Origin of the sequence: Nonomuraea sp. NPDC052634 (assembly GCF_040678535.1) — a bacterium.
GTDB classification, from domain to species: domain Bacteria; phylum Actinomycetota; class Actinomycetes; order Streptosporangiales; family Streptosporangiaceae; genus Nonomuraea; species Nonomuraea fastidiosa.
The window spans coordinates 526666-635597 of sequence record NZ_JBFATY010000004.1; the positions used below are offsets into that span (position 1 = coordinate 526666).

General features: G+C 71.1%; 123 protein-coding genes, 1 tRNA gene, 2 pseudogenes and 1 riboswitch (2 of these 127 only partly in view). Of the genes and pseudogenes, 67 read left to right on the top strand and 59 right to left on the bottom strand.

Annotated features, from left to right (window positions below; translation table 11 throughout):
* Positions 1–178 carry the 5' portion of a hypothetical protein gene (locus tag AB0K67_RS21750; protein ID WP_364062830.1) on the bottom strand. 32 nt of this gene lie to the left of the window's left edge, so the window shows 178 of its 210 coding nt (coding positions 1–178); it begins with the start codon at positions 176–178; its stop codon lies off the left edge, out of view.
* 1106 nt (positions 179–1284) lie between these two features.
* Here AB0K67_RS21750 and AB0K67_RS21755 point away from each other — a divergent pair.
* A complete protein-coding gene (locus tag AB0K67_RS21755) occupies positions 1285–1665 on the top strand; it encodes a VOC family protein (protein ID WP_364062833.1) in 381 nt (126 codons plus the stop codon).
* Positions 1666–1874: 209 nt separating this feature from the next.
* On the opposite strand, the gene AB0K67_RS21760 is transcribed toward AB0K67_RS21755, so the two are convergent.
* Both AB0K67_RS21760 and AB0K67_RS21765 read right to left on the bottom strand, forming a co-directional pair.
* Positions 1875–2393 (bottom strand): GNAT family N-acetyltransferase, encoded by a 519-nt coding sequence (locus AB0K67_RS21760; RefSeq protein WP_364062836.1) that lies wholly within the window; start codon positions 2391–2393, stop codon positions 1875–1877.
* 146 nt (positions 2394–2539) lie between these two features.
* Positions 2540–2905, bottom strand: a complete 366-nt coding sequence (locus tag AB0K67_RS21765; protein ID WP_364062839.1) for a hypothetical protein — start codon at positions 2903–2905, stop codon at positions 2540–2542.
* Positions 2906–2912: 7 nt separating this feature from the next.
* On the opposite strand from AB0K67_RS21765, the gene AB0K67_RS21770 reads away from it, so the two are divergent.
* Complete coding sequence (locus AB0K67_RS21770; RefSeq protein WP_364062842.1) at positions 2913–3041, top strand: hypothetical protein; 129 nt, start codon at positions 2913–2915, stop codon at positions 3039–3041.
* Here the strand turns inward: AB0K67_RS21770 and AB0K67_RS21775 are convergent.
* Positions 3010–4377, bottom strand: a complete 1368-nt coding sequence (locus tag AB0K67_RS21775; RefSeq protein WP_364062845.1) for an MFS transporter — start codon at positions 4375–4377, stop codon at positions 3010–3012. The two genes, AB0K67_RS21770 and AB0K67_RS21775, sit on opposite strands and share 32 nt — an antisense overlap.
* Before the next feature lie 159 nt (positions 4378–4536).
* Here AB0K67_RS21775 and AB0K67_RS21780 point away from each other — a divergent pair, with 159 nt between their 5' ends.
* On the top strand, positions 4537–5340 hold the full coding sequence (locus AB0K67_RS21780) for an inositol monophosphatase (protein WP_364062848.1): 804 nt from the start codon (positions 4537–4539) through the stop codon (positions 5338–5340).
* 311 nt (positions 5341–5651) lie between these two features.
* On the opposite strand, the gene AB0K67_RS21785 is transcribed toward AB0K67_RS21780, so the two are convergent.
* Positions 5652–6158, bottom strand: coding sequence for an FBP domain-containing protein (locus AB0K67_RS21785; RefSeq protein ID WP_364062851.1), 507 nt, complete (start codon positions 6156–6158; stop codon positions 5652–5654).
* Between the two features lie 76 nt (positions 6159–6234).
* Between AB0K67_RS21785 and AB0K67_RS21790 the strand changes: the two genes are divergently transcribed.
* The gene (locus AB0K67_RS21790; protein WP_364062854.1) at positions 6235–6825 is read left to right on the top strand and encodes a WHG domain-containing protein; all 591 of its coding nucleotides are present in this window, start codon (positions 6235–6237) and stop codon (positions 6823–6825) included.
* A 66-nt stretch (positions 6826–6891) separates the two neighbouring features.
* On the opposite strand, the gene AB0K67_RS21795 is transcribed toward AB0K67_RS21790, so the two are convergent.
* Both AB0K67_RS21795 and AB0K67_RS21800 read right to left on the bottom strand, forming a co-directional pair.
* Complete coding sequence (locus AB0K67_RS21795) at positions 6892–7497, bottom strand: hypothetical protein (RefSeq protein ID WP_364062857.1); 606 nt, start codon at positions 7495–7497, stop codon at positions 6892–6894.
* A 29-nt stretch (positions 7498–7526) separates the two neighbouring features.
* Positions 7527–7994 (bottom strand): Clp protease N-terminal domain-containing protein, encoded by a 468-nt coding sequence (locus AB0K67_RS21800; protein ID WP_364062860.1) that lies wholly within the window; start codon positions 7992–7994, stop codon positions 7527–7529.
* Between the two features lie 148 nt (positions 7995–8142).
* Between AB0K67_RS21800 and AB0K67_RS21805 the strand changes: the two genes are divergently transcribed.
* Positions 8143–8832 (top strand): hypothetical protein, encoded by a 690-nt coding sequence (locus tag AB0K67_RS21805; RefSeq protein ID WP_364062863.1) that lies wholly within the window; start codon positions 8143–8145, stop codon positions 8830–8832.
* A gap of 9 nt (positions 8833–8841) precedes the next feature.
* On the opposite strand, the gene AB0K67_RS21810 is transcribed toward AB0K67_RS21805, so the two are convergent.
* Both AB0K67_RS21810 and AB0K67_RS21815 read right to left on the bottom strand, forming a co-directional pair.
* Positions 8842–9573, bottom strand: a complete 732-nt coding sequence (locus AB0K67_RS21810; protein WP_364062866.1) for a Clp protease N-terminal domain-containing protein — start codon at positions 9571–9573, stop codon at positions 8842–8844.
* A gap of 94 nt (positions 9574–9667) precedes the next feature.
* A complete protein-coding gene (locus AB0K67_RS21815; protein ID WP_364062869.1) occupies positions 9668–11686 on the bottom strand; it encodes a GxGYxYP domain-containing protein in 2019 nt (672 codons plus the stop codon).
* 238 nt (positions 11687–11924) lie between these two features.
* Here AB0K67_RS21815 and AB0K67_RS21820 point away from each other — a divergent pair, with 238 nt between their 5' ends.
* On the top strand, positions 11925–12287 hold the full coding sequence (locus AB0K67_RS21820) for a hypothetical protein (RefSeq protein WP_364062872.1): 363 nt from the start codon (positions 11925–11927) through the stop codon (positions 12285–12287).
* Entirely contained in the window at positions 12284–14398 is a 2115-nt protein-coding gene (locus AB0K67_RS21825; protein ID WP_364062875.1) for a carbon starvation CstA family protein, read from the top strand. The genes AB0K67_RS21820 and AB0K67_RS21825 overlap by 4 nt, the downstream gene beginning before the upstream one ends.
* A gap of 3 nt (positions 14399–14401) precedes the next feature.
* Here the strand turns inward: AB0K67_RS21825 and tenA are convergent, their stop codons facing one another.
* Together tenA and thiD are read right to left on the bottom strand one after the other, a co-directional pair.
* Entirely contained in the window at positions 14402–15076 is a 675-nt protein-coding gene (tenA, locus tag AB0K67_RS21830; protein WP_364062878.1) for a thiaminase II, read from the bottom strand.
* A 37-nt stretch (positions 15077–15113) separates the two neighbouring features.
* Positions 15114–15923 (bottom strand): bifunctional hydroxymethylpyrimidine kinase/phosphomethylpyrimidine kinase, encoded by an 810-nt coding sequence (gene thiD / locus AB0K67_RS21835; RefSeq protein ID WP_364062881.1) that lies wholly within the window; start codon positions 15921–15923, stop codon positions 15114–15116.
* Positions 15911–16006, bottom strand: a riboswitch (TPP riboswitch). Its footprint overlaps the gene before it by 13 nt.
* 57 nt (positions 16007–16063) lie before the next feature.
* Between thiD and AB0K67_RS21840 the strand changes: the two genes are divergently transcribed.
* Positions 16064–17005: an ATP-dependent DNA ligase gene (locus AB0K67_RS21840; RefSeq protein WP_364062884.1), complete on the top strand. Its 942-nt coding sequence runs from the start codon at positions 16064–16066 to the stop codon at positions 17003–17005.
* A gap of 68 nt (positions 17006–17073) precedes the next feature.
* On the opposite strand, the gene AB0K67_RS21845 is transcribed toward AB0K67_RS21840, so the two are convergent.
* The gene (locus AB0K67_RS21845) at positions 17074–17679 is read right to left on the bottom strand and encodes a hypothetical protein (protein ID WP_364062887.1); all 606 of its coding nucleotides are present in this window, start codon (positions 17677–17679) and stop codon (positions 17074–17076) included.
* Positions 17680–17865: 186 nt separating this feature from the next.
* On the opposite strand from AB0K67_RS21845, the gene AB0K67_RS21850 reads away from it, so the two are divergent.
* Both AB0K67_RS21850 and AB0K67_RS21855 read left to right on the top strand, forming a co-directional pair.
* On the top strand, positions 17866–18456 hold the full coding sequence (locus AB0K67_RS21850; protein WP_364062889.1) for a hypothetical protein: 591 nt from the start codon (positions 17866–17868) through the stop codon (positions 18454–18456).
* Positions 18426–18890: a hypothetical protein gene (locus tag AB0K67_RS21855; RefSeq protein ID WP_364062892.1), complete on the top strand. Its 465-nt coding sequence runs from the start codon at positions 18426–18428 to the stop codon at positions 18888–18890. The genes AB0K67_RS21850 and AB0K67_RS21855 overlap by 31 nt, the downstream gene beginning before the upstream one ends.
* A 9-nt stretch (positions 18891–18899) precedes the next feature.
* On the opposite strand, the gene AB0K67_RS21860 is transcribed toward AB0K67_RS21855, so the two are convergent.
* The 3 genes from AB0K67_RS21860 to AB0K67_RS21870 form a co-directional block, all read right to left on the bottom strand.
* Positions 18900–19664, bottom strand: coding sequence for a hypothetical protein (locus AB0K67_RS21860; protein WP_364062895.1), 765 nt, complete (start codon positions 19662–19664; stop codon positions 18900–18902).
* A 198-nt stretch (positions 19665–19862) separates the two neighbouring features.
* Entirely contained in the window at positions 19863–20249 is a 387-nt protein-coding gene (locus AB0K67_RS21865) for a hypothetical protein (RefSeq protein WP_364062898.1), read from the bottom strand.
* Positions 20250–20331: 82 nt separating this feature from the next.
* Positions 20332–20574, bottom strand: a complete 243-nt coding sequence (locus AB0K67_RS21870; RefSeq protein WP_364062901.1) for an FHA domain-containing protein — start codon at positions 20572–20574, stop codon at positions 20332–20334.
* 655 nt (positions 20575–21229) lie between these two features.
* Between AB0K67_RS21870 and AB0K67_RS21875 the strand changes: the two genes are divergently transcribed.
* Positions 21230–21757 carry a sigma-70 family RNA polymerase sigma factor gene (locus AB0K67_RS21875; RefSeq protein ID WP_364062904.1) on the top strand — a complete coding sequence of 176 codons (528 nt, stop codon included), beginning with the start codon at positions 21230–21232 and terminating at the stop codon, positions 21755–21757.
* Between the two features lie 34 nt (positions 21758–21791).
* Positions 21792–22490 carry a zf-HC2 domain-containing protein gene (locus tag AB0K67_RS21880; RefSeq protein ID WP_364062907.1) on the top strand — a complete coding sequence of 233 codons (699 nt, stop codon included), beginning with the start codon at positions 21792–21794 and terminating at the stop codon, positions 22488–22490.
* On the opposite strand, the gene AB0K67_RS21885 is transcribed toward AB0K67_RS21880, so the two are convergent.
* The 7 genes from AB0K67_RS21885 to AB0K67_RS21915 all read right to left on the bottom strand — a co-directional run bounded on the left by AB0K67_RS21885 (position 22474) and on the right by AB0K67_RS21915 (position 30480).
* Positions 22474–22857, bottom strand: a complete 384-nt coding sequence (locus AB0K67_RS21885) for a DUF5360 family protein (RefSeq protein WP_364063262.1) — start codon at positions 22855–22857, stop codon at positions 22474–22476. The two genes, AB0K67_RS21880 and AB0K67_RS21885, sit on opposite strands and share 17 nt — an antisense overlap.
* A gap of 3 nt (positions 22858–22860) precedes the next feature.
* Positions 22861–23412 carry a TetR/AcrR family transcriptional regulator gene (locus AB0K67_RS21890; protein WP_364062910.1) on the bottom strand — a complete coding sequence of 184 codons (552 nt, stop codon included), beginning with the start codon at positions 23410–23412 and terminating at the stop codon, positions 22861–22863.
* Positions 23413–23630: 218 nt separating this feature from the next.
* On the bottom strand, positions 23631–26105 hold the full coding sequence (locus AB0K67_RS21895; RefSeq protein ID WP_364062913.1) for an NB-ARC domain-containing protein: 2475 nt from the start codon (positions 26103–26105) through the stop codon (positions 23631–23633).
* Positions 26102–27823 (bottom strand): ABC transporter permease subunit, encoded by a 1722-nt coding sequence (locus AB0K67_RS21900; protein WP_364062916.1) that lies wholly within the window; start codon positions 27821–27823, stop codon positions 26102–26104. The genes AB0K67_RS21895 and AB0K67_RS21900 overlap by 4 nt, the downstream gene beginning before the upstream one ends.
* Positions 27824–27890: 67 nt before the next feature.
* Positions 27891–29123, bottom strand: coding sequence for a hypothetical protein (locus tag AB0K67_RS21905; protein WP_364062919.1), 1233 nt, complete (start codon positions 29121–29123; stop codon positions 27891–27893).
* Positions 29107–29748, bottom strand: coding sequence for an ATP-binding cassette domain-containing protein (locus AB0K67_RS21910; RefSeq protein ID WP_364062922.1), 642 nt, complete (start codon positions 29746–29748; stop codon positions 29107–29109). Before AB0K67_RS21910 ends, AB0K67_RS21905 begins: the two co-directional genes overlap by 17 nt.
* A gap of 120 nt (positions 29749–29868) precedes the next feature.
* Entirely contained in the window at positions 29869–30480 is a 612-nt protein-coding gene (locus AB0K67_RS21915; RefSeq protein WP_364062925.1) for a dienelactone hydrolase family protein, read from the bottom strand.
* Positions 30481–30588: 108 nt separating this feature from the next.
* Here AB0K67_RS21915 and AB0K67_RS21920 point away from each other — a divergent pair, with 108 nt between their 5' ends.
* Positions 30589–31254 (top strand): hypothetical protein, encoded by a 666-nt coding sequence (locus tag AB0K67_RS21920; RefSeq protein WP_364062928.1) that lies wholly within the window; start codon positions 30589–30591, stop codon positions 31252–31254.
* A 1-nt stretch (position 31255) separates the two neighbouring features.
* On the opposite strand, the gene AB0K67_RS21925 is transcribed toward AB0K67_RS21920, so the two are convergent.
* From AB0K67_RS21925 to AB0K67_RS21935, 3 genes and pseudogenes are all read right to left on the bottom strand, one after another.
* Positions 31256–31624 (bottom strand): hypothetical protein, encoded by a 369-nt coding sequence (locus AB0K67_RS21925; RefSeq protein ID WP_364062931.1) that lies wholly within the window; start codon positions 31622–31624, stop codon positions 31256–31258.
* A 412-nt stretch (positions 31625–32036) separates the two neighbouring features.
* Positions 32037–34778: a tetratricopeptide repeat protein gene (locus AB0K67_RS21930; RefSeq protein WP_364062934.1), complete on the bottom strand. Its 2742-nt coding sequence runs from the start codon at positions 34776–34778 to the stop codon at positions 32037–32039.
* 169 nt (positions 34779–34947) lie between these two features.
* Positions 34948–35184, bottom strand: a pseudogene (locus tag AB0K67_RS21935) (helix-turn-helix domain-containing protein); the annotation flags it as partial.
* Here AB0K67_RS21935 and AB0K67_RS21940 point away from each other — a divergent pair.
* Entirely contained in the window at positions 35074–35532 is a 459-nt protein-coding gene (locus AB0K67_RS21940; protein ID WP_364062937.1) for a hypothetical protein, read from the top strand. The pseudogene AB0K67_RS21935 and the gene AB0K67_RS21940 overlap by 111 nt on opposite strands.
* Before the next feature lie 80 nt (positions 35533–35612).
* Here AB0K67_RS21940 and AB0K67_RS21945 read toward each other — a convergent pair whose 3' ends face one another.
* Positions 35613–36320, bottom strand: coding sequence for a response regulator transcription factor (locus AB0K67_RS21945; RefSeq protein WP_364062940.1), 708 nt, complete (start codon positions 36318–36320; stop codon positions 35613–35615).
* Positions 36321–36495: 175 nt separating this feature from the next.
* Between AB0K67_RS21945 and AB0K67_RS21950 the strand changes: the two genes are divergently transcribed.
* The 10 genes from AB0K67_RS21950 (at position 36496) to AB0K67_RS21995 (ending at position 42701) form a co-directional block, all read left to right on the top strand.
* Positions 36496–36747: a MoaD/ThiS family protein gene (locus AB0K67_RS21950; protein ID WP_364062943.1), complete on the top strand. Its 252-nt coding sequence runs from the start codon at positions 36496–36498 to the stop codon at positions 36745–36747.
* 84 nt (positions 36748–36831) lie between these two features.
* A complete protein-coding gene (locus AB0K67_RS21955) occupies positions 36832–37497 on the top strand; it encodes a DUF2993 domain-containing protein (protein ID WP_364062946.1) in 666 nt (221 codons plus the stop codon).
* Positions 37498–37534: 37 nt separating this feature from the next.
* Positions 37535–38047, top strand: coding sequence for a sigma-70 family RNA polymerase sigma factor (locus AB0K67_RS21960; protein WP_364062949.1), 513 nt, complete (start codon positions 37535–37537; stop codon positions 38045–38047).
* Complete coding sequence (locus AB0K67_RS21965) at positions 38047–38964, top strand: zf-HC2 domain-containing protein (protein WP_364063265.1); 918 nt, start codon at positions 38047–38049, stop codon at positions 38962–38964. The genes AB0K67_RS21960 and AB0K67_RS21965 overlap by 1 nt, the downstream gene beginning before the upstream one ends.
* A 187-nt stretch (positions 38965–39151) precedes the next feature.
* On the top strand, positions 39152–39469 hold the full coding sequence (locus AB0K67_RS21970; RefSeq protein ID WP_364063268.1) for a thioredoxin family protein: 318 nt from the start codon (positions 39152–39154) through the stop codon (positions 39467–39469).
* 72 nt (positions 39470–39541) lie between these two features.
* Positions 39542–39625, top strand: a complete 84-nt coding sequence (locus tag AB0K67_RS21975; protein WP_350668905.1) for a putative leader peptide — start codon at positions 39542–39544, stop codon at positions 39623–39625.
* Between the two features lie 60 nt (positions 39626–39685).
* Entirely contained in the window at positions 39686–40102 is a 417-nt protein-coding gene (locus AB0K67_RS21980; RefSeq protein WP_364062952.1) for a DUF4395 family protein, read from the top strand.
* Entirely contained in the window at positions 40099–40938 is an 840-nt protein-coding gene (locus AB0K67_RS21985; protein WP_364062955.1) for a sulfurtransferase, read from the top strand. The genes AB0K67_RS21980 and AB0K67_RS21985 overlap by 4 nt, the downstream gene beginning before the upstream one ends.
* Positions 40938–41237: a DUF1416 domain-containing protein gene (locus tag AB0K67_RS21990; protein WP_364062958.1), complete on the top strand. Its 300-nt coding sequence runs from the start codon at positions 40938–40940 to the stop codon at positions 41235–41237. The genes AB0K67_RS21985 and AB0K67_RS21990 overlap by 1 nt, the downstream gene beginning before the upstream one ends.
* A 162-nt stretch (positions 41238–41399) precedes the next feature.
* Positions 41400–42701, top strand: a complete 1302-nt coding sequence (locus AB0K67_RS21995) for a hypothetical protein (RefSeq protein ID WP_364062961.1) — start codon at positions 41400–41402, stop codon at positions 42699–42701.
* A gap of 95 nt (positions 42702–42796) precedes the next feature.
* Here the strand turns inward: AB0K67_RS21995 and AB0K67_RS22000 are convergent, their stop codons facing one another.
* Complete coding sequence (locus AB0K67_RS22000; protein ID WP_364062964.1) at positions 42797–43342, bottom strand: hypothetical protein; 546 nt, start codon at positions 43340–43342, stop codon at positions 42797–42799.
* Positions 43343–43870: 528 nt separating this feature from the next.
* Here AB0K67_RS22000 and AB0K67_RS22005 point away from each other — a divergent pair.
* On the top strand, positions 43871–44419 hold the full coding sequence (locus AB0K67_RS22005; RefSeq protein WP_364062967.1) for a hypothetical protein: 549 nt from the start codon (positions 43871–43873) through the stop codon (positions 44417–44419).
* A gap of 2128 nt (positions 44420–46547) precedes the next feature.
* Here the strand turns inward: AB0K67_RS22005 and AB0K67_RS22010 are convergent.
* Together AB0K67_RS22010 and AB0K67_RS22015 are read right to left on the bottom strand one after the other, a co-directional pair.
* On the bottom strand, positions 46548–47198 hold the full coding sequence (locus tag AB0K67_RS22010) for a hypothetical protein (protein WP_364062970.1): 651 nt from the start codon (positions 47196–47198) through the stop codon (positions 46548–46550).
* Positions 47195–47860 carry a hypothetical protein gene (locus AB0K67_RS22015; protein WP_364062973.1) on the bottom strand — a complete coding sequence of 222 codons (666 nt, stop codon included), beginning with the start codon at positions 47858–47860 and terminating at the stop codon, positions 47195–47197. The genes AB0K67_RS22010 and AB0K67_RS22015 overlap by 4 nt, the downstream gene beginning before the upstream one ends.
* Before the next feature lie 170 nt (positions 47861–48030).
* Between AB0K67_RS22015 and AB0K67_RS22020 the strand changes: the two genes are divergently transcribed.
* On the top strand, positions 48031–49977 hold the full coding sequence (locus AB0K67_RS22020) for a hypothetical protein (RefSeq protein ID WP_364062976.1): 1947 nt from the start codon (positions 48031–48033) through the stop codon (positions 49975–49977).
* Between the two features lie 112 nt (positions 49978–50089).
* On the opposite strand, the gene AB0K67_RS22025 is transcribed toward AB0K67_RS22020, so the two are convergent.
* Positions 50090–50284 (bottom strand): hypothetical protein, encoded by a 195-nt coding sequence (locus AB0K67_RS22025; protein WP_364062979.1) that lies wholly within the window; start codon positions 50282–50284, stop codon positions 50090–50092.
* A 61-nt stretch (positions 50285–50345) separates the two neighbouring features.
* On the opposite strand from AB0K67_RS22025, the gene AB0K67_RS22030 reads away from it, so the two are divergent.
* The 4 genes from AB0K67_RS22030 to AB0K67_RS22045 all read left to right on the top strand — a co-directional run bounded on the left by AB0K67_RS22030 (position 50346) and on the right by AB0K67_RS22045 (position 56307).
* A complete protein-coding gene (locus AB0K67_RS22030; RefSeq protein ID WP_364062982.1) occupies positions 50346–53069 on the top strand; it encodes an ATP-binding protein in 2724 nt (907 codons plus the stop codon).
* A 176-nt stretch (positions 53070–53245) separates the two neighbouring features.
* The gene (locus AB0K67_RS22035) at positions 53246–54475 is read left to right on the top strand and encodes a MurT ligase domain-containing protein (protein WP_364062985.1); all 1230 of its coding nucleotides are present in this window, start codon (positions 53246–53248) and stop codon (positions 54473–54475) included.
* Positions 54465–55184 carry a glutamine amidotransferase gene (locus AB0K67_RS22040; RefSeq protein ID WP_364062988.1) on the top strand — a complete coding sequence of 240 codons (720 nt, stop codon included), beginning with the start codon at positions 54465–54467 and terminating at the stop codon, positions 55182–55184. The genes AB0K67_RS22035 and AB0K67_RS22040 overlap by 11 nt, the downstream gene beginning before the upstream one ends.
* 331 nt (positions 55185–55515) lie before the next feature.
* Complete coding sequence (locus AB0K67_RS22045; RefSeq protein WP_364062991.1) at positions 55516–56307, top strand: metalloregulator ArsR/SmtB family transcription factor; 792 nt, start codon at positions 55516–55518, stop codon at positions 56305–56307.
* Positions 56308–56365: 58 nt separating this feature from the next.
* On the opposite strand, the gene AB0K67_RS22050 is transcribed toward AB0K67_RS22045, so the two are convergent.
* The gene (locus tag AB0K67_RS22050; protein WP_364062994.1) at positions 56366–56728 is read right to left on the bottom strand and encodes a DsrE family protein; all 363 of its coding nucleotides are present in this window, start codon (positions 56726–56728) and stop codon (positions 56366–56368) included.
* A 50-nt stretch (positions 56729–56778) separates the two neighbouring features.
* Between AB0K67_RS22050 and AB0K67_RS22055 the strand changes: the two genes are divergently transcribed.
* The 4 genes from AB0K67_RS22055 to AB0K67_RS22070 all read left to right on the top strand — a co-directional run bounded on the left by AB0K67_RS22055 (position 56779) and on the right by AB0K67_RS22070 (position 59395).
* On the top strand, positions 56779–57267 hold the full coding sequence (locus tag AB0K67_RS22055; protein ID WP_364062997.1) for an FABP family protein: 489 nt from the start codon (positions 56779–56781) through the stop codon (positions 57265–57267).
* 1 nt (position 57268) lies between these two features.
* Positions 57269–57565, top strand: a complete 297-nt coding sequence (locus tag AB0K67_RS22060; protein ID WP_364063000.1) for a DUF2470 domain-containing protein — start codon at positions 57269–57271, stop codon at positions 57563–57565.
* Between the two features lie 351 nt (positions 57566–57916).
* A complete protein-coding gene (locus tag AB0K67_RS22065; protein WP_364063003.1) occupies positions 57917–58330 on the top strand; it encodes a Fur family transcriptional regulator in 414 nt (137 codons plus the stop codon).
* Positions 58331–58456: 126 nt separating this feature from the next.
* A complete protein-coding gene (locus AB0K67_RS22070) occupies positions 58457–59395 on the top strand; it encodes a folate-binding protein (RefSeq protein WP_364063006.1) in 939 nt (312 codons plus the stop codon).
* Positions 59396–59417: 22 nt separating this feature from the next.
* Here the strand turns inward: AB0K67_RS22070 and dtd are convergent, their stop codons facing one another.
* A complete protein-coding gene (gene dtd / locus AB0K67_RS22075) occupies positions 59418–59843 on the bottom strand; it encodes a D-aminoacyl-tRNA deacylase (protein WP_364063009.1) in 426 nt (141 codons plus the stop codon).
* Between the two features lie 62 nt (positions 59844–59905).
* Between dtd and AB0K67_RS22080 the strand changes: the two genes are divergently transcribed.
* Entirely contained in the window at positions 59906–60814 is a 909-nt protein-coding gene (locus AB0K67_RS22080) for an asparaginase (protein WP_364063012.1), read from the top strand.
* Here the strand turns inward: AB0K67_RS22080 and AB0K67_RS22085 are convergent.
* The 4 genes from AB0K67_RS22085 to AB0K67_RS22100 are packed head-to-tail and all read right to left on the bottom strand — an operon-like array spanning position 60811 to position 65984.
* Positions 60811–62316: a DUF2207 domain-containing protein gene (locus AB0K67_RS22085; protein WP_364063015.1), complete on the bottom strand. Its 1506-nt coding sequence runs from the start codon at positions 62314–62316 to the stop codon at positions 60811–60813. The genes AB0K67_RS22080 and AB0K67_RS22085 overlap by 4 nt on opposite strands.
* Before the next feature lies 1 nt (position 62317).
* On the bottom strand, positions 62318–64465 hold the full coding sequence (locus AB0K67_RS22090; protein ID WP_364063018.1) for a tetratricopeptide repeat protein: 2148 nt from the start codon (positions 64463–64465) through the stop codon (positions 62318–62320).
* A 2-nt stretch (positions 64466–64467) separates the two neighbouring features.
* The gene (locus AB0K67_RS22095; protein WP_364063021.1) at positions 64468–64863 is read right to left on the bottom strand and encodes a CU044_2847 family protein; all 396 of its coding nucleotides are present in this window, start codon (positions 64861–64863) and stop codon (positions 64468–64470) included.
* 44 nt (positions 64864–64907) lie between these two features.
* Entirely contained in the window at positions 64908–65984 is a 1077-nt protein-coding gene (locus tag AB0K67_RS22100; protein ID WP_364063024.1) for an FAD-dependent monooxygenase, read from the bottom strand.
* Between the two features lie 107 nt (positions 65985–66091).
* Here AB0K67_RS22100 and AB0K67_RS22105 point away from each other — a divergent pair, with 107 nt between their 5' ends.
* Positions 66092–67021, top strand: coding sequence for a TetR/AcrR family transcriptional regulator C-terminal domain-containing protein (locus tag AB0K67_RS22105; RefSeq protein WP_364063027.1), 930 nt, complete (start codon positions 66092–66094; stop codon positions 67019–67021).
* A 4-nt stretch (positions 67022–67025) separates the two neighbouring features.
* Here AB0K67_RS22105 and AB0K67_RS22110 read toward each other — a convergent pair whose 3' ends face one another.
* Positions 67026–67760: an alanyl-tRNA editing protein gene (locus AB0K67_RS22110; protein WP_364063030.1), complete on the bottom strand. Its 735-nt coding sequence runs from the start codon at positions 67758–67760 to the stop codon at positions 67026–67028.
* A gap of 28 nt (positions 67761–67788) precedes the next feature.
* Here AB0K67_RS22110 and AB0K67_RS22115 point away from each other — a divergent pair, with 28 nt between their 5' ends.
* Complete coding sequence (locus AB0K67_RS22115) at positions 67789–68454, top strand: SGNH/GDSL hydrolase family protein (RefSeq protein ID WP_364063033.1); 666 nt, start codon at positions 67789–67791, stop codon at positions 68452–68454.
* Here AB0K67_RS22115 and AB0K67_RS22120 read toward each other — a convergent pair.
* From AB0K67_RS22120 to AB0K67_RS22140, 5 genes are all read right to left on the bottom strand, one after another.
* Positions 68439–68804: a DUF2516 family protein gene (locus AB0K67_RS22120; RefSeq protein WP_364063036.1), complete on the bottom strand. Its 366-nt coding sequence runs from the start codon at positions 68802–68804 to the stop codon at positions 68439–68441. The genes AB0K67_RS22115 and AB0K67_RS22120 overlap by 16 nt on opposite strands.
* Before the next feature lie 125 nt (positions 68805–68929).
* The gene (locus tag AB0K67_RS22125) at positions 68930–69367 is read right to left on the bottom strand and encodes a hypothetical protein (protein ID WP_364063039.1); all 438 of its coding nucleotides are present in this window, start codon (positions 69365–69367) and stop codon (positions 68930–68932) included.
* A 3-nt stretch (positions 69368–69370) separates the two neighbouring features.
* Positions 69371–69862, bottom strand: a complete 492-nt coding sequence (locus AB0K67_RS22130) for a helix-turn-helix transcriptional regulator (protein WP_364063042.1) — start codon at positions 69860–69862, stop codon at positions 69371–69373.
* A 60-nt stretch (positions 69863–69922) separates the two neighbouring features.
* Positions 69923–70828: a M56 family metallopeptidase gene (locus tag AB0K67_RS22135; RefSeq protein WP_364063045.1), complete on the bottom strand. Its 906-nt coding sequence runs from the start codon at positions 70826–70828 to the stop codon at positions 69923–69925.
* The gene (locus AB0K67_RS22140) at positions 70825–71181 is read right to left on the bottom strand and encodes a BlaI/MecI/CopY family transcriptional regulator (protein WP_364063048.1); all 357 of its coding nucleotides are present in this window, start codon (positions 71179–71181) and stop codon (positions 70825–70827) included. Before AB0K67_RS22140 ends, AB0K67_RS22135 begins: the two co-directional genes overlap by 4 nt.
* 107 nt (positions 71182–71288) lie before the next feature.
* Here AB0K67_RS22140 and AB0K67_RS22145 point away from each other — a divergent pair, with 107 nt between their 5' ends.
* The 3 genes from AB0K67_RS22145 (at position 71289) to AB0K67_RS22155 (ending at position 73527) form a co-directional block, all read left to right on the top strand.
* Positions 71289–71939: a hypothetical protein gene (locus tag AB0K67_RS22145; protein ID WP_364063051.1), complete on the top strand. Its 651-nt coding sequence runs from the start codon at positions 71289–71291 to the stop codon at positions 71937–71939.
* On the top strand, positions 71932–72945 hold the full coding sequence (locus AB0K67_RS22150) for a methyltransferase (protein WP_364063054.1): 1014 nt from the start codon (positions 71932–71934) through the stop codon (positions 72943–72945). The genes AB0K67_RS22145 and AB0K67_RS22150 overlap by 8 nt, the downstream gene beginning before the upstream one ends.
* 78 nt (positions 72946–73023) lie before the next feature.
* Entirely contained in the window at positions 73024–73527 is a 504-nt protein-coding gene (locus AB0K67_RS22155) for an O-acetyl-ADP-ribose deacetylase (protein WP_364063057.1), read from the top strand.
* Between the two features lie 36 nt (positions 73528–73563).
* Here AB0K67_RS22155 and AB0K67_RS22160 read toward each other — a convergent pair whose 3' ends face one another.
* A complete protein-coding gene (locus AB0K67_RS22160; protein WP_364063060.1) occupies positions 73564–74364 on the bottom strand; it encodes a class I SAM-dependent methyltransferase in 801 nt (266 codons plus the stop codon).
* Positions 74357–75100 (bottom strand): SDR family NAD(P)-dependent oxidoreductase, encoded by a 744-nt coding sequence (locus AB0K67_RS22165; RefSeq protein ID WP_364063063.1) that lies wholly within the window; start codon positions 75098–75100, stop codon positions 74357–74359. The genes AB0K67_RS22160 and AB0K67_RS22165 overlap by 8 nt, the downstream gene beginning before the upstream one ends.
* A gap of 114 nt (positions 75101–75214) precedes the next feature.
* On the opposite strand from AB0K67_RS22165, the gene mshA reads away from it, so the two are divergent.
* The 3 genes from mshA to AB0K67_RS22180 are packed head-to-tail and all read left to right on the top strand — an operon-like array spanning position 75215 to position 77795.
* Positions 75215–76495: a D-inositol-3-phosphate glycosyltransferase gene (gene mshA / locus AB0K67_RS22170; RefSeq protein WP_364063066.1), complete on the top strand. Its 1281-nt coding sequence runs from the start codon at positions 75215–75217 to the stop codon at positions 76493–76495.
* 48 nt (positions 76496–76543) lie between these two features.
* The gene (locus AB0K67_RS22175; protein WP_364063069.1) at positions 76544–77041 is read left to right on the top strand and encodes a YbjN domain-containing protein; all 498 of its coding nucleotides are present in this window, start codon (positions 76544–76546) and stop codon (positions 77039–77041) included.
* Between the two features lie 10 nt (positions 77042–77051).
* On the top strand, positions 77052–77795 hold the full coding sequence (locus tag AB0K67_RS22180) for a phosphoglyceromutase (protein ID WP_364063072.1): 744 nt from the start codon (positions 77052–77054) through the stop codon (positions 77793–77795).
* A 63-nt stretch (positions 77796–77858) separates the two neighbouring features.
* Here AB0K67_RS22180 and phoU read toward each other — a convergent pair whose 3' ends face one another.
* Complete coding sequence (gene phoU / locus AB0K67_RS22185) at positions 77859–78503, bottom strand: phosphate signaling complex protein PhoU (protein WP_364063075.1); 645 nt, start codon at positions 78501–78503, stop codon at positions 77859–77861.
* A gap of 124 nt (positions 78504–78627) precedes the next feature.
* Between phoU and AB0K67_RS22190 the strand changes: the two genes are divergently transcribed.
* On the top strand, positions 78628–79806 hold the full coding sequence (locus AB0K67_RS22190) for an ATP-binding protein (protein WP_364063078.1): 1179 nt from the start codon (positions 78628–78630) through the stop codon (positions 79804–79806).
* 64 nt (positions 79807–79870) lie between these two features.
* Complete coding sequence (locus AB0K67_RS22195; protein ID WP_364063081.1) at positions 79871–80563, top strand: response regulator transcription factor; 693 nt, start codon at positions 79871–79873, stop codon at positions 80561–80563.
* A gap of 105 nt (positions 80564–80668) precedes the next feature.
* Here the strand turns inward: AB0K67_RS22195 and AB0K67_RS22200 are convergent, their stop codons facing one another.
* The gene (locus AB0K67_RS22200; protein WP_364063084.1) at positions 80669–81256 is read right to left on the bottom strand and encodes a copper chaperone PCu(A)C; all 588 of its coding nucleotides are present in this window, start codon (positions 81254–81256) and stop codon (positions 80669–80671) included.
* A gap of 251 nt (positions 81257–81507) precedes the next feature.
* On the opposite strand from AB0K67_RS22200, the gene AB0K67_RS22205 reads away from it, so the two are divergent.
* From AB0K67_RS22205 to AB0K67_RS22220, 4 genes are all read left to right on the top strand, one after another.
* On the top strand, positions 81508–81990 hold the full coding sequence (locus AB0K67_RS22205) for a CarD family transcriptional regulator (protein ID WP_020544658.1): 483 nt from the start codon (positions 81508–81510) through the stop codon (positions 81988–81990).
* A 17-nt stretch (positions 81991–82007) separates the two neighbouring features.
* Positions 82008–82481, top strand: a complete 474-nt coding sequence (ispF, locus tag AB0K67_RS22210) for a 2-C-methyl-D-erythritol 2,4-cyclodiphosphate synthase (protein WP_364063087.1) — start codon at positions 82008–82010, stop codon at positions 82479–82481.
* Between the two features lie 476 nt (positions 82482–82957).
* Positions 82958–83245 (top strand): GlsB/YeaQ/YmgE family stress response membrane protein, encoded by a 288-nt coding sequence (locus AB0K67_RS22215; protein WP_364063090.1) that lies wholly within the window; start codon positions 82958–82960, stop codon positions 83243–83245.
* 97 nt (positions 83246–83342) lie between these two features.
* On the top strand, positions 83343–83618 hold the full coding sequence (locus AB0K67_RS22220; protein WP_364063093.1) for a GlsB/YeaQ/YmgE family stress response membrane protein: 276 nt from the start codon (positions 83343–83345) through the stop codon (positions 83616–83618).
* A gap of 144 nt (positions 83619–83762) precedes the next feature.
* On the opposite strand, the gene AB0K67_RS22225 is transcribed toward AB0K67_RS22220, so the two are convergent.
* Positions 83763–85184: a hypothetical protein gene (locus tag AB0K67_RS22225; protein WP_364063096.1), complete on the bottom strand. Its 1422-nt coding sequence runs from the start codon at positions 85182–85184 to the stop codon at positions 83763–83765.
* 63 nt (positions 85185–85247) lie between these two features.
* Here AB0K67_RS22225 and AB0K67_RS22230 point away from each other — a divergent pair, with 63 nt between their 5' ends.
* The 4 genes from AB0K67_RS22230 (at position 85248) to AB0K67_RS22245 (ending at position 88294) form a co-directional block, all read left to right on the top strand.
* Positions 85248–85625, top strand: a complete 378-nt coding sequence (locus AB0K67_RS22230; RefSeq protein ID WP_364063271.1) for a PPOX class F420-dependent oxidoreductase — start codon at positions 85248–85250, stop codon at positions 85623–85625.
* Between the two features lie 43 nt (positions 85626–85668).
* Complete coding sequence (cysS, locus tag AB0K67_RS22235) at positions 85669–87060, top strand: cysteine--tRNA ligase (RefSeq protein WP_364063099.1); 1392 nt, start codon at positions 85669–85671, stop codon at positions 87058–87060.
* 175 nt (positions 87061–87235) lie between these two features.
* Positions 87236–88201 (top strand): 23S rRNA (guanosine(2251)-2'-O)-methyltransferase RlmB, encoded by a 966-nt coding sequence (gene rlmB / locus AB0K67_RS22240; RefSeq protein WP_364063102.1) that lies wholly within the window; start codon positions 87236–87238, stop codon positions 88199–88201.
* Between the two features lie 20 nt (positions 88202–88221).
* Positions 88222–88294 (top strand) — tRNA-Thr (locus AB0K67_RS22245).
* 61 nt (positions 88295–88355) lie between these two features.
* Here AB0K67_RS22245 and AB0K67_RS22250 read toward each other — a convergent pair.
* The 4 genes and pseudogenes from AB0K67_RS22250 to AB0K67_RS22265 form a co-directional block, all read right to left on the bottom strand.
* Positions 88356–88619, bottom strand: a pseudogene (locus tag AB0K67_RS22250) (tyrosine-type recombinase/integrase); the annotation flags it as partial.
* A 260-nt stretch (positions 88620–88879) separates the two neighbouring features.
* Positions 88880–89023, bottom strand: a complete 144-nt coding sequence (locus AB0K67_RS22255; RefSeq protein WP_364063105.1) for an integrase — start codon at positions 89021–89023, stop codon at positions 88880–88882.
* Between the two features lie 503 nt (positions 89024–89526).
* Entirely contained in the window at positions 89527–89904 is a 378-nt protein-coding gene (locus AB0K67_RS22260) for a hypothetical protein (RefSeq protein WP_364063108.1), read from the bottom strand.
* Between the two features lie 133 nt (positions 89905–90037).
* Entirely contained in the window at positions 90038–90307 is a 270-nt protein-coding gene (locus AB0K67_RS22265) for a hypothetical protein (RefSeq protein ID WP_364063111.1), read from the bottom strand.
* A gap of 19 nt (positions 90308–90326) precedes the next feature.
* Here AB0K67_RS22265 and AB0K67_RS22270 point away from each other — a divergent pair, with 19 nt between their 5' ends.
* The 8 genes from AB0K67_RS22270 to AB0K67_RS22305 all read left to right on the top strand — a co-directional run bounded on the left by AB0K67_RS22270 (position 90327) and on the right by AB0K67_RS22305 (position 97273).
* Complete coding sequence (locus tag AB0K67_RS22270; protein WP_364063114.1) at positions 90327–90530, top strand: hypothetical protein; 204 nt, start codon at positions 90327–90329, stop codon at positions 90528–90530.
* A gap of 229 nt (positions 90531–90759) precedes the next feature.
* Positions 90760–91236, top strand: coding sequence for an NUDIX domain-containing protein (locus AB0K67_RS22275; protein ID WP_364063117.1), 477 nt, complete (start codon positions 90760–90762; stop codon positions 91234–91236).
* 483 nt (positions 91237–91719) lie between these two features.
* Positions 91720–91959, top strand: a complete 240-nt coding sequence (locus tag AB0K67_RS22280; protein WP_364063120.1) for a hypothetical protein — start codon at positions 91720–91722, stop codon at positions 91957–91959.
* A 233-nt stretch (positions 91960–92192) separates the two neighbouring features.
* Positions 92193–92870 (top strand): response regulator transcription factor, encoded by a 678-nt coding sequence (locus AB0K67_RS22285; protein WP_364063122.1) that lies wholly within the window; start codon positions 92193–92195, stop codon positions 92868–92870.
* A gap of 47 nt (positions 92871–92917) precedes the next feature.
* Positions 92918–94534: a HAMP domain-containing sensor histidine kinase gene (locus AB0K67_RS22290; protein WP_364063125.1), complete on the top strand. Its 1617-nt coding sequence runs from the start codon at positions 92918–92920 to the stop codon at positions 94532–94534.
* Positions 94535–94615: 81 nt separating this feature from the next.
* A complete protein-coding gene (locus AB0K67_RS22295; protein ID WP_364063128.1) occupies positions 94616–95638 on the top strand; it encodes a serine hydrolase domain-containing protein in 1023 nt (340 codons plus the stop codon).
* An 86-nt stretch (positions 95639–95724) separates the two neighbouring features.
* Entirely contained in the window at positions 95725–96306 is a 582-nt protein-coding gene (locus AB0K67_RS22300; protein WP_364063131.1) for an RNA polymerase sigma factor, read from the top strand.
* Positions 96299–97273: a CU044_5270 family protein gene (locus AB0K67_RS22305; RefSeq protein ID WP_364063134.1), complete on the top strand. Its 975-nt coding sequence runs from the start codon at positions 96299–96301 to the stop codon at positions 97271–97273. Before AB0K67_RS22300 ends, AB0K67_RS22305 begins: the two co-directional genes overlap by 8 nt.
* 187 nt (positions 97274–97460) lie before the next feature.
* On the opposite strand, the gene AB0K67_RS22310 is transcribed toward AB0K67_RS22305, so the two are convergent.
* Entirely contained in the window at positions 97461–98054 is a 594-nt protein-coding gene (locus AB0K67_RS22310) for a TetR/AcrR family transcriptional regulator (RefSeq protein ID WP_364063137.1), read from the bottom strand.
* A 139-nt stretch (positions 98055–98193) separates the two neighbouring features.
* Here AB0K67_RS22310 and AB0K67_RS22315 point away from each other — a divergent pair, with 139 nt between their 5' ends.
* On the top strand, positions 98194–99000 hold the full coding sequence (locus AB0K67_RS22315) for an SDR family NAD(P)-dependent oxidoreductase (RefSeq protein WP_364063274.1): 807 nt from the start codon (positions 98194–98196) through the stop codon (positions 98998–99000).
* 44 nt (positions 99001–99044) lie between these two features.
* Here AB0K67_RS22315 and AB0K67_RS22320 read toward each other — a convergent pair whose 3' ends face one another.
* Positions 99045–99314, bottom strand: coding sequence for a hypothetical protein (locus tag AB0K67_RS22320; RefSeq protein ID WP_364063140.1), 270 nt, complete (start codon positions 99312–99314; stop codon positions 99045–99047).
* A 158-nt stretch (positions 99315–99472) separates the two neighbouring features.
* On the bottom strand, positions 99473–100156 hold the full coding sequence (locus AB0K67_RS22325) for a helix-turn-helix domain-containing protein (RefSeq protein ID WP_364063143.1): 684 nt from the start codon (positions 100154–100156) through the stop codon (positions 99473–99475).
* Between the two features lie 91 nt (positions 100157–100247).
* Between AB0K67_RS22325 and AB0K67_RS22330 the strand changes: the two genes are divergently transcribed.
* The gene (locus AB0K67_RS22330) at positions 100248–100775 is read left to right on the top strand and encodes a nitroreductase/quinone reductase family protein (protein ID WP_364063146.1); all 528 of its coding nucleotides are present in this window, start codon (positions 100248–100250) and stop codon (positions 100773–100775) included.
* Between the two features lie 244 nt (positions 100776–101019).
* Here the strand turns inward: AB0K67_RS22330 and AB0K67_RS22335 are convergent, their stop codons facing one another.
* A complete protein-coding gene (locus AB0K67_RS22335) occupies positions 101020–101574 on the bottom strand; it encodes a histidine phosphatase family protein (protein ID WP_364063149.1) in 555 nt (184 codons plus the stop codon).
* 549 nt (positions 101575–102123) lie between these two features.
* Complete coding sequence (locus AB0K67_RS22340; RefSeq protein ID WP_364063152.1) at positions 102124–102948, bottom strand: phosphotransferase; 825 nt, start codon at positions 102946–102948, stop codon at positions 102124–102126.
* Positions 102949–103073: 125 nt separating this feature from the next.
* Here AB0K67_RS22340 and AB0K67_RS22345 point away from each other — a divergent pair, with 125 nt between their 5' ends.
* Together AB0K67_RS22345 and AB0K67_RS22350 are read left to right on the top strand one after the other, a co-directional pair.
* On the top strand, positions 103074–104591 hold the full coding sequence (locus AB0K67_RS22345; protein WP_364063155.1) for an OmpA family protein: 1518 nt from the start codon (positions 103074–103076) through the stop codon (positions 104589–104591).
* A 52-nt stretch (positions 104592–104643) separates the two neighbouring features.
* Positions 104644–105564, top strand: a complete 921-nt coding sequence (locus tag AB0K67_RS22350) for a DUF2218 domain-containing protein (protein ID WP_364063158.1) — start codon at positions 104644–104646, stop codon at positions 105562–105564.
* A gap of 95 nt (positions 105565–105659) precedes the next feature.
* On the opposite strand, the gene AB0K67_RS22355 is transcribed toward AB0K67_RS22350, so the two are convergent.
* Positions 105660–106415: a class I SAM-dependent methyltransferase gene (locus AB0K67_RS22355; RefSeq protein ID WP_364063161.1), complete on the bottom strand. Its 756-nt coding sequence runs from the start codon at positions 106413–106415 to the stop codon at positions 105660–105662.
* A 99-nt stretch (positions 106416–106514) separates the two neighbouring features.
* Between AB0K67_RS22355 and AB0K67_RS22360 the strand changes: the two genes are divergently transcribed.
* On the top strand, positions 106515–107054 hold the full coding sequence (locus AB0K67_RS22360; RefSeq protein ID WP_364063164.1) for a CGNR zinc finger domain-containing protein: 540 nt from the start codon (positions 106515–106517) through the stop codon (positions 107052–107054).
* A 1-nt stretch (position 107055) separates the two neighbouring features.
* Complete coding sequence (locus AB0K67_RS22365) at positions 107056–107574, top strand: GNAT family N-acetyltransferase (RefSeq protein WP_364063167.1); 519 nt, start codon at positions 107056–107058, stop codon at positions 107572–107574.
* Here the strand turns inward: AB0K67_RS22365 and AB0K67_RS22370 are convergent.
* Positions 107567–108511 (bottom strand): D-2-hydroxyacid dehydrogenase family protein, encoded by a 945-nt coding sequence (locus AB0K67_RS22370; RefSeq protein ID WP_364063170.1) that lies wholly within the window; start codon positions 108509–108511, stop codon positions 107567–107569. The genes AB0K67_RS22365 and AB0K67_RS22370 overlap by 8 nt on opposite strands.
* A gap of 312 nt (positions 108512–108823) precedes the next feature.
* Positions 108824–108932 carry the 3' portion of a hypothetical protein gene (locus tag AB0K67_RS22375; RefSeq protein WP_364063173.1) on the bottom strand. It continues 251 nt past the right edge of the window, so 109 of the gene's 360 nt are visible here — the last part of the coding sequence; the start codon falls outside the window, past its right edge; the stop codon is at positions 108824–108826.

Below are 108932 nucleotides of genomic sequence, written 5' to 3' on the forward strand. Positions count from 1 at the left end.
CGTTCTCGCCGCCGTCCCGTGCCCGTTCGTGGCCCTTTAGGCGCTTGTCGATCGCCTCGGTGATCAGCTTGTCGGCTCCCCGTACGGCGTGCTGATAGATCATCGCGGCCCGGACGTTGTCGTGCCCCATCCGTGCCATGAGGTCCTTGAGGCCCGCGCCCGAGTCCGCCGCGATCATGTTCCCTGTGTGGCGAAGATCATGAGATGGAGACCGGGCAAGCCCATCTCCTTGACCACGTCCACCCAGCGCGTACGGGTGTTGAAGCCGCTGCGCCGCAGCGGGCCGCCCTTGGCGCCAGGAACAGGAGTGCCCCCGGATCGTCCTGCACGTGAGTAGCAAGGTGCTCGCGCAGCGTGGGGACGATCGTTTGCGGGAGGCCCACGGTCCGCCGCCGGTCCTGGACTGGGGCGGCCCGAGAAACAACCCCCCGGTGGAGCGTTCGACGTAAGCCGCCCGAACACGCACGGTCCCGGCGTCCAGGTCGAGGTCACTACGGCGAAGGGCGGTCACCTCACCCAACCGCAGATTGGCGACGGTCGCCGGCAGCATCAGCGATCGGAACCGCCGGTCATGCGAGATACGGCGTGATGTGCTTCTCGGGCAGCCGGCGGCAGAGATCGATCGGCCCGCGTCTCTTCGGGCGGGACGATGGCGGACTGATCGTCCTGCTATCAGAGGCTGGTGATCACTGGCGGGGACGAGCACGCCAGGCGGGTCGTTCTCGTAGCCGTACCATGCCTGTTCGCGCGCGACGAGGCGCTCGTCGATCGCCTCGGTGATCAACTTGTCGGCTTTCCGTACGGCATGGCTGACGGGAACTCGCGGTGGCGGCGGGGAACGCGAATGAGTGGAAGCTCTCTGAGCGGGAGCAGGTAACGGCAGGCAGCGCATCGAGGCGGAGTCGGATACGGCCTGCTGGAACGCTGAGGTTGCCATCGCAGGTCACCCGTCAAGGGCCTGCGGAAAAGCCGGGAGGTTCTCCCCTCGGGAGCGGTGCGTAGGCCGCCAGCGGTGCCGGGTCGTGGTCCTGCCGTGCCCGGTGGTTGTTCCGTGCCACTTTCCGGCGCCTCGCCGCAGCGTTCACCAGCAGCGGGTGTCCCAGAAAGCGCCGCCGTGGCCGTTGTCCTGGATTTCGACGATGTGTGTCATGCGGTCGCCGTCGTCGTCCCAGGAGGATGATGACTGCGGCTGTGTCCACACTCGTATTTCGGTAGGTTCAAGGGTGTGCGGGGGCCGGGCCGGGTACGCCTTGCTTCCCGTACGGTCCGGTGCAGGGAGAGAGCGTGGACGACGAATCACCGCGGATGGCATTGTCGGCGACGGTGCTGGGTGCGCCGGACGCCCGCGCGCTGGCGGCCTTCTACCAGCGGCTGCTCGGCTGGACGGTGACGCACGACGAGCCCGACTGGGTGATGCTGCGCCCGCCCGGTGGAGGGGCCGGGCTGTCGTTCCAGACCGAACCGCATCATGTCAGGCCGGCCTGGCCCGCCGGGCCCGGGGATCAGCAGATGATGATGCACCTGGACATCGAGGTGGACGATCTGGACGCCGCCGGAGCGCATGCGGTCGCGGCAGGGGCGACGCTCGCGGGCCACCAGCCCCAGGAACATGTGCGGGTTTACTTCGATCCCGCCGGACACCCGTTCTGCCTTTTCATGCGCTGAGCCGGGGTTTTTCTCGCCGGTTCATGCGGGCGTGTCATCGGAGCCTTTCTGCCGGCGGCGATTCGACGAGCTCCATTCGCCCGTTTACGACGACAAGTGGGGCGCCGCCATCGACCCTGCCCACCGCGCCTGCGTGGAAGAGCGTTTGAGCACCAGAACGGGTGAGGTTCTCGACGCGGCCTGCGGAACGGGGAAATACTGGTCGCTCATCATTCGAGCTTGACGCGGGCGTGCAGGTGCAGGTCGTGCCGGCCGTCGTCGTGGACGGCGGCGCTCCGCTTCGTTCCCTCCAGAAGGTAGCCGCACTTCGTGGCGACCCTGCAGGATGCCGTGTTGCGCGTCGAGTGCTCCAGCTCCAGCCGGTGGAAGCCGATCTCGCCGAGAGCCCACGCGGTCAGCGCTGTGAGAGCGCGGGTGGCAACGCCGGCGTCCCGGGCTGAAGGAAGCACCCAGTACGAGACCTCCGCCACGCCGTCGTCGAAGTCGATGTCGCGCAGCGCGATCCGGCCGAGCACCTCGCCGCCGTCGCCGGTGATCGCCCAGGAGCCGCCCTGCTCTCGCAGCCACTCCTGGCGGTAGGTGTCGAACCACTCCAGGACCTGGTCGAGGGTCGATGGACGGCGTGTGTGCCAGCGCCTGATCTCCTCGTCCTGGTACGCGGCCAGGAACGCCGCCGCGTCCGTCCGTTCCCAGGGGCGCAGCAGCAGGCCCCCGGATGCGGCCAGCACGGGCTGCGGGGAGCGGGACAGAGTGCCGGGAGGAATGACGGGCGGTGTCGAGAGGACGCGAGGCACGTGCCATGATCGCCCAACGGCGCCCGCGCGCGTCAAGCGCTGGGTTTTATTCGATGGGCGGACGGTACCCGTCCGTGGTCTCATGCGATCTCGTGACGCAGCTGTTGCGCTACGCGCTCCGCCACAGCGGGTCCACGCCGTTCCTGCTGCTCGCGGTGGCCGCGCAGGTCGCGGCCGGTCTGGCGCTCACGCTGCTGATCGGTGAGCTGGTCGGCGCGGTCGCCCCGACGGTGGAGCAGGGGTCGTCCGGCGGGTTCCTCGTCCTGTGCGGGGCGCTCATCGCCGTCTTCGCCCTCGACCGGGCCATGCCGCTGGTCACGGAGCTGACGACGCGGCGGATCGTCTACGATCTCGAACCGCTGACGCATGGGCGTATCGCCGATGCTCTCCTCCGCCCGGTGCGGATCACCCACCTGGAGTCGGCCGCGTTCGCATCGCTTCTCCACCGTACGGATGGCGGATCTGATCGTGGTGATGTCCTCCGGCGGCATCGTCGAGGCCGGCACCCACGAAGAGCTGCTGGCCACGGGCGGTCTCTACCACGAGCTGTTCACCCTGCAGGCCAGGGCGTATCTCGCGTGACGGTTCGTACGCCGGTGAGACAGAGCAGGCCGGTGAGTACGAAGGCCGCCGCCGCACCGGTGAACAGCGCGGTCGCGTTCGCGATGAAGCCGGGCGCGGCCGCGGGCCCGGCGACGGCGGCGAACACCGCGATGCCGAGCGCCCCGCCGGTCTGCCGGGCGGTGTTGCTCGCGCCGGAGGCGAGGCCGGGCGCATCGGGGGTGGCTCGCAGCGCCGCCGCGACGACCGCCGGGGTGAGAACGCCGATGCCGGTGCCCCAGAGCAGGAGGGCCACGACGATGGGGCCGGCGGTGGTGAGGGTGGCGGCGATCCCGGCCATTCCCGCGGCGGCGATGAGCAGGCCGACGGCGGCCGTACGCCACACGCCGATGCGCGTCGCGAGCCGCCCCGCCGGCGCTCCGAGAAGCGGAAGCGGCAGCATCGCGGGCAGCGTCAGCATGCCCGCGGCCAGCGGATCCAGCCGGTGCACGGTCTGGAAGACCTGCGTCAGCACGAACAATCCGCCGAGCGCGCACAGGTTCATGAGCCCGGCCACCAGGCACGCCAGCCCCAGCGGGCGCCGGGCCTCGCGCGGCACCGGCAGCAGCGGCCGCGGCACCCGGCGTTCGACCACGAGGAAGCCGAGCAGCGCACAGACCGCGATCGCCCCGAACAGCACCGCCTCCCACGGCACGGCGGGAGCCTCGATGATCGCGGTGACGAAGCAGCCCAGCGCGGCCACGAGCAGCGCCGCGCCTACCCAGTTCACGTCGCGCGCGGATCGCTGCCGTGCCAGGGCTTGAGGCAGCCGTACGACCGGGACGAGCGCGAGCGCGACGACCGGAACGCTCAGCCAGAACACCGCCCGCCACCCGGCGACCTGAACCAGCAGCCCGCCGATGACGGGACCCGCCGGGAGCGCCGCCCCGCCGATCGCCGCCCACGCCCCGACGAGCCTGTTGCGGGCGGCATCGTCCGGGGTGCTGTCCACGAGAAGCGCGAGCGTGCCCGGCAGCACGAGAGCCGCCGCAACGCCCTGCACCGCACGGCCCGCCACGAGCACCCCGATGCCCGGCGCCGAAGCACACAGCACGGACGCCCCACCGAACCCGGCGAGACCGAACAGAACGACCCTGCGATGCCCGACGAGGTCACCGATCGCCCCGGAGGCCAGCAGCAGCGCCGCCATGGGCACCGCGTACGCGTCCACCGTCCACGCCAGCCCGCCGCTTCCCGCATGCAGCTCCACGCCGATCTGGGGGAGTGGGACGTTGACGACGGTCACGTCGAGCAGGACGAGGAAGTAGCCGCTGCACAGCGCCAGAGTCAGCGGCAGCCTGGAGGGACTCTGAGCCATGTCCCCGATCTTCGACCCGGGACGTTTCAGCCCAGGTCGAAGCGTGACCTGGGAACCGCCACCCCGGACCGGGCGCGCGATGCCGCTTCGCCTACCGTGGCCGTCGAAGGAGAACACCGCACGTTCTCCACCATTGACCACAAAGCGGAGTGAGCCTGTATGACGATCGATGCCCAGACCCTTCTCCCCATCGCTGAGCGCGCCGTGTCGATCGCCGGTGAGATCGTCCGTACGAAGGCGCCCGGCGCCGTCACGGCCAAGGGCGACCGGGACATGGCGACGGAGGTCGACTACGCCGTCGAGCATGCCGTACGGGAGTTCCTGACCCGCGAGACGCCCGAGATCGGCTTTCTCGGTGAGGAGGAGGGCGGCACGCGCCTGGGCGACGGCCCGATGTGGGTGCTGGACCCTGTGGACGGGACGGCCAACTTCCTGCACGGCATCCCGCTCTGCGGCGTCTCCCTGGGCCTGGTCGAGCGGAACGTGCCCACGCTCGGCGTGATCGACTTCCCGTTCCTCGACCTCCGGTACGCGGCGGCGGAAGGGGGCGGCGCGGTCGCCAACGGGTCCGCGATCCGGGTGAGCGAGGCCGGCGGGCTGCAGGATGCGATCGTGGCGTTCGGCGACTACGCCGTGGGGGAGGACGCCGAGGAGCGCAACCGGCCGCGGCTCGCCCTGACCCGAGAGCTCGCCGCTCGTGTCCAGCGGGTACGGATGTTCGGCTCGGCCGCGATCGACCTCACCTGGGTGGCGCACGGCAGGGTCGATGCCATGATCATGCTGAGCAACAACCCGTGGGACACCGCGGCGGGCGTCATCATCGCCCGGGAGGCAGGGGCGACGGTGATCGACCTCGACGGCAGCCCGCACACCATGACCGCCCAGGCCACCATCGCCGCGGGCCCCAAGCTCATCCCCGACCTCATGGAGCTGATCGCCGCGGCCCACGCCCCGGAGGCGTAGGACCGTTCCCCGTGACCGAGCAGGCTGGAGGCCCTTATGAGCGACGCGATCACGCGGCTGGTCGAAGACCTTGACTCCGACCGCGAACGGGCTCGTCGCCCGCCGGACGAGGCCAGTCGGACGAGGGCCACGCCGTCGTGAGGGCGTCAAGATCTGGGCCGGTGTCTGTCGGCGGCGTCGGGCAGGTGTCCGGCACCCCGGATGAAGGGGGTGCGCGACCGGGCACCAGGGCGCTCGCCACGACAGTCCTGCACACCGAGGAGGCCGCGCCTGGCGAAAGCGTCGCCGGACTCCTGGGCGCGTGCCGCTGATCAGGCGGTCACCTTCGCCAGGAACGCCTCCAGGTTGGCCCGCACGCGGGCGATCTTCTCGTCCACGGTCAGCGACTCGTCCATGAGCGCGCCGTCGCCAGGCGCCTGCTTCCTGCCCCGGGTGTAGAGGGAGCAGGCGAGGTCCGTGCAGACGTACTGGCCGACGGTGTTGCCCTGGCGGCCGGCCTCGCCGGTGCGGCGGGCGGTCATCAGCGCGACGCCGCCGCTCGTGTGCGTGGTGAGGCAGAACGAGCACATGCTCCGGGAGGTGAACGTACGCGACGCCGACGCCCCCGACGTCACGCGCAGGGCGACGCCGGTGGGCGCGCCGTCGCGATCGACGACGAGGTACGCGCGGTCGGGCGCGCCCGGGTCGCGCCAGCCGAGGAAGTCGAGGTCGTCCCACGGAAGGTCGGCGAGATCCTTGGGGATGCCGAGCCGCTTGGCCTCACCCTTGGAGCAGTTGATGAAAGATGTACGGATGTCGTGTTCGGTGAGCGGTCGCATGGGCGGGGACGCTAGTCCTTCTTAAAGGTTGTAAGCAACTGATTAAATAGCGTAGCAAGAGGATGAAAGGCAGCGCATGGCACGTGCGGGAGTGACCGCGGAACGCCTCACCCAGGCGGCGGCGGAGCTGGCCGACGAGATCGGCTTTCAGAACGTCACCATCTCGGCGCTCGCGCGCGCGTTCGGCGTGAAGCCGGCGGCCCTGTACTCACACGTCAAGGACATCCAGGATCTTCGGATCAGGGTGGCCAAGCTGGCCCTGGCCGAGCTCGCAGAACGGGCCGCCACCGCCCTCGCCGGGCGGTCGGGCAAGGACGCGCTGGTGGCGTTCGCCAACGCGTACCGTGCCTACGCCAAGAAGCATCCGGGCCGGTACGCCGCCGCGCAGCTCGAACTCGACTACGAGACGGCCGTGGACAGCGCGGCCGCGCGGCACTCGGAGATGACGCGGGCGATCCTGCGCGGCTACGACCTGCCCGACCCGGCCCAGACCGACGCCGTACGGATGCTGCACAGCACCTTCCACGGGTACGTCAGCCTGGAGATGTCGGGCGGGTTCCGGCACACGCCGCGCTCGGTCGAGGAGTCATGGGAGCGGACGCTCGACGCGCTCGACGCCGTACTCCGCAACTGGCCCCACCAGTCCGGTGGCGCGTCCGACGGGTAGCTCTGCCGCAGAGGTTCGGCGGTTACGGCCCCGAGGCTGGGCGAGAGGTATCGGGCTCGCAGGCGTTCAGGTGGCCGCGGGGAGTTCGCCGATCGCGGCGACCCGGTGCGTGCCGGCGGCCGAGCAGAGCCAGACCGGTGTCTCGCCCAGGATCGCGGCTCGCAGCCCGCGGTCGTGCTCGGTGCAGACCGGCCAGGCCCGCCAGATCATCTCCACGATGACCTCCTGGGCGGCATCGGCGACGGCGGCGAGCGCACGGCCGGGGTCGCGGCCGGTCGAGGGAGGCATGCCGTTGCCCTGGAAGGCGCCGCGGAACTCCACCCACGCCTGCCCGCTCTCGTCCCACTCGGGGACGGCGAGCCGCAGCGGGCCGGTGACGCCGGTGGCGCGGGCGTCGCGTTCCACGATGGCGAGCGCGTCTTCCAGAGCCCGCCACCAGCCGGGTTCGAGCTCGAACGTCGGCTCGAACGACGTCTCGCGCAGGACCGCCTCCGCCACCCGGGTCAGGTCGGCGGGGTCGGACGTCAGGAGCTCCCGGACCGCGGGGGTGCTCACGCCGTGGTCGTCCAGGACGATCGCGAGGTCGAGCAGCGTCTCGTAGTCGAGGTCACCGCTGCGCAGACCCGCATAGACGCGGCTGCTCGCCTCGACGATCGCCCTGCTGAACAACACGGGCCCCTCCGTCATGGGCCAGGGCGGGGTCAGCCGCCGTTGCGGATCGCGTCGATCCTGCTCACAATGTACTGTTCGGCCGCCGCCCTCGTGACGCCGAGGCCGGAGAGCACGCCCACCGTGACGACGTCGTCCAGGGACAGGACGCCGAGCAGGAGGTGCTCGGCGCCGATCCAGTCGTGGCCGAGGCGCTGCGCCGTCTGGGCGGCCAGGTCGAGGGCCTTCGCGGTCTGAGGCGCGTACGCAAGGAATTGCTCGCTGCTGCCCGGACCCGTGCCGAGCGCCGCCGTGATGACGCGCCTGACCGTCTCGGCCGGCGCGCCGAGCGCGGCCATGGTGGTGGCGCCGAGCAGGTCGGGCTGGTGCAGCAGGCCCAGCACCAGGTGGCCGGGCTCGATCTGGCCGTGCCCCGTGGCACGAGCCTCCTCCTGCGACTTGACGACGACGATGCGGGCGCCTTTGGTGTAACGGGCGAACGTCCCCAGGTCCTGGGCCATCGGTCTGGTCTCGCTGCCTTCCTCGGATATGCGAACCGTTGTTCGGTGCCGCCCATGCTACGCCCGATCTTGACCCGCGACGTCCAAGGGAGATCGTGAGAGGGTGGGGCGGGCAGCGTCATAAAGGGGGCGGTCGTGAGGGGGCGTCGTGGGAGTTGCCGAGCTGGCGCACGTCCGGTGGATCGCGGGCGGGACCGGGGCCGGGAAGAGCACGGTCGCCCGGATCCTGGCCGAGCGCCACGGGCTGACCGTCTACGACGGCGACCGCGCCGAGGCCGGGTACGCGGCACGCTGCACGCCCGAGCGGCACCCGTACATGTGCGCCCTGCTGCGGACACCCGTCGAGGAGCGGTACGCCGGCCGCGCGCCGGAAGAGGTGTTCCGCGCGATGCCGAGCCTGCACGGCGAGACGTTCGGGTTCGTGGCCGAGGACCTGCTGGCGCTGCCGGCCGACCGGCCGGTGCTGGTGGACGACTTCCGCCCGCTGCCCCGCGAGCTGGCGCCGCTGCTGGTGCGGCCGGAGCAGGCGGTGTTCCTGCTGCCGGCGCCCGGGTTCCGGCGCAGGGTGCTCGAGGCCCGCTACGCCGACCCTGGCCGGGCCCGCGCCACCTGGGGGGACGTGGACCCGGCTGCGGCGCTGGCCGTGCGGGTGGCGCGGGACGAGCTGTGGGACGCCGAGGTTCGCCGCCAGGCCCGCGAGACCGGCCTGCCCGTCGTGGACGTGGACGGCTCGCGGGAGGCCGAGGCGCTGGCCGCCGGCCTCGCGGCGGCCTTCGGCCTCATGCAGCGCAGCGGCCACCCGGTACGCGACGCCAGAGGCGGCTGCTCGCCCTGCTGATCGAATCGGTCAGGACTGGCTGCGGATCGCGTCGATCGTCCGCAGGATGTGCTGCTCGGCCGGGTCCTTGGTGACGCCGAGGCCGGAGAGCACGCCCACCACCGGAGCGTCGTCCAGGGACAGGATGCCGAGCAGGAGGTGCTCGGTGCCGATCCAGTCGTGGCCGAGGCGCAGCGACTCGCGGGCGGCCAGGTCGAGGGCCTTCGTGCTCTGCGCCGCGAACGGCAGGACCGGCTCGCCGCTGCCGGGGCCGGTGCCGAGTGCCGCCGTCATCGCGTTCCTGACCGTCTCCACGGGCGCGCCGAGCGCGGCCATCGTGGTCGGGGCCAGGGTGTCGGGCTGGTGCAGGAGGCCCAGCACCAGGTGGCCGGGTTCGATCTGCGCGTGCCCCGTGGCACGGGCCTCTTCCTGCGACTTGACCACGACGACGCGGGCGCGGTCGGTGTAGCGGGCGAACGTCCGCAGGTCCTGGGCCATCGACCTGGGGCTGCTGCCTTCCTTGGGGACGAACCGCTTCTGCGCGGCCTGTTTGGTGACGCCCATGCTGCGCCCGATCTCCGTCCACGACGCCCCGGAGCGTCGGGCCTGGTCGACGAAGTGGCCTATGAGGTGGTCTGCGACCTCGCCGATGTGCTCGGCGAGCGCGACGGCGTCGGAGAGCTGGCCCAGAGGGTCGCCGTCGGGGTGACGATTCTTGATCGTGGTGATGAGGTCGTCCAGGCGGACGGGGCTCGTGCTCATGCGTCAACCATAGGTTGACACCTCTTCCTGGTCAACCGCCGGTTGACGAAAAGGCCGCCCCGAGTGCCGGGGCGGCCAAGGCGGGAGCGGATCCTCACTGCTCCTTCGTCAGGTGCTCGTTGAGCAGGTGGAAGAACACGTCACCCCGGACGATCTCGAACGGCTCGTCCAGCAGCTCGCCCAGCTCGGCGATGTCGGACGGCGTCCAGTTCCACGCGTTCACGGCGCCGGCGATGAACAGCGGCGTCGAGCCGTCCCACCCCTCGATGTGCCTGAGCAGCCCGTCGCGGTACTCCTGCGCCTTGCCCTGCGGGTAGAGGTTGCCGATGAGCGGCAGCCCGCCCACATGGGCCTGGAGGTCGCCGGTCTCCCACGACTGGATGATGCCGCGCACCGAGGTGTGTCTCCGGTACGAGGAGGCGATCCGCTCGTCGTAGGCGACCCAGCCATTGTCCTCGGCGTTGCGGTGGTTGTAGGCGTAGACCAGGTCCATGCCGGTGCGGCGCATGTAGCGGCCGGTGAGCTTGGTGTACGCGTCCAGGGCGTCCTCCGGCCAGGAGCCCGGGTAGGTGTATCCGGCGCCGGACGGGCCGGCGATGAGCAGGTCGTTGTCGGTGGCGGTGCGCTGGTAGTAGGACAGCAGCGCGGGCCCGATGTCGGCGAGCAGCGGGCTGACCGTCCAGTTGGTGGGGACGCGGCCGCGCGCCGGGTCGTCCCAGATCTGCCGCATGCGGCGCTGGCAGTACTGGATGTTGTCGCCCTCGCCGACGGTGAGCGTGAGGTAGACGCGGTTGCGGAGGGTGGCGCGGGGGCGCGGGCGTACGCGGTCGGAGACCTTGGCGGGCACGCTGGCGTGCACGGTGCCGTTCATGTAGTAGTCGGCGGGCACGACCTCCACCGCGTGCTGCGAGGCGCGGTCGACGCCGCCCCACTCGCCGGCCACGTCGTTGGAGAACCATCCCGCGTACGGCGTCGTCGGCTTGACCTTGCTGAAGATCTCGTCGAGCAGCTTGCCGGTCTCGCCGGCCGGCGGCAGCCAGAAGACCATGGCGCGGCTGGCCACGGTGTAGTCGCGGAAGTAGGGGAACGGCTCGACGCGGGTGGGGGCGGTGGTGGTGGCGGTGACCAGGTACTGGTTCCACAGGTCCACGTCGACGAGCAGCTCGCGGGTGCCGGCGGGTGGGGTGAAGCGGTAGATGAAGTAGCCGCCGCCGTCGGCGAAGCGGTTGGACTCGCCGCCGATGGCCGAGTTGACGCCGTCGAAGAGGAAGGGCGCCTCGGCGTCGGTGCCGGGGGTGAAGGAGGCGATCTGGACGCCGTCCGCCTTCACGACCACGGAGCCGACGGACGCGCCCCAGCCGTCGTCGCCGAGCGAGTCCTGGAAGCGCAGGAAGACGCCCTCCTCGCCGGACAGCTCCTGGCTGAGGTCGAACGTGCGCACCGCCCGGTTGGAGGTGTCCCTGATGCGCTCGGTCTCCCTGGCGATCTCCCGCCACTGGACGCCCTCGACGGAGACGGTCCTGGTCGGGGGCAGGCCGCTGAGCAGGGCCTTGGTGCAGCGGGGGAAGAGCTCGTCGAGCTGCCAGCGGTAGGTGGCGAGCACGTCGTCGGGGTCGAAGCGGCCGCGCAGGTCGGTGATGACCTTCAGCCGGTACTCCTCGGCCTGTTCGGCGGTGGCGGCGACGGCGTTCTCCAGGCCGGCCAGGGTGGTGGCGACGTTCACCGAGTCGGGGACGTCGGGGTCGATCAGGATGGCGCCGCGCACCTCGCCGCGGTAGCGGGCGACGAGGTCGAGGGGCCGTTCGTGGCGGGTGACGGCGGCGCCGGTGCTGGACAGCCAGCGCTCGTCGAAGCCCTCCTTGTTGTAGTTGAAGTACAGGCGCGGGCGGCGGCGGTTGACGACGCCCTGGAGCGTGGTCAGAAGCAGCTGGTCGTTGCCGTGCAGGGTGGCGATGTCGGCGTAGTCGAGACGGGTCGGGCGGCCGAAGCCGGGCAGGAGTGGGGCCGTAGCGGGCGCGGATGCGGAGGCGGGGGCGGCGGGAAAGCTGAGTCCCAGCGCGCCGGCCGCGAGCACCGTGCCGTTCGCCAGGAGGAATTCACGTCGGGACACCATCGGCGTTCACTGCTCCTCGTCGGGGGGAGACCAGGAATGACAGCGTTGTCATCGCGTCGGTAGGCAACGTAACAATGTGAAGGTTTGTTGTCTATGGTGTAAATGGGGCGAGATTTCCGGAACGGCGGCCGGCGGGCCGACCCGCCCTCGTTTTGTGCATGCACGAACGGGTTTCGCCGCTGAAACATCCGGGTAAGCCCGACGTTAATTTTGAGCTGCCTCCTTCCAGGAGCCACGGATGTCCCGTGTCACGCTCACCCCCGCCGCCCGAGACGCCCTGCGCGGCGACGAAGTGGTCTTCTTCGACTGGCACGTCACCGGCCTGTGCTGCGCCGACGCGGGCGAGTTCTCGGTCAGGCCGCTGCGCCGTTCGCGGCTGCCGCGCCGCGCCCGCCGGCTCGGCCCCACCGACCTGGTGTACGCCCACCCCACCGCCTGGGTGCATCTCGCCGAGCTGCCCGTCACCATCGACGTCCGCCCGCTGTGGCGGTGGCGGCGCTTCACCACCGATCTGCTTCCTGACGCCGGCCTGCGCTGCTGTCTGGGGCGCCCGGTTCACGACCAGTCCCCTCGCCAGAGACACATGGGAGGTAACCGGTGAAGCTGCGTTCCATCATCATCTGGACGGCGGTGGCCATCGTCGGTGCCGTGGGATGGGCGGTGCTCGCCCTGTCGAGGGGTGAGAACGTCAACGCGGTCTGGCTCCTGTGCGCCGCGCTCGGCTCGTACGCGATCGCCTACCGCTTCTACGCCCGCTTCATCGTCCGCAAGGTGCTGCGTGCCGACGACCGCAGGGCCACACCGGCGGAGCGGCTGGACAACGGCATCGACTACCACCCGACCGACCGGCGCATCCTGTTCGGCCACCACTTCGCCGCGATCGCCGGGGCCGGGCCGCTGGTCGGGCCGGTGCTGGCCGCGCAGATGGGCTATCTGCCCGGCACGATCTGGATCATCGCCGGCGTGATCTTCGCCGGGGCCGTGCAGGACATGGTGGTGCTCTTCTTCTCCATGCGGCGCAACGGCAGGAGCCTCGGGCAGATGGCCCGCGAGGAGATCGGCCCGATCGGCGGGGCGGCGGCGCTCATCGCGGTCTTCGCCATCATGATCATCTTGCTCGCGGTGCTGGCGCTGGTCGTGGTGAACGCGCTCGCGCAGTCGCCGTGGGGCGTCTTCTCCATCGCGATGACCATCCCGATCGCCCTGTTCATGGGCTTCTACCTGCGGGTGGTCCGGCCGGGCCGGGTCGTCGAGACCACCGCCATCGGGGTCGCGCTGCTGATCCTCGCCATCGTGGCCGGCGGCTGGGTGCAGGAGTCGAGCTGGGCGCCGTACTTCACGCTGAGCCCGTCGGCGCTGGCGCTGTGGCTCATCGCGTACGGGTTCATCGCGGCCGTGCTGCCCGTCTGGATGCTGCTCGCGCCGCGCGACTACCTGTCGACGTTCATGAAGATCGGCACCATCGTGCTGATCGCGGTGGGCATCGCGGTCACCATGCCGCCGCTGCGGACGACCGCGTTCACCGACTTCGCCTTCAACGGCGAGGGCCCGGTCTTCGCCGGGTCGCTGTTCCCGTTCGTGTTCATCATCATCGCCTGCGGCGCGCTGTCCGGCTTCCACGCGCTGATCTCGTCCGGCACCACGCCCAAGATGATCCAGAAGGAGACGCAGGTCAGGATGATCGGCTACGGCTCCATGCTCATGGAGTCGTTCGTGGCGGTCATGGCGATCACGGCGGCCTGCGTGCTCAGCCCCGGGCTCTACTTCGCGATGAACTCACCGGCCGGCGTCGTCGGCGCCACCGTGCAGAGCGCCGCAGAGGCCGTCTCGACCATGGGCTTCGTCATCACGCCCGAGCAGCTGCAGGCGGCGGCGGAGGCCGTGCAGGAGGAGACGCTGATCGCCAGGACGGGCGGCGCGCCCACCCTGGCCGTGGGCATCTCGCAGATCTTCTCCGGCTTCCTCGGCGGCGAGGGGTTCCAGGCGTTCTGGTACCACTTCGCGATCATGTTCGAGGCGCTGTTCATCCTCACCACCGTGGACGCCGGCACGCGTGTCGGGCGGTTCATGCTCCAGGACACGCTCGGCAACCTGTGGCAGCCGATCTCCCGGGTGAGCTGGTGGCCCGGCCTGGTCGCGACCAGCGCCGTCGTCGTCGCGGCCTGGGGCTACTTCCTTTACCAGGGCGTCAACGACCCGCTCGGCGGCATCAACCAGCTCTTCCCGCTGTTCGGCATCGCCAACCAGCTCCTCGCCGCCGTCGCGCTCACCGTCGCCACCACGCTGCTGATCAAGAGCGGGCGGCTCAAGTGGGCCTGGGTGACGGCCGTCCCGCTGGCCTGGGACGCGGCCGTCACGCTCACCGCGAGCTGGCAGAAGGTGTTCTCGTCCGACCCCACGCTCGGTTTCTTCGCCCAGCGCGACCGCTACCAGCAGGCCCTCGACCAGGGCCAGCTCCTCGCGCCCGCCAAGTCGATGGACGCGATGCGGCAGATCGTCGTCAACTCGACCGTGGACGGCGTGCTGGCCGCGCTCTTCGCCGTGCTGATCATCGTGGTCATCCTGGACGCCGCGCGCATCTGGATCACCGCGATCCGCTCGCCCGAGCCGCTGCCCACCACGGAGGCGCCGTTCGAGGAGTCGAAGATCGTCGCGCCGTCGGGGCTCATCGCCACCCGCGAGGAGAAGGAGCTGATGGCGAAATCAGGCTAGGTGTCAGGGTGCCAGCCACTCGGCGGTGGGCCAGCCCTCGCGCCGCCACGCGCTGTCCCAGAACATCCACTCGTAGGCCGCCGCCCGCCCGTACGCCTGCGCCATCGCCTCGCGGGTGTCCGGGGACGCGGCGGCGGCCAGCCGGTCGGTGATCGCCTTGGCCCGCTCGACGGAGGCGGCGAACTCCGGGTCGGAGTAGGTGGAGATCCACTTCGCGTACGGGTGCGCGGGGTCGTCGCCGGCCTTGGCGAGCAGCGCCGTACCGACGTCCTGGTAGATCCAGAAGCACGGCAGCACCGCCGCCGCGATCACCGGATACGGCTCCGACAGCGCCGTGGCCTGCAGGAACGACGAGTACGCCAGGCACGTCGGCGACGTCGCGATGCCCTTGGCGGCATCGCCCAGCTCGTCGATGTAGCCGGAGTGCAGCTCGCGCTCGGCGACCAGCGCGGTGTGCGCGCTCTGCGCCCAGAAGGCCGCATCGGCGGAGTCGCCGGCGCGCACGGAGGCGGCGGCCAGCGCCTTCGCGAACGCCTCCAGGTAGCGGGCGTCCTGCACCATGTAGAAGACGAAGGTGTCGCGGTCGAGTGAGCCGTCGCCGAGTGCCGTGACGAAGGGGTGCTCGTGGATGGCGCGCATCAGGTCGGACGTGCGCTGCCAGATGTCATCGCAGAACATCGCGTCTCTTTCGGAGGGGTCTGCCCGGCGGGGGCCGTTACCAGATGTTGTGGAAGTGGTGCACGGGGCCGTGGCCGTGGCCGACGCCCAGCGAGTCGGCGGCGCGCAGCGCCTCCGTGAGGTAGTCCTTCGCCGCTCGCACCGCGCTCGGCCAGTCGTCGTGCCGGGGCCGCAGCGCGGCGATCGCCGAGGAGAGCGTGCAGCCCGTGCCGTGGGTGTTCTTGGTGTGCACGCGCGGGGCGGACAGCTCGATCGTGCCCTCGGGGGTGGCCAGCACGTCGACGCAGGTGTCGCCGTCGAGGTGGCCGCCCTTGAGCAGCACCTGGCGGGCGCCGAGCGCGCGCAGCCTGGCCGCCTGCTCGTGCATCTCGGCCAGGCCGCTCGCCTGCGGCTCCTCCAGCAGGTCGGCCGCCTCGGGCAGGTTGGGGGTGATGAGGTCGGCGCGCGGCAGCAGCGTGCGGCGCAGCTCGCTCACCGCGTCGGCGGGCAGCAGCCGGTCGCCGCTCTTGGCGACCATGACGGGGTCGAGCACGACGTACTTGGGGCGGTAGGTGTCGAGCGCCGCCGCCACCGCCTTGATCAGGTCGGCGTCGCCCAGCATGCCGATCTTCACGGCGTCGGCGGGCACGTCGGTGAGCAGCGTGTCGAGCTGCTGGGTCACGAACTCGGCGGGCACCTCGTGGATGCCGGTCACGCCCGTGGTCGTCTGCGCCACCAGCGCGGTGATGACCGTCATGCCGTACGCGCCGAGCGCGGAGAAGGCCTTGAGGTCGGCTTGGATGCCGGCGCCGCCGCTCGGATCGGTGCCCGCGATGGTCAGAACTTTGGGTACGGCGTCAGCGGCCATGACGTCCCTTCGCTAGTGCGAACTAGATCAGGTTCGACGGGTGTGATCTCAGCCCGGCATTTCGGGCACCCCGCGTCAAACGTTCACTCTAACAGGCCGGGTCGTTGACCACACGTTCGAGTATCGGCATCGTGGGACGGGTGGCCGCTGACGAGACGCGCGACGGCGTCTCCCTGACGAACCTCGACCAGCCGCTCTTCGACGGCGCGGGCGCAACCAAGCGCGACCTGGTCGACTACCTCGACGCCGTCTCCGGCCGCATCATCCCGGTGCTGCGCGGCCGCCCGCTCTCCGTCATGCGGGTACGCCCGGGGCAGCAGCCGTTCATGCAGAAGAACCTGCCCAAGTACGCCCCGGACTGGGTGCGCTCGGTGCGGGTGTGGGCGGACTCCTCGCAGCGGCAGGTCACGTACGCGCTGTGCGACGACCGCAGGACGCTGCTGTGGTTCGCCAACCAGCGGGCCGTCGAATACCACCCGGCTCTGTACGCCGGCGATCATCCCACGCACATGGTGCTCGACCTCGACCCGCCCGAGGACTCCTTCGCCCTGGCGGTGCGGGGCGCGCACCTGGCCAGGCAGGCGCTGGCCGACTCCGGGCTGGCCGGGGCTGTGAAGACGAGCGGGGCCAAGGGCGTGCACGTCTTCGTGCCCGTCGCGCCGGGCACCGCGATGGACGACCTGGCCGCCGCCACCCGCGCGCTGGCCGCCCGCGCCGAGCGGCTGGACCCGGCGCTCGCCACCACCGCGTTCATCAGGGAGGACCGCGCGGGCAAGGTGTTCATCGACTCCACGCGGGCGGGCGGCGCCACGGTGGCCGCCGCCTACAGCCCGCGCATCCGCCCCGGCGTGCCCGTCTCGTACCCGGTGGCGTGGGACGACCTCGACGGCGTACGTCCCGGCGACTTCACCGTCCACAGCGCGATCGAACGGCTGGGCGGGGCCGACCCATGGGCCGAGCACATGCCGCCGCCGCAGCCGCTGCCCGCCGACCTCGTCGAGGAGGGGCACACGATCCCGGTGGCGCGGGTCCAGGCGATGCACGAGGGCAAGCGGCGCGCTCGCGCCCGCCGCGGGGAGTGACGCGCGAGGGCAAGCGGTGCGCTCACGCCCTCCGCGGGGAGTAGCGCTCAGCCGGTGGGGAGTAGTGCTCAGCCGGTGGTGACGCCCTCCCTGAGCGCGGCCGCCGCGGCTTCGGGATGATGGGCGAAGAACCTGACCGAGGTGACCTCGGCGCGGCGGCCAAGCGGGCGTACCACGGTGACCGGCTCGGCCAGCTCGACCGTCACGTTCGTCTGCGAGGAGACCGCCACGGTCAACCGGCCCTCATCGACGGTGATCATGCCGCCCTGGTGGTATGTCCGCCCGGTCCGCACCGCCGTCACCAGCTCTCGGGGCACCCGCAGGTCAAGGTAGACGCCGTACCGGATACGCAGCTCGTCCGCGGTGACGACGTGCGGCCTGGTCGCGCAGGCGGCGACCACCATGAGGACGTACAGCAGGCCGTACAGGTCGGCGATCAGCACCCCGTAACGCAGCCAGCCGGGCACGTCGAGGGCGGCGAGCAGCAGGTCCACGACCACGGTCTCGACCGCCATGGCGAACGCCATCAGGCCCATCATGAACGACTGCTCCTTGCCGTACGCGAGCGTCGTCGCTCCGTCCGGCACCCCGTGCCGCCGCCGCACGATCCACGCCGCGATGGCGGCGAGGCCCTTGAGCTCGAATCCGACGATGCGCAGCGCGGCTCTGACCATGCGCGTTCCTTCCTCCCGGCGGCTTCACCGCTCATGGGACACGTTGACGTCGCGTCAAGGTCAAGACCCGATCGGTATGGGTTGAACGCGGCCCGCGACCCCGGCGTACCCCCTGTCGGACCTGCGGCACCGGGGCCGGACCACCGGCGGTGCCGCCCGCGCTGATCGGCCACTACGGGGACGGCGATGGACTTTCAGGCATGGAGCGGCGGCCTGGCTCTGCGGCCGCGCGATTACCTGGGGACGGGCGAGCCGCTGGCCGCCGTCGTCAGGACGACCGGCCCGCTCACCGGCGAACGGCTGCACCTGTTCGCCCTCGGCACCGCCGCCACGCTGGCCAGGCTGCACCTCGGCGGCATCGCGGGGCTGCGGCTCAGCCCGGCGAACGTGCTCATCTCGCCGCAAGGTCAGGCGCTCTTCGCGCCGGGACCTCGGGACTGTCTGTTCCCCGCGCATGACGTGGGCGACTGGGCGGACGTGGTGGTGTTCGCGGCGACGGGGATGATGCCGGACGCGGGCGCCGACCTCGACCGGCTGCTGCCCCAGCTGCGCGCGGTGATCGACGCGTGCCGCCGCCCCGACCTCGGCGCCCGTCCGACGGCGGTGGACCTGGTGCGCATCCTGCTCGGGCGCACCGGCCCTGGTCGCGGTGGGTCGGTGCACGAGCTGCTGATGGAGGCCGAGCGGCGGACGGCGCCGTACGAGCAGGACGGGCATGAGCCGCCATCGCCGCCCCCGCCACCGCTGTGGCGCAGGCACCCGTACGGGCCGGGCTGACGATCGGCGTGCTGGACGGCTCGCTGGCGGGGCGCGCTCTCGGAGCGGGCCCATGGCTGACCTGCCGTACGGGTTCGGCGTCCGCGTGCCCGAACTCCTGGCACGCGTTCGACGCCGGGCGCGCCGGGCGTACCGGCGACCCGGCCCGGCTGGTGGACGCCAGGATCGCGGCCGCACCCGGTCGGAACCCGAAGGAGAGTGAACTCGCCATGGCGGCAGGCACCCGTCACCTCAGCTTCCCGCAGGTGGAGAGCGGCGCGAACCGCCTCAACAAGGAGAAGGAGGACATCGAGACCCGGCTGACCCACCTCAAGGCCATGATCGACCAGCTCGTGAGCAGCGACTTCGTCACCGATCGCGCCTCAGGGGAATTCCAGCAGGATTACGACCGAACAATGGCGCCCGTCAGGTCATGCGGGGCTTGGAGGGCATGAGCGAGTTCTTTAAGACGGCCATCGCCACGCACCCCGAACTCGACGCTTCATTGAGCGGCGGAGCGAGCGTTGGAACCGCGCCGAATTTCGGTTTCGGGCAAGGGGAGGGCGGCGAAAGAAAAGCGTCATTGCCCGATCACCAATGGTCACCCCGAAAAAGTTCCAGGCCGCAAATTCTGCGGCCTGGGTGATCAGTTGGAGTTGCCGTGGCTGGGGTACATGACCTGCGGGGTCTCGGCCCTGGTCAGGCGGCGGACGGTGATCGTGCCGGCGGATTTCCGGTCCTGCTGAATCTGTGGGGCAGGGGCGTTGTTCATGGCACTCCTTACCGGGCGGATCGGGGAAACAGCGGGGGCGACGGTATGATTCCCTTCGCTTCCCCCTTGATAACAGAAAATCCCCCGACGTGACAGAATGCCGCGCAAAAATCTGCGTTTCCTGATTGTGTCGGGAAATAGCGCGTGACGGGTGCGGGAAGGCGGCGAGCCGGACGGGGCCCACTCGGCGCAACGCCCGCGCGCCGTCGAGGATCACCACGATCTCCTCGGCGAAGCGGCGCCCCCTCGCCTTGAGCCGCTCGGTGACCAGGTCCCTCAGCTCTTCGACACGTTCCGTCCTGGTCTGCGGGGTGATGCCCGCCAGGCAGGACACGGGACCGTCCACGTTCAGGTACGGCAGCCGGCGCAGCAGCGCGTCCACCGGCTCGGGCGGGCCGATCACGCCGAGCACGCCGATCTCCCGCAGGTCCGCCGTCACCGGCACGCCGCGCAGCACCGGCGGGACGAAGTCCGGCCTCGAACGCGATCGTGGCGGGCTCCTCGGCCACCCCCACGCGCAGCGTCAGCCCGTCGGGGGAGCCGGCGTTGCGCGGCCACAGCCCAGGGCCCTCGTGGGTGGCGGCGAACGTCAGCTCCACCTCGTCGGAGGCGACCTCATGACGCAGCCACTGCTTGCGTACGACGTGCCGCCTGATCAGCTCCATCGTGTGGCGTTTACGCTGGTCGAACTCGCGCTCTTTCTTTCTGCGCTGCTGCCCTCCACCCGCCGGGTGGCGAAGAACGTGATCGGCGGCAGAATTCCGAAGAGCCGAAAATACGGGCTCTGCAACAGGATGGCCATCGCGCCGGAAAACGGCAGTGGCAGTGGCAGCGGCAGCGGCAGCAGTGGCAGCAGCGAGGAATGCAGCGGCACCGCGATATTGCCCTCCGGCACCTTGTTGCTCGGCATCGTGATGCGCGCGGCCGGCACGGCGGGGCCGGGGGAGACGGCCCGGTCGAAGTCGATGCGGCCGTCCCTGGCCCGGGTGGTGCGCAGCCGGGCGGGCGGCAGCGGCACCCAGCGCAGCCGGTCGTCACCCACCTGGACCACCCCGTCGGGTCGCGACGCGATGGGGGCCGGGTACGCCTCCCTGTTGGGGTGCGACGTGGCCGGGCTGCGTACGTCACCTCGTCGGGGCGCAGCGCGATGGGGCCGGGTACGCCTCCCCGTTGGGGCGCGGCACGACCGGGCCGGGTGCGCCTGCCTCGTCCACCCGCGTGCCGTTGCGCGAGCCGAGATCGACGACGGTGGCCTCGCCGGTCCACGACACGTCGATGCGGGCGTGCCGCTTGGACACCTTGGCGTCGCACGGCAGGTTGATGTCGCTGTGCTCGCGGCCGACCAGGTGGCTGCCCGGGGTCGGCAAGACCTTCCGTTCCGCGTCGGGCCGGCGAAGACGTGGATCGCGCCCGTCGCCGGCAGGGGCCGCCACGGCTGCGTACGCTCGGGCTCGCCCACGCTGATCGCGGCCTCCGGCACGAGCGGGCTGTCGGCGACGGCGGCGTCGGGGTCGAGCTCGCCGCTGCCCACGTAGCAGGGCCGGCGGTTGATCGGAAAGGGTCCCGCCCGCAGCAGTGATCAGATGGAGGTCTCGGGCTCCGCCGTCACCTCGACCTCGACCTCGACTCGCCGTCACCTAGACCTCGACTCGACCTCGACTCGCCGTCACCTAGACCTCGACTCGACCTCGACTCGACGTCGACTCGACCATGACATCGACCTCGACGTCGGCGGCGGTGACGGCCGCCGGCTCGCGGCTCGCGGCTCGCGGCTCGCAGCTCGCGGCTCGCGGCTCGCGGCTCGCGGATCCGGCTCGCGGATCCGGCTCGCGGCTCGTCAACCGAATGATCGTCATCCCCTCCGCAGGGGACTGAAGTGCGATTTAGCGGATTAATCTAGTTAAGCAGCGAGATTTGCAATTTACCTGACCCAGGCGCCACTCCGTCGCTAGAGTGATATTTCCCAATATCAGCGTACCGAGTGCGGTATTTCGTGATATCCGCAGCGCTAGGAGCCCGCCCGTGGTGAATCACCGCGTAACGGACGAGGCCATGGTCCGAGCCCTCTACCGCGAATACGGCGCCCCCCTCATGGCGTTCGCCATCAGGCTGACGGGCGGCGATCGCCGCTGGGCCGAGGACGTCGTCCAGGAGACGCTCGTACGGGCCTGGCGCAACCTCCACGATCTGCGTACGGAATCCGGTTCGCTGATGCCCTGGCTCGCGACCGTCGCACGGCGCGTCGTCATCGACGACCGGCGCCGCAACAACGCCCGCCCCCTCGACACCGTCGAGGACATCTCCGATCGCGCCCAGCCCGTGGCCGCCGAGGACGAGCAGCTGCTGAGAGAGATCGTGATCACCGACGCGATGATGTCGCTCTCCCCGGCGCACCGGCAGGTCCTCACCGAGACGTTCCTCCTGGACCGCTCGCTCCAGGAGGCGGCGGAGACGATCGGCGTGCCCGTCGGCACGGTGAAGTCCCGCGTGTACTACGCCATGCGCGCCTTACGGGTCGCGCTGGAGGAAAGGGGGGTGACGCTGCCGTGACCAAGGTGCGTCACGATGTCAGGGGGGTGGCGCCATGACTGAGGTACATCACGAGGATGTGGCCGCGTACGCGCTGGGCCTGCTCGAAGGGGAAGAGCGGGACGCCTTCGAACGCCATCTGCTCGGCTGCCGGATCTGTTCTGCCGAGGTGGACTCGTTCGCCGCCATGGGGGAGCTCATCAAGGGGGTACATCCGGACGACCTGCTGCCGCAACCGCCGGACCCGCAGGTCGAATCGCTCCTCGTCCGCCGCGCCGCCGCCGAGCGGCGCCGCCGGAGCCTGCACCGCACGTTCATGACCGCCGCCGCCTGCGTGCTCGTCGCGGCCGGCGTCTATCTCGGCTTCAACGCCACGGTGGGCAGCGGCCCCGATCCCGACAGCATCCACAGCCCGGCCCGCGCGCTGCTCATGACCGGCAAGACGTACTCCGTCACCGACCCGGCCACCGGCGTCTCCGGGGTCGTCGGCCTGGAGGACAAGGGCTGGGGCACCCACGTCGCGCTGGAGCTGAAGGGCGTCAAAGGACCGCTGCAGTGCCGGCTCATGGCGGTGGGCGACGACGGCCGCTCAGAGGTGGTGGCGAGCTGGGGCGTTCCGGATAAGGGGTACGGCGTGCCCGGCGCGCCCGACCCGCTGCTCCTGCACGGCGCCACCAGCCTGCCGCAGGACGACATCAACCACTTCACCATCCAGACCTTCGACGGCAGGACGCTGGCTACGGTGCCGGTCTGACGCTCATGCCCCGCGTCAGGCACACGATGGCGGGCATGGGGAAGAGCATGAGGTAGAGGTTCGGTATCCACCAGGCGAGCGAGAAGTCGCCCCGCAACGTCCAGAACGCGATGGCCATGAGCCCCGAGGCCATGGTCAGCGCCAGCGAGACCAGCATCAGCGGCGGACCGCTCGCCCGGCCGAGGCGCATGAGACGCAGGCCGGCCAGCCCGGTGGCGCTGGCCGGCAGGTCGATCCAGAGGAAGGACCAGTTCCAGTCCACCATCAGCGGGTTCGTGTAGTCGGCGAACGCCCACTCCAGCGGGATCAGCCCGAGACCGGCGACGGCGAAATAGACGACGAACCGACATCCGTGACGAGCATTAATCCCTTAGTCGCGCGCAGCACGGTCGATGGCCTCCAACAGGTGGCGACGGGTCTTCTCGTGCAGGTCGGGTCCGGGTGAGCCGAGCCCGAGCAGTCTGGCCGCCCACCAGCCGTCCGCAGCCAGCCGTATGGCCGTCGCCACCGCCGGGTCGATACCGTCATCGGCGAGCCTGGCCTGCCAGGCGGCGAACCGCTCGCGCAACGGCTGAAGCTGCGCCGGGTCGACCAGCACGACGGCGAGCAGCGCGGCGGTGACGCGGTCGGCAGGGGCCGTGGCGGTGGTGTGCCGCTCGGGGATGGTCGCCTCGACGTAGGCGCGCAGAAAGTCGCCGGGCCGGTCGCCCGCCCGTGCGAGTGTGTCGTCGAAAGACTTGGTGAGCCGCTCGACCATGGCGGCGACCAGGGCCTGCTTCGTGGGGAAGTGGTAGAACAGCCCGCCCTTGGAGACCCCGGCCCGCTTGGCGACGGCTTCGAGGGTGAGCGACTCTGCCCCCTGCGACAGCAGCACGTCGGCGGCGGCGTCGAGGAGACGGTCCTTCGCGCTCGGTCGTGGCATGCCCGAAACTATACCGGTCAGCCGGTACAGTTTCAGTGGCAGGTGCGGGTACGGGGGGAGGACGGCACGGTCTGATGACCGGCTCGGGGCGGATAGGCAGAGGCTTGGTCAATCGGAGCGTGAGGTGATCACCAGGGAACCGGCTTGATCGGCAAGCGGAGGCGATCAGCCGGGGTTCGGTGCGATCGGAGGCCCGGGGCGAGCCGGCAGGCGGCCGGTCACGGGCTCTCCGCGGCCTCCCTGGCTTCGAGCAGCTCGCGCAGCACCTTGACCTGCTGGGGCTCCGCGGTCCCCTGCCAGGGCGCCAGGGCCTGCGCCCCCTTCTCGCGGTGTTCGCCGGCCTGCTCCGGCTGCAACCTGCTCAGGTGCAGGTGCGCCAGCGCCCTGCTCACCCCGGTCGGCGGCAGGTCCTTCAGCGCCTCGACGAGCAGCGCCGCCACCTCGGCCGGTTGGTGCTTCGGGTCCTCAAGCAGGAACCCGGCCCGGTGCACCTTGCAGCGCCCGAGCCCGGTCCTGTCCACCTTATGGTCCTGCTCCTCGGGGGTGGGTGCGGTCTTGTCGGGCTTCCTAGCCTCGGGCTTCCCGTAGAGCGTCTCGGCCTGCACCAGGTGCTGGTCGGCGTCGTGACGCTGGCCGAGGAAGTGGTGGGCCAGCCCGAGCAGTTCGTGGGCGTGCGCCTGCGTCGCCTTGTCGCGCGCCTGCTCCGCCAGGTCGAGCGCTTGGTACAGCACGATCCTGGCGTTGGTGTACAGGCGCCGCGCCTCGGCGGCGGCCTCCTCGCGGCTGGCCTGTCCGGTCTCGCGATCGACCGGCTCCGGGACGTCACCGTCGGCATGCGCGGCTTCGTCTCCTGCCTTCTCATCGCCCGGCATGAACAGCGCCTGGCCCTTCCGCATGAGCAGCGCCGCCACGTTGGTCAGCTGGACGGCCTGCCCCAGGACGTCGTTGCGGCCCAGAGCCTGGCCGTATTGGACGAGCTTTTGCTCGACGGTCTTGTAGTCGTCGCCTGCCGCCAGCAGCAGTGTCGCGTATGCCAGGTGCTGTTCGGCGGGCCCCTGTTCGACCCCGCCGTATAGTTGCGCCGCCTTGTTGAAGTGCTGATGCGCCTCGCGGACTTCGCTGACGGCGAGTAAGAGAGAGCACTGGCGGAGCTCTGCCGTCGCCTGCAACTGCTCGTCCTTGAGTGCCTCAGCGGCCTTGGCCAGGAGGGCCGCCGTGTTCAACCGGTCCTCGTCGCGTCCTTCGAACCGGTACCAGGTGTCCAGCGCGTCCCCGATCGCAGCCAGTGCGCGACCGGTTCTGGGGTCCGGTGCTGATTCCAGCACCTGCTGCAGCACCTGGTCCTCCATCGCGAACCAGTCTTCGGCCGCCTTCCCTTCTTCTTCGGCACCGGACAACCGCCGGGCGTGTTCGGCGGCCTGTGCCGCGAAGTGCTCCACCAGTCGACGCCATGCCGCCACTTGCCTCCGCGAGCGCCCCGCAGCCTCCGTCACGCCGCTGTCGCGAAACGTCTTCGGCACGCGTATGCGCTGGTTCCGCACCCGCTCGACAAGGCCCATGTCGATCAGTTCGTATATCGCGTCGTCGGCGGACGGCATGCCGAGCAGTGCGGCGGCGGCCTTTGAGTCCAGCTCGGCGATCGGGAGCTCGGCCAGCAAGGTGAACAACTTTCTGGCGGTCGGCTTGAGCTGGGCGAAGCTGCGTTCGAGCACGAATTGCAGAGTCTTCGCTGTGTCCGTCCCCTGCAAGTCATTCACCATGGTCTGTAGGGATATACGGGGGTTGCGGGCCAGCCAGGCGCCGACCCTGACCAGCTCGCGCGGGTTGCCCATGCAAGCGTCGGCGAGCTGTTTCAGCGCCTCCGGCTCGCTGCTGGCCCGTTCATCACCGATGTGCTGGGCCAGCAGGTCCTGCCGGGCCTGCTCGTCCAGCGATGCGAGCTCGATGTGCGCGACGCTGCCGTCGGACGGAATGCCCGTGAGCGTGCCCGCGATGATGACGTGCGCCTCCTGCACCCCGTCCGGCAGCCAGTCGACCTGGCTCCATGAGCTGACGTTGTCCAGCAGCAGCACGTAATGCTGCTCTTTGAGTGCTGCGCCCACTTTGTCGCCGGCGTCCTCGGCCCGTCGGATCTCGCTGATCTGGAGGCCCAGCGTGCGCAGCACCCGCTTGGCCACGCTCAACGCACTCTCGGGGTGGTCCTTGCTGGCACCGCGCACGTCGACGTAGAGCAACTGATCGGTGTTCTCTCCCACCAGGTCCGAGGCGACCTTGCGGGCGATGACGGACGTGCCCCTCCCAACGGGGCCACGTATGGCGAGGACACTTCTCCTCTTCAGTCTCCTTTTGATCCGCGCGATCTCCGCGTCCCTGCCCACCAGCTTCTCTGCTGGGTCCAGGTGCCGCGCCGAAATCTGGTGCTGTGCCGCCTTGGCGCGGGTACGGCGCATCACATGCTTGATCGCCCCGATGGCGACCGGCGGCACGACCACGGACACGACGATCAGCGCTATCAGCACCCAGATCGGCAGCCCGCCGAGGAGCTGTCTGAGCAACTCCTCCTGGAGGATCAGAATCGTGCCGCTCACCGTCAGCGCCCCGCCGACGCCCAGCTCGGCCCTGTGCGCGGTGGTCTGCACGCGGACCTCATCGATCCAGTTGCGAATGCGGCCCCTGCGCGAGAGCTCCGTCATCGCCGCACCCCTCCCGTCAGGCCCTGGTACAGCAGGCGCGCGGTCAACGCCACGACCAGCACCGGCACCACCATGGCCAGCACCGCCTGGGCCGCCAGCGGGCTTGCCGCGCTCATGAAGTGGCGGGCCTGCTCCAGCAGGATCAGCGGCAGGTGGTCCCCCGACGGCCAGTTGAGCAACAGTCCGACGACCGCGTCGTTCCAGACCAGGACGAACACCACGGCCCCGGCCAGCACCACGGCGGGGCGGGCCTCCCGGACGTAGTGGAACAGCTCGCGACGACCGCGCACCAGCATGGGCGCGGACACCCGGACGAACGCGTTGTGCAGCACCAGCACCGCCAGCGGCAGCACCAGCGCGGCGTGCACGATGATCAGCGCCGGGGCCGTGCCGATCGGGCTCAGCACCTGCTGAAGCGGCACGGCGAACGCCTGCGGCGGCAGCGCCGCCAGCGCCACCGCGACCAGCAGCACCATCTGCCAGGTGCGGCGGGGCAGCAGGTGCTCGTGCGCCAGCACGTACGCCGCCGGCACCGCCGCGAGCAGCACCACGGCGACCACTGTGACGGCCCGCAGGAACGTGGTGGCGAGCGCGCTGATGAAAGCACTGTCGGTCAGCGCCTCCGTGTACGAGCCGAAGGTCCACGGCTCGCCGTTCCACCACCCGGTCTGCGCGGCCGCGACCGGGTCGCGCAACGAGGTGATGAGCAGCGCCGCGAACGGCAGCAGCCACAGCACCGACACCGCCCCGCCGAGCGGCCACAGCCACCGGGCGCGGTCGGTGCGCGGCCGGGTGGACGGGGCGGAGCCGGCCCAGGTCACCCGCCCGTGCAGGCCGAGCAGGGCAGGCGCGGCGAGCGCGGCGACCAGCAGGGACATCAACACCGCCAACGCGGCGGCCCCGGCATAGCCCAGGTCGTCGTTGTGCCGCCACCAGTAGAGCCCGCCGCCTTCGACGAGCGCCTGCATCGACCCTGGTACGCCCATGAGCACCAGATCGAACACGCGAGCCGCGAAGACCAGCGCGAACAGGTACGCGAGCGCCGCCGGGCGCGCCAGCGCGGGCAGTATCACGCTCCACAGCCGTCCCCGCCGGTCCACGCCGAACGCCCTGGTCGTGCGCAGCAGGTCAGCGGGCAGCCTGGCCAGGGCCTCGTGGAAGACGAGGAAGGCGATCCCGGCGTACTGCCAGACGAAGGCCGAGCCGAGCACCAGCCAGATCCAGCCGGGCCCGAGGAAGGGGGTGTCGCGGCCGAGCAGAGCGGAGGCCATGCCGCGCTCTTGGCTGGTGTCGAACAGCAGGCGGAAAACGGCTCCCGTGGTGAGGGGCGAGACGACGGCGGGCAGCACCAGGATGATCCGCATGACCAGGCCGAGCGCGGGGCCCGCGTTCCTGACCAGCCAGGCCAGGCCGAGCCCCACCGCGCACACCACCACGACGAGCAGCCACCAGATCAGCATGTTGCCGATCGCCTGCCAGGCGCCCGCGTCGGTCAGCACCTCCTGCCACGCGCCGGGCTCTGAGAAGCTGATGATCACGGTCGCGAGGAGCGGGACCAATGTCACGCCCGCCGACAGCAGCACCGCAAGCAGCAGGTAGAACGCCGCACGCCAGCGGCTGATGCCTTGTGGCTTCACCGGTACCCCGGCGTCGGGGTGCGGGGCCACCTCGAACAGGAAGGTGTTCGGTCCGTAGTTGCCTCGGTCGCTACCACTCATCGCGCGCTCACCCCGGACGGAAAGGTGTTGCGTTCACTCATCACACGGGCACGTGGGAAACGCGGGCTCATCGGGCGGCGCCCTTCGCGAGGCTCGTCACGATCTTCTCGCGGGCGGCCAGAGCCGCGCTTCGCGGTGTGACGGTGCTCGCGGCGACGTCGCTGAACAGCTCGGTGAGCACCCGCCACAACCCGCGCCCGTCGCCGCCCTCCAGGCGGCCGATCAGCCGGTCGGACAGGTCGTAGCGCAGACCTTCGCTGCGCCGCAGCGCCAGCGCGGGCTCGCGCAGCAGCGGTTGTGTCGGGTCGCGGTACGGGGTCAGGAAGCCGCCCTCGTCCACCCATTCGGTCAGCGCGTCGTTCGTGTTACCGCGCGGCCTGGTCAGCCACTCCACGAAGTCGAGCGCGTCGCTACCGCCGCGCTTCATCGCCACCGCGACGTCGCCGCCGACCACCAGGGGCGGCGGCCCGCCCGCGTCGCCGGGGAAGCGGAAATGGCCGGCCACGTCGGCGCCGGCGTAGCGCTGGATGACGGGCAGCGCGAAGTCGGGCGCGGCCACGACGTCGGCCGTGCGGTAGCGGAAGACATCGAGTATCGAGTCGTGGAACTGCAGGGTCAGCGCGCGCCTGCCCTGCTCCGGGGTGAACGCGTCGCGCCAGAGCGAGGCCAGCCTTTCGAGCGCCTCGGACACCTCGCCCCTCGCCCACCACTCGGGGTCGCCGCGTGTCGCCGAGGCGAAGAGGCCGTCGTACGCCTCGGGGGCCATGGAGAGCAGGACGTTCTCGAACCAGTCGCTGAGCACCCACCCGTCGGCCGCGCCGATGGCCACCGATCCGGGCCGAGGCTGCCAGGCGGTCAGGCTCGCGGGGGCGTGCCGCTCGCCTTTGCGGTGCCACACGAGCGACTTGTAGGCGAGCTTGAACCAGGCGCCCAGCTCGGGCCCGCCCTCCTCGGGGGTCACCAGCCGCCGCCAGAATTCCGGCTGGACGTGCCCGCTCTCCCTGGGCTGGATGCGCTTACGTACGACGGGGTCGAAGAGCAGGCCGAGCCGGGGGATGACGGCCACGTCGGGGATGACGTTCTCGGCGGGGCCGCGCAGCAGCGCGCTGATGTTGTCGCCCGCCGAGTAGACGCTCACGGGCCGGCGGGAGTGCGCGACGTAGGCGTCCACCACGCGCAGGAAGCGCTGTAACTCCTCACCGCTCCACACCACCGCGACCCGCAGCGGCGGCTGTCCGGCGCAGCCCGCGGCGGCCACGGCCGGCACGGCCAGCAGGAACGCCCTACGACTTATCGACATCGGTGATCTCCAACAAGTCCGAGGACGAGGCGTAGTTGGCCACTGTGGTGTTGTCGTCGGTGACGATGAGCACGGTCAGTTTGTGGTCTTCGTCCATCGCCCGCTTCACCGCGCCGTCGCAGGACTCCCATCCCTTACGGTCCTCGACCACCACCGCTTTCGTCGTCACCGGCCGGCACAGAACCCGCGCGAGCGCGACCGTCAGCCGCTCTTCGTGACCGAGCTCGTGCGGCTTGTCGCCCATACGGCCCTCGATGTGCAGCCGCTTGGTGACGTGGCCGATGTAGCCGGGCGACACCGGCGCAAAGCCGTTGCTTGCGTGCGCGGCCAGCTCCAGGTTGCGCCTGACCGTCAGATGCGGTAAGAGACCGCCGCCTGCGGGCACCAGCCCGATCTCGCGCTCGGCCGTAGGCATGCCGGTGATGTCCTTGCCGTCGAGCAAGATCTGGCCGGCGACCGGCTGGGCCAGCCCGAGCAGGACGTCGGTGAACGCCTCGCCTACCGCGAAGTCGCGGGCCACCACGACCGCCACTTTGTTCTCGCCGAGCGTCAGCGGATCGGGTGACAGGCGTCGCCGGACTCCGTGGGCCTCCCAGATGAGACCGTTGATCTCCAGCAGCGGCACGTCTGTAACCGTTCGTCACGTCGGAAAGTGATCCGCACCTGACGTTCGCATAAACAACGATCTACTTCAACGAACGAACGCGGCTTCTGCGCGTGTTTGCTATTGAAGGCCGGAAATCTTTCATTTGTTGGCGGGCCGGAAAGCGCGAAAGTGCGTGCCGAACCACTCGCGAGCATGCTCGGCCACCGCATCCAGCGCGCCCGGCTCCTCGAACAGGTGGGTGGCCCCCGGCACCACCACGATCTTGCTGTCCGCGCGCAGCCGCCGCTGCGCCTCCTCGTTCAGCCCCACCACCACCGGGTCACGGCCGCCCACGATGAGCAGGGTCGGGGCGCGTACCGCGGCGAGGCGGTCGCCGGCCAGGTCAGGCCGCCCGCCGCGCGAGACGATCGCGGCGATCTCATTGTCCGGCTCGGCCGCCGCCCACAGCGCCGCCGCCGCTCCCGTGCTCGCGCCGAAGTAGCCGATCGGCAGTCCCGCCGTCTCCGGCTGCTCGCGCACCCACGCCGTACGCTCCAGCAGCCGCCCCGCCAGCAGCTCGATGTCGAACACGTTCGCCCGGTCGAACTCCTCCTCCGGAGTCAGCAGGTCGAACAGCAGCGTGCCGAGGCCGCCCTCGTTGAGCGCCCCGGCCACGTACCGGTTGCGCGGGCTGTGCCGGCTGCTACCGCTGCCGTGCACGAAGACCACCAGGCCAAGGGCGGCGCCAGGAACGACCAGATCCCCCGTCATCGCTCACACTCCCCTCACCGCGACCTGCCGCTACCCGGTGACGCCCTCCTCTATCCCACCCGGGCCGATCACCCTTCAGGCGCGCATGTGCACTGGGATACTGCTCGGATGTCCGATTTCGCGGAGTTCCGGGAGCGGGGGAGGACCGCTCTGCTGGCCGGTGAGGCCACTCATGACGTGCCCATGACGGAAGGCCACCCGCGCTGGGGCGCGGCGGCCGTGCTGCGGCCCGCCGGCGAGGTCGTCCAGCGGCTGACGGAGCTGGCGGCCACCGTGCACGCCCCCGGTCACTGGGTGCACGGCGGCCCGGCCCTGCACGTCACGCTCAGGACGCTGGAGCCGTACCGCAGCGTGATCCCGCAGGACGACCCGCTGCGCCGCGCGTACGGCGAGGCGCTGGCCGAGGCCGCAGACGGGCTGCCGTCCGCCTGGGTCTACCTCGCGGGCGTCGCGCCGCACCGGGGCGGCGTCCTGGTGGGCGCGCACCCGGTGGACGAGACGCTGGAGACGCTGCGCAAGCGCTTCGCCGGGAACCTGCAGTCGAGGGGCGTACGCGACCTGGAGTACGGCCGGGTCCGCGACCGCTGGTACGTCAGCCTGGTCCACTTCGCCGCGCCCCTGACGAACGCCGAGGAGATCGTCGCCTGGTGCGACGCCCACGCGGACGCCGACTTCGGCCTCGTCGAGCTGCCGGCGGCGGAGATCGTCCAATACGTCCACACCGGCTCGGCGATCAGGGGCGATCGCCTGGAGCTCGCTCCTCTGTCCGCCTGACTCACCCCATCACCAGCTCGGTGACGAAGTGGAGCAGGTGCCAGGCCACGTACGCGCTGAGCGAGGCGAACGCCCACTCCTTGCCCAGCCTGATGCGCGCGACCCAGCGCAGCTCCTCGGCCGGCTCCCGGCGCGCCCGCAGGCTCCTCGTGACGAAGTACGCCGAGACGAGCCACGCACCCCCCGACCCCACGACGAGCGCGGCCGACAGCGCGAGCAGCAGCGGCGACGGCGACGCTCCCGGCCCGCCGGAGAGCTGGTGCGTCCAGGCCGCGAGCAGGCCGCCGAGTATCGCGACGGTGATCCGCCGGTCCTTACGTGCCTGTCGCTTGAGCCACTGAAGGTCTCGCCGCAGATGGTTCTTGAGCATCCGGATCACCTCCGTGTGTGAATCGGCCGGTGAGTCCAGGTAACGAAAAGCTCAGAGAAAGATCTGCGACCTCGATCCTGAGATTTCCCGACTTTTGTCGGCGTTTCGGGTTAAAGCCTGAGCAATTCCCGGCCGAAGCCGGACATTCCCGCGGCTGAAGCCCACCGACTTCTGCCCGCATCCCGAGCGGCCTCGGGTGAAGCCGGAGCCGTCACAGGCGCTGGGCCCTGAGGCTGCGGGGGCGCCGGGTCTGAGGTGGCGGAGGCGCTGGCCCTGAGGTGGCGGAGGCGCTGGCCCTGAGGTGGCGAAGGTGCTGGGCCTGAGGTGGCGAAGGTGCTGGGCCTGAGATGGTGGAGGCGCAGAACCCGAGTCGCCGAACCCGAGTCGCCGGAGGCGCAGGGCACGAGGCGTGTCACGCGTACAGCCGGAGCTCCTCAGCGGCTTGCCGCGCCTCCACCAGGTCGCCCACCTCTTCGAGCGTGTGCACGGCCTCCTTCAGATGCCTGACCGCCTCCTCCCGCCGCCCCATCCGGGCGGCGATGAGGCCGAGCGCCCGCGCCGCGCAGCCCAGGTCGCGCCGCGTGCCGCACTCCTGGTGCACGTCCCTGGCCTGGCGGGCGTACGGCAGCGCCTCCTCCACCCGGTCGAGGTCGAGCAGGATCATGGCGAGCGTGGTCAGTGCCGCCGCCCAGCGGTCGCGCGTACCGCTCTCGTGCTGCAACTCGACGGCCTCCCGCGCCGGGCTGAGCGCAGCGGCGGGCCGCCCGGCCGCGTGCAGCGCCTGCGCCACCGACAGCAGCGCGCTCGCCCGGTTGTCGCGCAGCTCCTCCCTGATCGCCAGCGCCGACTTGGCCGCGCGCAGCGCGTACCGGTGCAGCCCCAGCGACAGATAGGTGTACGCGAGTGTCTCCTGCACGTCGGCCTCGGCCCGCCGGATGCCCTTGCCCTGCACGATGTCGAGGGCCTCCAGCGCGTACGTGAACGCCACCTGCGGCCTGCCCTGCCGCCGCCGCACCCGCGCGAGACGGTTGAGCATGCGCGCCTCGACCGGCTCGTCCCTGATCATCCTGCTGATGGCCAGCGCCTGGTTGAGGTAGTCGTCGGCGCGCCGGTAGTCGGCGAGCCGCCAGTGGACGAGCCCGATGTCGCCGAGCGTCTCGGCCCTGCCCTGCTCGTGGTGCAGCTCGATCTGCACGGCCAGGGCCTGCTCGTAGTAGGACAGCGCCTCGTCGTAGCGTGAGCCGTTGCGTGCGATGCGGCCGAGCGCGCACAGGGCGCGGCCGCAGCCGTACTGGTCGCCGGTCGCCGTGTAACCGGCCAGGGCGCGTTCGGCGTCGCGCCTGGCGTCGTGCGGCAGCCGCAGCAGGTCGTAGATCTCGGCCAGGCACAGCAGCGTCTCGGCTTCGGCGTGTTCGTCGCCCAAGTCGTGGCAGATCGACAGCGCCTCCAGGCCCTCAGACAGGGCGGCGTTCGGCTCGCCCAGGTTGCGCTGCACGGTCGCCAGGATGATCAGGCTCTGCGCGGTGCCGCGCCGGTCGCCCAGCTCCTCGCGTACGTCGAGGGCCTCCCCCGCGTACTGGAGCGCCGGCTCGTAGCGCTCCTGCGACAGGTGCAGCCGGGAGAGCGTGTGCAGGCACTTCGCCACCCCCGACCGGTCGCCGATCTCCTCGTACAGGGCGAGCGCTTCGGCGGCGTGGCGCAGCGCCTGCTCGCTGTTGCCGGCGATGCCGTGCACCTCGGCCAGCTCGTTGAGCGCCCGCGCCTGGCCCTCGCGGTCGCTGAGCGCGACGTGGTCGGCCAGCGCCTCCCCGATGAACCTGGCGGCCAGCGTGGACGGCCCGATGTCGCGGTGGATGGAGCCGAGGTTGCCGCGCATGAGCGCGATCGCCCGGCGGTTGCTCACCTGCATGGCCGAGGCCAGCCCGCCCTGCTGCACCTCCAGGTTGTTCTCGTAGTAGCGCAGCCGCCTGAACGGCTCGAACACCGCCGCCGCCAGCCGCCACGCCATGCCGTGCGCGCCGCTCTCCCCGGCCATCCGCACGGCCGAGACCAGCGAGCGCCGCTCGGCCTCGAACCACTCGCCGGGCGTCTCCGGGTCGGAGGCCACCGCCAGGTAGTGGTCGAGCAGCCGCGCCCTGGCCTCGCGTACGCCCGCCTCGGCGTGCCTGCCCAGCTCCCTCGCAAGCCGCTTGACCAGGTCGTGCACCCGGTAGCGCGACCCGGGCAGCGGCTCGACCAGGTACGCCCGGTGCAGCCCCGCCAGCGCGGCGACCGCCTCCTCCACCGGTACGCCGAGCGCCGCTGCCAGCACCTCGGGCGTGAAGTCGCGTCCTGGCAGCAGCCCCACGTGGCGGAAGGCGCGCCGCTGCGCCGGGCTCAGCGACTCGTACGCGAGGTCGAGCGCCGACCTGAACGCCTCCTCCGGGTCGCCCACCAGCAGCCGGTCGGGCCTGCGCAGCTCCTCGACCCGCCCGCGCACGCTCAGCCCGGGGTTCTCGGCGAGCTTGGCGGCCGAGATCCGCAGCGCGAACGGATGGTAGAAGCACACCCGCGCCAGCTCGGCCAGCGCGTCCCTGTCGGCCGCCTGGGGCGAGTCCTCGCCCAGCACCGCGACCAGCAGCGCCACCGCGTTGCCGGGGTCGAGCACCTGCAGGTCCAGCAGGTCGGCGTGGCCGGTGGCGCGCAGCGGCCCCATCCGCGTCCTGCTGGTCACCAGCACCACACAGTCCTTGCTGCCCGGCAGCAGCGCGCGCACCTGGGCGGCGTCGGCGGCGTTGTCGAGGACGAGCAGCAGCCGCCGCCCGGCGATCCTGCTGCGATACAGCAGCATCAGCTCTGCCTCGTCCGACGCCGGCATGTGCTCGCCGACGCCGAGCGAGCGCAGGATCTGCCCGAGCGCCTCGGCGACGGTCATCGGCGGCTGGCTCGGCGACTGACCGCGCAGGTCGATGAAGATCTGCCCGTCGGGGAACTGGTCGGCGTGCAGGTGCGCCCAGCGGGTCACCAGCGCGGTCTTGCCGACGCCCGGCAGGCCCTGCACGACCATCGTGTTGGGGCGCCGGGGCCGGTCGAGCCATTCGGTCAGCAGGTCGAGGCTCTGCTGGCGGCCGGTGAAGTCGGGCACGTCGGCTGGGAGCTGGCGCGGCTTGGGCATCTCGCGTACGGGGATCTGACTGCCCGGCTCCGGGACCGCCCGGCCGGGTGAGGAACGGCGTCACCCGCCCCTGCCAGGGCGCCGACAGGTGCTCCCAGCTGCCCGCGGCGGCCCGCAGCGCGACCGGGTCGGCGATGTGCAGACGCCGGTAGCCGGGCCTGACCAGCCAGCCCCGCTGCACCCACTGGGTGAGCTGGCGCTGCACCACGTCGGGCGAGCTGCCCACCAGGTCGGCGAGCGTCTCCATGGACAGCGGCGGCGCGGACTCCGATGCGAGCCCGTAGCGCTCGTCCAGGTGCAGCAGCCAGACGGCGAGCCGGGCGGCGACCGGCGCGCGGGCCAGCGCCTCGTGCCTGCGGGCGGCGAGATTCCGCGCGAACAGCTCCTCCACCAGCGCGGTCGCCACGGCAGGGGCCGCCGCGGCCTGATCGCGCAGCCGGCGCAGGTCGATGGGCCAGGCGCGGACCTCGGTGAGCGCATCCACCTTGACCCGGTCGGCGGGGCTCCAGAAGGCCAGCTCGCCGACGAGATCGCCGTCGCCGCGCAGGTCGTGGACGACCTCGCGCTCGCCGGCCGGGATGTACTCGCGGGCGTAGCCGTAATCGATCAGGTAAACGCAGTGGGCGGGCCGCAACGGCGAGCACATCGTCTCGTTACGGTGGAAGACATGCGGGCGGGCACCCTCGTCGACCAGCGCCTTGAACAGAACCACCGTGACACCACCCCGGGTGGGACGGCGGTGTCCCCGACATGACAGGCATCAACAGCCTGCGCGACGACCTGTCACATCAGTTGACGACAGCACGCTGCCGCTGTCAATCGGGTCGTCGGGGATCAGACGCTGGCGGATTCGGCCTTGTCGTTCTCGGCGCGGTCGGGCACGAAGCGGTAGCCGACGTTGCGGACCGTTCCGATGAGCGACTCGTACTCGGTGCCCAGCTTGGCACGCAGCCGCCGGACGTGGACGTCGACCGTCCTGGTGCCGCCGAAGTAGTCGTAGCCCCACACCTCCTGCAGCAGCTGGGCGCGGGTGAAGACCCTGCCGGGGTGCTGGGCGAGGTATTTCAGCAGCTCGAACTCCTTGAACGTGAGGTCGAGCACGCGCCCGCGCAGCCGCGCGGTGTAGGTGGCCTCGTCGATCGACAGGTCGCCGCTGCGGATCTCGTCGGGCACCTCCTCGGCCGCCTGCTGCGAGATGCGGCCGGTGGCCATGCGCAGCCGCGCCTCCACCTCGGCCGGGCCCGCGCTGTCGAGCAGCACGTCGTCAACGCCCCATTCGGCGGTCATCGCGGCCAGCCCGCCTTCGGTGACGACGACCAGGAGCGGGCAGTCGATGCCGGTGGTGCGGATCAGCCGGCACAGGCTCTTGGCCTGCACGAGCTCCTTGCGGGCGTCCACGAGAACGGCGTCCGCCGGCGGCGTGTCGATGAGCGCGGAGGCCTCGGCGGGCGCGACGCGAACCGAGTGGAGCAGCAACCCCAGCGCCGGAAGCACCTCGGAGGACGGCTCGAGGGCGTTGGTCAGCAGGAGCAGGTTGCTCATTACGGCCTCCTCAAACACACAAGGACCCGGGGGCTACGTCGCCCGAGTCCTGTAGGTGAGGATATCCCACGACTAAGTCGCGTCCATTGCGCGTCCAGCAGGTGAACAGCGCGTCTCCTGAAACAAGCTTGTTAAGGGCGACGCACAATAAGGCTGAAACGATTGTGAGGCAGGCATGGCCACAGGAAAGATACGTTATTGGGCGGCGGCCAAGGATGCCGCGGGCGTCGCGGAAGAGCCGTTCGACGCGGCCACTCTTGGTGAACTGATGACGAAAATCACACAGAATCGTGCCGAACTGGCGCGCGTGGTCCGCCGCTGCTCTTTCCTGGTGGACGGCTCTCCCGTGGGCAAGCGCGCCCACGATCAGGTGATACTCGCCGAGGGTGCGACCGTCGAGGTGCTGCCGCCCTTCGCCGGCGGCTGATCCGCAGGTGAACGCGTGCTCGTCCCGGGAATGAGTCAAACCGGATCGGTAGGCTCTTGACCCCCGCTCACGACAAGGAGCCCCATGCGCAAGCTGATCGTTTCACTGATCGTGCTCATCATTCTCCTTGTCGCAGCCGACAGGGTCGCGGTTGCCGGAGTCGAGCGCGACCTCGCCAACAGGATCGCCGCCTCCGCCGATCTGTCCGGCACCCCTACGGTGACCATTAAGGGCATCCCCTTTCTCACCCAGGCGTTCTCGGGCCACTATCCCGAAGTCGAGTTCGATCTCGGCACGTTCACCTACGGCGGGGTGCCGATCAGAAATCTGCACGGGGCGGCGTACGACGTGACGGCCCCGCTGGCCGAGATCCTGCAGAACCGCCCCGACATCAGGGCCGGGCGCGTCGCCGTCACCGGCACGATCAGCAGGGCGACCATCGACAAGTTCGCGCCCCAGGGCGTCAAGATCGGCGGCAACGGCGGCAGGCTCACCGCGTCGGGCGAGGTGACGGTGGGGGTCAACAAGGTGAAGTTCAACGCCGAGATGCGAGTCGAGCTGGCGGACGGAGGCATCAGGGTCCAGGCGGAGAAGATCGAGGGCGTGCCCGACGAGGTCGCCCGCATGGTCTCCTACACGATCCCGTTCAAAGGAAAGCTGCCCTTCGACGTGAAGGTGACCGAGGTCGAGAGCGTGCCGGGCGGGCTCAGGCTCTCGGCGGAAGCGACGAACGTGCCGATCCGTGGATGAGCGTGAACCGTCGCGTCCTCGCGTACGTGATGAGGACGTGACAGCAGCGGACACCGCCGACGAGGAACTCGTGAGGACCCTCTTCGACGAGCACGCTGGGCCGCTCTACGGGTACGTCCTGCGTTTGACCGGCGACTCCGGCAGGGCCGAGGACGTCGTCCAGGAGACCCTGCTACGGGCCTGGCGACATCCCGAGGCCATGTCCGGCCGGCCGATCAGGGCGTGGCTGTTCACGGTGGCCCGTAACCTCGTCGTGGACCAGCACCGCGCCAGGAAGGCCAGGCCGCCGGAGACCGGCGACGAGGCGCTTTCTGTCCTGCCGGCCGACGACGAGCTCGAGCGCGCGGTCGAGTCGTGGGCGGTGGCCGAGGCGCTCGCCGCGCTGCGGCCCGAGCACCGCGACGTGCTGCTGGAGGTCTACTACCGGGGGCGATCGGTGAAGGAGGCGTCGGCGACGCTGGGCATTCCGCCGGGCACGGTCAAGTCCCGTACGTACTACGCGTTGCGCGCCCTGAAGCTGGCGCTCGAAGAACGGGGGCTCGCACCGTGATGACCTGCGAGGAGGTCCGGATCGCGCTCGGCGCGCACGCCCTGGGCGCGCTCGATCCGGAGGAAGCGCTGGAGATCGACCACCACCTGGCCACCTGCGAGGCGTGCGGCGCCGAGCTGGAGGAGCTCGCGGGGGTGACGACGTTCCTCGGTAAGGTGTCCGAGCGCGACGTGGAGGTGGTGAGCAGCCCCCCGCGTCAAGTGCTCGACCGGCTGCTGAACGACCGCGCCAAGCGGTCGCGCCGCGGCCGGATCCTGACCGCGGTCGCGGCGTGCGCGGCGGTGCTGGTGGTGGGCGGCACGGTCTGGACGGCGATCCAGACCCGCCAGGCGGCCGAGACGACCGCCGCCCACCCGGTGGCGCAGTCCGAGCGGTCCGCCGGGCCCGATGACGCCGCGCCGCGGGTACTCGCCGACCAGGGCGCGCCCGAGTCAGGGGCCGCCGAACGCGACTCCCGCATGCCGAGTTCGGCCGAGCAGGCTCCCGTACGGCCCAGCCCTTCGCGCTCCCCCGAGCCCGCGCAGCCGTACGGGCAGGCCGCCACGCCGGCACCCGAGCGGGCCGAGGAGAGCGCGTCGTCACCGGCTGAGCAGCGCAAGGCCATGGAGGGCCGCGAGTTCAGCGGCTCCAACAGGGCCGGCGGCTACGGCGCCACGGTCCAGGCCCTGCCCGGCGACGGCGGCACCGAGCTGGGCGTGCGCGTCACCGGCATCCCGGTCGGCACCACCTGCTCCCTGGTCGCGGTCGGCGACGACGGGCGGCGCGAGGCCACCGAGAGCTGGACGATCGGCCCCGACACCTACCGCGACAAGACCGTCTTCCCGCGGCGGACGTCGATGACGATGGAGGAGATCGCCCGGTTCGAGATCGTGGACGAGGCGGGCACGGTGCTGGTCGAAGTCCCGGTGAGGAAGTGATCGCGCACGCCCGCGTCTTCGGGTGGGGAAGGAAACGCGGGCGTGCGCGGTTGCACCGGGGTGGACGACCGGATGGGCGGCGCCGGCGGGGCACCGGCGCCGGGCACGCTGAAACGAGGTGATCCACCTGCGCCGCGACGACCGCAGCCGCCACGCCGGCGCGGAGCACAGGTCTGAGCGGGAGCGGCTGTCGGCGGGGGAGCTGGGGGCGGAGAGCCTGGGCGAGCGGGCGACGCTGGTGCACTTCTCGACGGCGTTCTGCCAGCCGTGCCGGGCCACCAGGCGGGTCCTCGCCGACGTCAGCGCGCTGGTGCCGGGCGTGCGTCACATCGAGGTGGACGCCGAGTCGCGGCTCGATCTCGTACGCCGTCTTGAGATCACCGGCACCCCCACGGTGCTGGTGCTCGACCCGGAGGGAGCAGTGGTCAAAAGGGCGTCCGGCCTGCCGCGAAAGCACGAGGTGCTGGCCGCGCTCGCGCTGGCCGTACCCGACCCGGGAACGTGAGGCGTCTCACACGCTGTCTCACTAACCGGACGAGATGTGACAGATGACGAGACGCCGAGTAGTGTCTTGCTCATGAACCCATCGACAGAGCTGCTCACGAAGCGGCGCGCGGTCGACTTCTGCCGCGTCGCCACCGCGCTCTGTCGCGCTGCCTGAGGACGATCTCGCGCGGATCCACCATCCGCCCCAAATCGACCCTTCAGGGAGCATCCCGCGATGCGTGCCTATCCCAGAGCGCTGCGCCCCGGCGCGGCAACCACCCTGGTCGTCCCCCACCCGGTCACCGAGAGCCGCCGGCTGCTCGCCGTCCGGGTGCTCGACCGCATGCTGGGCGCGTTCTCGCGCAGGCCGTACGCGATGCTCGGCTCGGCGCTCGCCGCTAGTGCGCTGAAGGAGCGGAAAGACCGCAAGACGCAAGGCTCGCCCCGGCTCTCGCCGGAGATCGGGCCTGTCGTCGCGGTCACGGGCGTGGCCGGATCCGCCTCCGGAATCATGCCGATGGCCCACACGGCCACGGCTGCGGCTCTCCTCGCCGCTTTCCTCATCGCAGCCTTCGGTATCTGCCTTGGCTGCGCGATGTACCTGCTCATTCGCCGACTACTGCCCGCCGCCAACATGGAGGTATCTCAATGAGCCGCTCCGCCGCCCTGGTGGACGCCGACTGGGTCGAAGCCAACCTCGACACGCCCGGGGTCGTCATCGTCGAGGTCGACGAAGACGTCAGCGCCTACGACAAGGGCCACATCCGTGGCGCGGTCAAGGTCGACTGGCGCAACGATCTGCAGGACCCGGTGCGCCGCGACTTCGTCGACAAGACGGGGTTCGAGGCGCTGCTGTCCGACCGGGGCATCTCCAACGACGACACCGTCGTCCTCTACGGCGGCAACAACAACTGGTTCGCCGCCTACGCCTACTGGTACTTCAAGCTCTACGGCCACGAGAACGTCAAGCTGCTCGACGGCGGCCGCAAGAAGTGGGAGCTCGACTCCCGCGAGCTGGTGACCGAGGTGCCGCAGCGGCCCAAGACGCAGTACGTCGCCAAGGAGCAGGACACCAACATCCGCGCCTTCCGCGACGACGTCGTGGCGGCGATCGGCAAGCTCAACCTCGTCGACGTGCGCTCGCCCGACGAGTTCACCGGCAAGCTGCTCGCCCCGGCCCACCTGCCGCAGGAGCAGGCGCAGCGCGCCGGCCACGTGCCGACCGCCCGCAACATCCCGTGGTCCAAGGCGGCCAACGACGACGGCACCTTCAAGTCCGACGAGGAGCTGCGCGCCCTCTACCAGGAGGCCGGGGTCGACTTCGGCAAGGACACCATCGCCTACTGCCGCATCGGCGAGCGGTCGGCGCACACCTGGTTCGTGCTGCACGAGCTGCTCGAGCAGCCCAACGTCAAGAACTACGACGGTTCGTGGACCGAGTACGGCTCGCTCGTGGGCGTGCCGATCGAGTTGGGGGAGGCCCGCTGATGACCGCACAGGGTTGCGGGGCGCCGGAGCAGACCGTGACGCTGCCCGCTGGTATCGATCTGTCCAACCAGGCCGTCATCCAGGGCGTCGTGACCGGCGCCGGCACCGCGTACGCGCGGCTGCTCGACCACACCGGTGAGTTCACCGGCGAGGTCGTGGTCTCCGACGACGGCATCTTCCGCTTCTTCGCCGCGCCGGGCGACTGGACCGTCCGCATCATCGCGGGCGGTGGCGTCACCCGCGACGTCAAGGTCCAGGCCAAGCTGGGCGAGGTCGCCCAGCTCGCCGTGGCCGTCTGACAGGCGACACGTCAGGGCCCGCGTCCGGCTCTCCGGACGCGGGCCCTTTCGCATGCCCTGGGTCCCTTCGCGGCAAAGTGGCCGTTCACCTGGTGCTTGATTGCGGAGCGCTTTCGAGGGTTGCGGCTGCGTCACAAGGGACAGAACGCTACGATTCCACAGATGTCCGGTTCGACAGGTGTGACGGCGCCCCCGCAACCAGGGCCCACGCCGGCTCAGGAGATGCCGTCGCCGTACTCACTGCCCCTGCACGCCCTTCGCCTGGCGGGCAAGTGCGCGCTGCCGCTGATCCTCTGGTTCGCCGCGGGCGAGCTCCTCCGGTTCGTGCTGCTCTACGCGGCCAGCGAGGTCCCGTACGGAGACTTCAAGCAGCTGCGCTACGTCGGCGTCATGACCCTGCTCACGCTCATCGTGCTCGCCGCGATGACCGTCACGACCGGCATGCTGCACGCGCTGCGCGGCGCCCTGTGGGAGATGCGCGCCAGGGCCGACGAAGGCGTACGCGACGAACCGCTCTTCCGCACCCTCGACCGCGTCGCCCCCACCTTCGCGGTGCTCTACCTGGCCTGGGGCTTCCAGACCGAGGACGCCAGAGACGTCTACCAGATGGACATCTTCCATCACTACTTCGAGCAGACCGAGGCGTCCTGGTTCGGCGAGGAGAGCGACGTCGGGCGCGGGCTCGTCGACCTCGACTGGCGGGTCTCGCTCGGCGCCATGGCCGTCATGTTCGGGCTCAAGTGGCTCTTCGCCAAGTTCGTCGAACAGGGCCGAGGCAGGTTCTACGGCTTCCTCGCCGCCTTCTCCGAGTTCGCCTTCGTCTTCTACGGCCTGAACGCCACCGTCGCCTTCGGCGACGCCCGCTCGGAGTGGATCCAGCACCGCAGAGCCGTCGCCGGCACCGAGGAACTGCTCACCCAGGCCAAGGAGGGCGTGCCGCTGTGGGCGGACATCACCGATTGGTTCGGCGAGGTGTGGCCGCTCGTCCTCGAGGGCGTGGCCGTGCCGCTCGCCTGGCTCACCGTCGCCATGCTGGTCTTCGGCGTCTACTCCGACGAGACCCGCACCCTCCTGCGGGGCACCCGCCTGGAGCGCGGCCTCGACAAGCTGGAGAGCAGCCACGACCTCACACAGAAGTCGTTCGACCGGCTCACCGGCGGCTTCCGCGACCGCTGGGTGCCGCTCGCCAACTCCCTCCGGATGATCTTCAATGGTGGGCTGCCGCTCTTCGGCATGATGTGCCTGTGCTACTCGGTGCTCGCCGTCGGCGGCCAGTACGCCCAGCGCGGGATCATGATGCTCATCGGCACCCGTGACGAGTGGGTCGGCATCTACCAGGTCCAGCCGGTCGCGTTCGTGCGCGAGATGGTGGTGACCGTGCTCACCATGGCGCTGCTCGCGGCCACGTACGACATCGCCGCCACCCGGGCCCGCCGCGCCGGCCGCCCCCTCGACGAGATCTGACCGGCCGCCAGGCCGGCCTCGGGCTCGGCTCCCGCGCGGCCGGCGTGACTCCCGTATGAGCGGGCATGGGCTGCCGGCCGTATGGGCGGCGGCGTTCAGCGGCGCTTGAAGCGGAGCACGTCCACGTCCGGCACCAGCTTCGCGGCGCCCTCGCGGGTGAACAGGTCGTCGATCGGGGTGTCCGAGCGGTAGTTGCTCGGCCGGAACGACAGCTCCACCTCGTCCGCGACCGCCGTCGGCACGATCGCCAGGCCCTGGATCTTGTACTCCCTGCCGACCACCAGCTTGTCGGTCGGCCGGTCGCCCACCGGCTCGATCGGCACCGTCCAGATCCGGCCCGAGCGGTCCTGCACCTGGACGTCATGCGGCTCGGCCACCATCGTGGCGCTCTTCTCGTCCACGGCCTTCCTGGTGATGTCCACCTTCAGCCAGGTCACCTCGGGGCCGTGCGTGTTGCCGGCGGGCGGCTTCGTGCGCTCCATGGCGGCCCGCCACTCGATGCCGTTCACCTTGCCCGCCTGGCCCGCGGGGACGACCGTCTCCTTGGTCTCCTCCTCGGCGACCTTCTCATAGAAGAGGTGGCCGTCGTAGGTGTGCGCGGCCGTTGTCAGCAGGCACGCCAGCGCGGCCGCGGCGGCCACCAGCGCCGTACGACGCTTCGACCTGCCTCCGCCGCTGCCCGCCTCACCGGAGGGCGGCCCATCCTGGCCCCCGGACCTGCCCAGGGACTCACCCGGCCCGTCCGCGCGGAATTGCCCGTACTGTCCGGGCCCGGGCTCCTGCCCAGGGAGGCCGTACGGGCCGGGGCCGCCGTACGGCGCCGAGGGATCATGCGCGTGCGAGGCCGCGAAGCCGTGCGGGTTCGGGCCACCGGGCTGCGCCGAGAGATCGTACGCGCCTGGGCCACCGGGCTGCGCCGAGGGGCCGTGCGCGCCTGGGCCACCGGGCTGCGCCGAGGGGCCGTGCGTGCCTGGGTCACCAGGCTGTGCCGGGTCACCGGGCCGCATCGGGTCGCCGCCCTGCCCCGCGCCACTCGGCCGGTAGGGAGGCGGCGGGCCACCCGCCCTGACGGCGGGCATGGGCTGCGTGGCACCACCGACCGGCTCCTTGGGTGCGGGCGGCCACACCTGCTGATCGGTAACGACCGGCCGCGCCCGCCCCTCGGCCCCATGCCGAGCACCACGGCCCTCACCGGCACCCTGCCCAGGGCCACGGCCTCCGCCGACCTGCCCGACAGCACCGCCTTCGCCAGGCTGCCCGAGAGCACCGCCTTTGCCAGGCTGCCCGAGAGCACCGCCTTCGCCAGGCTGTCCGGAAGCCCTGCCCTCGCCAGGCTGTCCGAAACCGAGGCCTGCAGCGGGCTGTGGCCCAGCGCCGTAGCCGTCGGTACCTCGTCCGGGGCCGGCGTTTTCGTCGGCTTGTCCGGGGGTGGCGTCGACTCCCGGCCCAGGCTCGAAGCCTCCGCCGGGCTGCCCGTAACCGTGGGCGACGCCGGGCTGCGCGGGGCTGTAGCCGTCGCCGGCCCGTCCGAGGCCGGCGCGTTGGCCGCGCTGTCCGGAGGCATCGCCGGCTCCCGGCCCAGGGACGGACCCGAAGGCCGCCGTCGGAGCTTGCTCGTCGTAAGCGGGACCGCTCGAGTGCCTGCCGCCACGCGCGGCACCGAAGGCGGCCTCACCGCCCGCCAGGCTCCCACTGCCCGGCGTGGCACCGCCCGCTGACGTTGCACCACCCGAGAAGGCACCGCCGCCGGAGATGGCCTCGCCACCGAGAACATCGCCGCCGTCCGGCGCGGGACGCCCGCTGGGGACACCGCCTGTTTCTGGCACGGTGTGCCCGCCTGGGATACGGCCTGCGTCCGGCACGGTGTGCCCGTCTGGGATACGGCCTGCGTCCGGCATGGCACGCCCGTCTGGGATACGGCCTGCGTCCGGCACGGTGTGCCCGCCTGGGATACGGCCTGCGTCCGGCATGGCACGCCCGTCTGGGATACCGCCTGCATCCGGCACGGTGTGCCCGCCCGGGACACCGCCTATGTCCGGCATAGCACGCCCGCCCGGAGCACTGCCGGGCTCCGGCATGGCACCGCCACGGGACACGCCGTCGGCGCCCAGCACCCGGCTGTGCCCCTGCTCACCGCTGTGAGCGGGCTCGTCCGAGTGCCTGCCCGAGCCGGCTCCGGCCCCGAGCGGGGACCCCTCAGCCTGCGCCTGCCCGCGCCTGTCAGCCTGCGCCTGCCCGTGCCCGGCTCCGGACCACCCCTCCGGAGCCTGCCTGCGTGCCGTCCCATCCCCGAACCGTGGGTCGCCGGCTTGCCCCGGACCGTGCTCAGGTCCGAAGGCATGATCGCCGGTGGTGGCGTGAGGGCCGCTGTGGCCGCCCTCAGAGCCGTAGCGGCTCATGACGCTGTGCGGGCCGCTGTGCCCTTGCTCGGGGGCGTAGCCAGGGCCACCGGCAACCTGCGGGCCGCTGCGGTCGCGCTCGGGCGCGTAGCTGTGGCCACCGGCGGTGCGTGGGCCGCTGTGGCTTTGCTCGGGGGTGTAGCTGTGGCCGCCCGTAGCTTGCGGGCCGTTGTGCTCGCGCTCGGGGGCGTAGCTGTGGCCACCGGTAGTTTGCGGGCCGCTGCGGTCGCGCTCAGGGGTGTAGCTGTGGCCACCGGCGGCGTGTGGGCCGCTGTTGCCTTGCTCAGGGCTGCGCGGGTAGTCGTAGGTGTCGCCGGCAGGCTCGTGGGCCCTGCCCCAGGCCGGAGGCGGACCGGGTTCGCGACCGGCACCCCAGCCCTGCTGCGGGTCGGCGTCTCGGCCCGGCTGGGAGCCTGCGTCCCAACCACGCTGCTGGGTGGGGTCGGTGGTGCGGCCGAGGCTTGGGCGGTAGGTGTCGGACGAGCCGTAAGGTGCGGCGTCCGGGGCCGGGGCCGGGGCCGCGTGGCGGCGCCGAGGCAGAGGCGAGGAGCCCTGCTCAGAGTGCCCGCCTGAGACGGCCGGCCAGGCGTGCGGCGTCTCCTCGCCCGGCTGCTCGCCAGCCCAGCCCGCCTCCATGCGGTGGCCCGCTTCTGTGTGGCGGCTCGCTTCTGTGCGGTGGTCTGTGTCCGTGCGGTGGCTCGCGTCCGTGCGGTGGCTCGCGTCCGTGCGGTGGCTCGCGTCCGTGTGGTGGCTTGCCTCCGCGGGGGCGCCCAACCCTGTCGGGACGCCGGGGTGTGCCGCGCCGCTCTGCGGGGCGGGGCCGCCGAAGCGGTGGCCGAAGTCGTCGGAAGGACGGCCGTGGTCAGAGCCCCGGCCGTGGTCTGAAGCCCGGCCATAGTCCGAGGCCCGGCCGTGGTCCGAGGTCCGCCCGCCCGGGGCCGAGGCCGCGTTCGGTCCTGAGGTCCGCCCCGGGGCCGAGGCCGCGTTCGGTCCCGAGGGTCGGCCAGGGGTCGAGGGTGTGCCTGGTCCCGAGGTGCGGCCGGTGGGCGACGTCATGCCCGATCCCGGGACGCGGCCGAGGCCCGGCGTGGGAGGCGGAGCGTCCGTGGGGGTCCAGTCGTGTTCGGACGGGGACCAGTCGTACTCGGAGGTGGCGCTGTGAGCGGGCGGGCGGCCGGGCAGGCCGCCGCGCATCCCAGGCCCCGGCGGGAGACCCTTGCCGGGCACTTGCTCGTGGGCGGACTGCGGCGGCGCCTCGATCTCGGCATCGGCATCGGCATCGACGCCGAACTCGGTCCTGGCCCTGGCATTCAGGCTGGCGCCGAACTCGGTACCGGCCCCGGCGCCGCCCCGGGCACCGGAGCCGGGCTCAGGCTCGGTCTCAGGACCAGGTGTCGGGTTGACGCGTGGCGAGAACCAGTCACGCTCGTTCGTGCTCATCCTGAGATCACTTCTTAACGATCGAGTAGACGTCCTGCGGCGAGTCGGCGAGCTTGCGCGCCCCCGCCTCGTCCAGGCCGAGATCGATCTCGACCTCAGGCCGGTACGGCTCCTGCGGCCCCGCCTGCGGCGGCAGCTTGAACACCACCCGCGCCCCGGGCAGCGCGCTGGGCGGGATCTCGAAAAAGGACAGGCCGCCGACCCAGATGTCGGGCTGTACCCATTTGTTGGCCAGGGTCTGCTGGCTGTCCACCCGGTCGGTGGCGGCGAAGCGCTTGCCGTCGTCGGTCAGCAGGACGGGCTGCCCCAGGTGGTACGGCTTCATGCTGGACTTGGCCGACGCCCTGACGATGAGGAAAAGGTTGCCGGTCTCGATGGTCTCGGTGTCGGAGGTCTGGATCTTCTTGGCCGTGGTGAAGGAGTCGAGACGTACGGTGAACCGGCGGGCGTCGACGGCCTCGCCTTTGGTCCCGGTGTAACTGAGCGGGTCGCTCATCGCCCCTTCGCCGAGCGCCTTGGTCTGCAGCAGAACGGCGGCGGCGAGCATGGCGAGCCCGGCGATGACGCCGGTGACGCCGGTCCCGGCGCTTCTGCGGCGGTTGCCCCGGCGCGGCCGGCGGGCGGGGGCGATCTCGGAGCGTTGTTCGGTGACGGTCATGACGTGCCGCCCTTCTTCACCGGCAGGGTGACACGAGCCTTGATGACGGGCAGGTACGATCGCTCGCCCGCCTCTTCGGCGACCATGCCCCATTCGAGTTCGGCGTTGTTGAAGCCTTCGGTCAGTTCGAAGGAGGCCACGTCGAGGGTGACCTTGTCAGGCGGCTGCTGGCCGTCCTTGAGCCGGTAGCGGAGGATGACCTGGCTGGGCACGCCGGGGTGGAGCTGCCGGGTCTCGTCGCCCTTGCTGAGGGCGAACGCGAACGGCCCCGAGTCCCTGTCGAACGCGGGCGTGATCTTGACCAGGGACCCGGCGAAGGTGGTCGAGGTGAAGGCGTGTTCGAGCTTTTCAGGCGGCAGGCCGACGGGCAGCGTCTCGTCGCCCTTGTTGGTGACGTCGAAGACGACTTCGAGGAAGCGCTTGTCCTCGTCGAAGTCGTTCTGGGCGCGCTCGACCCGTACGCGCGACTCGACGAACTTGGTGTCGTACAGCCCCTGGTCGAGCACGGCGCCCTGGCCGAGCGGCTCGACCTCGTCGGGAGCCTCGTTGAGGCCGCCGAGCAGGGCGGTGATGCCGATGACGGTGAGGGCCGTCAGGGCGATTGCGGGCACCACTACCGGGCGTCTCGGCTTGTTACTGCGGTCGCCGGAGGGTTCCGTCATGGGTAAGGATGGTAATAGCTATCGCTTGTCCCATCTGCCGCAATGCTCCCATCGGACTGGTCAAATTGCCGAGAACCCTGCCGCTACGGTGGTTCTAGCTCATACGCTGTCACGGAGCGGGAATGGGCTGAGCCCTACACCTAATGACATATCGGCGGCCGGAGGGTCACGTGGCGGACGTGCATCCCGAGCATGCCCAGCTCCAGGCGGACCGCATCTACCTGGGCTGGCAGTACATCCTGCTCCATCCCGACCCGGGACCGCCGCCCAAGCGTCCCTCGCCGGTCGAGGAGCCGTCCGCGCAGGAGCAGCCCGATCCCGCCACGTCCGATCTGCTGCGCCGGGAGCGCCAGCTCGAGGACATGCTCAACCGGCCGGTACGCCACGTCCGCATGGCCATGCTGGTGCTGTCGGTGCTGATCGTGGGCGCCGCGCTGACCGGCTACCTCGCCTGGTCGTTCGCGGTGCTGGGGCTGATCGCGGCCGGCGGCGTGGCGGGCATCTGCAGCTACGCGCTGTTCCAGGGCGACCGCGCGGTCAGGTACCGGGTGATGGAGCAGCAGGCCCGCGACGAGCGGCGACGGCAGGAACGTGACAAGGAGCTGTTCCGCGCGCAGGAGGAGCACGCGCAGCGCTACCGCGAGTGGCAGGAGTCGAAGGAGCGCCACGACAAGCAGCTCACCTGGTACGCGGTGTCGGTGCCCGACGAGATCGACCGCATCGACGTGGCGGGCGGCACCTTACCCGGCTGGTCGGCGCTGATCACGCTGATCGGGGCGACCCGGCTCTACAGTGGCGGCCATCTGACCGTGCTCGACCTGTCGGAGGGCGCGATCGCCAAGGACCTGATCGAGCTGGCGCGCAAGGGCGGCGACGACCCGCTGGTGTGGGTGCTGCCGGTCGATCTGCCCAGGCTGGACCTGGGCGCCACGCTCAAGCCCGAGGCGTTCGCCGACGTGCTGGCGCACGTGGTGAGCGTCAGCGAGGAGCACCGCACCACCCGGGACCTCAGCTTCGACAACGCGATCCTGGAGCGGGTGCTGGAGGTGCTCGGCGAGAACGCCACGATCAGGCAGGTGACCGCGGCGCTGCGGGCCCTGGCGCAGGTGGGCGACCCGCGCGACGACCTGCGGTTCGGCCTGATCACCGCCACCCAGCTCGAACGCATCGGCACGCTGTTCGGCCGCGGGGTCAGCGACCGGGTGGTGATCGAGCGGGCCTGGGCGCTGGAGTCGCAGCTGCGCAAGCTGGAGTCGCTGGGCACGGAGGCCGTGCGGCTGCCGCCCGCCAGGCTGCGGGTGGTGAGCATGGACCGGCAGGCGGGCGTGTTCGGCAACCGGGTGCTCGGCACGTACGTGGCCACCGCCCTGACCCACATCCTGCGGCAGTCGCCCGCATCCGACCGGCCCTGGTACCACACGATCATCGTGGCAGGCGCGGAGAAGCTGAGGGGCGACGTGCTCGACCGGCTGATGGACGCCTGCGAGACCTCGCGTACGGGACTCGTCCTCACCTACCGGTCGCTCACCCCCACGGTCAGGGAGCGGCTCGGCCGAGGGCACGCGGCGGTGGCGTTCATGCGGCTCGGCAACGCCGAGGACGCCAGGGTGGCGAGCGAGCACGTCGGCACCGAGCACCGCCTTGAGCTGGCCCAGCTCACCGAGACGATCAGCGAGTCGCTGCCGGGCCTGGACGGCGGCTACACCTCGACGATCGCGCAGGTCGAGGACGGCGCGCAAGCCCACGACGAGCACTCGCCCGACCTGAAGGGCGACATCACCGAGTCCACGGAATGGGGGCGCACCGCCGACAAGATCTCCGAAAAGGAACGGGTGCTGCAGCGCTCGCGCGAGTTCCTCGTCGAGCCGCACCAGCTCCAGCAGCTTCCCACCACGTCCGTGATCGTCACGGACGCCACCGCGCAGGGGCGTCGGGTCCGCCTGGCGGACGCGAACCCGGCCATCCTCACCTTCCCCAAGACGACGCTCGGCGAGTTCGAGGAGGTCAAGGACGCGGTGCTGGCGCTCGACCCCAGAGCGGGCGGCGCAGACGGCGAGCCGCCGCCGAACCTCGGGCCGCCACCGCCGCGCCTGGACTGGCGCAAGGGCAGGCAATGACATGGTCAATGTCAAGGTGACGAGCTGACGGTTGGCGGAATTTAACAAAGAACCGTCTGTGGGGGATTGAAATGCAGCCGAGCGTCTCGTTGAGCGGGCCCTGGTATCGAATTCAGTCGATCGCAGCACCCTCGCGAAGCTCGTCGGCGGAATGGGATTTCGTCACCGTGCTTCCCGCGGTGTTGTCGGCGGCGCAGCGCGATCGGCCGTTCGTGATCGGCTGGTTGTCGCGCGGATCGGGAGCGCCTCTTGAACTGATCACCAATGCCGGGCCGTTGTCGCCGCCGCGCCAGCCGCGCAGGTCCACCGACCTGCCCGACCATCCGAGCGGCCCTCAGCCGCTGCTGTTCCCCGGGGGAGCGCGTGGTGTGCGGCTGGATGAGGAGTATCTGGCCGACCTGGCCGACCTGGTGTGGACGCCGTGCCCGGGACGTCAGGCGCCGCCGCTGGGCAGCAAGGGGCGCGAGTTCGACCCCGACGAGCTCAAGCGGCCGACGCTCTTCGAGTCGACGCTGGTGACGCTCATGTCGCGGCCGTTCGGCTGGCTGGTGGTGGCCGAGCCGACCGACCTGCTCGACGCCGAGGTGGCGCACCTGCGTACTCAGCTCAATGTGCTGCGGCAGTACGGCGACGCCTCCGAGCGTTCCCGCTTCGACGCCGAGCGGGCCGAGCGCCGCATGCAGGAGCTGGACGCCTTCCGCGAGGCCGGTCTGTGGAACGTGCGCGTGCTGGCCGGCGGCGCCACCGCCGAGGAGCTGCGGCAGATCGCCCCCGTGCTCGTCGGGTCGGTCGAGATGAGCCATCACCCGTACCGGCTGCGCAGCTCGCACGGGGCCGCGTACGCGCTGACCGAGGCGCTGGCCATCACCATGCAGGACCCCGCCGACGGCGCCGCCGCGCCCTTCGCCGCCACGGCGGGGGCGCTCGCCGCGCTGGCCGGGCTGCCCCGCCGCGAGGTGCCCGGCGTACGGGTGCTCGACTCGGGCTTCTTCGACGTGACGTCCGAGTCCGACGGCGCGGGGAACGCCGCGGGCGAGGGCGGCGAGCTGCTGCTCGGCGAGATACTCGACGGCCAGGACCGCGGCGTCGGCTCGTTCCGCGTGCCGCTGGCCACGCTCAACAGGCACGCGTTCGTCACCGGCGCGACCGGCTCGGGCAAGTCGCAGACCGTGCGGCACATGCTGGAGCAGCTCAGCAGGGCCCGCATCCCGTGGCTCGCGATCGAGCCGGCCAAGTCCGAGTACGCCGCCATGGCCGGCCGCGTCACCGAGCCGGTCACCGTGATCAACCCGTCGGCCCCCGACGGCGTGCCGTTCAGCGTCAACCCGCTCGAACCCGAGCCCGGCTACCCCGTCCAGGCCCATATCGACATGGTCAGGGCGCTGTTCATGGCGGCGTTCGACGCCGAGGAGCCGTTCCCGCAGATCATGTCGCTGGCCCTGCAGCGCGTCTACGAGGCCACCGGCTGGGACGTCGTCACCGGCGGCGCCGTGCCCGGCTCCGACGTCCCGCCCAGCGTGCCCACGCTCGAACAGCTCCAGCAGCACGCCATGGACGTCATCAAGGAGATCGGCTACGGCCGCGAGGTGCAGGCCGACGTCGAGGGCTTCATCTCGCTGCGGCTGCGCTCGCTGCGCGTCGGCTCGGCCGGGCGCTTCTTCGAGGGCGGGCACCCCGCCGACATCGGCGGCCTGCTCGAACGCAACGTCGTGCTGGCCATCGAGGACGTCGCCAACGACGAGGACAAGGCGTTCCTCATGGGCACGCTGATCATCCGCATCGTCGAGCACCTGCGCATGCGCGCCCGCCGCGAGCGCTCGACCGGGCTGCGGCACGTCATCGTCATCGAGGAGGCGCACCGGCTGCTGCGCGACCGCGGACACGGCCGGGCCTCCACCCACGCCGTCGAGCTGCTGGCCGGGCTGCTCGCCGAGATCAGGGCGTACGGCGAGGGCATCGTGGTGGCCGAGCAGATCCCCACCAAGCTCGTCACCGACGTGGTCAAGAACACCGCGCTGAAGGTCGTGCACCGGCTGCCCGCCGAGGACGACAGGAGGCTCGTCGGCGCCGCCATGAACCTCAGCGACGAGCAGTCCCGCCACGTGGTCTCGCTCCAGCCGGGCGCGGCGGCGGTGTTCGCCGACGGCATGGACCGGCCGCTGCGGGTCCGCGTGCCGCTGGGGGAGTCGCGGGAGAAGGTGCTGCCCGGGCCGCCGCCGCCCATCAGGGGGCGCAGGTCGGCCGCGTGCGGGGCGCAGTGCCGTACCGGGCAGGCGTGCACGCTGGTCGAGCTGCGCGAGGCCGACGTGCTCGCAGGGGCGCAGGAGTGGGCCTGGCTGCGCATCTGGTGCGACACGGTCGTGCTCGCCTTCGTCACCAACCGTCCGCTGCCCGGCGTCCCGCGCGCGCTGTCGGCCGCGTGGAACGAGCTGCCGGCCCGGCGCAGGGAGTGCCTGCTCGCCACCCTCATCGAGCGCTGCGTGCAGCGGCGCGCGTGGTCGCTGCGCACGTGGTTCGACCCGTCGCTGCTGACCGAGAAGGCCGCGGAGACCGCCACCCGCCTGCTCGCCGGCCTCGACAGCGGTGGCGAGCGTCCGGGGGCGTCGTGGGTGATCCCGCAGGTGCGCTGGCTGCACGAGGTGGAAAGACTCTTCCCGTACGGTCACCCCGCCCCGAACCCGCGCAGCCCCGCCCCGCCCATGGAGTACGCCCTGTTCCGCCAGTCCCCGGGCACCACCGGCGACCTGGGGCACACCGAGCTGCTCGGCCACCGCGCCAAGGCGCTGCGCCACCACCCGCTGTCCATGGAGGTGGAGCACAACAGGGAGCTGGCCTGGCGGGTCATACTCGGCGACGACGAGAGCGAGAGCGTGCAGCGCGACATCCTCACCGTGGCCATCGGGGTCGAGGCGGCGGCCAGGATCCGGCACGTGGGGCAGACGATGGGGGCGGGCTGGCTGGAGGGCGTGCTGTCGTGGCCGCGCCGGTTCGTGCTGCCGTTCGAGCAGGGTGGAGCGCCGGAGATCGCGTTCGCCGAGCCGGCGGCGGCGCCCGTGAACGCCGCGCCCGTCTACAGCACCCCGGCCACGTAAGGGCGGCCTGGGCGATGCGGGCGGCCCGGCCGGGGCGCCGGGACGTGGCGGCTGGGCGTTCGCTCGTGGCACATCAGGGATCGGCCCACGTGAAGGTTCGCACCGGGTAGCAAACCGGACGGCGTTTCCGCGTGCTCCTCCGAAGCAGGCGGCAACCCCGACTAGGATCCATGCTCATGACCCAGCTTCCTTTGCGGGCCCAGCTCGCCAGCGCCCTGGGACGCAGCGCCGCCACGCTGTCCAGGATGACCGGGCGCGGTGACGGATCGGTGATCGGCGGGCGAATCGGTCTGCTGCTCGAACCGGACCTGCTGCGCCAGCTGGCCCGTGACCGCAAGCTGGCTCTGGTCAGTGCGACGAACGGCAAGACCACCACGACCCGGCTGATCACCTCGGCCCTCCTCGAGCTCGGCGAGGTCGCCACCAACGCCTTCGGCGCCAACATGCCGGCCGGCCACGTCTCGGCGCTCGCCCAGCACAAGCGCGCACCCTACGGCGTGCTGGAGGTGGACGAGAAATACCTGCCGCAGGTGCTCGACACGACGGGCGCGGGCGTCGTCTGCCTGATGAACCTCAGCCGCGACCAGATGGACCGCGCGGCCGAGATCTGGCTGCTCGCCCAGAAGTGGCGCAAGGCGCTGTCCGGCAGGCCCACCCACGTCATCGCCAACTGCGACGACCCGCTCGTCACCTGGGCCGCCTCCACCGCCGCCAAGGTCACCTGGGTGGCCGGCGGCCAGCGGTGGAAAGAGGACTCCTGGTGCTGCCCCGAGTGCGGCGGCCCGCTCGACCGCAAAGACGCCGACTGGGCCTGCCGCGAGTGCACCTTCCACCGCCCCGAGCCGCAGTGGGCGGTCGACGGCGACTCCGCGATCGACCCGCGGGGGCAGCGGTGGCTGCTCGACATCCAGCTTCCCGGCCAGGCCAACCGCTCCAACGCGGTGATGGCGCTGGCCGTGGCCGAGGCGTTCGGGGTGACGGTCGACCGGGCGCTGCCCCGCCTGCGCGAGGTCACCTCGGTGGCCGGCCGCTACACCACCGTCGAGCGCGACGGCCGCCACGCCCGCCTGCTGCTGGCGAAGAACCCCGCCGGCTGGCTCGAGGCGTTCGACGTCGCCGACCCGCAGCTTCCGGTCATCCTGTCGGTCAATGCCCAGGGCCCCGACGGCCGCGACACCTCGTGGCTGTGGGACGTCGACTACCGCATCCTGCGCGGGCGTCCGGTGTTCGTCACCGGCGAGCGCCGTCTCGACCTGGCGCTGCGGCTCGACGTCGCCGAGGTGGCGTTCACGCTGTGCGACACGTTCAACGAGGCCCTGGCGATGCAGCCGCCCGGCCGGGTCGATGTGATCGCCAACTACACCGCCTTCCAGCACATCCGATCGGAGTTCGGCCGTGCCGTCTGACAGCGCCCTTCGCATCGTCTGGATCTATCCCGACCTGCTGAGCACGTACGGCGATCAGGGCAACGTCCTGGTCCTCGAAGCGCGGGCGCGGCGGCGCGGCATCGAGACCGAGACGATCCACGTACGCTCGGCCGACCCGGTGCCCGAGACCGGCGACATTTACCTCATCGGCGGCGGCGAGGACCGCCCGCAGATCCTGGCCGCCGGGCGCCTGCGCAAGGACGGCGGCCTGCACCGCGCGGTCGCGCGCGGAGCGTCGGTGCTCGCGGTCTGCGCCGGCTACCAGATCATGGGCAGCACGTTCGGCGGCGAGGAAGGGCAGCCGGTCGAGGGCATCGGCCTGCTCGACATCACCAGCTCGCGCGGCCCCGCCCGCGCCGTGGGCGAGCTGGTCGCCGAGGTCGACGCCGCGCTCAACATCCCCACGCTGACCGGCTTCGAGAACCACATGGGCGTCACCCACCTGGGCCCCGGCGTCAAGCCGCTGTCGAAGACGGTCGTGGGCGTGGGCAACGGCGACGGCTTCGAAGGCTGCTACGCCGGCCACGTCGTCGGCACGTACCTGCACGGCCCCGCCCTGGCCCGCAACCCCGCGCTGGCCGACCTGCTGCTGTCGTGGCGGGTAGGGGACCTGCCCCCGCTCGACGACTCCCGCTACGAAGCCCTCCGCCAGGAGCGCCTCACCACGGTCCTCGAACAGCAGCGCTGACGTACGGCTCGCGCCCTGGCCGCCGCTCCCGGCCGGGCGGCTCGCGACGGCACCGCGCGCTCCAGTACGTCCGCCGAGGCGGCGCCGGGCGCTGCCAAGCAGGTGCCGCCCAGGAGGCGCCGGCCGGTCGCCTGAGGCGGCATCGGGCGCTTCCGTGCGGGCCGCGAGGTGCGTCCGCCCGTGCCCTTGCCCCGCCCGTGCCCTTGCCCCGCCTTACAGGGCAGCTCCCCTTCCAGGGCCGTGCCCTCGGGTGCCCACCGTTGACATGCAGCCGCACGGCTGCATATCGTGCGAAAGGCAGCCGGACGGCTGCATGTCAGGATGGCGAAAAATGGACGACGTCTTCAGAGCGCTGGCCGACCCCAGCCGCCGCAGGTTGCTCGACAGCCTCAACGCCCGTGACGGGCAGACGCTGCGCGAGCTGTGTGCGGGGCTCGACATGGCCAGGCAGTCGGTCAGCAAGCATCTCGCCGTGCTGGAGGAGGCCAACCTGGTCACCACGGTGCGGCGGGGGCGGGAGAAGCTGCACTTCCTCAACGCCGTACCGATCAACGCCATCGCCGACCGCTGGATCAACCGCTACGACCGCCACCGGGCAGCCGCCCTGGCGGACCTCAAGACGGCCTTGGAGGTACGTCCCATGGAGCAGGACGTCGTCTACACCACCTACATCCGCACCACCCCGGAACGCCTCTGGCAGGCGCTCACCGACCCCGCATGGACCCGGCGCTACTGGGGGGTGGAGCTGGAGTCGGACTGGCAGGTGGGCTCGGCGGTCACCTGGACGTACGAGGGCGTCAGGATGGCCGACCCCGAGCAGGTCGTGGTGGCGTCGGAGCCGTACCGGCGGCTGGCGTACACCTGGCACACGATCACGCCGGAGTTCGCCGAGATCGTCGGGCTGACCCCCGAGGGGCGGGAGGAGATGGCCAAGGAGCCGCGCTCGACGGTGACGTTCGAGATCGAGGAGGCCGGCGAGATGGTCAAGCTGACCGTCGTGCACGGCGGGTTCGAGCCGGGCAGCACGATCAGGGAAGGCGTCGGCCAGGGCTGGCCGGAGATCGTCTCCAGTCTCAAGACCCTGCTGGAGACCGGCCAGCCGCTGCCGTCGGGCGCCCAGTGAGACGGCCCAGTGAGACGGCCCAGTGAGACGGCCCAGTGAGACGGCCCAGTGAGACGGCTCAGTAGACGAGCGCCTGCACGCCCTCCGCGGTCACTTCCTCGACGAACGCCGGCGCGCCCGCGATGCGGATGCCGTCGATGACGTCGTCGGCCGTGATGTTCCTGCGGGCGGCGCACTGCGTGCAGAGCGTCACCCGCCCGCCCGCGAGGAGGGCGTCGAGCAGGTCGGTGAGCGGCGCGGCGTGCGGCAGGCTGAACTCCTTGGCCCGGCCGGGCAGCGCGAACCACGCCGACTCGCCGGTCAGCCAGAGCGAGACGTCCACGCCGCTCGCGAGCGCCGCCGTCGCGACCGTGAACGCCTGGTTGCAGCGCTCGGGGGCGTCGGCCCCGGCGGTCACCTTGATCACCAGTGATCGTGCCATGCTCGCCACCCTAACGCCCCGGTCCTCCACCGCCACTAGTCTTGGAAACCATGGAAGAACCTGAGGTGCACCCCGACCTGGAGCCGATCGCGTTCCTGCTGGGGCGGTGGGAAGGCGCGGGCGTCGGCGGCTACCCCACGATCGAGAGCTTCAACTTCGGCCAGGAGATCGAGTTCGGCCACAACGGCAAGCCGTTCCTGACCTACGTGAGCCGCACCTGGCTGCTCGACGACGCCGGCAACCGCGTCAAGCCGCTGGCCACGGAGTCGGGCTACTGGCGGCCCCAGCCCGACCGGCAGATCGAGGTGGTGCTCTCCCATCCGACGGGCATCGTCGAGATCTACATCGGCGAGGTCGTCTTCCACAAGATCGAGCTGCGCACCGACGTGGTCGCCCGTACGGTGTCCGCCAAGGAGTACACGGCGGGCCACCGTCTCTACGGCCTGGTCAACGGCAACCTCATGTGGGCGTACGAGATGGCGGCCATGGGCCAGCCGCTCAGCGACCACATGTCGGCCGAGCTGAAGAAGGTCGCCTGAGATGAGCTCGCCGTTCACCCCCGACGCGGTCGAGGCGATCAAACGCCACATGAACGACGACCACGCCGAGGACGGCCTGCTCATCGTACGCGCGCTGGGCGGCAGGCCCGAGGCCGCCAGCGCCGTCACGACCGACGTGGACGCCGAGGCGATCACGTTCACGATCGACGGCGGGGAGCGGGTGCGGGTGCCGTGGGGGGAGACGCTGACCGAGCGCGCCCAGGTGCGCAAGGCCGTCGTACGTCTCTACCGCGAGGCGTGCGCCAAGCTCGGCCTCCCCGCCCGCGGCGAGCACTGAGCCGTCTTTCAGCCAAGATCGGCGTTCGCGCCCGCGGCGAGCACTGAGCCGTCTCTCAGCCGGTGCGGGCATGAAAAAGGGCCCCGGGCAACTTTCCGCCTGCCGTGCAGGCGGGCCGGCTGGGCTACGGACGGGAACGACGTCCCGCCCTCCGGCTGCCAGGGGCCCCGGTGATTGCCTCGTATTCGCTGACGTCACGAGACAACAGTCCGCGATGTCAGCGGACAACCACCTCGCTAGCCCGATTATGACTACTCATTATTCGGACCACCTCCTTTCCGCGTACCCCAGAAGCTATGCGGTCCTGCGCGAAAGGGGCAAGCGAATATCGTCGCGGCATAGACTCGGGTCATGACGGAGACGCAGTGGCACGAAGAACTCCGTGCCAAGGGCTACCGGGTCACCCCGCAGCGTCAGCTCGTCCTCGAGGCCATCAAGGCGCTGGAGCACGCCACACCGGAGGAGATCTGCGTCAAGGTGCGCGAGACCGCGCGCGGCGTGAACATCTCGACCGTCTACCGCACGCTGGAGCTGCTCGAAGAGCTCGGCCTGGTGACCCACACCCATCTCGGCCATGGCGCGCCCACCTACCACCTCGCGGCCGAGGCGGACCACGTCCACCTGGTGTGCCGGGGGTGTGAGCAGGTGTTCGAGGTACGTCCTGAGCTGGCCGACGGGCTGGTGGAGGGGCTCGACAAGGAGATGGGATTCGTGGCCGACGTCCGCCACCTGACGGTGTTCGGCCGCTGCCGCGACTGCCGCTGACCAAGCCGGCGCGTCGGCCCTCGCCGACGGGGCCGGCGCAGCGGCTTCCACTGATCCGGGCCGCCGCATGGACGACCCGGCCGGGGCGGCGACGGCACGATCTCAGGTGCGGATAGCCTGGAAGGCATGCGTAGCCCTCTGCTCGATCTCCCCGGCGCGGTCCCGGCGGACGCGCCGGACTCCGACGTAGCCGCCCACTACGGCGACCTGTTCGCCGAGCAGCGCGCGCTGGCCAAGAGGGAGGCGATCGTCGACCGCAGCAACCGCGAGGTGGTCCGCATCTCCGGCGCCGACCGGCTGAAATGGCTCAACGACCTGACCTCGCAAAAGCTCGACACGCTGCAGCCCGGCGAGTGGACGCAGACGCTCGACCTCGACCTGCAGGGCCGCGTGCAGCACCACTTGACGCTGGTGGACGACGGCGAGAGCGTGCTCGCCCACGTCGAGCCCGGCACCGCGCAGAGCCTGATCGACTACCTCGACCGCATGCGGTTCATGCTGCGGGTGGAGGTGTCGCGGGCCGACGACCTCGCGGTGCTCTCCACGGCGAATGAGGACTTCCTGGTGCCCAGGTCCGAGCTGGGTGAGCACATGGGGCGGCCGCTGGCCGGTCTGTGGGCGTACGAGGCGCTGCGGATCGAGGCGCACCGGCCGCGGCTCGGCTTCGAGACCGACCACAAGACGATCCCCCACGAGGTGGGCTGGATCGGCACGGCCGTCCACCTCAGCAAGGGCTGCTACCGCGGCCAGGAGACGGTGGCGCGGGTGCACAACCTCGGGCATCCGCCGCGCCGCCTGGTCTTCCTCCACCTCGACGGCAGCGTCGACACGCTGCCGCCGCACGGCGCTCCGGTGATCTTCGAGAGCCAGGAGGTCGGTGTGGTGGGCTCGTCGGCCCGCCACCACGAGCTGGGGCCGATCGCGCTGGCGGTGATCAAGCGTACGGTGCCGGTCGACGCGCAGCTCCTGGCCGGCGGGGTGGCCGCCGCCCAGGAGGTCGTGGTGCCGCCGGACGCAGGGCGCAACGTCAGCATCGACCCGGCGCTGCGCCGCCGCATCCGCTAGACCTCAACGCCCCATGAAGGGGTCACATCTCCAGGATGACCGTGATGGGGCCGTCATTGACCAGGGACACCTGCATGTCGGCCCCGAACTTGCCCGTCTCCACGTGGGCGCCCAGCGCCCGCAGCTCCTCCACCACGGCGTCGACCAGCGGCTCGGCGACCGGGCCGGGGGCCGCGGCCTGCCAGGTGGGCCTGCGGCCCTTGCGGGCGTCGCCGTACAGCGTGAACTGGCTGATCACCAGCAGCGGCGCCGACACGTCGGAGCAGGACTTCTCGCCGTGCAGGATGCGCAGCCCCCACAGCTTGGCGGCGAGCTTGGCGGCCTCGGCCCGCGTGTCGGTGTGCGTGACCCCGACCAGCACCAGCAGGCCGGGCTCCGTGATGGCTCCGACCGTGCGCCCCTCGACCTCGACCGAGGCCGACCTGACTCTCTGTACGACTGCTCGCATGGGCACCCATTCTGGACCAGGACAAACCCCTCCATACACTCGTGTCGAAAGGGGTTGTGAACATGTCGATGATTGTGGAAGTCGTCCGGTCCGGGTTCGTGGAGTCCACGCATCTGGCCCGCGTGCTGACCGTGGACGCCCAGGCGCGCCCGGTCGAGACCAGAGGTGCGGTGCACGTGCCGGCCTCGCCACGGTCGTCGATGAAGCCGCTTCAGGCGCTCGGCATGCTGCGTGCCGGGCTGCGCCTGGAGGACGAACTGCTGGCGCTGGCCTGCGCCTCCCACTCGGGCGAGCCCTTCCACGTGGAGGGCGTCAGGAAGATCCTGTCGGACGCGGGGCTCGACGAGTCGGCGCTGCAGTGCCCTGAGGACTACCCGTTCGACCGGGCGGTGACCGAGTGCGGGCGGGTCTACATGAACTGCTCGGGCAAGCACGCGGCCATGCTGGCCACCTGCGCCGTCAACGACTGGCCGCTGGAGACGTACCGGGAGCCCGCGCACCCGCTGCAGCGCGCGATCAGGGAGACCGTGGAGGAGCTGACCGGCGAGCGGGTCGCCGCGTCGGGTGTGGACGGGTGCGGGGCGCCGCTGTTCTTCGTCTCGATGCTCGGGGTGGTCAAGGCGTTCCGCGCGTTCCCGCTGTCGTCGCCCGACTCGTACGAGCGCAAGATCTTCGACGCCATGCGCACCTACCCGGAGTGGACCTCGGGCACCGACCGGCCCGAGGCCAAGCTCATGCGTGCCCTGCCCGGCCTGATGGTGAAGGCCGGGGCGGAGGCGTTCGAGGCGTTCGCGTTCGAGGACGGCCGGGCCGGCGCGATCAAGGTGGAGGACGGGTACGGGCGCGCCCGCACCCCGGTCACCGTGGCCGCGCTGCGCTCGGTGGGCCTGGACGCGCCCGAGCTGGCCGAGCTGGGCGCGCCCGCCGTGCTGGGCGGCGGCCGTCCCGTCGGCGAGCTGAGGGTGCGCTAGAGGCTGCGGAACTGGCGGGTGGCGGAGATGGCGCCCGACGTCGTCGTGGTGAACGTACGCATCGACCCGGCGAACTTCGACAGGTCCCACTCCGCCGGCCCGTGATACCAGTACAGGTTGTCCGCCTGCTGCCCGTTCCCGGTGACGGAGGCCACCACCCGCGACCAGTGCTCGACCCCGTCGAAGATCACGGCGTACGGCAGGTAGCGGGAGAACAGCTCCACCCGGTGCTGCTCGGGCACATTGCCCAGCTCACCGGAGAACAGGTACTCGCGGAAGCGCATGGTCTGCGCGAGCGCGGCCGAGCCCTTGGCGGTCTTGGCCGGCATGTACTGCCCGCCGACCGCCAGCGCGCCGCCCGCGATGATGACGGCCAGGCCGAGCAGCCCGTACGTGGTGAACCAGGCCAGCGCGGCGGTGGCCAGCAGCCCGACGACGATGAGCACCACGCCGATCGTGGTCCAGCGGGTGCGCTCGGTGTCGGGCCTGCGGGCGAACCAGCCCTGCTTGACCACGTCGGCGTAGAGCGCGTCGCGCACCTTGCCCAGATGGCTCGCGAACGTGCCGGAAAGCTGCGACAGCAGCACCGCGTCGCGGCCCTCGAAGATGGCGTCATAGAGCGCCCGCTCGTACGGCAGGAGCGCGTCGACCGGCGCGTGGTGCAGCTTGACGAGCATCCAGTCCGGCGCGTCGTACGTCTGCCGCGGCTGCTCGTCGATGCGCAAATAGCCGCGGACGGCGAGGTCCACGATGGTGGCGGTGACGTCGATGACGTCGGCCTGCTCGTCCACCAGCGTGCCGATCTGGCCGGGCCGCACCCCTTCGGGCGGGGTGAACTGGCCGTTCTGCACGGGGTTGACCGCGCCCTCGTGGCCCGCGGCCCTGGCATCGCGCCCGCGCGTCCAGTAGAGCAGCGCCACGCCGCCGAGCAGCAGCACCAGCAGGGCGGCCAGGGCGCCGCCGGTGACGGCGTTGAGCGTGAAGGCGGCCGACAGCGAGAACCGCCGGTCCAGGATGGGCTGGGCGCCGGTGGCGCCCTTGGGGTAGCCGACGACGACGGTCAGCGCCTCGCCGGGGGCGAGGTTCTCCTGCTCGAAGTCGGCCTGGATGGCCTCGTGGTCCATCGAGGCGGAGGTGCAGCCGATGGCCGAGGTCAGCGCACCGGCGAAGCACGACAGGTTCTGCACCTGGCCTGGGCCCTTGACGTGCACGGTGGCCTTGGTGACCGGCTGATTCCAGCCGCCGACCGCGAACCAGCGCAGCTCCTCGATGCCGCCCGTCGGCGTCACCGCGCCCTTGACGTCGTACTCGACGGTCTCGCCCGTCACGGTGAGCACGTCGCCCGACAGGGTGCCGCCCTTGACGTTCGAGATCTGGTAGAGGCGGTCGCTGGTGTCGTCGTAGCGCGTCCTGGTGATGAACGTGCGCTTGAGCTCTCCCGACGCCCCGCCGATCTTCTCGACCACGTGCAGGGTGCCGTTCTTGCCTAGGGTCAGCGTCACCTCATCCGTGATCCCTGCCTGAGCCGCCGCGGCGGCCGGGGCGGTGGTCAACGTCAGAGCGGTGGCCGTAAGGGCGGCCATCGTGAGTCTGAAACCCGTCATGGCGGGACATGGTATCGGTTCGTGTTGATTTGTCTTCGTCGCTCGCGTCCTGCCAGGTCGGCGGGTGCAGGCGTGGCTGCGCGAGGCTGTAGAGCTGCGTGACCGGAGACAGGACGGCGGACAGCAGCAGCGCCATCGCTCCGTCGCCGACCAGGTCGAGCCGGTGGCGGTAGCCGCCGGCGAGCGCCTTGGTGAGTGCGTCATAGGCGATCGGCACCGCGCGGAACGTCGCAAGACGGCCCTGCAGCATTGTCGCGGTCGCCAGCCGGCACTGGGTGGTCAGGGCGTCGATGTGCTCCTTGCCGAGGATGCGGCGGCGGTCGTCGAGCACGTCGGAGAAGACCGCTGCGGCCTTCTTGAGCTGGTTGTCCTCGAGCAGGCCCTGGGCGTACCAGTGGCGGGCCTCGAGCAGGACAGGGTGTGCCGCCCCCAGCCGCTGCTCCAGCCCGGCGGCGGCCTCCTTCAGCACCGCGAGCCCCGCGTTCTTGCGCCCCGCCCGCACCAGCGTGCGGCCGTGCATCGCCGCCGCCGCGAGCGTGTGCGGGTTGTCACGGCCGAGCTCGTCCTTGCGGACCCGGTGGACGTACTCCATCAGCTCGATGGCCTGGGCCTCCATCCGCGGCACGTCGCGCGACGGGTAGTCGAAGATGATCAGCGCCGTGGCCTGCACCATCATGGCGTCGAGGCACCCCGGGTGCAGCTCGTGGCCGAGCGCCCGGTACTCCTCGACGACCTTCGCGGCCTCCTTCCTCGTCTCCAGGAAGTGGCCGAGCTTGTTGCGCGCCGACATCCGTACGGTGCGGGCGGCCAGCACGTCGAGCGGGTCGGCCGCCCGCGCCCAGCGCTCCAGCGCCTCGTCCATGAGGGACACCGCGGCCTGCAGCTCGCCCGCGTCGTGCAGGACGCGGGCCCGGTCGGTGGCGACGCGCAGCAGCACGCGCTCGTCGCCGTGCTCGCGGAAGTACTCCATGGTGCGCCGCGTCAGGTCCAGGGCCTGCGGGTAGTCGCCGAGGCGGGAGAGGACCATCGCGAAGCGGTGCAGGAGCAGCAGGTACTCGGCGCCGTACGCGGTCTCCGAGCCCTCGTAGCGGCGCAGCACTTCTTCGCACCGCTCCCTGGCCTCGTCGAACCGGCCCAGAGTCTCAAGACGCTCGGCCAGCTCGCTCTGGGCGCGCAGGATTTCGGCCGTGTCGAGGTGTTCGCGGATCCACCGGCGAAGGTCGTTCCTGGCGGGCTCCGGGGTGAGCGTCTTGACCAGCTCGTACAGGAACCGGCGCAGCCGGTCCTCCCCGGGCAGCTCTTCGGCGACGTGCCGGATCGCGTCCCACACCGAGCGGAAGTCGGGGTGGGCGCCGCTGCCGGGGAAGACCCGTTGCACCAGCTCGCGCAGGTCCGTGCCGGCCCCGGCCGCCGCCACGATCCGGCGCAGCTCGCGCCGCTCGTCCTGCGACAGCCAGGGCAGGTCGAGGACGTCGTCCAGCTCCTCCCAGTGGCGGCGGATGGACGAGACGGGCAGCATCCGGCCGGTGAGCCTCGTCGCGGACGTGGCCTTGTCGGTGAACATGCCGATCACGTCGCCGGTCTCGTGGTCGTAGACGGCCGCGCCGCTGAAGCCCTTGTCGGGGATCTCGGCGTGGGCGGTGGCGGCGCGGACGTGCTGCCACTCGCCGAACAGGTCGGTGGTGGTGAGCACGAGTTCCAGCGGGGCGCCGGTGTGATCGCCCGGCCGCAGGAAGCCGTGAGCCACGTAACCGCCCTGCGGACTCGCATGCGTCACCAGCTTGGCCGGGCCGATGTCCACGGCGCGTTCGAGCCTCAGCACGGCGACGTCGCCGAGGTCGTCCTGAGCCCGCCAGGGGCCCATCATGTGGACGGTCGCCCGCAGCCCGAGCAGGTCGCCCCTGCCCGCCTGGGGGAAGGACACCAACGGTGCGGTCTCTTCGAGCACCACGTGGGCGCAGGTGAGCACCAGGTCGGGTGCGACCAGGAATCCGGCGCCCAGGGTGCGGTCCGGCCCGTGGACGCGGGCGCGCCACGCCCCTTTCACGCTCAGCCGCTCTGGTCGGTACGGCCGGGGGCCTGCCGGTCGCTCCGGTCGGAGGCCGCCCCGTCGTTCCTGCCGGGGGCCTGCCAGCGGAGCCTGACGACGAGCTGGCCCTCCGCCTTGCCCTTGGCGACCACCGCCCCGACCTCGCCCTGGAGCTTCACCCCGAACTCCAGCTCGACCTCGTCGGGCCCGATCGGCAGCTCGCGGAACGTCCTCAGCGCCGCCGCCGCGGCGTCCCGCACGTCGGAGAGCGATTCCTCCAGCCGCAGCTTGGCCTGGCGGATGGTGCCTGCGCCGATGCCGGCGGACTCCCACCCTCCTCCCGGCTCTTCGTCGGAGCCGGTCTCGATCAGTACGGAGCCGCCGTCTTCGAGTTCCCACCGCACGAGCTCGGTCACGCCATGAATCTACCTCCGCATGACCGGATCGCGACGGGAACGGCTCAGCCGAGCGAGATCGCGTTCGCCGCCCGCTGCACGCTCTCCATCGGGGCGGGTCCGCCCGGGTTCTCCGTGGCGAGCGCCTGGTTCGCCGCCACGAACGGCCGCATGCGCCGCTCGTAACGCTCGCCCGCGCCCTCGGGTCCCGCCAGCAGCTCCTCGGCCAGCACGTACGCCCCCACCATGGCCAGGCTGGTGCCCTGCCCGGACAGCGGCGAGGCGCAGTAGCCGGCGTCGCCGACCAGCGCCACCCGGCCCGTGCTCCAGCGGTCCATCCTGACCTGGGCGATGGGGCCGAAGGAGAAGTCGTCGGCCTTCCACATCGCCTCGATCAGCCTGGGGGCCTCCCACAGCCGTCCGCAGCGCTCTTCGATCAGCCGCTTCTGCTGCTCGACGTCGCGGTGGTCGTAGGCGATGGGCGCGCTCTCGAAGCCCAGGTTGACGATCATCTTGGCGCGGTCGCGGTCGCTGAAGGCGACGCCGCCCGCGTCGCCCTCGTTGAACCAGGTCTGCCAGTGGTCGAGGCCGAGGAAGTTGTCGGTGGTGAAGACGGAGATGTACTGGCCGAGGTGGTGGATGTAGCGCGGCTCGGGGCCGAAGGCCAGCGCGCGCACCCGCGAGTGCAGGCCGTCGGCGCCGATGATGTAGTCGTAGCGGTCGCGCCCGCCGCCTTCGAAGGTCACTTCGCCGTCCTCTGTCAGGGTGGCGATCGAGTCGCCGTAGACCCGGCGGGCCGGGCTCGCGGTGGCGAGCACGGAGACCAGGTCGCCGCGCATGATCTCGATGTCGGGGCCGTCGATCCGGCCGCCGCTGATCGTCGCCTCGGTGTCGCGCATCAGCTCGTTGCCGTCGCGGTCCACCATGGACATGCCGCGCGGCGTCGTACGCAGCCCTCTGACCTCCTCCAGCACGCCCATGCTCTCAACCACGGTGAGCGCCGCGCCCCTGATGTCGATGGGCTGCCCGCCCGTGCGCAGGCCCGGGGCCCGCTCGACGACCGTCACGTCGGCGCCCGCGCGCCCCAGGAAGTGCGCGAGCACCGCACCCGCCACGCCCGAGCCGGAAACCAGAATCTTCACCGTCACGCTCCTTGCTGTTGACGTTGTACGCAGAACTGAATGTACGAAGTACATACAGCAGGTAGCAAGCTATAGTGGAAAAGATCTGTACTAGTACAGGAGGTCAGATGACGGCAGGCTCAGGCGAGAGCGTCCCGCCGCACGCCCGCATCGCCGCCGACATCAAGCGGCGCATCGCCGACGGCAGGCTCCGACCCGGTGAGCGGGTGCCCTCGACCAGGCAGCTCGCCAGAGACTGGAACGTCGCGCTGGCCACCGCCGCGAAGGCGCTCACGCTGCTGGCCAGGGAGGGCGTCGTGGTCGCCGAGCCCCGGGTGGGCACGGTCGTGGCGGAGAGCCGCACCCGCAAGGTGCCGCGCGCGTTGTCGGATGACGACCTGACCCGCGAGCGCATCGTGCGCGCGGCCGTCGAGATCGCCGACGAGGAGGGTCTTGATGAGCTGACCATGCGGGGCCTGGCCACCCGGCTCGGCGTGGCCACCATGTCCCTCTACCGTCACGTGGGCGGCAAGGACGAGCTGGTCATGCTCATGGTCGGGGCGGTGATCGAGGACTTCCCGCTGCCCGGCGGGCGGCCGGAGAGCTGGCGCGCCGGGCTGGAGATCTCCGCGAGGACGCAGTGGGCCGCCTACCGCGCGCACCCCTGGCTGGCCCACACGACCTCGCTGACCCGGCCGATGCCCTCGCCGTCCCTGCTGGAGCACACCGAATGGGCCATGCGCGCCCTGGAGGGCACCGGCCTCGACCCGGTGACCAAGATGTACGTGCACACCCTGCTCTTCAGCTACGTGCAGGGCATCGCGGTCAACCTGGAGCGCGAACGCCGGGCCCGCGCCAGCACCGGCATGAGCGCAGACGAGTGGATGGACGCCCAGCAGCCGATCCTGCGCGGGTTCGCCGAGTCGGGCGACCATCCGGCCTTCGGCACGCTCATCCGTGAGCTCGGCGACGACTTCGACCTCGACCTCGACCGGCTCTTCGAGTTCGGCCTCCAGCCGTTGCTGGACGGCCTGGCCACAGTGATCGGCTCGCGGTGATCGGCTAGTCGGCGATGCGGATGCGCAGGCGGCGGAAGCCCTTCCCCTTGCTCTCGACCTTGGTCACCTCGATGCGGCCGATCTGCTTGGTGGAGGCCACGTGGGTGCCGCCGTCGGCCTGCGTGTCGAGGCCCACGATGTCGACGATGCGCACGTCCTGCACGCTCTCCGGCACGAGGTTGGTGGCGGTGCGGACGATGTCGGGGATGGCGAACGCCTCCGCCCGGGGCAGCACCCGCACGTCGATGCGCCGGTCGGCGGCGATCTCGGCGTTGCAGGCCGCCTCGACGGTCTCCTTGAAGCCGGGCGGCACCTCCGGCAGGTTGAAGTCCATGCGCGCGGTGAGCGGCTCCATGTTGCCGCCGGTGACCAGGCAGCCGTAGTCCCTGAACACCACGCCGCACAACACGTGGAGCCCGGAGTGCGTACGCATGAGGGCCGAGCGCCGCTCGTCGGCCACCGCGCCCTTGACGACCGTGCCGACCGGCGGGATCGGATCGCCCTCTGCCGGAATCAGGTAGAGATCGTCGCCTTTGCGAGCTCCCACGATGCGCGTCTCGACACCCTGCCAGATCAGAACGCCGTGATCCGCCGGCTGGCCGCCCCCACCTGGATAGAATGCCGACCTGCTCAGCACGATGCCCTCGGGTGTGGCGTCCAGGACGACGGCCTCGAAGTCACGCAGATTCTGGTCGGACAACTCCAGTCGTTGCGTACGTCCGTGGAGATCGGTGCTCATATCGGCAGCCTAGTCCCCTGGGGTGGTCATGCGGAGGCTTACGCGATACGCCGCGGTGCTCGCGCTGCTCGCCCTGCCGGCCTGCGGTGCCGGTCCGGCGCGCGGGGCCGGGCAGTCCGCGCCCGTGCTGATGTTCGTGGGCGACAGCTTCACCGTGGGCTCCGGGCCGGTGCCGCGCTGGGAGACCTACGCCGCGCACACCGGCAGGCTGATGGGCTGGCAGCCGATCATCGCGGGGGCCGGCGGCACCGGGTTCTGCAACGCCGGGCGGGCGGGGCGGACGTTCGAGCGCTCGTACGAGCTGGAGCTGTCCTGGCGGCCCGCCCCCGACCTGCTCGTCATCTCCGGCGGACACAACGACCGCCGCTGGAGCCCCGACGAGGTGCGCGGCGCCGCCGCCGCGCTGCTCACCAAAGTCCGCGCCCACTGGCCCGGCACCGAGACGGTCATGGTGGGGCCCATCTGGATGGAGGACCCGCCGCGCAAGGCGTACGGCGTGCGCGACGCGCTCGCCCAGGCCGCCGCCGCCCAGAAGGTGCCCTTCCTCGACCCCCTGCACATGACATGGCCGCCCGAAGCGGTGCTGCCCGACGGCATCCACCCGACGCGCGCCGGGCACGAGCGGCTCGCCGCCTGGCTGGCCGGCGAGCTCAAGGCCCGCCGCCAGGATCAGGGCCTTTACCAGGGGCCGTAGGGGCCGCTGTTGCCCCGGCCGCCCATGCCCTTGACGGCAGGCTTCACATCGACGATGTAGACGGTCGCCGCGATGACCGCGGCGATCGAGAAGATGCCGAGCCCGATGCCGATGAACGCGGCGCTGCCGACGGCCATGAAGGCCTGGAAGTAGCTCAGCGCGCTGCCGGCGGAGAACAGCGCGGCCAGGGCGAGGATCAGCAGCCACAGGTTCTTCTGCAGCTTGCCCGCCGCGATGAAGGCGTTGGCGGGCACCCTCATGGCGTGCACGAGCGCGTAGGCCGACATGCAGAAGATGGCAATGGCCAGCACCAGGAAGAGGAGGTTGAAGACCCCGTAGATCATGTTCATGTAGTCGTCTCCGCCCAACGCCTCGATGCAAACGGCTTCAGCCTAATAGGCGCCCTGCGCACGCGGGCACCCCCGTAAGCGGAAAGTGGCCCGTCTCCGAAGGGAGACGGGCCGGGAACAGCGGGTCAGGCCTTCGCCTTGCCCGTCGTGCCCGCCGTGCTCGAAGAACGCGGCTTCCTGGCCGGCTTGACCGGCTCGGCGACCGGCGGCTCGGCGGCCACGGACACCTCTTCCAGCTCCAGCGCGGCCTCACCGGTGGTCTTGCTGACCACGCGGCGGCCACGGGTGGCGAACTCCTCGTAGACCTCGCTCGCCTTGTGGGTGAGCTGGTCGGCGTACGTGCGGGCCTTTCCGGGCAGCTCCCTGGCGATGCCCTCGGCCTTGTCGGCGTACTCGCGGGCCTTGACCGGCAGCTCCTTGGCCAGCTCGAAGCGGCGGGACTGGAGCTTCTGCAGGTGCTCGGGCAGCTCGCGCAGCTTCTCCACGGCGTAGTCGCCGACGCCGGCGACGGCGTAGAACGGCTTGGACTCGGTGAGCTTCTTGACTTCGGTGGCGAGCGTCATGGGTTAACCTTCCTTGGTTTCCTGGGTGACGTTGTCGTCGCGCGAGGGCGCCGCATAGGGCTCAAGAGCGGCGCGATACTCCTCGGGCAGCGGCTCGTCGTCCGACCGGGAGTCGCGCTGGGGACGGGCATTCTGGGAGGTCTGCTCGTCCCCGGCCGGCTGCTCCTTGCGGAACGACTCGTAGATGTCGATCAGCACCTGACGCTGGCGTTCGGTGAGATGCGGGTCGGCCCTGATCGCGGTGAGCACGTCGCTGGGCGGCTCACGGTCCTCGATGAGGCCCGCCTGCACGTAGAGCGCCTGCGAGGAGATCCGCAGACCTTTGGCGATCTGGTTGAGGATCTCCGCGCTCGGCTTGCGCAGGCCGCGCTCGATCTGGCTCAGGTAGGGGTTGGAGACCCCGGCCGCCGCGGCGAGCTGGCGCAGCGAGATCTTCGCCTGCTGCCGCTGCTCGCGGATGTATTCACCGATCGAGCCGACTTTGGGTAGTGCCATACCCACAGTCTGCCTCGCCGTGCTTGCAATTGCAAACACGGCGGTTAACACCTGCAAGCGTCAGAGCTGCAGGAACCAGAGAAGCGGGGCGCTGGTGACCAACGTCACAGACAGCGCGATGTACCCGTACCGTACGTGTGCCGCCAGCTCGGGAAGCGGCTTGACCAGGCGATTCACCCTGGCCATGACATGGCTCGCGTGGACGCCGAGCATGCCCTGCGGCGTCGGCATCGCGCCCGCCGTGCCGAAGCGCAGCAGCGCCGTCGCCAGCCGGCGCGGCGAGCAGTAGCGGCGCGCGCGGTCGTCGGCGGCCATCTCGACCAGCAGCTCGACCTGGGCCTGCGCGTCGGCGACCACCTTCGACCAGGGCAGCGCCCTGCGCAGCGCGGCGAACGGCAGCAGCACGAGGTCGTGGCGCTCGCGTACGTGGGCCGCCTCGTGAGCGAGCACGGCGGCCAGCTCGTCCTCCGACAGCAGCTTGAGCGCGCCCTCGCTCACCACGACCTGCGAGCGCAGGCCCGGCACGCAGTAGGCGGCGGCGCTGGGATGGGCGAGCACCCGCACGCCCGGCACGCCCGGGTCGTCGTGCGAGGTCAGCGCGAGCAGCATGCGGTGCCTGCGGCGGGCCCGCAGCGCCTGCACGCCCGCGGTGATCAGCACCGCGACCAGCACCGCGAGCGCGGTGAGCCCGGCGATCAGCGCGAGCACGTGGAGCGGGTCCCACGCCTGCGGAGGGGTCTCGCCCCGCGCGAACGCGGCGAGCCCCGGGATGACGCCGGTGCCATAGGGCTGGACCGCGAAGGCGAGCATGGCGCCCGTGGTGGCGAGCCCCCAGGCGAGGCCGAGTGACTGCCAGACGATGATGGCCAGCCTGGGGGCCCGGGAGGTCCATCGAGCCGTGGTGAAACGCCAGGAGCCGACCGCGCACGCCGTGGCGAGCGCCGCCAGCACCACTGCCGTGATCACTCTTCCTCCAGCTCCTCAAGGGCTTTGCGCAGGATCTCCGCCTCCGGGCCCGACACGGCCTGGGCGAAGCGGGTCAGGGCGGCCGATCGGTCGCCCGTCATGTCCAACGCCTCCAGCATAAGCTCGGCGATGTATGCGTCACGGCTTTCGGCCGGCTGATATCTCCACGCCCGCCCGTCGCGGGTGCGCTGGAGGAAGCCCTTGCGGGTGAGGCGGTCGAGAACGGTCATGACCGTCGTGGGTGCGAGGTCGCGATCGGCAATCAGCTTGCCGACCTCGCGGGCGGTCAGCGCCTTGCTCTCCGCCCAGAGGATGTCCATGATGCTGCGTTCAAGCTCGCCAAGACCCTTCACGTCTTTCAGATTAGCTCTACAACGTGTCGAGCTGGCATCCGGGGCTTGAGACTCCCTAACGTTGCTTCGGTGTCACCATCCGTAATCGACAAGAGAGTGCGCCGAGCGTGGACCTGGTAGACGAGCGGCGGCTCGACCAGCTCATGTGGCGGCTGCAGACGTGGGCGGTCTTCGCCCGCGAGCCGGGCGTCACCCCCTCCATGCAGGCCGCGCTCGAGCGGCACTGCCGGATCGACCACGCCGCGATCCTGCTGTTCCCCAGCACGATCGACGATTTGCGCGCGTCACTGCGGGCGCGCGGCTTCGAGATCCTGCGCACCTGCCCCAGCACCGTCGTGCGGCGGCGGCTGGCCGAGCGCTACGACCTCGACCTGCCCATCGCCATCGTCTACGCCGTCCGCGCCGCGGGCGGCCCCGCGCTGGAGGTGTTCGTCCCCGAACCCGGCCCGGGGCTCGCGCGCGTCGCGGCCCGCGAACGCGAGCGCAACGAGGAGACGCACCTCGCGCTCGAAGTGCTCGCACCCGACGAGATCGTGGTGCGCGGCCTCGGCAGGCTGCTCACCTCGGTGCTCGGGTTCGCACCCGACGGCGGCGGGTTCAACCCGTACGAGGACGAGGCCAGGGGCGGCCGCACCGTGCTGTACTTCAGCCGGCCGACCGCCTGGCCCGGCCGGGTCGAGCTGGCCTGCGCCGGCCACTATCCCCACGTCCTGCGCTCACACCTGGCGCGCACGCCTGAGCTGGTGGCCGATGGCTGACGACGGGGCACAGCGCGCGGTGCTGAGCAGGCTCACCGGCGCCTGGCTCACCCAGGCGGTGGCCGCGATGGCCGAGCTGGGCGTGGCCGACCGCCTGTACGAGCGGCGGCTGACCTGCGGCGAGCTGGCCCGCGAGTGCGGCGTGCACGCGGGCGCGCTCTACCGGCTGCTGCGCCTGCTGGAGAGCCACGACCTGGTCGAGCAGGGCATGGGCGGCGCGTACGCGCTGACGCCCACCGGCGCGCTGCTGTCGCGCCGCCACCCCGAATCGCTGGCCGACCTCGCGCTGTTCTACGCGGGCCCGTTCTACGCCTCGTGGGGCGCGCTCGCGTACGCGGTGCGAACCGGCAGGCCGGGCTTCGAGCACGTCTACGGCAAGCCGTTCTTCGACCACACCGCCGAGCACCCCGACATGGGCGCGGCCTTCGACCGGGCCATGGCCTGCGGCACGTCGTTCTTCACGCAGGTGCCGCAGGTCTACGACTTCACCCGGCACCGCCACGTGGTGGACGTCGGCGGCGGCCGCGGCGCGCTGCTGGCCGCCGTCCTGTCCCAGGTCGAGGGGCTGCGCGGCACGCTGTTCGACAGCCAGGGGGCGGTCGAGCGCGGCCGCGCCGCCCTCACCGAGGCCGGCCTGGCCGAACGCTGCGACTTCGTGGCGGGCGACTTCTTCGAGAACGTGCCGCCCGGCGGCGACATCTACCTGCTCTCGCGGATCCTGCACGACTGGGACGACGAGCCCGCCGCGCGCGTGCTGGCCGGCTGCCGCAGGGCCGTGCCCGACGGCGGGCGGCTGCTGGTGATCGAGCGGCTCGTCCCCGACCGGCCGCACGACGCGCCCGGCGCGCTCGCCATCGCGTGGGACGTGCACATGCTGGTCAACAACGGCGCGGGCCGCGAGCGTACCCGCGCCGAGTACGAGCACCTGCTCGCCGGCGCCGGGTTCACGCTGGAGGACGTGCGGGCGCTGCCGCTCGACGTCAACGTGCTCGTGGCGCGCGGCTGATTCGGCAGGCGCGGGTTCGGCGGGCGCGGGTTCGGCAGGTCCGGATTCGGCAGGCGCGGATTTGGCAGGCTCGGTGCCATGGAACTCACGCTGATCCGAGGCGACATCACCGAGCAGCAGGTGGACGCGATCGTCAACGCCGCCAACTCCTCGCTCATGGGCGGCGGCGGCGTGGACGGCGCGATCCACCGCAGGGGCGGCCCCGAGATCCTCCAGGAGTGCAGGAGGCTCAGGGCCGGACAGTACGGCGGGGGCCTGCCGACCGGCCGGGCCGTGGCCACCACGGCCGGCCGGCTGCCCGCGCGCTGGGTCATCCACACCGTCGGGCCCGTCTACTCGCGCTCTGAGGACCGTTCCGAGCTGCTGGCCTCCTGCCACGTCGAGTCGCTGCGGGTGGCCGACGAGCTGGGGGCGGCGTCGGTGGCCTTCCCCGCGATCTCGACCGGCCTGTACGGCTGGCCGGTCGACGACGCCGCCCGCATCGCGCTCGACGCGGTGCGGGCGGCGGACACGTCGGTGCGCGAGGTGCGGTTCGTGCTGTTCGACGCCGCCGCGTACGCCGCCTTCGAGGCGTGCCTCTAGCGGGTCACGGCGCCCTGCGGGATCTTCCGTCGCCGCTCAGCGGGGGGCGACCGCTGACCACGGCAGGGTCAGCTCGCCGAGTCGCCAGCGGGCGACGCCGCCCAGCGGCGGGTGCGCGGGCACCGGCCAGGTGCGCGACAGCTCGCCGATGGCCGCGAGCCAGCGCTGCCGCCGCCCGTGCGCACCGTAGGGCGCGCTGACCGCCCACGCCCGGTCGAAGTCGCTGAGGAACGCGTGGATCCGCTCGCCGGGGACGTTGCGGTGGATGAGCGTCTTGGGCAGCCGGTCGGCCAGGTCGGACGGCCGTTCGAAGTCCGCGAAACGGGCGGAGAACGTGACGGTCTGCGGGCCCTGCGCGGTCAGTCCCACCCAGACCGCCCGCCGCCCGTTCTCCGACGAGGTGCCCTCCACGAGCACGCCGTCCGGCGCGAGACGACCGCGCAGCACGTCCCAGTAGTGCCACGCCTCGTCCTCGGCGTATTGCCGTAGCACGTTGAAGGCGCGTACGAGCGTGGGCGGGCGCGGCACCGGCAGCTCGAACCCGCCGAGCCGGAAGCTCAGGCCCTCCCGCTCGTACGGCCGGGCCAGCGCCACTCGCTCCGGGTCGATCTCGATGCCCATCACCTCGACGCCCGGCGCCACCCGGCGCAGCCGGGTGAACAGCTCGAGCGTCGTGGTGTGCGAGGCGCCGTAGCCGAGGTCCACCACCAGGGGCCGCTCAGCCGCCCGCAGCAGCTGGCCGTGCACGGCGGCGATCCAGCGGTCCCCGCGCCGCAGCCGGTTGTGGCCCGTCGTGCCCCGGGTGATCGTGCCGACCGGCTTGGCCGGTCTAGCCACTGACGCGGTGGACCTTGTGCTGCGCGGCCTGGGCGCGCGGGCGGATGACCAGGCGGTCGATGTTGACGTGGGCGGGGCGGGTGACGCACCAGGCGATGGCGTCGGCCACGTCGTCGGAGGTCAGCGGGTCGGGCACGCCTTCGTAGACGCGGGCGGCGGCCGCCTCGTCGCCGCGGAACCTGGTGACCGCGAAGCCCTCGGTCTTGACCATGCCGGGTGCGATCTCGACGATCCGCACCGGCTGACCGACCAGCTCAAGGCGCAGGGTCTCGGCCATGGTGCGCTGGGCGTGCTTGGCCGCGACGTAACCGCCGCCGCCCTCGTACGCGACGTGCCCGGCCGTCGAGGTGAGCAGCACCAGCACGCCGTCGCCGGATTCGATGAGTTTGGGGATCAGCGCCTGGGTCATGCGCAGGGTGCCGAGCACGTTCACGTCGTACATCCGCTGCCAGTCGTCGAGCCTGGCCTCGGCGACCGGCTCGAGTCCGAGCGCCCCGCCCGCGTTGTTGACGAGCACGTCGCAGCGCTCAAGCCCGGCGACCAGCTCGTCCACCGACTCCTGCGAGGTCACGTCCAGCGTCACCGGCCTGATCGCGGGCACGTCCGCGGCCAGCTTCTCCAGCCGGTCGCGGCGCCGTGCGCCCGCCACCACGTCGTAACCCTCGGCGGCGAGCCGGCGCGCGGTCGCCTCACCGATGCCGCTGCTCGCACCGGTCACCACAGCTGTTCTGCGCATGCCCTCCATCCTGCCAGGAGCCGGGAGGCACGACTTTGTACCCCCGCATATGACCATCTGTCGGGAATGTCAGAAATGTTGGGACAGTTGTATTTCGTCTGGAGGTGGTGTCGAGTGAGGCGACGACGGGTCAGGCGGGTCGCGACCATCAGCATGCACACGTCGCCGCTGGACCAGCCCGGCACGGGCGACGCCGGCGGGATGAACGTCTACATCGTCGAATCCGCCAAGCGCCTGGCCCGCCTCGGCGTCGAGGTCGAGATCTTCACCCGCGCCACCGCCCGCGACCTGCCTCCCGTCGCCGAGATCGCGCCCGGCGTCCTCGTCCGCCACCTCACCGCGGGCCCGTACGAGGAGATGGACCGCGCCGACCTGCCCGGCCAGCTCTGCGCCTTCCTGTCCGAGGTGCTGCGCACCGAGGCCATGTACGACGCCGGCCGCTACGACGTCATCCACTCCCACTACTGGCTGTCCGGCCAGGTCGGCTGGCTGGCCAAGGAGCGCTGGGGCGTGCCGCTCGTGCACACCATGCACACCATGGCCAAGGTCAAGAACCTCTTGCTCGCCCGCGGCGACAAGCCGGAGCCCGCCGCGCGCGTCATCGGCGAGCAGCAGGTCGTGGACGTCGCCGACCGCCTGGTGGCCAACACCGGTGACGAGGCCGACGAGCTGATCGGCCTGTACGGCGCCGACCCCGGCCGGGTCGCCGTCGTGAGCCCAGGCGTCAACCTCAGCGTCTTCAGGCCCGCCTCCCAGGGCGCCGCCCGCCGCCGGCTCGGCCTGCCGCAGGACGCCCACGTGCTGCTGTTCGTCGGCCGCATCCAGCCGCTCAAGGCCCCCGACGTGCTGCTGCGCGCCGCCTCCAGGATGCTCATCGACGAGCCCGCGCTGCGCGAGCGGCTGGTGGTCGCGTGCGTCGGCGGCCCGTCGGGCAACGGCCTGGCCCGTCCGTCGTTCCTCACCGACCTGGCCGCCGAGCTGGGCATCGCCGACGTCGTACGCCTCGTGCCGCCCGCTCCCCAGGAGGAGCTCGCCGACTGGTACCGGGCGGCCACGGTCACCGTCGTGCCGTCGTACAGCGAGTCGTTCGGGCTGGTCGCGCTGGAGTCGCAGGCGTGCGGCACCCCGGTGGCCGCCGCGGCCGTCGGCGGGCTGCGCACGGCCGTCCGCGACGGCGTCTCCGGCCTGCTCGTGAACGGCCACGACCCCGCCGACTGGGCCCTGGCGCTGCGCCGCCTGCTCGCCGCGCCGCGCCGCCGCGCCCGGCTCGCGGCGGGAGCCCGCGAGCACGCCGCCGCCTTCGGCTGGCAGGCCACCGCCGCCCGCCTCATGGAGGTCTACGCCGGCGCCGTCGCCCATCTGCATAAGGTGCCGGTCGCGCTGCCGAACGCCTGACCGTACGTTGTTCTAGTACCGTCCATGGTCCCTTCTAGGGTGGTAGGCATGCGCGAAGTCGTCGAAGCGGCGCTGAAGGCCGCGGAGGTCACCTACGAGGAGCCGCGGCCGGGGGCGTTCCTCGCCAAGCTGCCCGGACAGCACAAGCTCGCCACCATGACCTGGCTCATCGTCGGCGAGCAGGTGCTGCACGTCGAGGCGTTCTTCTGCCGCCGGCCGGACGAGAACCACGCCGAGTTCTACCGCTGGCTGCTCGGCAAGAACGGCTCCATGTACGGCGTGCACTTCTCCCTCGACCCCGTGGGCGACGTCTACCTGGTCGGCAGGATCCCGCTGGCCGCCGTCACGGAGGAGGAGGTGGACCGGTTGCTCGGCTGCGTGCTGACGTACTCGGACGAGTGGTTCGACCGGGCGCTGGAGCTCGGCTTCGCCTCCTCGATCAGGCGCGAGTGGGAGTGGCGGGCCAAGCGCGGCGAGTCACTGGCCAACCTGCGGGCGTTCGCGCGCTTCGCGGACCCCGAACGCCGCCCGGCGGGCGAACCATAGGATTGGCCGCATGGCGACTTTGGTGCTGCTGAGGCATGGCGAGAGTGACTGGAACGCGAAGGGCCTGTTCACCGGCTGGGTGGACGTCAGCCTGTCCGCCAAGGGCGAGGAGGAGGCCCGTCGCGGCGGCAAGCTGCTCCAGGAGGCCGGGCTGCGCCCGGACGTCGTCCACACGAGCCTTCTGACCAGGGCCATCCAGACGGCCCACCTCGCGCTGTCGGAGGCCGGCCTGCTGTGGCTGCCGGTCAAGCGGAGCTGGCGGCTCAACGAGCGCCACTACGGCGCGCTCCAGGGCAAGAACAAGGCGCAGACCCGCGAGGAGTTCGGCGACGAGCAGTTCATGCTGTGGCGGCGCTCCTACGACGTGCCCCCGCCGCCCATCGCGGACGACGACGAGTACTCCCAGGCCGGCGACCCCCGCTACGCCCTGCTGCCGCCGGAGCTCATGCCCCGCACGGAGTGCCTGAAGGATGTCGTCGGCCGCATGCTGCCGTACTGGTACGACGAGATCGTCCCCGACCTCGCGGCCGGCCGCACCGTGCTGGTCGCCGCCCACGGCAACTCGCTGCGCGCGCTGGTCAAGCACCTCGACGGCATCGGCGACGACGAGATCGCCGGGCTCAACATCCCGACCGGCATCCCCCTGGTCTACGAGCTCGACGCCGACTTCCGCCCGACCGTCAAGGGCGGCCGCTACCTCGACCCCGAGGCCGCCAAGGCCGCCATCGAGGCCGTCGCCAACCAGGGCCGCTGACCTCACACGTGCGCGAGGGGTGCGGGAGTCCCGCACCCCTTGCGCGTCGTGCCGCCACTACCGTCAGTTCGGTCGCGAACCCGTGACCAGGTAGACGACGGCCTGCGCCACACGCACCGCGTGATCGGCGTACCGCTCGTAGTAGCGGCCCACCAGCGTGATGTCGATCGCCGGCTCCACCCCGTGCGCCCAGTCCTTGGCCAGGATGTCCCTGAACAGCTTGCGGTGCAGCCGGTCCATCGCGTCGTCGTCGGCGTCCAGCTCCATGGCCGATTCGGCATCGCGCGACGCCACGCAGCTGCCCGCCTTGGTGACCAGGTTCTCGGCGACCTGCCCCATCTCCAGGATCGTCGAGCGCAGCTCCGGCGGGATGGCCGACTCGGGGTGCCGCAGCCGCGCCACCTTGGCCACGTGCACGGCGAGGTCGCCCATGCGTTCGAGGTCGGTGCCCATGCGCAGCGCCGTGATGACCATGCGCAGGTCCACCGCGACCGGCTGCTGCCTGGCCATCAGCTCGAAGATCGACGCCTCCAGGTCCGCGAAGGTCGCGTTCACCTCCTCGTCACGGGAGATCACGCTCTCGGCGAGCTGCAGGTCGGCGTCGAGGAGGGCCGTCGTGGCGCGGGAGATGGCCGAGCGAGTCAGCCGGGTCATCTCCACCAGCTTGTCGGTCAGCGAGTCGAGTTCTTCGTGGTACGCGTCGCGCATGCCGTCACCGTACGTGCGGGTCGATGAACGAACTCCGACCGCAGAGTGAACTTTCCGGGAAAGGGGTGTTCATCCACGGATGAGGGGGTCTGTCCCTGGGGAAGCGCCACCTACCATCGGAGACATGAGTGAGATGGCCATGAGCTTCGCGGCCCTGGCCGGGTTCGTGGTGGGCGCGCTGGCGGTGCTGTTCTACCGCCATCAGATCGAGGCCCCCAGCCGCACGACCCCCGACGGCGTGGCGACCGGCACGGCGCTGCCGCAGGGCGTGGCGTCCGTGCTGGCCGTGCTGCCCTCGTCGGCCGTGGTGCTCGACGCCCACGACCGGGTGCTGCGGGCCAGCTCGGCGGCGCGCGCGTTCGGGCTGGTCAAGGGCGACCGGCTGATGGCCGCCGAGCTGCTCGCCCTGGCCCGCCAGGTACGCCGCGACGGCGAGATCCGCGAGAGCGAGATCGACGTCGCCGGGCACAAGTTCGGCCAGGAGACCACCAGCTTCGCCGTACGCGTGGCGCCGCTCGGCACCTACGGCCAGGTGCTGGTGCTGGCCGAGGACCAGACCGAGCGGCGCAGGGTCGAGGCCGTGCGCCGCGACTTCGTCGCCAACGTCAGCCACGAGCTGAAGACCCCGGTCGGGGCGCTGAGCCTGCTGGCCGAGACCATCCAGGACGCCGCCGACGACCCCGAGGCGGTCAGCCGCTTCGCCGGGCGCATGCAGCACGAGACCGCCCGGCTCAACTACCTCATCCAGGACCTGATCACGCTCAGCAGGATCCAGGGCGCCGAGCCCATCCCCACGCCCGGCCAGGTCTCCATCGACGAGGCCGTCAGCGACGCCATCGACCACTGCAACACCAAGGCCGTCGCCAAGGACATCACGCTGGTCTCCGGCGGCACCGAGGGCCTGCGCGTCTGGGGCGACGCCGAGCTGCTCGTCACCGCCCTGCGCAACCTGATCGACAACGCCATCGTCTACAGCCCCGAGCACACGCGGGTCGTGGTCAGCGTGCGGCCCGCGGGCGACTCCGTCGAGATCAGCGTCAGCGACCAGGGCATCGGCATCCCCGAAGACGCCTTGGAACGCATCTTCGAGCGCTTCTTCCGCGTCGACGCCGCCCGCTCGCGCGCCACCGGCGGCACCGGGCTCGGCCTGGCCATCGTCAAGCACGTCGCCGCCGCACACGCCGGCGAGGTGTCCGTCTGGAGCAAGGAAGGCTCCGGCTCCACCTTCACCCTCCGCCTGCCCGCCTTCGGCGGCCAGGCGGTGGCAGTACCACCTTCGATCCCCATGGAGGCAGCCTCGTGACCGAGCGAAGCGAAACCACCGTCGGACGCGCCGGCCGCGTCATGAGGCGTACAGGGGCATGCGCATGACCCGCGTACTCGTCGTGGAGGATGAGGAGTCGTTCTCCGACGCCCTGTCCTACATGCTGCGCAAGGAGGGCTTCGAGGTGTCGGTCGCCGCGACCGGCCCCGAGGCGCTCGACACCTTCGACCGCAACGGCGCCGATCTGGTGCTGCTCGACCTGATGCTGCCGGGGCTGCCCGGCACCGAGGTGTGCAGGTCGCTGCGGCAGCGTTCCAAGGTCCCCGTCATCATGCTGACCGCCAAGGACAGCGAGATCGACAAGGTCGTGGGCCTGGAGCTCGGCGCCGACGACTACGTCACCAAGCCGTTCTCGTCCCGCGAGCTGGTCGCCCGCATCCGCGCCGTGCTGCGCCGCCGGGGCGACACCTCCGACGAGATGGAGAGCGCCGTACTGGCCGTGGGGCCCGTGCGCATGGACGTGGACCGCCACGTCGTCGCCGTCCGGGGCGAGCCCGTGCAGCTGCCGCTGAAGGAGTTCGAGCTGCTCGAGGTGCTGCTGCGCAACGCCGGGCGGGTGCTCACCAGAGGCCAGCTCATCGATCGCGTCTGGGGCGCCGACTACGTGGGCGACACCAAGACGCTCGACGTCCACGTCAAGCGCCTGCGGGCCAAGATCGAGTCCGATCCGTCCAACCCGCGCTGCATCCTCACCGTGCGCGGGCTCGGCTACAAGTTCGACGCCGTGGAGGAATGACAGACCCCGGTACCCGTCCTCCGGTACCGGGGTCTTCTCATGCCCTCTGGGCGATCTCCGACGGTCTTCAGAGCCTTCTGGAGCCCTTCCAGCGGGCCTCCCTCCTTAGTGCTCCTCCTCGGCCTCACCGGTGGGGCTCGGCGTCGGCGTGGGCGTCGCCGCCGGGGTCGCGCCCGGCGCCGGCGGGTACGTCGCGAACTCGCGGCTACGCGTCACCACGGGGACGTTCAGGGAGATGGTGCCGGCGTTGGCGAACTGGAGGTCCAGCTTGACCGTCTCGCCGCCCCTGAGGCTCTTGGGGATCGCCTCGAGCATCAGCTGAGGGTTCGGCTTGCCGGTGTTGACGAGCTGGTTGCTCGGCAGCTGGATGGGGGTGGCGACCTTCACCTGACCCATGTCCCCGGCGTTGACCGCCTGGAGCGTGTCGGGGGTGCCCGACGTGTTCAGGATGTTCAGGTAGATCGGAGCGGAGCCGCGCCACGGGAGCTGGGCTCCCGAGTCGGGGCCGAGGATGAACGCCTGCGGGATGTGAATGCCGCTCTTCGAGCCGTAACGACCGTTCTCGATCAACACCTGTGCCTCGTTGGGCGCGTACGGCTTGTTGGTGGTGGCGTCGAATCCTGCCCCGCAGCCCGCCAGCACGGGGGCTGCCAAGAACGCGGCGGCTACGACAATCCAGCGACGGCTGGTCACGGGCGGGTTCTCCTTGGTTCAGCGCAGGTGTCGCGCGTGCGTGTTGTGCAGCGCCCACCATATCCACCCCAATGCAAGGTCATATCCACACCCCTGCAGGTCATTCGCTATGTCCGGAAATGCGATTCATAGAGTTGAGCGCTTGTCAAGCCCCAATATGCGGCCTTGACCTGCAGTTATGAGGATTTCACTGTTCCGGGAGGCTGTGGATGCGTGGTACCCTGGAGTACAGCGGAAGGGGTACTTGTCACATGACTTTCCAGGTCGGCGACACTGTCGTCTACCCCCACCATGGGGCTGCTCGGATCGAAGCAATCACGACGCGATCCATCAAGGGTGAGGAAAAGACCTACCTGGTGCTCAAGGTCGACAAGGGCGACCTTACCGTCCAGGTGCCAGCTGAAAACGCAGAACTCGTCGGTGTGCGCGATGTTGTCGGTCAGGAAGGCCTTGAACGGGTTTTCGATGTCCTTCGCATGCCGCACACTGAAGAGCCGACCAACTGGTCCCGTCGCTACAAGGCCAACCTTGAGAAGCTCGCTTCCGGCGATGTGAACAAGGTCGCCGAGGTGGTTCGGGACCTGTGGCGGAGAGACCGCGAGCGTGGTCTGTCCGCCGGCGAGAAGCGCATGCTCGCCAAGGCGCGCCAGATCCTGGTCAGTGAGCTGGCCCTGGCCGAGAAGACCAATGAGGACAAGGCAGAGGCCCTTCTCGACGAGGTACTCAACTCCTGAACACGAATCTTCCACGGGTGGGCGTCGGAGTCGACGTCCACCCGTTCGCATCACCTGACTCCGGGCGCGAGCTCAACCTCGCGGGCCTGCACTGGCCGGGCGAGCTCGGCCTCGATGGCCACTCCGACGGCGACGCCGCCGCCCACGCGGCCTGCGACGCCCTGCTGTCGGCGGCCGGGCTCGGCGACCTCGGCGGGCTGTTCGGCACCGCCGACCCGCGTTGGTCGGGCGCCTCGGGCGCGGCTCTGCTGGAGGAGACCGCGCGCCAGGTGCGCGCCGCGGGCTTCGAGATCGGCAACGTGGCCGTCCAGGTGATCGGCAACCGGCCGAAGCTCGCGCCGCGCAGGGCCGAGGCCGAGAAGGCGCTCAGCGCCGCTCTGGGGGCGCCTGTGAGCGTCTCCGCCACCACCACCGACGGCCTCGGGCTGACGGGGCGTGGCGAGGGCGTGGCGGCCGTCGCGACCGCGCTGGTGGTCGCCGTTTCCGCGTGAGCCCGGCGCCGGCCGGCTTCTGAGCGCTGTCCTGGCAGGTGTGCGCACGATCGGGTGTGGTCCTGGCCGGCGCGTGCGGGGACGGCCTGTGGCGTCAACGGCGCGGTCGCCCCCAGCGGCCGACGCAGCCTGGCCGGTGTGCAGGGGGAGGGGCTAGGGCCGCAGACGGCGTCGCGGCCTTCGTGTGGCTCGCCGGTGTGCCAGGGGGTGATGGCAGCCGCCGGAGTCGTCGCTGATGGGCGATTCCGAGACGTTTCGTGGTGGCTCGCCGTCAACCCATGCCGTGTCCCGTGCGTCCTTATTGCGGGATACGTGAGGGTGTCCTGGCGGGTCGTCGCCAGCCCGCCGAAAAAGCGGAGGCGGCGGTTCGTCACTGGCGCGGTACGGACCGCCGCCTTCCCCTCAGGGGGTAGTTCGCCTGTTCAGGGGGTATGTGTCCCGCCAAGACATGTGAACGTCTTCGGGGGGAGCTCCACATGATCGGCGCGATAATCAGCGCAGTAGTCATCGGCGCCATCGTCGGTGCGCTGGCCAGACTGCTGGTGCCCGGCAGGCAGAACATGTCCATCGGCCTGACCCTCATCGTCGGCATCGTGGCCGCCCTGATCGGCACTCTGATCGCCCAGGCGTTCGGCTGGGCCGACACCAGAGGCATCGACTGGATCGAACACATCCTGCAGCTCGTCCTGGCCGTGGTCGGAGTTCTCCTCGTGACCAAGTTCGGCATGGGGCGTAGCGGTCGAAGTGGTCGAACAACCACCTGACCTGCACTTTCGTAAAGACGGCGCATAATCGCCGTAGATCGGGTAGCGACCAACCCGTGAGAGTGAACCGCTCACCCTCACGGGGAGGTTTCATACCATGACCATCGAATCCATCCTCGGCGCCATCGTCATCGGCGCTGTGATCGGCGCCATCGGTCGCCTCCTGCTTCCCGGCAGGCAGGCCATCGGGTGGATCCTCACCATCGTCGTCGGCATCGTCGCCGCCCTCGTGGGCACGCTGCTCGCGCAGGTGCTGGGCGTGGAGACCACACCGGGCATCGACTGGATCGAACTGGTGATGCAGGTCGTGCTCGCGATGGTCGGTGTGGGCCTGGTCGCCGGCCTGCGACGCGGCAGCGGCCGAAGCATCTGACCCTGCGCCGTGCGTACCGGCTCGCTCAGCGGCTGAGCCTTGCGTACCGGCGGGAGAAGGCGTGAGAAGGGCCCGCCAGGGATCGCTCCCGGGCGGGCCCTCTTCGCGCTCTCATCGATTCGGCCGGCTGGTCCCGCCGCGCTGTCAGTCCTCGGGCGGGCGTGGGGTGCTGCGGAGGCGTTCGGCTGGGGCGGGGGAGCCGTCGAGGACCACGCGGTGCGGGGCGGTGTCCTCCAGCTCCGCGCGGCGACGCTCCTCCTCGTCGGCCAGCTCGGGGCCGTGGTCGGGGTCCGGGCTCCGGCTGGGAGCGTCGTCCGCGACCACCGGGTGAGGCTGGGTGTCGGCGTCCCGGCCGGTCGACTCGCGCGAAGGGCGCGGGTGGACGAGGACGTCGGTCGGCCTGACACGGTCGCCCCAGCGGACCGGCCGGGTCCGCGGCTCCTCCGCGGGCTCGCTCCGCGCTTCTTCACGCGTCTGGCTTGGCACCGCACTCCGTGCTTCTTCTCGCGCCTCGCTCTGCACCGCCTCGCGTGCTTCGCTCCGGGCCTCCTCGCGCGCCTGGGCCGGCGTCGCCTCCCACGCTTCCTCGTGAGCCTCGGTCCGGGGCTCCTCGCGGGCTTCGCCGTGGGCGTCGTCGGGCGTGTCGCCGACGTCCTCGCGGGCCTGGCTCCACGTCTCCCGGCGGGGCTCGTCCCGTACGTCCTCACGTGTCGCGTCGGCGTCCTCGTGCGCCTGGCCGTGCGCGGCCTCGCGGGCCGCCGCGCGTACGTTGCGGGTCGGCTCGTCGTCCGCCTCGTGACCCGCGTTCTCGGCCACCTCGTGGCGCGTCTCTTCGCGCGCCGCCGCAGACGGCTGCGGTGCGGGCTCCGGGTCCGGGCTGGGCGCCCGTACGGGACGGGTCTTGGGCTCGGGCTGGGGCGCCGGGGCGCCGCCGTCCTGGGCCGGCCACTCGGTCACGCGTTCCGACACCGGCGGGGTCTTGGAGGGAGCGGTCGGGTCGGTCGCCGGCTCGGGGCGCGGCTCGGGCGCGGGTGCCTCGGCGGCGGGCTCAGGCGCGGACGGCTCGGTGTCCGGCGGAGACGTACGGGAGCCCTGGAAGGGCACCAGGTCCTGCTGCTCCTCGTCCCCCTTGTACGCCGTCGCCCGGTGCGCCCGCACGTGCTTGATCAGCAGCAGCCACAGCCACAGCGCCACCGCCAGCATCACCCACGGGGCCAGCGCCACGCCGATGGCGGTCTGCCGGATGTCGAAGGTGACGCGCACCGCCGTGGCCACGTCGGCCGCGGCGGCCGCCGCGATCAGCAGGATCAGCACGAACGCCGCCTGCACGCGTACCAGCATCCTGGCCGAGCGCAGCAGCAGGACGCCCACCAGCGCGACCACCAGCAGCGCGTCGAAGGCGGCCGGATAGAGGAAGGCGAGGTCCTGCCTGGCCTCACCGGTGACGGCGAGCGCGCGCAGATCGTCGAAGGAGAGCGCGCACGCGGCCCCGGTCAGTGCGGCGACGGCGAGCCCGGCCAGGGCGAGGCCCAGGCGGCGGAGCAGAGAGGGGGGAGTCACGTCCATGGCGTCTTCGAGACTACAGAAGAATGGCGATCACGACCGATCACGGGAGAACACATGGCAAAGATGTCGGAAGAAGCGCGCAAACTCCTGGACGCGCCGAATTATGCGACGGTGACCAGTCTGAACCCTGACGGGGGGCCGCACTCGTCCGTGGTCTGGGTGCGTACGGACGGCGACGACGTGCTCTTCTCGACCGTGAAGGGCCGCGTCAAGGCGCGCAACTTCGAGCGGGACCCGCGCGTCAGCCTCCTGGTCATCGACCCGGACAACCCCTACCGGTACGTCGAGGTGCGCGGCCGGGCGACGCTGACGCCGGACCCCGAGGGCGCGCTGATCCAGGAGCTGTCGCAGAAGTACCAAGGACGCCCATGGGAGGACAAGCCGGGCACCGAACGGCTCATCGTCCGAATTTCTCCTGACCGGGTGTACGTACGGGGCTGATTTCTCGGCGTGACGACGCCGCCGAGGCGTTAGCCTTGCCTTCGTGAGCCTGCACATCTACGACACCAGCACGCGCACCATCCGTGAATTCGTTCCGGTCGAAGCCGGCCGGGCGTCCATTTACCTGTGTGGGGCCACCGTGCAGGCTCCTCCGCATATCGGGCACATCCGCTCGGGCGTCAATTTCGACGTGCTGCGGCGGTGGCTGATGCGTTCGGGGTACGAGGTGACGTTCTGCCGCAACGTCACCGACATCGACGACAAGATCATCAGGGTGGCCGCCGAGGAGGGCGTGCCCTGGTTCGTCGTGGCCGAGCGCAACCATCGGGCCTTCACCTGGGCGTACGAGACGCTCGGGTGCCTGCCGCCGACCGTCGAGCCGCGCGCCACCGGCCACGTGCCGGAGATGATCCAGCTCATGGAGCGGCTCATCGAGCGCGGTCACGCCTACGCCTCCGGCGGCGACGTCTACTTCGACGTACGCTCCTACGCCGACCGCTACGGCTCGCTGTCCAACCAGAAGCTGGAGAACATGCGGGAGGCGGGCGACACCGACGACGACTCGTGCAAGCGCGACCCGCGCGACTTCGCGCTGTGGAAGGGCGCCAAGCCCGGCGAGCCCACCTGGCCCACCCCGTGGGGTCCCGGCCGGCCGGGCTGGCACCTGGAGTGCTCGGCGATGGCGACGAAGTACCTGGGGCCGACGTTCGACATCCACGGCGGCGGCATCGACCTGGTCTTCCCGCACCACGAGAACGAGATCGCGCAGTCCCAGGCGGCCGGCGACGGGTTCGCCCGCTACTGGATGCACAACGGCCTGCTCAAGATCGGCACCGAGAAGATGAGCAAGTCGCTCGGCAACTCGCTGCTGATCCCCGAGATGGTGCAGAAGGTGCGTCCGGTCGAGCTGCGCTACTACCTCGCGGCGCCGCACTACCGTTCCTCGATCGAATACTCCGAGGAGGCGCTGCTCGAGGCGGCGGCGGCGTACCAGCGGATCGAGGGGTTCGTGACACGGGCCGCCGAGGTGATCCACGACGTGGACGCCGACGCGCCGCTGCCGCAGGCGTTCGTCGACGCGCTCAACGACGACCTCGGCACGCCGCAGGCGCTCGCGGTCGTGCACGAGGTGGTGCGCGAGGGCAACGTGGCGCTGTCGCGCGGCGACAAGGAGGCCGTGGCGCGGCTGCTCGCCGAGACCCAGAACATGCTCGACGTGCTCGGCCTCGACCCGCGTTCGCCGCAGTGGCGGGGCACCGGCTCCGACCTGACGCCGGTCGTGGACGCGCTGGTCGCGGTGGCGCTGGAGCAGCGCCAGGCGGCGCGCAAGCGCAAGGACTACGAGGCGGCCGACGCGATAAGGGACAGTCTCGCGGCGGCGGGCATCACCGTCGAGGACACCCCGCACGGGCCGCGCTGGGAGCTGCGCCGGTAGTCATCGATGGTCAGGGGCCGCCTCGGTCGTGGCGTCCAGGGCGGCCGCCGGCCATGTGAACAGCGCGGGGCCCCTCTCGTGCGGGCCTCGTGTGGGCCTCGTGTGGGCCTCGTGCGGGCCTCGTGCGGGCCTCGTGTGGGCTGAGGAGGGCGGCGGCCCGAGTACCCTTGAACGCATGGCAGCAGGCGGTAGGGCATCGGGCAAGCCCGCGAAGAAGAAGGGCCCGGCCAAGGGCACCGGTGGGCAGGGCCGCCGTGCGCTTCGAGGCAAGGGCGCGACGCCGCCTGCCGAGATGCGGCACTGGTACAAGGAGAAGGCGCGCGCCGAGCGCATCGCGCGGGAGGAGCGCACGGGCGTCCGTCGCGCCACCCCGGCGCGGCCGCAGCGGCGTTCCGAGGACGCGCCCGAGTACATCGGCGGGCGCAACCCGGTCCTGGAGGCGCTGCAGGCCGGGGTGCCGTGCAGCGCGCTCTACGTGGCCCAGCGCATCGACAACGACGACCGCGTACGCGACTCCATCAAGATCGCGGCCGAGCGCGGCATCGCGCTGCTCGAGACCACCCGCGACAAGCTCGACCGCCTGACCGAAGGCGGCGTGCACCAGGGCATCGCCCTGCAGATCCCCGCCTACGACTACGCGCACCCGTCCGAGCTCATCGAGATCGCCCAAGACGCCGCCGAGGTGCCGCTGATCGTCGCCCTCGACTCCGTCACCGACCCGCGCAACCTGGGCGCCATCGCCCGTTCGGCCACCGCGTTCGGCTCCCACGGCCTGCTCATCCCGTCCCGCCGCTCCGCCGGCGTGACGAGCGGCGCGTGGAAGACGTCCGCGGGCACGCTCGCCAACCTGCGCGTCGCCCGCGCCTCCAACCTCACCGCCGCCCTGCGCGAATACCGCGAGGCCGGCCTCTTCATCGTTGGCCTCGACGGCAGCGGTTCGACGGACATCGAAGACGTCGAGCTGCTGACCGAGCCGCTGGTCATCGTCGTAGGCTCGGAGGGCAAGGGGCTGTCGCGGCTCGTCCGCGAGCAGTGCGACGTGCTCGCGCGCATCCCGATGCGCGCCGCCGCCGAATCCCTCAACGCGGGAGTGGCGGCGGGAGTGGCGCTGTACGAGGCCGCTCGTCACAGGCGGCGGTAGCGTCTACACTGGTAGGCCGTGCCGACGTAGCTCAATCGGCAGAGCATCTGTCTTGTAAACAGAAGGTTTGGGGTTCGATTCCCCACGTCGGCTCGCAACAGAAAAGGCCCCTGAGCAGGCGATACGCCGTCAGGGGCCTTTCGCTTGCCGGGCTTCAACCGGTGTCTTCAGCGCCCTCGGGAGCCACCTTGGGAGCCACCGGGAGCTGTTCCCCCAGAAGAGCGCTGGAGATGGCTTCGGTCGCCGCTCGCCGGTCGCCCTCCAGCAGATGGCCGTAGATGTCCTTCGTGATCGCGATGCTGGCGTGGCCGAGGACTTCGGACACGACGTGAAGGGGAGTGCCCTGGGCGAGCATGAGCGACGCCCCCGAGTGCCGAAGCTCGTGCGGATGCCAGTGGCCGAGCCCAGCCTTCTTGGCGAGGCGAGAGAAGCAGAAATGTTTGGGACAGACGCTTCCCTCCTGCTGTACAGCAACGCTGTCTCACCGGACCGCATCTCGACCGTTGACGATCACCACTTGGGCAGGCCAGCAGCGCATCAACAGGGCTTCTGCCCTGCCCTTGGTTTGGGGTTCGATTCCCCACGTCGGCTCAGCTACAGAAGGCCCCTGAACTGGCGGTTCCGGTTCAGGGGCCTCGTCTTTGTCGTGACAAAGTCGCGATCTTGCTAACACCCTTGCTAACGGGACGCCACTGCCTGGGCGAAGACCTCGGCGGTGGTCGCGGCCTGTTCGCGGATCACGTGGGCGTACACGCGAAGGGTGATCGCCGGGTCGGCGTGGCCGGGGCGGGCCGCCATCACGTGCACGGGAGTGCCGGCCATGACGAGCGTTGTCGCGTGGATGTGGTGCGGGTCGTGGAGGCGGGTGTGGGGGAGCGGCGATCGTGAGTTGGGATCGCGTTCGGCGGTACGGGCGCGCTGGCGGCGCTCGTGCGAGGGCCGTCAGACCTGCGTGGTGATCGGCATCGGTCAGGGGATGAGCACCACGCGCGGTGTGCGGTGCATTGCGTACATGTGTACGGTCCGCTGCCCGGGCGGGTGCGTACGCGAGATCAAAAACGAGCTCGAGGAAGCGGCGCGAGCTCGGTTCCGTGGTCGGGAGTGTCGCGGAGCTGTACGGGCTGCTGGAGGCTGGCCTTTTACTGGACGAGCGGCGCTGGGACGGGGGACGCGCGTGGTCGGGGGCCCTGATGTTGTGCGTGTAGTCGTTCCTTGCACGTCGGTTCGCGGTGCCGCACCCTCGGCTGGGCGTGCCCCCGTCGTACGTGCCCCGGCCCCGGCGGCCGTGTCGCCGGGCGTGACGCGGCCGCCGGATCGTCAGGACGTCATCCCGTGAAGCGGATGGTGGCGCCCTGGCTGGTGATGGCCAGCACGCGGAACGACAGCGCGTTCTTGCGGTTGATGCGGATTTCGCCCTCGGCGCCTTCGCCCAGGGACACCGTCGAGCCCGGCGCCCGCACCACGACCATGTCCTGGTCGAAGATGCCGCCGACGTACTCCTTGGAGACGTACACCCTGGAGAAGCCGTAGCGCTTCTTGGAGATGCGGAAGCTTACGGACTTCGTGAACGTGAACTTGCACTTGCCGTCGTAGCAGCTGCGGTAGCTGGGCTTGGCCGAGGCGGCGGCGGGGGTGGCGGCCACGGCGGGCGTCACGACCATGGCGCACGCGAGCGTTAAGGCGGAGAGGGTTTTCCTGTGCATGGGCCTACCTTTGATCCGTTCCACGGGCGAGATCCTTTTTAGCGCGTGCCGGTCGGGAGGGGTCCCGGGACGGCGGGGGGATAGTGGCGCTGGGCGGCCTACGAGCGAGCATGGGAGTGAAGATGTCGGCAATTCACAGCGGAAGGGCGGCTCTGCTGGTCACGGCGGCCGTGCTGCTCGCCGGATGCGGCTCCGCGCCGCAGGAGGCGGCCGCGCCGGAAAGCGCGCCGTCGTCCTCGGTCGCCTCCTCGCCGCCGCCCTCGGCTTCCCCCTCCTCACCGTCGCCCTCGTCTTCTCCCTCGGCGTCGCCGTCCCCTTCGCCGACGGCGACGCCGCTCCCCAAAGCCAGGAACGGCACCGACCTCCGGGCGTGCCGGGACGCGAAGTGCGAAGTGCTCGTCAAGGACGGGCAGAGGATCAGGTTGGCCGACAAGTGGGGGCTGCTGCCGATCGACGTGACCGTCGAGGACGGCTCGGTCACCTTCCACGCGTACACCCCGTCCGGCATGCGGCTCACCATGGCGAAGCAGACGCCGGATCAAGGAGGGCCCAGCACTGTCAACGAGGTCAGCTTCGAGGTGGTGGCCGTCAAGGGGAAGAAGGCCGTCATCAAGATCTCGCACTAGCCGTCAGGGCTCGGCAGGTCGTCCCGGTGGCCGAGCGTGGTCGCCATGGCGGCCGGTCCGGTCGCTTCTCGCGGACGTCGATCAGGCTTCCTGACCAACTCGATGTGTACGTGTACGGCAGCCGGGTCGCCGGCCTTCCCGTTCTGCATCTGCGCAGGGTGGCCGGTGGAAAGATGGTCGCACGTACGCTGAGGGTTTCGAAGGGGCCGTCCCCGTGGAGGCGTGATTCGTGGGCAGGCGCATCGATTACTACGACGATCCCGCTGCGCCTGAGCCCAACAGCCTCGTGCCGTCCGTGAACGTCATCGTCACCAACGCGGCCGGCCATCTACTGATGATCAGGCGCAGCGATAACGACAACTGGGCTGTGCCGGGCGGGGCCATCGACTTGGGGGAGTCCATCCCGGCCGCCGCTGTCCGGGAGACGCTGGAGGAGACCGGGGTCAGGTGCGAGATCACCGGGCTGGTCGGTACGTACAGCGATCCGCGCCACATAATTCTCTACACCTCTGACGGCGAGGCCCGGCAGGAATTCTCCATCGTCTTGACCGGCCGGGTTGTGGCGGGTGAGCCGACGCCGAGTGACGAGTCGCGTGAAGTTCGGTGGGTGCCCCGGGATGAGGTTCTGTCACTGCCGATGGACCGGTCGATGCGGATGCGGATCGAGCACTATTTGGCCGGTGCCGGTCTTCCGTACGTCGGCTAGCGCCGCCGGCCCCTACGGCCCTGCTCATTCTCAACCTCGGTGCGCCGTTTCGATGGGCGAGTACGCCGACGGGTGCGTGGTCACCATGCCCACCCGAGCCTGTGAGTTCGGGTATCCGCCGCAGACCCGGTCCGTCAAGGTTCACTTCAAGCCTTGGGGGCTGGGCCCGCGGTTGAGCTGTGTGACCGGCCGGTGGCGGTCGAGCAGGTCTGGGGCAGGTCGGTCGTTGACGGGTTGCGGGAGCGGCCGGCGGCGGGTGGGCCGTACCTATCGTTTCTCCTCCACCGTGTTCGCCATCGACCCCGCCGAGCCGATCGACGGGGTGCGGTCGCCGCTGACGCCGGCGGCTCACGACACGCCAACTTGGGGCGCCGCAAGGCAAAGTGGTCATGTACGGCTCGGTGTCGGTGGACGGCTTCATCGCGGACGAGAACGACGCGCCCGGGGGCGCCGTTCCACTTCGTCGGCGGCATCGAGGCGGCCGTGGCGAAGGCGCGGGAGCTCGCGGGTGGCCGCCTGGTGGAGGTGGCCGCCGGTGACATCGGTGGGCAGGTGCTCGCCGCGGGCCTGGCCGACGAGGTGCGTATGGACGTCGTGCCCGTCGTGTTCGGGTCGGGCAAGCGCTTCTTCGGGTCGGTCGACGCGCAGCACCTGCTCGAGGATCCCGACGTGGTTGTTCAGGGCGATCGGGTGCTTCACCTGCGCTGTCCCGTACGCCGGTGACTCCCCGTGCGCGGGATCGTCTCGTCTCGCGGCAGGATCGGCGGCAGCGCGGGCGGTGCCTCAGCTCGGGCAACCCCATCCGCGTGACGAGCGCCCCCGCTTGAGCCCTCGCCAAGCGACGGAGGAACCACCCGATGCCGCTCTCCGTCGACGTCATCACGCTCTTCAGGCTCTGACCGCACTGCCGTTTCCGCGACGTAGGATCGTTGGCCGACGTACCGAGGGAGGTGTCGTTGGCCGGTCACCAGATCCTCGCCGTCGACGACGACCCGGCCATCCTGCGGGCGCTGCAGCGCGGGCTGCGGCTGGAAGGGTTCGGCGTCGACACCGCCGAGTCGGGGGAGCGCGCGCTTGAGCTCGTCACGGTCCGCAGGCCGGACGCGGTCGTGCTCGACGTTTCCATGCCCGGCATGTCCGGCATCGAGGTGTGCTCGCGGCTGCGCGCTGAGGGGACCGACGTGCCGCTGCTCATGCTGTCGGCCATGGACGAGGTGGCCGACCGGGTCGCCGGGCTCGCCGCCGGCGCCGACGATTACGTGGTCAAGCCGTTCGACCTGGGCGAGCTGGTGCTGCGGCTGCGTGCGCTGCTGCGCCGGGCCGGGCGCGTGCCCGGTGCCGCCGTACGGGTCGGGCCGCTGGTGGTGGAGCCGGAGGCGCGCCGGGCGACGATGCACGGGCGCGAGGTCGAGCTGACCCGGCGCGAATTCGACCTGCTTGAGGTGCTGGCGCTCAACGCCGGTCTGGTCCTGTCCCGTGAGGTGCTGCTCGAGCGGGTCTGGGGGTACGACTTCGACGTCACCGAGAACGCCGTAGACACGTTCGTCAGCTACCTGCGGCGCAAGCTCGGCGAGCCGCGCATGGTGCACACCGTACGCGGGGTCGGCTACGTGCTGCGCGAACCCCCGCCATGAAGCGGCGAACCCCGGCCGTGAAGCGGCCAACCTCCGCCGGGAACCCGATGGCCGGTGCCGCGAAGCTGAAGGCCGCCGCCGCGAAGGTGAGAGCCGCCGCCACCGAGCCGAGGGCCGGCGGCGTCAAGCTCTCGACCCGCTTCGCGCTCTGCATGGCCGCGCTGGTCGCGCTCATGGTGGCGCTGGCCGGGCTGCTCGTGCTCGCCCTGGTCTCCGCCGACCTGCGCGCCGAACGCGACGAGCGGCTGCTGGCGCGGTTGCGCGCGCTGCGACCGGCCGCCGCCTCGTACGCCTGGCGGGCGAGCTTCGTGCCCGCCGTTCCGGCGGACTTCATGGAACGGCGGCTGGCCGCGGCGGCGGGACCCGGCGTGTACGTGCACGTCGTGGGCGGCGAGCCGCTGTTGATCGGCGACGTGCCGGATCGCCCGCCCGCCGGTGACGGGCCGGCCGACCACGGCCGCTGGCGGTACGTGGCCACCGACCTGGGGCGCCGTGGCCACCGGCTGCTGCTGTTCGAGCCGAAGGAGCGGCTCGACGGGCAGCTCGCGCTGCTGCGCCGCCGGGTGCTCACGGTCACGCTGATCGGCGCGGTCGCGGGCGCTGTGGCGGGACCCGTTGTGGGCCGGTACGCGGTACGGCCGCTCACCCGGCTCAGCCGCCAGGCCACGGCCCCGGACGCCCGGCTCGACACCGACTCCCGCGTCACCGAGATCGACCACCTGGCCGGGGTGCTCAACGACCTGCTCGACCGGCGCGACGCCGCGCTGGAGACCGCCCGCGCGTTCGCCGCCACCGCCGCGCACGAGCTGCGCACCCCGCTCACCAGCATGGCCGCCAACCTCTCCCTGCTCGGCCACCCCGGCCTCACCCCGGACGACCGCGCCGAGATCGTCGCCGACCTGACCGCCGAGCAGGCCCGCGTCCAGCGGCTCGTCACCGTGCTCCGCCAGCTGTCCGCCGGTGAGCTGCTCGACCCCGCGACCGCCGCGTCCGCCGACCTGAGCGGCATCGTGCGCGAGGCCGTCGCCGCAGCCCGCCGCCGCCACCCCGGCCTGACGATCACCGAGGCGGTGGCAGACGGCGTGACCGTGCGCGGCTGGGCGGAAGGGCTCCGGCTCATCGCCGACAACCTGATCGACAACGCCGCCACACACGGCAAGCCGCCCATCACCGTGGCACTCGCCTTCGATGGGGAGCCCGCTTTCGATGGGGAGCCCTCCTTCGATGGGGTGGCCGTGTCGGGTGGGCGGGGTGCCTTCGGCGGGGCTGCCGTGTCGGGTGGGCGGGGTGCCTTCGGTGGGGTGGCCGTGTCGGGCGGGCGGGGTGCCTTCGGCGGGGTGGCCGTGTCGGGTGGGCGGGGCGCCTTCGGCGGGGAGACCGCTTCCGCCGAGGAGACCGCGTCCGGCGGGAGGAGCGCCCGCACCGGGCGAACCGCCGTCCTCACCGTCACCGACAGCGGCCCAGGCGTCCCGGACGGCGACCGGGAGACGGTGTTCACCCGGTTCCACCGCAGGCGGGACAGCCCCGGTTCGGGCCTCGGCCTGACCCTCGTACGCCAGCAGGCCGAGCTGCACGGCGGCACCGCCACCGTGACCGGCGCCCGCTTCGAGATCCGGCTGCCCACCGCCGGCGGTACCGGCAGGCCACGCTCGTGGCTGGAGTGAGCGGAGTGAACTGCCAGAGATTTGCCAGAAAAACGGTCCACGATCGCCCCCTGTCCGATTCAGTCGACTACAGGAGGCGACGTGCGCAGCATCCTCATCGCGCTCACCCTGGCCACCGCCCATACGGCACCGCCCGCCGACGTCATCAGGCCGTCGGCCGACCCGGTCCCGCTGGTCAACGCCAGCCGCCCGCTCTCGGTCACGTACACCTACAAGGGCGAGCAGCACACGCTCGACGACTTCCTCACCCGTACGAAGACCAACGGCTTCCTCGTCCTGCGCGGACAGAAGATCGTGCACGAGCGGTACACCGGCGCGAACCGGACGACCCGGTTCCAGTCGTGGTCCATGGCCAAGTCGTTCACCTCGGCGGCGATCGGCGTCGCGCTGAAGGAGGGGCACATCCGCTCGCTCGACGACCCGGTCACCCGGTACGTGCCCGAGCTGCGCGGCTCCGGCTACGACGGCGTGTCGATCAAGAACCTGCTGCGGATGTCGTCGGGCGTCGAATGGGACGAGGCCAAGGACGTCCCCAAGATGCAGGCCGCCGCCGCCAAGGGCCTGCCGCTCACGCCCATGGTCACCAAGCGGGGCTCCGACTGGGAGCCGGGGACGCAGTTCGAGTACAACAGCATGAACTCGTACGTCCTGGCCAGGGTCCTCACCGAGGCGACCGGCACCCCGTACCACCGCTACGTCGAGAAGAAGATCTGGCGTCCCGCGGGCATGGCGGGTACCGCCCGGATCGACGCCGACGGCGACGGTAACAGCCTCGGCTACTGCTGCTTCCACGCCACCGACCGCGACTACGCCCGCTTCGGCCTGCTCTTCCTGCGCCAGGGCAAGGCGAACGGCAAGCAGGTGGTGCCGGCGTCGTGGGTCAAGGCGTCCACCAGCCCGTCCGGGGTCAACCCGCGTTACGGGCTGCACTGGTGGCTCGGCGGCGGCAAGGACTTCATGGCGGCGGGCTTCGGCGGGCAGTACATCTACGTCTCTCCCGAGCACAACGTGGTGATCGTCAAGTCGACCACCTCGACCGGCGCGCACGACCAGGAGGAGGTGCTGGCCGCCTTCAAGGCTGTCGCCGCCGCCGTCTCCGGCTAGTGTGATCCTGATCACATCCCGTACCGCGAACTTTCGACGGCCGTACGGGCGAAAGCCGTCGAAAGCAACCGCGCAGGACGGGAGCAATGAGTGTGATCGCCGTAGAACCCGTCAGGGCCGATGACGCGGCCCTGATACGGCGCTCGGAACGCGAGCCGGAGGTCTTCGCCGACCTCTTCGACCGGCACGCGCCCGCGCTCCGCCGCTACGTCGCTCGGCGGCTGGGCCCGTCCCTGGCCGACGACGTGGTCTCCGACACCTTCCTGGCGGCCTTCCGGCGCCGCCACCGCTACGACTCGAGCCAGCCGGACGCCCGCCCGTGGCTGTACGGCATCGCCGCCCGGCTCATCAAACGGCACCGCCGGGTGGAGCTCCGGTTCTACCGCGCGCTGGTCCGCACCGGCGTCGACGAGGTCATCGAGCCGTACGCCGACCACGTCGACGCCAGGGTCGCGGCGCAGCAGGCCGGGCTGGCGCGGGCCCTGGCCGAGCTGTCGCCGGGCGACCGGGAGGTGCTGCTGCTCGTGGCCTGGGCCGACATGACGTACGAGGACGTGGCCCGCGCGCTGGACATCCCGATCGGCACGGTCAGATCCCGCCTGCACCGGGCTCGGGCCAGGACCCGGCAGGCGCTGGTGGCGACGCGAGAGGAGGCTTTCGATGGATGACCTGCGTACGCTGCGCGAGTGGCGCGCCGAGGTCCCGGAACCGGACGGGCAGTGGCTCGTCCCGCAGCGCCGCCGCCTGCTCGACCGGATGCGGCGCCGCCGGCGGAGCCTCGCACTCCGTCTGGTCGCCGTCGCGGCGGCGGGGGCGGCGGCCACCGCGATCGCCGTGGTCGTCCTGCCCGGCGGCCCCTCCGGGACCGAGCCCGTGGCCGTCCCTTCGACGACCGTGCCCCTGGACTCCGGGATGGTGCTCGCCAAGGCCGCCGAGGTGGCCGGCGGGCGCGGCGCCACCTCCGTGCCGGAGCCGACCCAGTGGCAGTACACCCGCGTTCTGGACAAGCAGCCCAACTCGGACGAGGCCGAGACCCGTGAGAGCTGGACCCGCTACGACGGCAAGCAGACCGCCGGCTACGACGAGAACGGCAGGCTGCGGGTCCAGGACGTGCCTCCGGATCCGGGCGACGACGACCTGTCGCCGCAGCAGTACGACGCCAAGCTCCGCGCGCTGCCGACCGACCCGAAGAAGCTGCTGGCCAAGGTCACCAAGGACCGCCACTGGATCGACTACCCGCGCGAGGAGGGCGTCCCGAAGAGCGCGGAACCGGACGCCGACCGGGCGTTTCGGGTGATCATGCTCTATCTGAGCAGGTACGGCAGGATGCCGCCGCGGCTGGAGTCGGCCATGTTCGAGGCCCTGGCGCTGATCCCCGGCGTACGGGTCGAATCGGGCGTGACCGATGCCGCGGGCCGCACCGGGCTGGGCGTCTACCGGGAGGGACGCGACGAGATCCACAGGAGGTACCACATCCTCGACCCGGACACCTATCACTACCTGGGCGAACGGACCGTCTGGCTCCAGGACGAGCGCGTGGGCGGCAACCCGGAGCCCGCCTTCCGCAAGGGCTCGGTATGGGCCATCGCCCTGCTGGATTCGGTCATCGTCGACCGTCCGGGGGAGCGCGGCTAGGACGCGCTCACAGGCTCGGCGGGGGTGGCTACGATCGCGCGAGGCGTTCGCCTTCACGATCGTGGCCACGGGTTTCCTGGAGCGCAGCGGCTGCGTGGAGCCAGGACGGCGCGCCGGACATCGACGCGACGGGCTTCTACAAGCGCTTCTCCGGCCCCTGGTGCATCTGGACGGAGCCCCGCTGGGTTCAGGCCGGGCGGGCGGCCTTGAGGAAGAGGTCCACCAGGGCGTCGGCGTACTCGGGGGTCAGCGGGCCCGAGCGGTGCAGCCAGCGCTGGAAGAGCGGCGCGTACAGCAGCTCAAGGGCCAGGTCGAGGTCCAGGTCGGCGGCGATCTGCCCGGCCTGCTGCGCGCTGCGCAGCCGCGCCTTCTTGGCCTCGTCCACCGGCGCGGCCAGCCGCTCGCGGTACTGCGCCGCGAGGTCGGGGTCGTTGATGATCTCCGTGTTGAGCGCCCTGATCGGCTCCTCGAACGCCGGGTCGGCGAACTCCGCCACCGTCGCCCGCATCACGGTCTTCAGGTCGGCCTCGATGTCGCCGGTGTCGGGCAGCGCCATGCCGCCCTCCTCCGCCTCGCTCAGCGCGAGGAACGCGTCGAAGATCACCGCTCCCTTGGAACGCCACCACCGGTAGATCGTCTGCTTGCCCACGCCGGCCCGGGCGGCGATGGCCTCGATGGAGACCTTGCCGTACCCGATCTCGGAGACCAGCTCGCGGGCGGCGGCGAGGATGGCCTGGCGGGAGCGCTCGCTGCGGCGTGAGGGGTCTGGGTGCTTGGACATGCGCCGCAGCATAGCACCTTCGCGAGACGAGACGGTCCGTCTTGACAGTGGCGCCATGGATGCGTCACAGTGAAGGGGCCTTGAGGCGAGACGGACCGTCTCGTCTCACTCAATCGCTGAGGAGAGCAAATTGACCCGAGTGTGGTTCATCACCGGTGCGTCCCGCGGCCTCGGACGGGCTTTCACCGAGGCGGCGCTGGCCGCCGGTGACCGCGTCGTCGCCGCCTCGCGGAACGTGGAGCCGCTGGCCGAGCTGGAGGGTCGCTACCCCGGCGCCCTCGTACGGCTGCCGCTCGACGTGTCCGACCGCAAGGCCGTCTTCGACGGCGTGGAGAAGGCCGTGGCCGCGTTCGGACGGCTCGACATCGTGCTCAACAACGCCGGCCGGCTGCTGCTCGGCATGGTGGAGGAGGCCACGGAAGAGCAGCTCAGAGAGCAGTTCGACGTCAACTTCTTCGGCGCCGTCTGGGTCACCCAGGCCGTCGTGCCGCACCTGCGAGCCCAGGGCTCCGGCCACATCCTCCAGGTGACCTCGATGGGCGCGAGCGGCGGCTTCGCCTCGACCGGCATGTACGCGGCGAGCAAGTCGGCGTTGAACTCGGTGAGCGAGGCGCTGGCCATGGAGGTGGCGCCGTTCGGCATCAAGGTCACCATCCTGCAGATGGGCGGCTACGACACCGGCCTGTTCACGGTGGGCACCACCATGACCGAGCCCGACCCCTTGTACGGGGAGCTGCGCGCCCAGCTCGCCGAGATGTGGGGCGACGACGCCGGCCCCGACCCGAGCACCGCCGTGCCCGCCGTCATGGAGCTGATCGACCTGCCGGAGCCGCCGGTGCGGCTGATCGTCGGCGGCGCCTCGTACGACATGGTGCTCCAGATGGAGCAGGGGCGCATCGAGCAGTACAAGGCATGGGAGCGGCTCAGCCGGCTGGCTCCCGGGTGAGCGCCGGATCAGGTTGTGAAGAGCCGGAAGAAGACCGGGCGCGCTCAGGGCCGCTCTTCGCGCGCCGCGTCTTCCGGCCAGATCACGGTCACCTTCATGCCCCGTTTGCGGGCTTCGGCCACCACCTCGGCCGTGCCGCCTCTGCCCGTGCCGGGCTTGCCGTCCCACACGGCCGCCATCTCGTCCACAGACGAAAGCATCGCCTCGTTCGCGGCCTCGTACGCTGCTTCGCCTGCATGGTCGAAGCCCGTGATCCGGACGGTGGCCGCGGCTGCGAGGAGCCGGTCGAACTGCTCGGCGTGATCCGGCTTCACGCCGGGTGAGGTTCGTGTGGCCGGTCACGCCGATACGCATCATCGAGCCCTTCCTCTCCGGGCGGGGTTCCAGCGTGTCGGTGTTTCGTGGATGTGCTGCCGTAATGGCACTGCGACCGGACGCTCCAGGTCTCAAACCCCTTCTGCGGTTGTGGGCGTCAGGCGGGGAGTGGTTGTGGGTGGCCGGTGGCGCGGAGGCCGTCGAGGGAGATGCACAGCAGGCGGTTCCACTGCCCCGGGCGGCATTCGTCGGTGATCTGGACGGCGTGGCCCAGCGAGACCAGCAGGAGCAGCAGGTCGTCGGTGGTCACGCCGGGGCGCAGCAGGCCCGCGGCGCAGGCGCGGTCGCACAGGTGCTCGATGACCAGGCGTAGCTGCCGGACGCCCTCCAGGTCGGGGCCGGCCCAGGTCAGTGCGAGGTTCTCCATGATGGCGCGGTGGCGGGCGTAACCGGTCAGGGCCTGCTGGAAGAAGGCGGTCAGCGCCGTCCACGGGTCCTCGGCGTCGCACGCCGTCGCGCGCGCCGCCCGCGCCCAGGTCGAGAAGTCCCTGAGCAGGACCGTGTGCACGAGGTCTTCCTTCTTCGGGAAGTGCCGGTAGAGGGTGCCCATGCCCACGCCGCTGCGGCGGGCGATCTCGCGTACGTCCACCGCCGTGCCCTGCTCGGCCAGCACCTCGGCGGCGGCCTGGATGATCGCTTCCCGGTTGCGGAGCGCGTCCGCGCGCGGTGCGCGGCGGCGCGTGGTGCCCTTGGGTTGGGGACGTGTGGCGCTCGCCGGGTCGGGACGTGTGGCGCTCGCCGGTTGCGGGTGTGTGGCGCTCGCCGGGTCGGGCACTGCCATGCGATCGAGCGTATCTCCCTTATCCGGAGCGCTTGCTCCGCTTCGTGCTACTTTGCGAATCACATGATCGGATGGTGTGAAGGGGGATGCCATGTCCGACGAGCCCATGACCGCCGTGACCGAGGCCGGGGGCGCCGACATCAACGACTGGAACGACCGCGTCATCGCCGAGTTCCGGGCCAACGGCGGATGGGTGCATTGGAGCAGTGACGAGGAGCTGGCGGCCGGGCGGCCCGTACCGCCGCCGCTGCCCGGGTTCGACGAGCGTGGCCTGCGGCTCATCCTGGTGCACCACATCGGCGCCAAGAGCGGGCGGGAGCGCATCAACCCGCTGTTCTTCCAGGAGGTCGACGGTGGCTGGGCGGTCTTCGCGACGTACGGCGGCAGCCCGCGCCACCCCGTCTGGTACCACAACCTGATGGCGAACCCGCGGACCGTCGTCGAGGTCGGGACGGAGCGGGTGCCGGTCGTGGCCCGGCTCGCGGAGGGGGAGGAACGCGAGCGGATCTGGTCGAGGCAGGTGGCCCTCGTCCCGAAGTTCGCCGAGTTCGAGGCGGCCGCGGGCCGGCAGATTCCCGTCGTGGTGCTGGAGCGGGCCGAAGGATCGCGTACGGCCTGACGTCGCGGCTCGTACGCCCGCCTGGCAGCGCTGGACAGGCCCTTCCGGCGTGCATGCTGCCACAATGGCGCCCTCACCGAGCTCATGACGGCCTGCCTGTGATGTGGGAGCAGCAGGACGGCCAGTGCTCCTGGTGGGCTAATCAGCCCCGGCATTCCCGCTTCTGCCCGTCGCGGGCCGATCTCGCCCGAGGCGGCGAAGCGGGTGAGGATGGCGGGGGCTGTCACCCCGCTGAAGCGTGGCCTCAGGACCCGTTCCAACCCGTGGGCAGCGTGTACGTCCAGCCGGGCCGCCAGTGGAACGGCGCAACCACCAGGTCTTCGAGAGGTACGCCGCCCAGGAGATGCTGCAGGGCCCAGCGGTTGGCGGAGTGGGCGATGAGCAGCACCTTCGTGCCGTTCCACTTCTCGGCCGGCTCGCGCAGGAAGTCTATGGTCAGCTCCACCACGTCCCGGTAGCTCTGGCCGCCGGGCCACGGCCGGTCGATGTGCTCGGCGCGCCGGCCCGCCAGGCGGCTCAGCGGCGCGCCGTCCAGCTCGCCGTAATGGCACTCGCGCAGGCGGCGGTCCTGGATCAGCGGGATGCCGGCGTCGCCGAACGCGATCTCCGCGGTCTGTACGGCACGCCGCAGGTCGGAGCTGAACACCGCGTCCAGCCCGTCGTCGCGGCGGCGTTCGCCCAGCTCGGCGGCCAGAGCACGGCCCCGCTCCGACAGCTCGCCGGGCAGCCAGCCGCTGGCGATGCCCTCCTCGTTGTGGGTGCTGATCGAGTGGGTCTCGTAGATGAGCTCGACCGCCATCCGCCCTTCTGGATCGTCAGGCCCTCTCCCAGGCCGAGGCTATTCGCCGGGGCGCGGCCGCGAAAGGCGCGATGTCGAGCGGGGAGGCGCTGCGGCCGGAGGGCTTACGCTCGTCCGCATGACAGCACCTCCTGAGCTTCCCCCGGACGTCGCGCGCGTTCACGACGTACACGACTTCGCCGCCTACCTGGAGACCATGGCGGACGACTTCGATGCGGACCGCGCCGACGTCGAACGGCAGATCCGCGAGGGGAAACGGTTCGCCGAGGGACGCTGGAGCAGCGTGTACGCCGGCGACTTCCTCAGGAGGTGGGCGGCCTGGCTCAAGGGGGTTGCGTCGGCGAAGGAGCCCCGTTCAAGGACGCCGTCGATCCGCCCACCTGGCAGTCACTCGCCTTGCAGGTGCACGCCGCCCACCTTTACGAGTAGCGCACCTCTTCCGGATGCCGCACCTCCTGCTCCGGCAGCGGGACGACGTCCCATAGGTGGGCGTGCCTGGCCAGTGCCTCGCCGAGTTCGGCCCAGGGGGATCGTCGATCGCATGGCGTCCTACCGCAGCTCGGTGCGGAGCCGGGTGAGCCATTCCGCGCCCAGGCGGCGGCCGTCGGGGAGCTGGTCGTCGCGGTCCCAGCGCCAGGTGGTGATCATGGCGAGGACGAGGAGGCGGCACTGGCGGAGCACCTTTTCGTCCGCTCCCGGATAGTGGCGGGCCACGTCTTCCGGGGCGTGGGCGAGGTCGAACTCCACCGGGCCCCTGCAGCACGTCTCGAAGTCGATGAACAGCGGGCCCTTCGACGTGGCCAGGACGTTGCCAGGGTGCGGCTCGCCGTGAAGCGGCTGGTCGGGGCGGGCGGCGGCGAGGATCGTACGGGTCGCGTCCTCCAGCGTGCGGGCCAGGAGGTCGCGGTCGGCGGCGGTCAGCTCGGGAGTGCGGTCAAGGTCCGCTACGAGGCGCTGCGCCTGCTGGACGCGGTGGGTGAAGTGCGGCACCGGTACGTCGAGGCCGCGCATGCCGATGTGCAGCCGATGCAGCGCGCCGGCGTAGGCGGCCGGCGTGACCTCCGCGGCCGCCGGCTCGTAGTGCGTCCACAGGGTGAGGACGAAGCCGTCGTACTCGTACGCGCGTGGCTCCACCCGGGGGTCCAGGGCGGCGACAGGAGCGCTGCGTTCGGTGAGCCGGCGGGCGAGGTCCACTTCGAGGCCGGCGACCTGCGCGGCGGCGGGAGCCACGCGGGCGAGGACGTCGCAGGGCAGCAGGCGCAGGATGAGCTTGTTCGAGTTCTGCAGGACGATCGCGTCGTCGGCCGCCAGGCCGAGCGAGGAGGCGGTCGCCGCCGCGGCGGCCGTCGCGCGCCGTACCTCTGGTTCCAGCATCCCGCCCCTTCCCCCGTCCCTCCGCAGGCGGCCCCTCCGTAGGGACCGACCATACGGACTGAGCACCGTACCAGGGCGGCGAAAACAACTGGCGGGATTTTTCGGTCATGGGGACAATCGCCCGCATGTTCAGCCGAAACCATGCCATGGCCGCCGCGATGCTCGCGCTCGCCGTGGCAGGTTGCGGGATGCCGCCCCAGCGCGAGACCCCGCCGCCCCCGACCTCCGCAAGCTCCTCCCCGCCGCCGTCATCGGCGACGCCCACCGGCAGCGGGTCCCCGGCGCAGGACGTCGGGCCCGCGCTCGCCGAGACCCGCAGCACGCTCACGGAAGACTTCAAACTGGAGGTCGTCGGGCTCAACCGCGTCAAGGGCAAGCACCTGGTCGTGCAGCTCCGCCTCTCCAACACCGGGAAGAAGGACCTTCCGTGGACCGGCGAGCTGGGCGACCACACCCGTTCGCTCGGCCAGATCAGGTGGGCGTCCGGCATCGGGGTGCTCGACGCGGCGGCCCACACCTGGCTGCTGCCGTATCAGCCGGACGGCTCGCCGTGCCTGTGCAGCGACCAGGAGCGCGGCGACCTCCCGTACGCCATCCCGCCCGGAGAGTCGATCACCGTGTACGCGGTGGTCCCCGCACCCTCGGGCAACCCGGCCACGGCCACCGTCGTCACCCCGGTCGCCCCGCCCATGCCGGACGTGCCGATCAGCGACGAGCCCCCGGCCGGCGACTTCCCCGACCCCGACGCCCAGCACGTCATGCCCATCGTCCGGCGGATCGTGACGCCGTCGGAGTCGCTCGACAAGGCGGACGAGATCGCGGACAACGGCACCGACCTGCAGGTCAACCTCTCGTCGGACGTGCTGTTCGCCATCGACAAGGCCACGCTGACCGGCAAGGCCAGGGCGGTGCTCGCGCGTACGGCGAAGCTCATCGACGCGTCCCCGGCCGCCGTGGTGCGGGTGGAGGGCCACGCGGACGCCACCGGCAACCACGCCATCAACGACCCGCTCTCCGAGCGCCGCGCCCAGGCCGTGCAGCGGGAGCTGGAGAGCCTGGTGACCCGCGACGGCGTACGCTTCCAGGCCCGCGGCTACGGCTCGCGCCGCCCCCTCTACGACAACGGCACCGAGGAGGGCAGGCGCCGCAACCGGCGCGTGACGGTCACCTTCGCCAAGCCGCAGGAGCGGCAGGAACCGGCCGCCGACACCGCGCAGACGTCCGAGCCCGCCGCGGTCAAGGCGGGCGATGGGCAGCCGTTCTCGATGAAGGTCACCGGGCTGCGGCGGCTGCCGGGCGGGCTCGGGCTGCTGACGTACACGATCACGAACGAGGGCTCGGCCGAGACCTGGTACAACGACCTGCACCAGGCGCAGGACTGGGAGAGCTACATCTACCAGGCCGCGAGCAACGTCCGCCTGACGGACCCGGCCGGTCGGCGCCGCTACCTGCCGGGACGGCTCCAGGTGGGCAAGGACCTTTACTGCGCCTGCACCGACCTCTCCGGCGTGCGCAGCAGCACCGAGAAGTACGCTCCAGGCCAGACCCGTACGTTCTGGGACCTCTTCGCGCTGCCCGATGAGGCCGCCACCCTCCAGGTGGAGATCGCCACGTTCCCCCGTCTCGACCTCTCCGTCGGGTGATAGAGCGGCAGACTAGGCGTGTACTGACATATCCCGAAAAAGAGGATCAGTCATGCCCCTGTCCACGGCCCGCCTCACCACCGACCACCCCGACCGCCGCCTCGCAAGGCTGGTCGAGGAGCTGAAGCCGGACGCCCGGCTGACCGGCCCCGGCAGGGGCGCGGTGACCCTGCCGGGCGGCACCTGCACGGTGCTGTCGGCGGGGAAGGAACTGCTGCTGATCGCCGCCGCGGCCGACGCGGACGGCCTGGCCGGCGTTCAGGATGAGATCACGCGCCATCTCCAGGAGCCGGTGGTGTGGGACGAGCCCGTGAGCGGACATCAGGTCGAGCCGCTCTCCCCGATCATCGAGGACTACCTGCTCGCCCACTGCACCCCCGCCGACGACCTGCTGCGCGAACTCGCCGCCACGACGCGGGAGCTGACCGGGCGCTCGGCCGGGATGCAGATCTCGGCCGACGAGGGCGCGCTGCTCGGCATGCTGGTACGCCTGGCGGGCGCGCGGCAGGCGATCGAGGTCGGGGTGTTCACGGGGTACTCGTCGCTGTGCATCGCCCGCGCGCTGCCCGATGACGGTCGGCTCATCGCCTGCGACGTGAGCACCGAGTGGACCTCCATCGCCCGGCCGTTCTGGGAACGGGCGGGCGTGGCCGATCGCATCGACCTCAGGATCGGCCCCGCGATCGGCACGCTGCGTGCGCTGCCCGCCGAGCCCGCCTTCGACTTCGCCTTCGTGGACGCCGACAAGCCCGGCTACCCGGCCTACTACGAGGAGATCGTCCCCAGGCTGCGGCCGGGCGGGCTGCTGGTGCTCGACAACGTCTTCCTCGGCGGCCAGGTGTTCGACCCCGGCTGCCAGGGGGAGGGCGCCGTGGCGATGCGCCGGGTGAACGACGCGATAGCCCGCGACGACCGGCTCGACTGCGTGATGCTGCCCGTACGGGACGGCGTCACGATCGCACGTAAACGTTGATCGGTCACGATCGCACGTGAACGCTGATCACAGGTCGCCGAGCTCGCCGAGCGGGATGCTCCAAAAGCGCGTCACCGGCCGGCACCCTGGCGCCGTCAGCCCCGTACGGCGCACAGCAGCCGGTTGTTCCCACGCTGCCAGAGCGTGCCGATCTCCGTGAACCCGGCCTCGCGCAGCGCCTCCACGTGCTGCGACAGCAGGCGGGACTCCGAGCCGTGGTGGCCGGCCCCCGCGGTGGTGCGCTCGCGGTTGAGCTCGGCGAGGTCGGGGTCGGCGGCGACGGCGTCCCACCAGGAGCGCCAGTCCTCCGGGCGGTCGGCTCCGAAGACGCGCTCGGTGTGCAGCTCGTGGATCGCCAGTTCGAGGCGGGAGAGCGCGGGCGTGGCGTCGTCGGTGTCCATGTGGTCGCCGTTGAGCAGCAGCCCGCCGGGCCGCAGCACGCTCGCCAGTTCGGCGTACATGCCCTTGAGCTCGGGCTCGGAGATCCAGTGCAGCGCGGTGGTGCTGACCGCCGCGTCGGCCGGGCCGTCCAGGCCGAGCCGGTCGGTCCACCCGCTCGTACGCAGGTCCGCCGTCACGAACGTGAGCTGCGGGTACGCGGCCCGCCCCAGCCCGATGAGCAGCGGGTCGGCGTCCACGGAGATCACCTTGGCGTCGGGCAGCCGGTCGAGGAGCCGGGCGGACAGGGAGCCGGGGCCGCAGCCGAGGTCGATGACCACGGGGTCGGGCCGGCCGAGCGCCTGCACCGCGTCGATCAGCGCGGTGAAACGCTCCTCCCGATCGGGCAGATAACCCTCCTGCTGGCGGTCCCAGCGCGCGATCCACTGAAGTGCGGCATCGTGAGTCAGCACAGAAAGCCCCCTGTAACTGTCATCTAGACTTTAGGCAGTTACAACGTACGGCACGAAGGTGTAACGGGTCAATTGGATTTCAACAGTCACACAGACGCTGTGGTGAGGGTGGCGGTGGCCCTCGTCAACGCGCTGACCCCGGGAGAGCAGCGCGGCCGGGCCTTCCCCGAGCCCGCCGACCTGGGCGCGGCCGCCACGGCGGCCCTGCGCACGGTCTATCCGTCCTTCCGGGAGGTCAGCGCGGCGGAGGGCGCGGAGCTGGCCGAGGTCGCGCGCCGGCTGCGCGCGGTCTTCACCGCCGTCGCGGGCGACGACATCGACCGCGCGGCCGAACTGGTGAACGCGCTGCTGGCCGAGACCGGTGCGCGGCCCCACCTCGAACGCCACGACGGAGAGCCGTGGCACCTGCACTTCCACGGCCCCGGCGGCACCACGGCGGGCGAGTGGGCGGCCGGTTGCTCGACGGGCCTCGCGGTCGTGCTGGGCGGCGAGTTCCACGACCGGCTCGGCGTCTGCACGGCCCCGCACTGCGACCGCGTGTACGTGGACGTCTCCCGCAACGGCACCCGCCGCTTCTGCTCGACCGCCTGCCAGAATCGCGTGAAAACGGCCGCTTTCAGAGCACGGGCGAAGGGATGACATGCGAGTTCGCCGAGCGGTTGCCGCCGACGTCGAGCGCATCGCCGAGGTCCACGTTCTGACCTGGAAAGGGGCCTACCAGGGGCTGTTGCCGCAACCGCTGCTCGACCGGTTTCAACCGGCGCAACGCGTGCCGCAGTGGGAGCGGATCATCGAGCGGACCGCATGGCCACGCCAAGGCACACTGGTCGCCGAGGACGAGGGGGACCTGATCGGCTTCGCCGACCTCTGCCCCACCCGGGACGACGACCGCGACCCCGCGAAGGTGGGGGAACTCGCCGCGATCTACGTGCTGCCGGCCGCCTGGAAGCGCGGTGCCGGACGCGGGTTGATGACGGAGGCGATGCGGACGCTCAGAGAGGCGGGCTACTCGTCCGCCACCCTATGGGTGCTGGAGGGCAACGACCGGGCGATCCGCTTCTACGAGCGGATGGGCTGGCGGCCGGACGGCACCGTCAAGGACGCCGTGATAGGCGGGCGCGAGGTCCGCGAGCTGCGATATCGCTGCGAGCTCAGCTGAGCTGGCGGATGGGGTCGCCGTCGATGAAGGCGTCGATGTCCTCGACCGCCTCCCTGAAGAAGGTGCCGTAGTTGAGCTCGGTCACGTACCCCAGGTGCGGCGTGGCCAGCACGTTGGGCAGCGTACGGAACCGGTGCCCCTCCGGCAGCGGCTCCACGTCGTAGACGTCGAGGCCCGCGCCCGCGATGCGCCCCTCGCGGAGGGCGTCGGCCAGCGCGTCCTGGTCGACGATCGCCGCCCGCGAGGTGTTGACGAGGTAGGCGGTCGGCTTCATCAGGTCCAGCTCGCGCTCGCCGAGCAGGCCGCGGGTGCGGTCGGAGAGCACGAGGTGGATGGTGACGATGTCGGAGCTGGTGAGCAGCGCGTCGAGGTCGGGCGCCAGGCGGGCGCCGCACTCGGCGGCGCGCTCCTTGGTGAGGTTCTGGCTCCAGGCCACGACGTCCATGCCGAACGCCTTGCCGACGGCGGCCACCCGCGACCCGATGCGGCCGAGGCCGAGCACGCCGAGCGTGCGGCCGTGCAGGTCGGTGCCGAGGGTGTGCTGCCAGGGGCCGCCGGTGCGCAGGGCGGTGGCCTCGGGGAGCAGGTGGCGGGCGAGGCCGAGGATCAGCGCCCAGGTCAGCTCGACGGTGGGGGTGGAGCTGCTGCCGGTGCCGCAGACGGTGACGCCGTGCTCGCGGGCGGCGGCGAGGTCGATGGAGGCGTTGCGCCTGCCGGTGGTGACGAGCAGGCGCAGGTTGGGCAGCCGGGCGAACACCTCGGCGGTGAACGGCGTGCGCTCGCGCATCGCGACGATGATCTCGCAGTCGTGGACGGCGGTGACGAGGTCGTCGACCGTGGCGAAGTGGTCGCGATAGCTCCTGGCCTGCACCCGGGACCAGTCGGCCAGGCCGAGTGCGACGTCCTGGTAGTCATCGAGTACAGCGCAGCGCAACATGATCAGCCATGTTACGCCCCCTGCCCCAGCTCCCCGGGGACGGCCCCCCGGGGAGCTGGAGCCCGCTTCAGTTGCGCGCGGCGCCACGATCAGGAGCGGCTCCGGCCGCTGCCACTGCAGGCTGCTGCGCGACCGTGCAAGGCGTGCAATTCGGGCTTCCCTTGACTATGAGACGCCCCAAACGCCACAACGGTTCACCCCAATTTATCGCATTCTCGGCGGTTTCCCGGCTCGCTGCTGAAACACGCGCCCGGCGGGTCGCGCTCCGGTGGCGGCGGCGAGCGGTGGCCTTCGCCGAATGCCGAATATCGTTCAGGCGACGCCCGACAAACCCGAGAGCCGGTCACGTTCGAGGTGCACGCGCAGGATCTCCTGGCGTTCCTCGTTGATTCTGCGGCACAACACCAGGTACGCCTTCAGC

Excerpts from the sequence above, each read along its gene's own strand:
- AB0K67_RS21770 (WP_364062842.1), top strand. The coding sequence starts at position 2,913 with ATGGCGGATCTGATCGTGGTGATGTCCTCCGGCGGCATCGTCGAGGCC.
- AB0K67_RS21775 (WP_364062845.1), bottom strand. The coding sequence starts at position 4,377 with ATGGCTCAGAGTCCCTCCAGGCTGCCGCTGACTCTGGCGCTGTGCAGC.
- AB0K67_RS21780 (WP_364062848.1), top strand. The coding sequence starts at position 4,537 with ATGACGATCGATGCCCAGACCCTTCTCCCCATCGCTGAGCGCGCCGTG.
- AB0K67_RS21785 (WP_364062851.1), bottom strand. The coding sequence starts at position 6,158 with ATGCGACCGCTCACCGAACACGACATCCGTACATCTTTCATCAACTGC.
- AB0K67_RS21790 (WP_364062854.1), top strand. The coding sequence starts at position 6,235 with ATGGCACGTGCGGGAGTGACCGCGGAACGCCTCACCCAGGCGGCGGCG.
- AB0K67_RS21800 (WP_364062860.1), bottom strand. The coding sequence starts at position 7,994 with ATGGCCCAGGACCTGGGGACGTTCGCCCGTTACACCAAAGGCGCCCGC.
- AB0K67_RS21810 (WP_364062866.1), bottom strand. The coding sequence starts at position 9,573 with ATGAGCACGAGCCCCGTCCGCCTGGACGACCTCATCACCACGATCAAG.
- AB0K67_RS21815 (WP_364062869.1), bottom strand. The coding sequence starts at position 11,686 with ATGGTGTCCCGACGTGAATTCCTCCTGGCGAACGGCACGGTGCTCGCG.
- AB0K67_RS21820 (WP_364062872.1), top strand. The coding sequence starts at position 11,925 with ATGTCCCGTGTCACGCTCACCCCCGCCGCCCGAGACGCCCTGCGCGGC.
- tenA (WP_364062878.1), bottom strand. The coding sequence starts at position 15,076 with ATGTTCTGCGATGACATCTGGCAGCGCACGTCCGACCTGATGCGCGCC.
- thiD (WP_364062881.1), bottom strand. The coding sequence starts at position 15,923 with ATGGCCGCTGACGCCGTACCCAAAGTTCTGACCATCGCGGGCACCGAT.
- AB0K67_RS21845 (WP_364062887.1), bottom strand. The coding sequence starts at position 17,679 with ATGGTCAGAGCCGCGCTGCGCATCGTCGGATTCGAGCTCAAGGGCCTC.
- AB0K67_RS21850 (WP_364062889.1), top strand. The coding sequence starts at position 17,866 with ATGGACTTTCAGGCATGGAGCGGCGGCCTGGCTCTGCGGCCGCGCGAT.
- AB0K67_RS21880 (WP_364062907.1), top strand. The coding sequence starts at position 21,792 with ATGACTGAGGTACATCACGAGGATGTGGCCGCGTACGCGCTGGGCCTG.
- AB0K67_RS21890 (WP_364062910.1), bottom strand. The coding sequence starts at position 23,412 with ATGCCACGACCGAGCGCGAAGGACCGTCTCCTCGACGCCGCCGCCGAC.
- AB0K67_RS21895 (WP_364062913.1), bottom strand. The coding sequence starts at position 26,105 with ATGACGGAGCTCTCGCGCAGGGGCCGCATTCGCAACTGGATCGATGAG.
- AB0K67_RS21900 (WP_364062916.1), bottom strand. The coding sequence starts at position 27,823 with ATGAGTGGTAGCGACCGAGGCAACTACGGACCGAACACCTTCCTGTTC.
- AB0K67_RS21905 (WP_364062919.1), bottom strand. The coding sequence starts at position 29,123 with ATGTCGATAAGTCGTAGGGCGTTCCTGCTGGCCGTGCCGGCCGTGGCC.
- AB0K67_RS21915 (WP_364062925.1), bottom strand. The coding sequence starts at position 30,480 with ATGACGGGGGATCTGGTCGTTCCTGGCGCCGCCCTTGGCCTGGTGGTC.
- AB0K67_RS21920 (WP_364062928.1), top strand. The coding sequence starts at position 30,589 with ATGTCCGATTTCGCGGAGTTCCGGGAGCGGGGGAGGACCGCTCTGCTG.
- AB0K67_RS21925 (WP_364062931.1), bottom strand. The coding sequence starts at position 31,624 with ATGCTCAAGAACCATCTGCGGCGAGACCTTCAGTGGCTCAAGCGACAG.
- AB0K67_RS21930 (WP_364062934.1), bottom strand. The coding sequence starts at position 34,778 with ATGCCCAAGCCGCGCCAGCTCCCAGCCGACGTGCCCGACTTCACCGGC.
- AB0K67_RS21945 (WP_364062940.1), bottom strand. The coding sequence starts at position 36,320 with ATGAGCAACCTGCTCCTGCTGACCAACGCCCTCGAGCCGTCCTCCGAG.
- AB0K67_RS21950 (WP_364062943.1), top strand. The coding sequence starts at position 36,496 with ATGGCCACAGGAAAGATACGTTATTGGGCGGCGGCCAAGGATGCCGCG.
- AB0K67_RS21955 (WP_364062946.1), top strand. The coding sequence starts at position 36,832 with ATGCGCAAGCTGATCGTTTCACTGATCGTGCTCATCATTCTCCTTGTC.
- AB0K67_RS21965 (WP_364063265.1), top strand. The coding sequence starts at position 38,047 with ATGACCTGCGAGGAGGTCCGGATCGCGCTCGGCGCGCACGCCCTGGGC.
- AB0K67_RS21975 (WP_350668905.1), top strand. The coding sequence starts at position 39,542 with ATGAACCCATCGACAGAGCTGCTCACGAAGCGGCGCGCGGTCGACTTC.
- AB0K67_RS21980 (WP_364062952.1), top strand. The coding sequence starts at position 39,686 with ATGCGTGCCTATCCCAGAGCGCTGCGCCCCGGCGCGGCAACCACCCTG.
- AB0K67_RS21985 (WP_364062955.1), top strand. The coding sequence starts at position 40,099 with ATGAGCCGCTCCGCCGCCCTGGTGGACGCCGACTGGGTCGAAGCCAAC.
- AB0K67_RS21990 (WP_364062958.1), top strand. The coding sequence starts at position 40,938 with ATGACCGCACAGGGTTGCGGGGCGCCGGAGCAGACCGTGACGCTGCCC.
- AB0K67_RS21995 (WP_364062961.1), top strand. The coding sequence starts at position 41,400 with ATGTCCGGTTCGACAGGTGTGACGGCGCCCCCGCAACCAGGGCCCACG.
- AB0K67_RS22005 (WP_364062967.1), top strand. The coding sequence starts at position 43,871 with ATGCCGAGCACCACGGCCCTCACCGGCACCCTGCCCAGGGCCACGGCC.
- AB0K67_RS22010 (WP_364062970.1), bottom strand. The coding sequence starts at position 47,198 with ATGACCGTCACCGAACAACGCTCCGAGATCGCCCCCGCCCGCCGGCCG.
- AB0K67_RS22015 (WP_364062973.1), bottom strand. The coding sequence starts at position 47,860 with ATGACGGAACCCTCCGGCGACCGCAGTAACAAGCCGAGACGCCCGGTA.
- AB0K67_RS22035 (WP_364062985.1), top strand. The coding sequence starts at position 53,246 with ATGACCCAGCTTCCTTTGCGGGCCCAGCTCGCCAGCGCCCTGGGACGC.
- AB0K67_RS22045 (WP_364062991.1), top strand. The coding sequence starts at position 55,516 with ATGGACGACGTCTTCAGAGCGCTGGCCGACCCCAGCCGCCGCAGGTTG.
- AB0K67_RS22050 (WP_364062994.1), bottom strand. The coding sequence starts at position 56,728 with ATGGCACGATCACTGGTGATCAAGGTGACCGCCGGGGCCGACGCCCCC.
- AB0K67_RS22055 (WP_364062997.1), top strand. The coding sequence starts at position 56,779 with ATGGAAGAACCTGAGGTGCACCCCGACCTGGAGCCGATCGCGTTCCTG.
- AB0K67_RS22060 (WP_364063000.1), top strand. The coding sequence starts at position 57,269 with ATGAGCTCGCCGTTCACCCCCGACGCGGTCGAGGCGATCAAACGCCAC.
- AB0K67_RS22065 (WP_364063003.1), top strand. The coding sequence starts at position 57,917 with ATGACGGAGACGCAGTGGCACGAAGAACTCCGTGCCAAGGGCTACCGG.
- AB0K67_RS22070 (WP_364063006.1), top strand. The coding sequence starts at position 58,457 with ATGCGTAGCCCTCTGCTCGATCTCCCCGGCGCGGTCCCGGCGGACGCG.
- dtd (WP_364063009.1), bottom strand. The coding sequence starts at position 59,843 with ATGCGAGCAGTCGTACAGAGAGTCAGGTCGGCCTCGGTCGAGGTCGAG.
- AB0K67_RS22080 (WP_364063012.1), top strand. The coding sequence starts at position 59,906 with ATGTCGATGATTGTGGAAGTCGTCCGGTCCGGGTTCGTGGAGTCCACG.
- AB0K67_RS22105 (WP_364063027.1), top strand. The coding sequence starts at position 66,092 with ATGACGGCAGGCTCAGGCGAGAGCGTCCCGCCGCACGCCCGCATCGCC.
- AB0K67_RS22110 (WP_364063030.1), bottom strand. The coding sequence starts at position 67,760 with ATGAGCACCGATCTCCACGGACGTACGCAACGACTGGAGTTGTCCGAC.
- AB0K67_RS22115 (WP_364063033.1), top strand. The coding sequence starts at position 67,789 with ATGCGGAGGCTTACGCGATACGCCGCGGTGCTCGCGCTGCTCGCCCTG.
- AB0K67_RS22120 (WP_364063036.1), bottom strand. The coding sequence starts at position 68,804 with ATGAACATGATCTACGGGGTCTTCAACCTCCTCTTCCTGGTGCTGGCC.
- AB0K67_RS22125 (WP_364063039.1), bottom strand. The coding sequence starts at position 69,367 with ATGACGCTCGCCACCGAAGTCAAGAAGCTCACCGAGTCCAAGCCGTTC.
- AB0K67_RS22130 (WP_364063042.1), bottom strand. The coding sequence starts at position 69,862 with ATGGCACTACCCAAAGTCGGCTCGATCGGTGAATACATCCGCGAGCAG.
- AB0K67_RS22150 (WP_364063054.1), top strand. The coding sequence starts at position 71,932 with ATGGCTGACGACGGGGCACAGCGCGCGGTGCTGAGCAGGCTCACCGGC.
- AB0K67_RS22155 (WP_364063057.1), top strand. The coding sequence starts at position 73,024 with ATGGAACTCACGCTGATCCGAGGCGACATCACCGAGCAGCAGGTGGAC.
- AB0K67_RS22165 (WP_364063063.1), bottom strand. The coding sequence starts at position 75,100 with ATGCGCAGAACAGCTGTGGTGACCGGTGCGAGCAGCGGCATCGGTGAG.
- AB0K67_RS22175 (WP_364063069.1), top strand. The coding sequence starts at position 76,544 with ATGCGCGAAGTCGTCGAAGCGGCGCTGAAGGCCGCGGAGGTCACCTAC.
- AB0K67_RS22180 (WP_364063072.1), top strand. The coding sequence starts at position 77,052 with ATGGCGACTTTGGTGCTGCTGAGGCATGGCGAGAGTGACTGGAACGCG.
- phoU (WP_364063075.1), bottom strand. The coding sequence starts at position 78,503 with ATGCGCGACGCGTACCACGAAGAACTCGACTCGCTGACCGACAAGCTG.
- AB0K67_RS22190 (WP_364063078.1), top strand. The coding sequence starts at position 78,628 with ATGAGTGAGATGGCCATGAGCTTCGCGGCCCTGGCCGGGTTCGTGGTG.
- AB0K67_RS22195 (WP_364063081.1), top strand. The coding sequence starts at position 79,871 with ATGACCCGCGTACTCGTCGTGGAGGATGAGGAGTCGTTCTCCGACGCC.
- AB0K67_RS22205 (WP_020544658.1), top strand. The coding sequence starts at position 81,508 with ATGACTTTCCAGGTCGGCGACACTGTCGTCTACCCCCACCATGGGGCT.
- AB0K67_RS22215 (WP_364063090.1), top strand. The coding sequence starts at position 82,958 with ATGATCGGCGCGATAATCAGCGCAGTAGTCATCGGCGCCATCGTCGGT.
- AB0K67_RS22220 (WP_364063093.1), top strand. The coding sequence starts at position 83,343 with ATGACCATCGAATCCATCCTCGGCGCCATCGTCATCGGCGCTGTGATC.
- AB0K67_RS22225 (WP_364063096.1), bottom strand. The coding sequence starts at position 85,184 with ATGGACGTGACTCCCCCCTCTCTGCTCCGCCGCCTGGGCCTCGCCCTG.
- AB0K67_RS22230 (WP_364063271.1), top strand. The coding sequence starts at position 85,248 with ATGTCGGAAGAAGCGCGCAAACTCCTGGACGCGCCGAATTATGCGACG.
- rlmB (WP_364063102.1), top strand. The coding sequence starts at position 87,236 with ATGGCAGCAGGCGGTAGGGCATCGGGCAAGCCCGCGAAGAAGAAGGGC.
- AB0K67_RS22255 (WP_364063105.1), bottom strand. The coding sequence starts at position 89,023 with ATGGCCGGCACTCCCGTGCACGTGATGGCGGCCCGCCCCGGCCACGCC.
- AB0K67_RS22260 (WP_364063108.1), bottom strand. The coding sequence starts at position 89,904 with ATGCACAGGAAAACCCTCTCCGCCTTAACGCTCGCGTGCGCCATGGTC.
- AB0K67_RS22290 (WP_364063125.1), top strand. The coding sequence starts at position 92,918 with ATGGCCGGTGCCGCGAAGCTGAAGGCCGCCGCCGCGAAGGTGAGAGCC.
- AB0K67_RS22300 (WP_364063131.1), top strand. The coding sequence starts at position 95,725 with ATGAGTGTGATCGCCGTAGAACCCGTCAGGGCCGATGACGCGGCCCTG.
- AB0K67_RS22305 (WP_364063134.1), top strand. The coding sequence starts at position 96,299 with ATGGATGACCTGCGTACGCTGCGCGAGTGGCGCGCCGAGGTCCCGGAA.
- AB0K67_RS22310 (WP_364063137.1), bottom strand. The coding sequence starts at position 98,054 with ATGTCCAAGCACCCAGACCCCTCACGCCGCAGCGAGCGCTCCCGCCAG.
- AB0K67_RS22325 (WP_364063143.1), bottom strand. The coding sequence starts at position 100,156 with ATGGCAGTGCCCGACCCGGCGAGCGCCACACACCCGCAACCGGCGAGC.
- AB0K67_RS22330 (WP_364063146.1), top strand. The coding sequence starts at position 100,248 with ATGTCCGACGAGCCCATGACCGCCGTGACCGAGGCCGGGGGCGCCGAC.
- AB0K67_RS22335 (WP_364063149.1), bottom strand. The coding sequence starts at position 101,574 with ATGGCGGTCGAGCTCATCTACGAGACCCACTCGATCAGCACCCACAAC.
- AB0K67_RS22340 (WP_364063152.1), bottom strand. The coding sequence starts at position 102,948 with ATGCTGGAACCAGAGGTACGGCGCGCGACGGCCGCCGCGGCGGCGACC.
- AB0K67_RS22345 (WP_364063155.1), top strand. The coding sequence starts at position 103,074 with ATGTTCAGCCGAAACCATGCCATGGCCGCCGCGATGCTCGCGCTCGCC.
- AB0K67_RS22350 (WP_364063158.1), top strand. The coding sequence starts at position 104,644 with ATGCCCCTGTCCACGGCCCGCCTCACCACCGACCACCCCGACCGCCGC.
- AB0K67_RS22365 (WP_364063167.1), top strand. The coding sequence starts at position 107,056 with ATGCGAGTTCGCCGAGCGGTTGCCGCCGACGTCGAGCGCATCGCCGAG.
- AB0K67_RS22370 (WP_364063170.1), bottom strand. The coding sequence starts at position 108,511 with ATGTTGCGCTGCGCTGTACTCGATGACTACCAGGACGTCGCACTCGGC.